The sequence below is a fragment of the uncultured Tateyamaria sp. genome, assembly GCF_947503415.1.
Classification (GTDB): domain Bacteria; phylum Pseudomonadota; class Alphaproteobacteria; order Rhodobacterales; family Rhodobacteraceae; genus Tateyamaria.
This window is the reverse complement of sequence record NZ_CANNDS010000001.1, coordinates 277,305-388,683: the sequence shown is the minus strand read 5'-3', so window position 1 is coordinate 388,683 and position 111,379 is coordinate 277,305. Positions and strand designations below refer to the sequence as shown.

General features: G+C 60.6%; 118 protein-coding genes (1 of these 118 running past the window's edge). 56 read left to right on the top strand and 62 right to left on the bottom strand.

Features of this window, described 5'->3' with window-relative positions:
- Positions 1–58: 58 nt before the first annotated feature.
- Positions 59–1,081: a hypothetical protein gene (locus Q1A32_RS02005; protein WP_299648773.1), complete on the top strand. Its 1,023-nt coding sequence runs from the start codon at positions 59–61 to the stop codon at positions 1,079–1,081.
- Here Q1A32_RS02005 and Q1A32_RS02000 read toward each other — a convergent pair.
- Complete coding sequence (locus Q1A32_RS02000) at positions 1,047–2,603, bottom strand: winged helix-turn-helix domain-containing tetratricopeptide repeat protein (protein WP_299648770.1); 1,557 nt, start codon at positions 2,601–2,603, stop codon at positions 1,047–1,049. The two genes, Q1A32_RS02005 and Q1A32_RS02000, sit on opposite strands and share 35 nt — an antisense overlap.
- A 148-nt stretch (positions 2,604–2,751) precedes the next feature.
- Here Q1A32_RS02000 and Q1A32_RS01995 point away from each other — a divergent pair, with 148 nt between their 5' ends.
- The 6 genes from Q1A32_RS01995 to Q1A32_RS01970 all read left to right on the top strand — a co-directional run bounded on the left by Q1A32_RS01995 (position 2,752) and on the right by Q1A32_RS01970 (position 9,025).
- Entirely contained in the window at positions 2,752–3,681 is a 930-nt protein-coding gene (locus Q1A32_RS01995) for a homocysteine S-methyltransferase family protein (RefSeq protein WP_299648767.1), read from the top strand.
- Between the two features lie 105 nt (positions 3,682–3,786).
- Complete coding sequence (locus Q1A32_RS01990) at positions 3,787–4,446, top strand: hypothetical protein (protein WP_299648764.1); 660 nt, start codon at positions 3,787–3,789, stop codon at positions 4,444–4,446.
- Between the two features lie 80 nt (positions 4,447–4,526).
- Complete coding sequence (locus tag Q1A32_RS01985; RefSeq protein ID WP_299648760.1) at positions 4,527–5,123, top strand: GNAT family N-acetyltransferase; 597 nt, start codon at positions 4,527–4,529, stop codon at positions 5,121–5,123.
- Positions 5,124–5,211: 88 nt separating this feature from the next.
- Complete coding sequence (locus Q1A32_RS01980) at positions 5,212–6,708, top strand: cytochrome-c peroxidase (RefSeq protein WP_299648757.1); 1,497 nt, start codon at positions 5,212–5,214, stop codon at positions 6,706–6,708.
- Between the two features lie 179 nt (positions 6,709–6,887).
- The gene (locus tag Q1A32_RS01975) at positions 6,888–7,805 is read left to right on the top strand and encodes a lipid A-modifier LpxR family protein (RefSeq protein ID WP_299648754.1); all 918 of its coding nucleotides are present in this window, start codon (positions 6,888–6,890) and stop codon (positions 7,803–7,805) included.
- Between the two features lie 155 nt (positions 7,806–7,960).
- Positions 7,961–9,025, top strand: a complete 1,065-nt coding sequence (locus tag Q1A32_RS01970) for a Hint domain-containing protein (RefSeq protein WP_299610004.1) — start codon at positions 7,961–7,963, stop codon at positions 9,023–9,025.
- A gap of 82 nt (positions 9,026–9,107) precedes the next feature.
- Here the strand turns inward: Q1A32_RS01970 and Q1A32_RS01965 are convergent, their stop codons facing one another.
- The 3 genes from Q1A32_RS01965 to Q1A32_RS01955 form a co-directional block, all read right to left on the bottom strand.
- Positions 9,108–10,037, bottom strand: a complete 930-nt coding sequence (locus Q1A32_RS01965; RefSeq protein ID WP_299648751.1) for a sterol desaturase family protein — start codon at positions 10,035–10,037, stop codon at positions 9,108–9,110.
- On the bottom strand, positions 10,034–10,423 hold the full coding sequence (locus tag Q1A32_RS01960; RefSeq protein ID WP_299648748.1) for a hypothetical protein: 390 nt from the start codon (positions 10,421–10,423) through the stop codon (positions 10,034–10,036). Before Q1A32_RS01960 ends, Q1A32_RS01965 begins: the two co-directional genes overlap by 4 nt.
- Positions 10,424–10,594: 171 nt before the next feature.
- Positions 10,595–11,161, bottom strand: coding sequence for a TlpA disulfide reductase family protein (locus tag Q1A32_RS01955; RefSeq protein ID WP_299648745.1), 567 nt, complete (start codon positions 11,159–11,161; stop codon positions 10,595–10,597).
- Between the two features lie 24 nt (positions 11,162–11,185).
- Here Q1A32_RS01955 and argH point away from each other — a divergent pair, with 24 nt between their 5' ends.
- From argH to Q1A32_RS01930, 5 genes are all read left to right on the top strand, one after another.
- Positions 11,186–12,577 (top strand): argininosuccinate lyase, encoded by a 1,392-nt coding sequence (gene argH, locus Q1A32_RS01950; protein WP_299648742.1) that lies wholly within the window; start codon positions 11,186–11,188, stop codon positions 12,575–12,577.
- The gene (locus Q1A32_RS01945) at positions 12,574–12,750 is read left to right on the top strand and encodes a hypothetical protein (RefSeq protein WP_299610017.1); all 177 of its coding nucleotides are present in this window, start codon (positions 12,574–12,576) and stop codon (positions 12,748–12,750) included. Before argH ends, Q1A32_RS01945 begins: the two co-directional genes overlap by 4 nt.
- 3 nt (positions 12,751–12,753) lie before the next feature.
- Positions 12,754–13,071: a DUF2834 domain-containing protein gene (locus tag Q1A32_RS01940; RefSeq protein ID WP_299648739.1), complete on the top strand. Its 318-nt coding sequence runs from the start codon at positions 12,754–12,756 to the stop codon at positions 13,069–13,071.
- Between the two features lie 37 nt (positions 13,072–13,108).
- A complete protein-coding gene (lysA, locus tag Q1A32_RS01935; RefSeq protein ID WP_299648736.1) occupies positions 13,109–14,374 on the top strand; it encodes a diaminopimelate decarboxylase in 1,266 nt (421 codons plus the stop codon).
- A gap of 85 nt (positions 14,375–14,459) precedes the next feature.
- Positions 14,460–17,066, top strand: a complete 2,607-nt coding sequence (locus Q1A32_RS01930; RefSeq protein ID WP_299648733.1) for a TIGR02302 family protein — start codon at positions 14,460–14,462, stop codon at positions 17,064–17,066.
- A gap of 3 nt (positions 17,067–17,069) precedes the next feature.
- Here the strand turns inward: Q1A32_RS01930 and Q1A32_RS01925 are convergent, their stop codons facing one another.
- Entirely contained in the window at positions 17,070–17,882 is an 813-nt protein-coding gene (locus Q1A32_RS01925; RefSeq protein ID WP_299648730.1) for a zinc-ribbon domain-containing protein, read from the bottom strand.
- Between the two features lie 147 nt (positions 17,883–18,029).
- On the opposite strand from Q1A32_RS01925, the gene Q1A32_RS01920 reads away from it, so the two are divergent.
- Genes Q1A32_RS01920 through Q1A32_RS01905 form a run of 4 tightly spaced genes read left to right on the top strand, consistent with a single transcriptional unit; the run spans position 18,030 to position 20,926 of the window.
- Positions 18,030–18,707, top strand: coding sequence for a cell division ATP-binding protein FtsE (locus tag Q1A32_RS01920; RefSeq protein ID WP_299610028.1), 678 nt, complete (start codon positions 18,030–18,032; stop codon positions 18,705–18,707).
- Positions 18,708–18,709: 2 nt separating this feature from the next.
- Positions 18,710–19,609, top strand: coding sequence for an ABC transporter permease (locus Q1A32_RS01915; RefSeq protein WP_299652730.1), 900 nt, complete (start codon positions 18,710–18,712; stop codon positions 19,607–19,609).
- Entirely contained in the window at positions 19,606–20,337 is a 732-nt protein-coding gene (locus Q1A32_RS01910) for a 1-acyl-sn-glycerol-3-phosphate acyltransferase (RefSeq protein WP_299610030.1), read from the top strand. Before Q1A32_RS01915 ends, Q1A32_RS01910 begins: the two co-directional genes overlap by 4 nt.
- Complete coding sequence (locus Q1A32_RS01905) at positions 20,324–20,926, top strand: pyridoxamine 5'-phosphate oxidase family protein (RefSeq protein ID WP_299610032.1); 603 nt, start codon at positions 20,324–20,326, stop codon at positions 20,924–20,926. The genes Q1A32_RS01910 and Q1A32_RS01905 overlap by 14 nt, the downstream gene beginning before the upstream one ends.
- 40 nt (positions 20,927–20,966) lie before the next feature.
- Here the strand turns inward: Q1A32_RS01905 and Q1A32_RS01900 are convergent, their stop codons facing one another.
- The 14 genes from Q1A32_RS01900 to sucC form a co-directional block, all read right to left on the bottom strand.
- Positions 20,967–21,467, bottom strand: coding sequence for a fasciclin domain-containing protein (locus Q1A32_RS01900; protein ID WP_299610035.1), 501 nt, complete (start codon positions 21,465–21,467; stop codon positions 20,967–20,969).
- Between the two features lie 799 nt (positions 21,468–22,266).
- Complete coding sequence (gene lpdA, locus Q1A32_RS01895; protein WP_299648727.1) at positions 22,267–23,655, bottom strand: dihydrolipoyl dehydrogenase; 1,389 nt, start codon at positions 23,653–23,655, stop codon at positions 22,267–22,269.
- A gap of 64 nt (positions 23,656–23,719) precedes the next feature.
- Complete coding sequence (locus tag Q1A32_RS01890) at positions 23,720–24,142, bottom strand: MAPEG family protein (protein WP_299648724.1); 423 nt, start codon at positions 24,140–24,142, stop codon at positions 23,720–23,722.
- Complete coding sequence (locus tag Q1A32_RS01885; RefSeq protein WP_299648721.1) at positions 24,139–24,684, bottom strand: hypothetical protein; 546 nt, start codon at positions 24,682–24,684, stop codon at positions 24,139–24,141. Before Q1A32_RS01885 ends, Q1A32_RS01890 begins: the two co-directional genes overlap by 4 nt.
- Positions 24,681–25,073 (bottom strand): MAPEG family protein, encoded by a 393-nt coding sequence (locus Q1A32_RS01880; RefSeq protein ID WP_299648718.1) that lies wholly within the window; start codon positions 25,071–25,073, stop codon positions 24,681–24,683. The genes Q1A32_RS01885 and Q1A32_RS01880 overlap by 4 nt, the downstream gene beginning before the upstream one ends.
- 18 nt (positions 25,074–25,091) lie before the next feature.
- On the bottom strand, positions 25,092–25,421 hold the full coding sequence (locus tag Q1A32_RS01875; RefSeq protein ID WP_299648715.1) for a hypothetical protein: 330 nt from the start codon (positions 25,419–25,421) through the stop codon (positions 25,092–25,094).
- A gap of 109 nt (positions 25,422–25,530) precedes the next feature.
- On the bottom strand, positions 25,531–27,063 hold the full coding sequence (gene odhB, locus Q1A32_RS01870) for a 2-oxoglutarate dehydrogenase complex dihydrolipoyllysine-residue succinyltransferase (RefSeq protein ID WP_299648712.1): 1,533 nt from the start codon (positions 27,061–27,063) through the stop codon (positions 25,531–25,533).
- A gap of 4 nt (positions 27,064–27,067) precedes the next feature.
- The gene (locus Q1A32_RS01865; RefSeq protein ID WP_299648709.1) at positions 27,068–30,025 is read right to left on the bottom strand and encodes a 2-oxoglutarate dehydrogenase E1 component; all 2,958 of its coding nucleotides are present in this window, start codon (positions 30,023–30,025) and stop codon (positions 27,068–27,070) included.
- A gap of 9 nt (positions 30,026–30,034) precedes the next feature.
- On the bottom strand, positions 30,035–30,346 hold the full coding sequence (locus Q1A32_RS01860; RefSeq protein ID WP_299648706.1) for a hypothetical protein: 312 nt from the start codon (positions 30,344–30,346) through the stop codon (positions 30,035–30,037).
- A 121-nt stretch (positions 30,347–30,467) separates the two neighbouring features.
- Positions 30,468–31,352 (bottom strand): succinate--CoA ligase subunit alpha, encoded by an 885-nt coding sequence (sucD, locus tag Q1A32_RS01855; protein ID WP_299648703.1) that lies wholly within the window; start codon positions 31,350–31,352, stop codon positions 30,468–30,470.
- An 11-nt stretch (positions 31,353–31,363) separates the two neighbouring features.
- Entirely contained in the window at positions 31,364–31,864 is a 501-nt protein-coding gene (locus Q1A32_RS01850) for a succinyl-CoA synthetase subunit beta (protein WP_299648700.1), read from the bottom strand.
- Positions 31,864–32,559 (bottom strand): hypothetical protein, encoded by a 696-nt coding sequence (locus Q1A32_RS01845; protein WP_299648697.1) that lies wholly within the window; start codon positions 32,557–32,559, stop codon positions 31,864–31,866. The genes Q1A32_RS01850 and Q1A32_RS01845 overlap by 1 nt, the downstream gene beginning before the upstream one ends.
- Positions 32,560–32,601: 42 nt before the next feature.
- Positions 32,602–32,931 (bottom strand): hypothetical protein, encoded by a 330-nt coding sequence (locus Q1A32_RS01840; RefSeq protein WP_299648694.1) that lies wholly within the window; start codon positions 32,929–32,931, stop codon positions 32,602–32,604.
- Positions 32,932–32,936: 5 nt separating this feature from the next.
- Positions 32,937–34,130, bottom strand: a complete 1,194-nt coding sequence (sucC, locus tag Q1A32_RS01835) for an ADP-forming succinate--CoA ligase subunit beta (protein WP_299610083.1) — start codon at positions 34,128–34,130, stop codon at positions 32,937–32,939.
- Between the two features lie 214 nt (positions 34,131–34,344).
- Between sucC and Q1A32_RS01830 the strand changes: the two genes are divergently transcribed.
- Positions 34,345–35,346, top strand: coding sequence for a glycosyltransferase family 2 protein (locus Q1A32_RS01830; RefSeq protein ID WP_299648691.1), 1,002 nt, complete (start codon positions 34,345–34,347; stop codon positions 35,344–35,346).
- Here the strand turns inward: Q1A32_RS01830 and Q1A32_RS01825 are convergent.
- Together Q1A32_RS01825 and mdh are read right to left on the bottom strand one after the other, a co-directional pair.
- Positions 35,343–36,152: an adenylate/guanylate cyclase domain-containing protein gene (locus Q1A32_RS01825; protein WP_299648688.1), complete on the bottom strand. Its 810-nt coding sequence runs from the start codon at positions 36,150–36,152 to the stop codon at positions 35,343–35,345. The two genes, Q1A32_RS01830 and Q1A32_RS01825, sit on opposite strands and share 4 nt — an antisense overlap.
- A gap of 69 nt (positions 36,153–36,221) precedes the next feature.
- On the bottom strand, positions 36,222–37,184 hold the full coding sequence (gene mdh / locus Q1A32_RS01820) for a malate dehydrogenase (protein WP_299610094.1): 963 nt from the start codon (positions 37,182–37,184) through the stop codon (positions 36,222–36,224).
- Positions 37,185–37,353: 169 nt separating this feature from the next.
- On the opposite strand from mdh, the gene Q1A32_RS01815 reads away from it, so the two are divergent.
- Together Q1A32_RS01815 and Q1A32_RS01810 are read left to right on the top strand one after the other, a co-directional pair.
- Complete coding sequence (locus Q1A32_RS01815; RefSeq protein WP_299648686.1) at positions 37,354–38,106, top strand: sulfite exporter TauE/SafE family protein; 753 nt, start codon at positions 37,354–37,356, stop codon at positions 38,104–38,106.
- The gene (locus Q1A32_RS01810; RefSeq protein WP_299648683.1) at positions 38,103–38,537 is read left to right on the top strand and encodes a GNAT family N-acetyltransferase; all 435 of its coding nucleotides are present in this window, start codon (positions 38,103–38,105) and stop codon (positions 38,535–38,537) included. The genes Q1A32_RS01815 and Q1A32_RS01810 overlap by 4 nt, the downstream gene beginning before the upstream one ends.
- A 127-nt stretch (positions 38,538–38,664) precedes the next feature.
- On the opposite strand, the gene Q1A32_RS01805 is transcribed toward Q1A32_RS01810, so the two are convergent.
- Complete coding sequence (locus tag Q1A32_RS01805; RefSeq protein ID WP_299614412.1) at positions 38,665–38,973, bottom strand: hypothetical protein; 309 nt, start codon at positions 38,971–38,973, stop codon at positions 38,665–38,667.
- A gap of 363 nt (positions 38,974–39,336) precedes the next feature.
- Between Q1A32_RS01805 and Q1A32_RS01800 the strand changes: the two genes are divergently transcribed.
- The 16 genes from Q1A32_RS01800 (at position 39,337) to Q1A32_RS01725 (ending at position 52,067) form a co-directional block, all read left to right on the top strand.
- Positions 39,337–40,191 (top strand): CoA ester lyase, encoded by an 855-nt coding sequence (locus Q1A32_RS01800; protein WP_299648680.1) that lies wholly within the window; start codon positions 39,337–39,339, stop codon positions 40,189–40,191.
- Between the two features lie 3 nt (positions 40,192–40,194).
- Positions 40,195–40,749, top strand: coding sequence for an NnrU family protein (locus Q1A32_RS01795; RefSeq protein ID WP_299648677.1), 555 nt, complete (start codon positions 40,195–40,197; stop codon positions 40,747–40,749).
- Positions 40,750–40,753: 4 nt separating this feature from the next.
- Positions 40,754–40,957 (top strand): DUF1737 domain-containing protein, encoded by a 204-nt coding sequence (locus Q1A32_RS01790; RefSeq protein WP_299648674.1) that lies wholly within the window; start codon positions 40,754–40,756, stop codon positions 40,955–40,957.
- Entirely contained in the window at positions 40,957–41,988 is a 1,032-nt protein-coding gene (locus Q1A32_RS01785; RefSeq protein ID WP_299648670.1) for a MaoC family dehydratase, read from the top strand. The genes Q1A32_RS01790 and Q1A32_RS01785 overlap by 1 nt, the downstream gene beginning before the upstream one ends.
- A 70-nt stretch (positions 41,989–42,058) precedes the next feature.
- Positions 42,059–42,766, top strand: a complete 708-nt coding sequence (locus Q1A32_RS01780; protein WP_299648668.1) for a DUF4344 domain-containing metallopeptidase — start codon at positions 42,059–42,061, stop codon at positions 42,764–42,766.
- 51 nt (positions 42,767–42,817) lie between these two features.
- Complete coding sequence (locus tag Q1A32_RS01775; protein WP_299648665.1) at positions 42,818–43,477, top strand: DUF1194 domain-containing protein; 660 nt, start codon at positions 42,818–42,820, stop codon at positions 43,475–43,477.
- Positions 43,478–43,628: 151 nt separating this feature from the next.
- A complete protein-coding gene (gene sdhC / locus Q1A32_RS01770; protein ID WP_299648662.1) occupies positions 43,629–44,012 on the top strand; it encodes a succinate dehydrogenase, cytochrome b556 subunit in 384 nt (127 codons plus the stop codon).
- Between the two features lie 10 nt (positions 44,013–44,022).
- Entirely contained in the window at positions 44,023–44,394 is a 372-nt protein-coding gene (gene sdhD / locus Q1A32_RS01765; RefSeq protein ID WP_299610124.1) for a succinate dehydrogenase, hydrophobic membrane anchor protein, read from the top strand.
- A gap of 14 nt (positions 44,395–44,408) precedes the next feature.
- On the top strand, positions 44,409–46,214 hold the full coding sequence (gene sdhA / locus Q1A32_RS01760; RefSeq protein ID WP_299648659.1) for a succinate dehydrogenase flavoprotein subunit: 1,806 nt from the start codon (positions 44,409–44,411) through the stop codon (positions 46,212–46,214).
- A gap of 45 nt (positions 46,215–46,259) precedes the next feature.
- A complete protein-coding gene (locus Q1A32_RS01755; protein ID WP_299648656.1) occupies positions 46,260–47,081 on the top strand; it encodes a polysaccharide pyruvyl transferase family protein in 822 nt (273 codons plus the stop codon).
- A 3-nt stretch (positions 47,082–47,084) separates the two neighbouring features.
- On the top strand, positions 47,085–47,903 hold the full coding sequence (locus Q1A32_RS01750; protein ID WP_299648653.1) for a hypothetical protein: 819 nt from the start codon (positions 47,085–47,087) through the stop codon (positions 47,901–47,903).
- A gap of 142 nt (positions 47,904–48,045) precedes the next feature.
- A complete protein-coding gene (locus Q1A32_RS01745; protein WP_299648650.1) occupies positions 48,046–48,876 on the top strand; it encodes a hypothetical protein in 831 nt (276 codons plus the stop codon).
- On the top strand, positions 48,873–49,202 hold the full coding sequence (locus tag Q1A32_RS01740) for a hypothetical protein (protein ID WP_299648647.1): 330 nt from the start codon (positions 48,873–48,875) through the stop codon (positions 49,200–49,202). Before Q1A32_RS01745 ends, Q1A32_RS01740 begins: the two co-directional genes overlap by 4 nt.
- Before the next feature lie 14 nt (positions 49,203–49,216).
- Positions 49,217–49,996, top strand: a complete 780-nt coding sequence (locus Q1A32_RS01735; RefSeq protein WP_299610135.1) for a succinate dehydrogenase iron-sulfur subunit — start codon at positions 49,217–49,219, stop codon at positions 49,994–49,996.
- A 361-nt stretch (positions 49,997–50,357) separates the two neighbouring features.
- Positions 50,358–51,056, top strand: coding sequence for a hypothetical protein (locus tag Q1A32_RS01730; RefSeq protein ID WP_299648644.1), 699 nt, complete (start codon positions 50,358–50,360; stop codon positions 51,054–51,056).
- 144 nt (positions 51,057–51,200) lie between these two features.
- Complete coding sequence (locus Q1A32_RS01725; protein ID WP_299648641.1) at positions 51,201–52,067, top strand: DUF1989 domain-containing protein; 867 nt, start codon at positions 51,201–51,203, stop codon at positions 52,065–52,067.
- Positions 52,068–52,208: 141 nt separating this feature from the next.
- Here the strand turns inward: Q1A32_RS01725 and deoD are convergent, their stop codons facing one another.
- The 4 genes from deoD to Q1A32_RS01705 all read right to left on the bottom strand — a co-directional run bounded on the left by deoD (position 52,209) and on the right by Q1A32_RS01705 (position 56,352).
- Positions 52,209–52,913, bottom strand: a complete 705-nt coding sequence (gene deoD / locus Q1A32_RS01720) for a purine-nucleoside phosphorylase (RefSeq protein WP_299648638.1) — start codon at positions 52,911–52,913, stop codon at positions 52,209–52,211.
- Positions 52,914–53,112: 199 nt separating this feature from the next.
- Positions 53,113–53,433 (bottom strand): H-NS histone family protein, encoded by a 321-nt coding sequence (locus tag Q1A32_RS01715; protein ID WP_299610144.1) that lies wholly within the window; start codon positions 53,431–53,433, stop codon positions 53,113–53,115.
- 478 nt (positions 53,434–53,911) lie between these two features.
- Positions 53,912–55,882 (bottom strand): protein meaA, encoded by a 1,971-nt coding sequence (locus Q1A32_RS01710; protein WP_299648635.1) that lies wholly within the window; start codon positions 55,880–55,882, stop codon positions 53,912–53,914.
- Positions 55,883–55,956: 74 nt separating this feature from the next.
- Entirely contained in the window at positions 55,957–56,352 is a 396-nt protein-coding gene (locus tag Q1A32_RS01705; protein WP_299648632.1) for a hypothetical protein, read from the bottom strand.
- An 82-nt stretch (positions 56,353–56,434) separates the two neighbouring features.
- Here Q1A32_RS01705 and Q1A32_RS01700 point away from each other — a divergent pair, with 82 nt between their 5' ends.
- The 6 genes from Q1A32_RS01700 (at position 56,435) to Q1A32_RS01675 (ending at position 62,627) form a co-directional block, all read left to right on the top strand.
- Positions 56,435–57,823: a 1-acyl-sn-glycerol-3-phosphate acyltransferase gene (locus Q1A32_RS01700; protein ID WP_299648629.1), complete on the top strand. Its 1,389-nt coding sequence runs from the start codon at positions 56,435–56,437 to the stop codon at positions 57,821–57,823.
- A gap of 111 nt (positions 57,824–57,934) precedes the next feature.
- Positions 57,935–59,215 (top strand): crotonyl-CoA carboxylase/reductase, encoded by a 1,281-nt coding sequence (gene ccrA / locus Q1A32_RS01695; RefSeq protein ID WP_299648626.1) that lies wholly within the window; start codon positions 57,935–57,937, stop codon positions 59,213–59,215.
- Positions 59,216–59,430: 215 nt separating this feature from the next.
- The gene (locus tag Q1A32_RS01690) at positions 59,431–59,637 is read left to right on the top strand and encodes a hypothetical protein (protein ID WP_299614278.1); all 207 of its coding nucleotides are present in this window, start codon (positions 59,431–59,433) and stop codon (positions 59,635–59,637) included.
- Entirely contained in the window at positions 59,573–60,304 is a 732-nt protein-coding gene (locus Q1A32_RS01685) for a LuxR family transcriptional regulator (RefSeq protein WP_299610155.1), read from the top strand. Before Q1A32_RS01690 ends, Q1A32_RS01685 begins: the two co-directional genes overlap by 65 nt.
- A 113-nt stretch (positions 60,305–60,417) precedes the next feature.
- Positions 60,418–61,053 (top strand): acyl-homoserine-lactone synthase, encoded by a 636-nt coding sequence (locus tag Q1A32_RS01680; RefSeq protein ID WP_299648622.1) that lies wholly within the window; start codon positions 60,418–60,420, stop codon positions 61,051–61,053.
- Between the two features lie 41 nt (positions 61,054–61,094).
- Positions 61,095–62,627 carry an ATP-dependent RecD-like DNA helicase gene (locus Q1A32_RS01675; RefSeq protein ID WP_299648619.1) on the top strand — a complete coding sequence of 511 codons (1,533 nt, stop codon included), beginning with the start codon at positions 61,095–61,097 and terminating at the stop codon, positions 62,625–62,627.
- On the opposite strand, the gene Q1A32_RS01670 is transcribed toward Q1A32_RS01675, so the two are convergent.
- From Q1A32_RS01670 to Q1A32_RS01660, 3 genes are all read right to left on the bottom strand, one after another.
- Positions 62,624–63,376, bottom strand: coding sequence for a TIGR02186 family protein (locus tag Q1A32_RS01670; protein WP_299648616.1), 753 nt, complete (start codon positions 63,374–63,376; stop codon positions 62,624–62,626). The two genes, Q1A32_RS01675 and Q1A32_RS01670, sit on opposite strands and share 4 nt — an antisense overlap.
- Positions 63,376–64,293, bottom strand: a complete 918-nt coding sequence (locus Q1A32_RS01665; protein WP_299610164.1) for a sulfite exporter TauE/SafE family protein — start codon at positions 64,291–64,293, stop codon at positions 63,376–63,378. Before Q1A32_RS01665 ends, Q1A32_RS01670 begins: the two co-directional genes overlap by 1 nt.
- A gap of 117 nt (positions 64,294–64,410) precedes the next feature.
- The gene (locus Q1A32_RS01660) at positions 64,411–64,734 is read right to left on the bottom strand and encodes a hypothetical protein (protein ID WP_299648613.1); all 324 of its coding nucleotides are present in this window, start codon (positions 64,732–64,734) and stop codon (positions 64,411–64,413) included.
- Between Q1A32_RS01660 and Q1A32_RS23980 the strand changes: the two genes are divergently transcribed.
- A complete protein-coding gene (locus tag Q1A32_RS23980; RefSeq protein WP_366141188.1) occupies positions 64,687–64,962 on the top strand; it encodes a helix-turn-helix domain-containing protein in 276 nt (91 codons plus the stop codon). The genes Q1A32_RS01660 and Q1A32_RS23980 overlap by 48 nt on opposite strands.
- On the opposite strand, the gene Q1A32_RS01655 is transcribed toward Q1A32_RS23980, so the two are convergent.
- The 9 genes from Q1A32_RS01655 to Q1A32_RS01615 form a co-directional block, all read right to left on the bottom strand.
- Positions 64,944–66,059, bottom strand: coding sequence for an ABC transporter permease (locus tag Q1A32_RS01655; protein WP_299648610.1), 1,116 nt, complete (start codon positions 66,057–66,059; stop codon positions 64,944–64,946). The two genes, Q1A32_RS23980 and Q1A32_RS01655, sit on opposite strands and share 19 nt — an antisense overlap.
- A 4-nt stretch (positions 66,060–66,063) precedes the next feature.
- Positions 66,064–67,194 carry an ABC transporter permease gene (locus Q1A32_RS01650; RefSeq protein WP_299648608.1) on the bottom strand — a complete coding sequence of 377 codons (1,131 nt, stop codon included), beginning with the start codon at positions 67,192–67,194 and terminating at the stop codon, positions 66,064–66,066.
- Positions 67,195–67,197: 3 nt separating this feature from the next.
- A complete protein-coding gene (locus Q1A32_RS01645; protein WP_299648605.1) occupies positions 67,198–68,793 on the bottom strand; it encodes an ABC transporter ATP-binding protein in 1,596 nt (531 codons plus the stop codon).
- A complete protein-coding gene (locus Q1A32_RS01640; RefSeq protein ID WP_299648602.1) occupies positions 68,790–69,146 on the bottom strand; it encodes a nuclear transport factor 2 family protein in 357 nt (118 codons plus the stop codon). The genes Q1A32_RS01645 and Q1A32_RS01640 overlap by 4 nt, the downstream gene beginning before the upstream one ends.
- Positions 69,147–69,218: 72 nt before the next feature.
- Positions 69,219–70,214 (bottom strand): BMP family protein, encoded by a 996-nt coding sequence (locus Q1A32_RS01635; protein ID WP_299648599.1) that lies wholly within the window; start codon positions 70,212–70,214, stop codon positions 69,219–69,221.
- Between the two features lie 198 nt (positions 70,215–70,412).
- Positions 70,413–70,859 carry a ribosomal protein S18-alanine N-acetyltransferase gene (gene rimI, locus Q1A32_RS01630; protein ID WP_299648596.1) on the bottom strand — a complete coding sequence of 149 codons (447 nt, stop codon included), beginning with the start codon at positions 70,857–70,859 and terminating at the stop codon, positions 70,413–70,415.
- Positions 70,856–71,431, bottom strand: a complete 576-nt coding sequence (gene tsaB, locus Q1A32_RS01625) for a tRNA (adenosine(37)-N6)-threonylcarbamoyltransferase complex dimerization subunit type 1 TsaB (RefSeq protein ID WP_299648593.1) — start codon at positions 71,429–71,431, stop codon at positions 70,856–70,858. The genes rimI and tsaB overlap by 4 nt, the downstream gene beginning before the upstream one ends.
- Positions 71,428–71,850 (bottom strand): GFA family protein, encoded by a 423-nt coding sequence (locus Q1A32_RS01620; RefSeq protein ID WP_299648590.1) that lies wholly within the window; start codon positions 71,848–71,850, stop codon positions 71,428–71,430. Before Q1A32_RS01620 ends, tsaB begins: the two co-directional genes overlap by 4 nt.
- Positions 71,840–72,403: a NifU family protein gene (locus tag Q1A32_RS01615; protein WP_299610190.1), complete on the bottom strand. Its 564-nt coding sequence runs from the start codon at positions 72,401–72,403 to the stop codon at positions 71,840–71,842. The genes Q1A32_RS01620 and Q1A32_RS01615 overlap by 11 nt, the downstream gene beginning before the upstream one ends.
- Positions 72,404–72,581: 178 nt before the next feature.
- Between Q1A32_RS01615 and Q1A32_RS01610 the strand changes: the two genes are divergently transcribed.
- The gene (locus Q1A32_RS01610; protein ID WP_299648587.1) at positions 72,582–74,987 is read left to right on the top strand and encodes a Hint domain-containing protein; all 2,406 of its coding nucleotides are present in this window, start codon (positions 72,582–72,584) and stop codon (positions 74,985–74,987) included.
- Here Q1A32_RS01610 and Q1A32_RS01605 read toward each other — a convergent pair.
- From Q1A32_RS01605 to Q1A32_RS01590, 4 genes are all read right to left on the bottom strand, one after another.
- Positions 74,984–75,439 (bottom strand): universal stress protein, encoded by a 456-nt coding sequence (locus tag Q1A32_RS01605; protein WP_299610196.1) that lies wholly within the window; start codon positions 75,437–75,439, stop codon positions 74,984–74,986. The genes Q1A32_RS01610 and Q1A32_RS01605 overlap by 4 nt on opposite strands.
- Positions 75,440–75,506: 67 nt before the next feature.
- Positions 75,507–76,103 carry a 2-hydroxychromene-2-carboxylate isomerase gene (locus Q1A32_RS01600; RefSeq protein WP_299648584.1) on the bottom strand — a complete coding sequence of 199 codons (597 nt, stop codon included), beginning with the start codon at positions 76,101–76,103 and terminating at the stop codon, positions 75,507–75,509.
- Positions 76,096–76,959 (bottom strand): branched-chain amino acid aminotransferase, encoded by an 864-nt coding sequence (locus Q1A32_RS01595; RefSeq protein ID WP_299648582.1) that lies wholly within the window; start codon positions 76,957–76,959, stop codon positions 76,096–76,098. The genes Q1A32_RS01600 and Q1A32_RS01595 overlap by 8 nt, the downstream gene beginning before the upstream one ends.
- Before the next feature lie 60 nt (positions 76,960–77,019).
- Positions 77,020–77,259 carry a hypothetical protein gene (locus Q1A32_RS01590; protein WP_299648579.1) on the bottom strand — a complete coding sequence of 80 codons (240 nt, stop codon included), beginning with the start codon at positions 77,257–77,259 and terminating at the stop codon, positions 77,020–77,022.
- Between the two features lie 122 nt (positions 77,260–77,381).
- Here Q1A32_RS01590 and Q1A32_RS01585 point away from each other — a divergent pair, with 122 nt between their 5' ends.
- Entirely contained in the window at positions 77,382–78,092 is a 711-nt protein-coding gene (locus tag Q1A32_RS01585) for a M48 family metallopeptidase (RefSeq protein WP_299610930.1), read from the top strand.
- On the opposite strand, the gene Q1A32_RS01580 is transcribed toward Q1A32_RS01585, so the two are convergent.
- Positions 78,089–78,385 (bottom strand): hypothetical protein, encoded by a 297-nt coding sequence (locus tag Q1A32_RS01580; protein WP_299610207.1) that lies wholly within the window; start codon positions 78,383–78,385, stop codon positions 78,089–78,091. The genes Q1A32_RS01585 and Q1A32_RS01580 overlap by 4 nt on opposite strands.
- Before the next feature lie 91 nt (positions 78,386–78,476).
- On the opposite strand from Q1A32_RS01580, the gene Q1A32_RS01575 reads away from it, so the two are divergent.
- Together Q1A32_RS01575 and Q1A32_RS01570 are read left to right on the top strand one after the other, a co-directional pair.
- On the top strand, positions 78,477–78,827 hold the full coding sequence (locus Q1A32_RS01575; protein ID WP_299648576.1) for a YigZ family protein: 351 nt from the start codon (positions 78,477–78,479) through the stop codon (positions 78,825–78,827).
- A 75-nt stretch (positions 78,828–78,902) separates the two neighbouring features.
- Positions 78,903–79,163, top strand: coding sequence for a DUF6455 family protein (locus tag Q1A32_RS01570; RefSeq protein WP_299610213.1), 261 nt, complete (start codon positions 78,903–78,905; stop codon positions 79,161–79,163).
- Here Q1A32_RS01570 and Q1A32_RS01565 read toward each other — a convergent pair.
- From Q1A32_RS01565 to rimO, 4 genes are all read right to left on the bottom strand, one after another.
- On the bottom strand, positions 79,155–79,787 hold the full coding sequence (locus Q1A32_RS01565) for a hemolysin III family protein (protein WP_299648573.1): 633 nt from the start codon (positions 79,785–79,787) through the stop codon (positions 79,155–79,157). The two genes, Q1A32_RS01570 and Q1A32_RS01565, sit on opposite strands and share 9 nt — an antisense overlap.
- Positions 79,788–79,834: 47 nt before the next feature.
- Positions 79,835–80,218, bottom strand: a complete 384-nt coding sequence (locus Q1A32_RS01560; protein ID WP_299648570.1) for a thiol-disulfide oxidoreductase DCC family protein — start codon at positions 80,216–80,218, stop codon at positions 79,835–79,837.
- A gap of 52 nt (positions 80,219–80,270) precedes the next feature.
- Positions 80,271–80,618, bottom strand: a complete 348-nt coding sequence (locus Q1A32_RS01555; RefSeq protein ID WP_299648567.1) for a hypothetical protein — start codon at positions 80,616–80,618, stop codon at positions 80,271–80,273.
- Positions 80,619–80,799: 181 nt separating this feature from the next.
- The gene (gene rimO / locus Q1A32_RS01550; protein WP_299648564.1) at positions 80,800–82,170 is read right to left on the bottom strand and encodes a 30S ribosomal protein S12 methylthiotransferase RimO; all 1,371 of its coding nucleotides are present in this window, start codon (positions 82,168–82,170) and stop codon (positions 80,800–80,802) included.
- A gap of 103 nt (positions 82,171–82,273) precedes the next feature.
- On the opposite strand from rimO, the gene Q1A32_RS01545 reads away from it, so the two are divergent.
- A complete protein-coding gene (locus tag Q1A32_RS01545) occupies positions 82,274–84,229 on the top strand; it encodes an AsmA family protein (protein WP_299648561.1) in 1,956 nt (651 codons plus the stop codon).
- A 222-nt stretch (positions 84,230–84,451) separates the two neighbouring features.
- Here the strand turns inward: Q1A32_RS01545 and Q1A32_RS01540 are convergent, their stop codons facing one another.
- From Q1A32_RS01540 to Q1A32_RS01510, 7 genes are all read right to left on the bottom strand, one after another.
- On the bottom strand, positions 84,452–85,747 hold the full coding sequence (locus Q1A32_RS01540) for a hypothetical protein (protein WP_299648558.1): 1,296 nt from the start codon (positions 85,745–85,747) through the stop codon (positions 84,452–84,454).
- A 146-nt stretch (positions 85,748–85,893) separates the two neighbouring features.
- Positions 85,894–87,390 (bottom strand): phosphomannomutase/phosphoglucomutase, encoded by a 1,497-nt coding sequence (locus tag Q1A32_RS01535; protein ID WP_299648555.1) that lies wholly within the window; start codon positions 87,388–87,390, stop codon positions 85,894–85,896.
- Between the two features lie 6 nt (positions 87,391–87,396).
- Positions 87,397–88,230 carry a 3-deoxy-8-phosphooctulonate synthase gene (kdsA, locus tag Q1A32_RS01530; protein WP_299648552.1) on the bottom strand — a complete coding sequence of 278 codons (834 nt, stop codon included), beginning with the start codon at positions 88,228–88,230 and terminating at the stop codon, positions 87,397–87,399.
- Position 88,231: 1 nt separating this feature from the next.
- A complete protein-coding gene (locus Q1A32_RS01525) occupies positions 88,232–89,911 on the bottom strand; it encodes a capsule biosynthesis protein (protein ID WP_299610236.1) in 1,680 nt (559 codons plus the stop codon).
- Positions 89,889–90,548, bottom strand: coding sequence for an ABC transporter ATP-binding protein (locus Q1A32_RS01520; protein WP_299610239.1), 660 nt, complete (start codon positions 90,546–90,548; stop codon positions 89,889–89,891). The genes Q1A32_RS01525 and Q1A32_RS01520 overlap by 23 nt, the downstream gene beginning before the upstream one ends.
- A gap of 238 nt (positions 90,549–90,786) precedes the next feature.
- The gene (locus Q1A32_RS01515) at positions 90,787–91,818 is read right to left on the bottom strand and encodes a permease (RefSeq protein WP_299648549.1); all 1,032 of its coding nucleotides are present in this window, start codon (positions 91,816–91,818) and stop codon (positions 90,787–90,789) included.
- Positions 91,811–92,149 carry a helix-turn-helix transcriptional regulator gene (locus Q1A32_RS01510; RefSeq protein ID WP_299648545.1) on the bottom strand — a complete coding sequence of 113 codons (339 nt, stop codon included), beginning with the start codon at positions 92,147–92,149 and terminating at the stop codon, positions 91,811–91,813. The genes Q1A32_RS01515 and Q1A32_RS01510 overlap by 8 nt, the downstream gene beginning before the upstream one ends.
- 97 nt (positions 92,150–92,246) lie before the next feature.
- Between Q1A32_RS01510 and Q1A32_RS01505 the strand changes: the two genes are divergently transcribed.
- The 4 genes from Q1A32_RS01505 to Q1A32_RS01490 all read left to right on the top strand — a co-directional run bounded on the left by Q1A32_RS01505 (position 92,247) and on the right by Q1A32_RS01490 (position 94,810).
- The gene (locus tag Q1A32_RS01505; protein WP_299648542.1) at positions 92,247–92,828 is read left to right on the top strand and encodes a uracil-DNA glycosylase family protein; all 582 of its coding nucleotides are present in this window, start codon (positions 92,247–92,249) and stop codon (positions 92,826–92,828) included.
- Positions 92,825–93,613, top strand: a complete 789-nt coding sequence (locus Q1A32_RS01500) for an SseB family protein (RefSeq protein WP_299648539.1) — start codon at positions 92,825–92,827, stop codon at positions 93,611–93,613. Before Q1A32_RS01505 ends, Q1A32_RS01500 begins: the two co-directional genes overlap by 4 nt.
- 155 nt (positions 93,614–93,768) lie before the next feature.
- Entirely contained in the window at positions 93,769–94,296 is a 528-nt protein-coding gene (locus Q1A32_RS01495; protein WP_299610256.1) for a YHS domain-containing (seleno)protein, read from the top strand.
- A gap of 1 nt (position 94,297) precedes the next feature.
- Positions 94,298–94,810: a rhodanese-like domain-containing protein gene (locus Q1A32_RS01490; protein WP_299648536.1), complete on the top strand. Its 513-nt coding sequence runs from the start codon at positions 94,298–94,300 to the stop codon at positions 94,808–94,810.
- Between the two features lie 434 nt (positions 94,811–95,244).
- Here Q1A32_RS01490 and mdoH read toward each other — a convergent pair whose 3' ends face one another.
- The 6 genes from mdoH to Q1A32_RS01460 form a co-directional block, all read right to left on the bottom strand.
- Entirely contained in the window at positions 95,245–97,101 is a 1,857-nt protein-coding gene (mdoH, locus tag Q1A32_RS01485) for a glucans biosynthesis glucosyltransferase MdoH (RefSeq protein WP_299648534.1), read from the bottom strand.
- Positions 97,089–98,639, bottom strand: a complete 1,551-nt coding sequence (locus tag Q1A32_RS01480) for a glucan biosynthesis protein (RefSeq protein WP_299648531.1) — start codon at positions 98,637–98,639, stop codon at positions 97,089–97,091. The genes mdoH and Q1A32_RS01480 overlap by 13 nt, the downstream gene beginning before the upstream one ends.
- Positions 98,615–99,877: an OpgC family protein gene (locus tag Q1A32_RS01475; RefSeq protein WP_299610264.1), complete on the bottom strand. Its 1,263-nt coding sequence runs from the start codon at positions 99,875–99,877 to the stop codon at positions 98,615–98,617. The genes Q1A32_RS01480 and Q1A32_RS01475 overlap by 25 nt, the downstream gene beginning before the upstream one ends.
- Before the next feature lie 45 nt (positions 99,878–99,922).
- Positions 99,923–101,269 (bottom strand): tetratricopeptide repeat protein, encoded by a 1,347-nt coding sequence (locus tag Q1A32_RS01470; RefSeq protein WP_299648528.1) that lies wholly within the window; start codon positions 101,267–101,269, stop codon positions 99,923–99,925.
- Between the two features lie 172 nt (positions 101,270–101,441).
- A complete protein-coding gene (locus Q1A32_RS01465; RefSeq protein WP_299648525.1) occupies positions 101,442–102,659 on the bottom strand; it encodes a CaiB/BaiF CoA-transferase family protein in 1,218 nt (405 codons plus the stop codon).
- Positions 102,643–104,292 carry a thiamine pyrophosphate-binding protein gene (locus tag Q1A32_RS01460; protein WP_299648522.1) on the bottom strand — a complete coding sequence of 550 codons (1,650 nt, stop codon included), beginning with the start codon at positions 104,290–104,292 and terminating at the stop codon, positions 102,643–102,645. The genes Q1A32_RS01465 and Q1A32_RS01460 overlap by 17 nt, the downstream gene beginning before the upstream one ends.
- A 131-nt stretch (positions 104,293–104,423) precedes the next feature.
- On the opposite strand from Q1A32_RS01460, the gene Q1A32_RS01455 reads away from it, so the two are divergent.
- Together Q1A32_RS01455 and cueR are read left to right on the top strand one after the other, a co-directional pair.
- Positions 104,424–106,814: a heavy metal translocating P-type ATPase gene (locus tag Q1A32_RS01455; protein ID WP_299648519.1), complete on the top strand. Its 2,391-nt coding sequence runs from the start codon at positions 104,424–104,426 to the stop codon at positions 106,812–106,814.
- Positions 106,811–107,200: a Cu(I)-responsive transcriptional regulator gene (gene cueR, locus Q1A32_RS01450; RefSeq protein ID WP_299648516.1), complete on the top strand. Its 390-nt coding sequence runs from the start codon at positions 106,811–106,813 to the stop codon at positions 107,198–107,200. Before Q1A32_RS01455 ends, cueR begins: the two co-directional genes overlap by 4 nt.
- A 74-nt stretch (positions 107,201–107,274) precedes the next feature.
- Here the strand turns inward: cueR and Q1A32_RS01445 are convergent, their stop codons facing one another.
- Both Q1A32_RS01445 and Q1A32_RS01440 read right to left on the bottom strand, forming a co-directional pair.
- Entirely contained in the window at positions 107,275–107,850 is a 576-nt protein-coding gene (locus tag Q1A32_RS01445) for a GcrA family cell cycle regulator (RefSeq protein WP_299648513.1), read from the bottom strand.
- Between the two features lie 115 nt (positions 107,851–107,965).
- Positions 107,966–108,850, bottom strand: coding sequence for a DMT family transporter (locus tag Q1A32_RS01440; RefSeq protein WP_299648510.1), 885 nt, complete (start codon positions 108,848–108,850; stop codon positions 107,966–107,968).
- A gap of 251 nt (positions 108,851–109,101) precedes the next feature.
- On the opposite strand from Q1A32_RS01440, the gene Q1A32_RS01435 reads away from it, so the two are divergent.
- From Q1A32_RS01435 to Q1A32_RS01425, 3 genes are all read left to right on the top strand, one after another.
- Positions 109,102–110,274 carry an aspartate aminotransferase family protein gene (locus Q1A32_RS01435; RefSeq protein ID WP_299648507.1) on the top strand — a complete coding sequence of 391 codons (1,173 nt, stop codon included), beginning with the start codon at positions 109,102–109,104 and terminating at the stop codon, positions 110,272–110,274.
- Between the two features lie 74 nt (positions 110,275–110,348).
- Positions 110,349–111,254, top strand: coding sequence for an ornithine carbamoyltransferase (gene argF / locus Q1A32_RS01430; RefSeq protein ID WP_299648504.1), 906 nt, complete (start codon positions 110,349–110,351; stop codon positions 111,252–111,254).
- Positions 111,255–111,258: 4 nt separating this feature from the next.
- Positions 111,259–111,379 carry the start of a 2-dehydropantoate 2-reductase gene (locus tag Q1A32_RS01425; RefSeq protein WP_299648501.1) on the top strand. It continues 863 nt past the right edge of the window, so the window shows 121 of its 984 coding nt (coding positions 1–121); it begins with the start codon at positions 111,259–111,261; the stop codon falls past the right edge of the window.

Here is a 111,379-nt window from a genome sequence, read left to right as displayed (position 1 = left end):
GCGAATGCTTGAGGTTCGGACTGTAATGGTGTGCTCTCCGCTTGCAGGAGGGGGCAGTTTGAGTCGCTTTGTCGGGATTGCGGTACTGTGCTTTGGTGCCGTGCTGATCAACACTTTGCCAATCTGGGTTGGGGTTCTTGGCAGCTACCCGGCTCTGACCAAACGTATGGCCGGAGCATTCGCAAGTCTTGTTCTGGTGTCTGCGGCGCTGACCTGCGCAGGCGTTGGCGCTGCGATGCTGTCGCGCTTGGCACGGTTTCTCGTTGTGCTTGCGCTCGCGCTGATTGCCTTCGGACAGGACGCTCCAGCGATTGTCCTTGCAGTCGGCTGTGTGGGGCTAGGAGGCGCGATAGGCCATTTGACGCGGCAAGCCCTCGGGGCAATTCAGGCGTCTACAGAGGGTCTGAAAGCCATCAGCACAGCGTTGTCACTTGGTCTGGTCGTATCGCTGCTGTTGTATCTGCTGGTTCCTTCTTTAGATGCGTCGCCCTTGGTTCTGCTGCTGGTCCTATCGCTGCCGCTGGTGCTTTTGCCGGGCGACGCGGTCCCATCCGATCTCGGCAATCCGGCATTTACCCATATGCTGGCCTTGCCACTCAGATATATCGGGTTTTTCGTGATGATGGGTGCGTATTGGACGTTTCTTGACCTTTTCGGTGGCCGGTTCAATGACGCCGACGCTGTCAACCTTTGGCTCCTGGGAAGCCTCTTGTCCGGCGCTTGTGGGTCACTGCTTGCGGCAAGGATACCTGAAAGGTTGCGCCCACGTATGCAGATCATCGGCGTGCTGATCGCGGCGACGACGGGTGCTGCAAGCTATGTCGCCGCCGATCTGTCGATCTTTGGGGTCACGATCATCGCCAATGGTTTTGCCTTGTTCATGTTCTTTCCGCTTTATCTGCAAGGTGCGGGCAAACAGATGCCACAGGCCATGGCCGGTTACCTGTTGGGTTTCGCGACCGGAGGGGCCGTCGGTGCGGTGGTGATCCAAATGGGCGGATACCAGACCTTGGCCGTGGTCATCCTGCTGTCGGGGCTGCTCGGTCTCAATCCAGCGCGGCGGCGGCTGGTTCCGAAATAACCAGACCAGCGGCGCGCCAATGGGCGAGGGCTGATGCAGCAAGGTCTGCATTGGCATCCCACATGCCCAACTCTTCATGAACGCGGTGTTCGAATTCCGGAAAAACGGCGCGCAAGGCAACCACTTCGGCGGCTGCCCTGTCATGATGCCCAAGTGCCGAATGCAGCCAGATCAAGTGCGCATGATACCAGTAAAACCCGGGCATCGGGACCTTCTGCACCTCCACAAGCGCTGCTTCAAACATATCAAGGCGCGCATACCGCCAAGTCTTTGCAAAGTGATACCATCCCGGATGCTCGGGGCTGATCTCCATTGCTCGGTCCAAAAGGCGGATCGCATCATCTTCGCGGCCCAGAAACGCATAGCAATGTCCGATCTCCGACAGGACATCCGAGTTTCCCGGGTTCAACTGCAAAGCCTTGTCTGCGGCTGCGTCAAAACCGGGCACGTCCATGGCAAACAGGCGACACATGGCCAGCGCCACTTGTGCAAAAGCGTTTCGATTGTCCGCCTGCACCGCATGTTCCGCAGCGGATGTGGCCAGAGACAGCGCATCAACGCCTGCGCGCTCGTTCACATGGTACCGGTGCTCTTCCAGCAGCAGAACCGCGTAGGCGGCCCAACCACTGGCCGACTGCGGGTCACGTTCCAATGCGGATGGAAAGGCCGCGCGCAACTCCGCGTGAAGTACGGGATCATAGGTGCGGTAGAACCTTCGAAAGTCGGCCACGAGACGAAACATCTGCCAACTGGAGTGCTGATCCTGACGGTGTGCAGTCTCGGCCGTGGCTTGTGCAACCGGGCCATGGGGCCCGGCAAGCCGACCCGCGCACATCTGGGCAATCTGGTCTTGGACGTCAAACACGGATGCAACGGTTGCGTCGCGGTCAAACTGCTCGGTCACAACCACCGTCCCGTTTTCTGTCGACATCAACTGAACGGAAACGCGGATGCGTTCGGGTGTCATGCGAACGCTGCCCTCCACGACGAAATTGACATCATAGCGGCTGTGGATGGTTGTGGGGTCCAGCTTGGCTGCCTGAATGACATCGGACGTCGTGCGGGACAGCACGCTCAGCCCGCGGAAGCAGGACAGGCTTGTGATGATCTCATCGGTCAGCCCGTCGCAGACATATTCCACATCGGGGGCGCGGCTGGTGTTCCGAAAGGGCAGGACCAGCAGGCACGGCATCGCGCTGCGCGTTTGCGTCGGTGCATCGTCGACATCCAGGGCAAGCTGAAACCCGACGCCATGTACCGTCTTGATGATCCGCTGTGCCGCACCGGTGTCGCCGACAGCCCGGCGCGCCTCCTTGATCGCGGTGGACAGGGTGGCTTCCGTGACGATGCGTCCATCCCAGACTTTGTCGACCAACTGATCCTTGGTCACGACATTGCCGCCCGCGTCGACGAGAACGCGCAGGATGCCGAGCGGTTGGCGGGTGAGTTTCCGGACAGCGTCGCCGTCGCGCACCGTCATCTTGTCGAAATCGATTTCCGCGTCGGCAATGCGAACTTTCATGCGGCGTCCACCGGTTTGTACGTCATTTGATCCCAACTCTCAGACATTCTCAGAGTCTTCTCAGGTTTGCCTCAAGCATCGGCGCACGATGCCCCCTAACTCTCTGCCACGACACCAACGCTTAGAAAAGCCGCAGAAGGGGACGACCATGAAATACCGCAATGCACTGCCGCAAATGAACGGCACGCAGATGATCACAGATGGCGGTCTCGAAACAACACTCATCTTCCATGATGGGCTTGAGCTTCCCCTATTCGCTGCGTTCAAAGCACTCGAATCCGACAAGGGGCTTGCGGCGATTGATGCCTACATGACGCGCTTTGCCGACCTTGCATGCCGCGAACGGCGCGGGTTTGTCATGGACACCCCCACGTGGCGGGCAAGCGCCCGGTGGGCTGCCGAACTCGGTATGACCCAAGAGACGCTGCGCGCAGTGCATCAGGAAACCGTCTGTACTCTGATCCGTCTCAGAGAGCGGTTCGAGCACCCTCAGACAAGTCCCTTTGTGGTCAATGGGGTGATCGGACCACAAGACGATGGCTATGCGCCCAGCAGCACCCTGACAGCGGATCAGGCGGAAGCCTATCATTGCGTGCAAGTGGGCTGGTTCGAAGAATTCGGGGCGGACATGGTGTCGGGGATCACGATGACCTATGTCGACGAAGCCATTGGCATCGCATCTGCAGCAAAGTCGCGAAACATGCCTGTCTCCATTGCGTTCACGGTCGAAATCGACGGCGCCCTGCCGTCGGGCCAAAGCCTGCGGGATGCGATCCAAACGGTGGACGATGCGACCGGCGGCTACCCTGCTTACTACATGATCAATTGCGCACATCCGGACCACTTCTCGCACGTTTTGAACGGCGACTGGACGAGGCGGATCATGGGCCTCCGCGCGAATGCGTCCCGCCTTAGTCACGCAGAACTGGATGTGGCGGACACGCTGGATGATGGCGACCCGCAGGAATTGGGCGATCTGTATGCACAGCTGGCGCATCTGCTGCCCAATCTCACCGTCTTGGGCGGATGTTGCGGAACAGATCACCGCCACGTGGCCGCGATCTGCGCATCCACCTGACGAACTTTCGGGCCTTTCCGAGGCTCTCACCCAACAGTCGTGCGTGGCCCGGTGCAACGCGCTCTGTGAACTCTATCTGACACAATCAAACTCAAGGAATTTCAAATGCTTAAATCAACACTGTCTACCCTGGCCCTCCTCGCCACCACTGGCTTTGCCCTCGCCGAGGGGGCCTTGATGTCCTTTGACATCGCAGAAGATCACACGCGGATCTTCATGGCCGCAACGCCGCTGCACGAAAACGGAATGCCTGCCCACGGCAACGCTTTCCTCAGCCAGGGGTACATCTACCCCGCTGGTACGCTGAAGGACGGGACCGCCGGTGTCCTGAAAGATGGCAGCGCGGCCTTCCCCGACCTCGTGCTGGGGACATGGACCTGCGATGGCTACTTTGTCGGTGAAGCTGGCAACGCGACCTCTGGCGTGTGGGTGATCTCCCGACAGGTCTTTGCCTTCGAAGACGGCGATCAGATCATCACGCAAGGCACCGAGATCGCGGATATCGGTCAGAAGAACCTGCGCCCGATCACCGGTGCAACGGGTCACTATGCCGAGATCGAAGGTGGCCTCGTGCAGACCACGCTGGGCTTCAACGAGTTCATGGCGATCAGCGCCACGTTCGAATTTGAACGTCCGATCGAAGACCATGCGCACCGGGTGGACCCCGCGTCGTCGGACCATCTGCCATCGGAAGACGACCATCTTGAGTGGGACTCCGGTTTCCCAGTGGGCCCGGTGGAACCGCGATTGAACAAGTTCTTCTAACCACGCGTGCCCCCCTTGTCCGCACCGGCGGATCAGGGGGGCGCAGTCATACGCCATCTCCAATTTCCACGAGTGATCACATGAAAGACTTTACAGAATTGAATTTTCGACCAGCAGAGACGGGCGACGCCCTGTCTTTGGCCAAACTCATAGATATCGCCGGCGAGGGCATTCCAAACTGGCTCTGGTCGCACTCCGCAGAAGCCGGGCAATCCGCACTTGATGTGGGCGTCAATCGCGCCCGGCGCACCACCGGTGGATTTTCATACACAAATGCACGCGTCGCCGAGCGTTTCGGCGACATCGTCGGCATGGTGCTGATGTACCCGATCGCGACGATGCCGGACGCAGATGTTGACGAACTGCCGCAACCGATTGTCCCATTTGTCGAGCTGGAACAGCTGTCGGTCGGAACCTGGTACGTCAATGCCTTGGCCGTTTTACCACATGCGCGCGGTCTGGGGATCGGAACCGCATTGATGGCAGATGCCGAACAGGCGGCGCGCTGCAATGGCTACGACTGGCTCAGCATTCAGGTGTACGAGCAGAACAGCGGTGCGGTCCGGCTGTACGAAAGGCTGGGGTATTCACTGGCTGCGCGTTCACCCGTTCTTAGCCACCCGTGCGCCCCGTACTACACCGGCGATGTCCTCATGCTTGAAAAGACACTGGCCTGAAGCGCTGCTCCCTACGGGCCGCTATCGCATGACCAGAACAGCGTGGACCACTCAATTGACAGACGCCCCCCATCCTTCGGAGCTTCTTATGCCACGAATATACCCGAACAGACATTTCATTGCGGCCGTCTCTTTCGCGGCGTTGGCCATGGCTGCCGTTGGTCTCGCAACTGCGGGATCCGACACATCCCTCCCGCTTCCGGCCCCGGTGAAAGACAGCGATTACCTCTACGATGGTGCACCGCCCGGCGCGTTGGTCGAGTTGGGGCGCAACTTGTTCTTCGACCCGATCCTGTCGGGGAACCGGAACATATCGTGTGGGACATGCCATGACCCTCAGTTGGCGTCTGGGGATGGGTTGGCCCTTGGTATTGGTGAGGGTGGCGACGGTGCAGGCACGCATCGCGTGACGCGCGATCCGGTGACTGGCCGCGTGCCGCGCAATGCGCAGGCATTGTGGAATGTCGGCGCAAAAGAATATGTGAGCCTCTTCCACGACGGACGGGTGGAGGTTTCAATCCAAGGCGGCGGTGGACGAAGGTTCCGCAGTCCGGCTGAGCAGGAGTTACCAGATGACCTGCCGAACCTCCTGACGGCGCAGGCTTTCTTTCCCGTGGCTTCCCCCATCGAAATGGCTGGTCAGTTCGGTGAAAACCCGGTGGCCGATGCCGCAGCAACCGAAAATCGGGCCAAAGTCTGGGATTTGCTTGCGGCGCGCGTGGCCGACATACCAGCGTATTTCGCGATGATGCAGACCGCGTTCCAGGATTTGCACACACCCAAGGACGCGACATTCGCGCATATTGCCGAAGCTCTGGCTGCATTTCAGTCCACTGCATTCCGGTCAGACAACGCGCCGTTCGACCGGGTTCTGCGAACGGGCGATACCTCGCACCTGTCGCCAATGGCCCAAGCGGGACTTTCGTTGTTCTATGGCAAGGCCCGGTGTGCCACGTGCCACAGCGGCCCCTTCCTGACCGATCACGGGTTTCATGCAATCGCCGTTCCGCAGATTGGGCCGGGCAAAGGCCATGGCGACGATTTAAGTTATTGGCGGGACACTGGTTTCCCGGGGCGGCAGGAAGATGAAGGGCGGTATCGCGTCACGTTGGACCAAGATGATCTGTTTGCCTTTCGCACACCGTCCTTGCGCAATGTCGCGTTGACGGGTCCGTGGGGTCATAGCGGTGCCTTTGACACGCTCGAAGGGGTGATCAGGCACCATCTGCATCCAGAGGCGAGTCTGACTGCGTTCAATGCATCGCGGGTCGAACTGCCAAAGCTGGACGATGTGCTGCGCATGTCCGGTCGCGGAACCCAACTGGGTTTTGTTGCGGTCGATTCATCACGGCGTGCGGAGTTTGATATGCGTGACAGACGCGTCATGGAAACGCCGAAGCTGCGGGATCGAATTTTGACAGCGAACCAGCTTGCGCCTATTGACCTGACGGACACTGAAGTCAGGGATTTGGTGGCATTTCTGAAGACACTGACCGATCAGACAGCAGAAAATCCATCAGATGTCGTGCCGTTGGACGTGCCGTCGGGCCTCCCCCCGCAACCACGGGCTTTGCCAGAGGGATAAGGAAATTTGAGATGTTTGAAAGCTGATCGGGAATTTGCCGTCTGTGACCCCAACTCCTGCCATGCGGCGGCCAAGCAGGCTGACTTTCCGTAACTGTGGCGCATTCACACTAGGCAAACTATTGCCGAACACGCTATGCGTGTTTTTGCCCGGGGGGGCACGTTGATCGGGGCATCCTGATGCTGAAACTTCTGACCGCCGCGCTTTGCGCGACGATCTGCCTTTCGGGTTTGGCCGAAGCGCAGGACCGCCAACGCCTTGGGTACGGGCGCCTGCTGACCAATGATTTCTTTGGCGATGGCGAAGACCGCTGGCGCACCGGGGGCTTTCAGTCGTCGCGTGTTTGGGGGCCTGCGTGGGAGGGGATGGCACCGTCAGGCTTTGGCCAATTGCTTGAACTGCGGCTCGCGGCCGAGATTCTGGCACCTGATGACATCCGCACACCCGATCCAAGCGACAGGCCGTATGCGGGTGCTTTGTCCATCGGTTTGCACACCCATTTCGCGCGCGGTCCGATGGAGTATTCCGTGGGCGGCGACGTCGTGTTTCTTGGTCCCCAGACCCGGCTTGATGAATTTCAGGACGCCTTTCACGACACGTTCAACATCGTCCCACCGTCCGACGCTGTGCGGGACGCACAGATTGAAAATGACATCCGACCCAATCTGGTGGCCGAGGCCGGGCGCAGCTTTCAAGTTGGAAAGGCGTCGTCCCTCCGCCCCTTTGTCGAGGCGCGCGCAGGCGTGGAGACGCTTGTGCGGGCAGGTGTCGATTTCACTTATGGCGGGCTCGGGCAGGGCGAACTTCTGGTGCGCGACGGGGTCAGCGGACAACGATACCGCGTTGTTCAGGCGGACTGGACTGGGTTCAGCTTTGTCGTCGGTGCGGACATTGCCCGTGTAAGCGACAGTGAGTTTCTGCCGTCCGAGCGTGGCATCGGGCTGGAAGAGACGCGCGAACGGGTGCGCGCCGGTGTCATGTGGCGCAGCGAGACGGGCATCTCAGGCTTTTACGGGCTGACGTATTTGGGCGAGGAATTCGAGGGACAGGACGAAGGCCAGATTGTCGGTGCCATCCGTTGGCGTGTGCCGTTCTAGCTTACGTTGAAACGGGTCAGGTCAAGCGAATTGACCGGCAACATGATGTTTATCGCGCAACACACTGGAATATGTCACAAAACCGGACTTCACAGACAGAATCCGCTTTGTTAACCTCAGATCAATAAAAAAAAGACAAGGCAGGCATACAGGCAATGGAAACGGGCTTTCGAGGCACGTTTGTCATCTCCTGGTCGCAAACTGAAGTGGACGGTCTTGAGGCCGCACCTTTGCCGTCATTGGCGGTGGGTGCTGCTTGGGCTTGGCGTGGGGACGCTGTTCGTGTGGACGGACCACAAGATGTATTGCGCTTGGACAGGGCAAACGGAGAAGACGCAATTCGCCGCAAAGCGGCACGGATGGTTCACCGCCTGGTGGGTGCGGCCATCGACAACAAGCCACTGATATCAGACCCGGCGGATGCCGATCCCCTGATGACGGACAGCAGTTTCGTGGTCACCGACGGTGCCAAGAGTTACACTGTCACAGTGATTGAAGTAGGGCGCGGAGCGCCTCCGCTTTTGATGTTTCTTGATGATATTCCGCCGCGCAAGACGGACCTGTGGGTGGTGCATCACACGATCAACACGGCCCAGGGTGATCCGACCCCGGACGGGTCGGGCGGCGTGATTTGCTTTACACCCGGAACATGTATCGACACACCGGACGGCCCGCGCCGCATCGAAGATCTGCGTGAGGGTGACAAGGTGCAGACGCAGGACAACGGTGCACAGGAAATCCTGTGGACGGGCAGCCGTCGCATGACGGGCGCCCGCCTTTTTGCGATGCCCCGCCTGCGCCCTATCCGTATCGCGACCGGGGCCCTTGGCGTAGAGAGGCCGGATCAGGAATTGCTGGTGTCGCCCGAACATCGGATGCTGGTCAAAGGCGATGTTGCTCGCGATCTTTTTAACACGCCGGAAGTGTTGGTGGCCGCCAAGGATTTGATCAACGGCTCGACCATCACCGTGGATCTGAAGGCGCGTGAGGTCACTTACGTCCACCTGCTGTTGCCTCGGCACGAAGTGCTGCGCGCCAACGGGGTCGAGACGGAAAGCTTCCACCCGGCCAACACCGCCCTGTCCATGTTGAACGATGAAGATCGGTCGCGGCTGGTGTCGGCGATGCCCAACCTCGAACACGATCCGCACACCTATGGCAGCTATGCCCGCCGCAACCTCAGTGCGAGCGAGGCCGCGATCCTGAACCACGCAGCGTAATCCAAAGGACGCTGCGCGACGCTATTTTCCAAGGGGGCTCTGCCCCCAAACCCCCGGGATATTTCTGGCCGAAAGAAAGACGCTAGGTGAAGCCGGTGGTGCCCGTGTCCCCGGGGGTGCGGGCAAGGTGCCTGGCCTTGATCTGTTCGGATGTCTCTCGTGATCCGTCATGGCTCCAACCCGGTGGGGCGATGGCATATAATATGCGCTGTCTGAGTGTCAGACCCTTTGCCGTGACGTCTTTCCAGATGCCGACCCATTCATGGAAGGCCACGCGGACCGGATTGAATGTGCCCAGATTTTGGACCAGCCCGTAGTCCGGCTTTTCGCTGTCGAGTTCGGGTACGAAGGTGCCGAACATCTTGTCCCAGATGATGAAGACGCCCGCATAGTTTGCGTCGAGATAGCGCGCATTGCGGCCGTGATGCACCCGGTGGTGGCTGGGCGTGTTCATGATGGCCTCGACCCAGCGGGGCAGCTTGCCGATGGCTTCGGTATGGATCCAGAATTGGTAGATCAGGTTCAGCCCGCCGACGAACAGCACCATGGCCGGGTGAAAGCCCAGCAGGATCAGGGGTGCGCGCACGACCATCATGAAGGTGAACGTGCCTGTCCAGGTCTGACGCAAGGCGGTGGTCAGGTTGTAGTGCTGGGATGAGTGGTGGTTCACGTGGCTGGCCCAGACCCAGCGGATGCGGTGCCCGAACCGGTGGACCCAGTAGTATCGCAAATCGTCGAGGACAAAGCAAAGCAGGACAATCCATACGCTTGTGCCCAGATCGAGCGGTGTCAGGGCCCACAGCCACATGAAGAAGCCCCACGCGATGAAGCCCAGAAGGATCCCGGAGGCCACATTGCCCGCACCCATGATCAGGGAGGTGACGGCATCGCGCGTCTCGTACCGCCCACCGCGGCCCTTGATCACGATCCATGCCAGTTCGATGGCGATGGCCGCGATGAAGAACGGCACGGCGAGTTGCACGACGTCTGGATAGGTGAGGTCGGCCATCATGTTTGAGTGATCCAGTTTTGCCAGTCTTGTTGCTCGTCCGCACTCAGAGTGAGCCGCACCTTGGGTGCAGCATAGTCGTTGAGGTGCAGAATGGTTTTGGTGCCCTTGGTCTGCAATCTCTCCGCACCGCTCAGGCGGCGGGCACAGGTGTCTGCCCCCATCTGCCATATAATGCCGTTGCCGTGCCCCGAGGTGATACGCGCCGTGCGTCCGTCTTGGGTGATCTGGAGGTCTTTGATCGCGTCATCCGGATGAGCGCGCAGCCATGCCGCATGGGCCGTTTGGGTTGTGAAGGGCGAGGCCTTTGACAAGCCAAGCAGGTGCAGCGCAAGGGCAATGCCCGCGATACCACCGACAACCAAAATCAACAGGATGTGCAAGGGCACGGCCTGATCCTCCCTGTCCGCAGTTCAGCGGTGAGAGCGGCACAGGGTCAAGCGTGGCGTTGCGTCAGCTTGGGGCAGGAGGCTGGAGGCGGTTACCAAATGGTAACCGCAACTCTTTGTTAATAAGTGTTAATCTTACGTGCGCGGGGTGAGCGCCGCTTCTGCTGCTGCCTAACTGCTTTCGTCCGCTATCAGCTTCGCAATGATTGCTTTTGCACTGTCCGACGACCAGTCCGCATCGCCACGCAGGCGCGCAATCTCGCGGCCTTCGGGGTCGATTATCACGGTTATGGGCAGGCCAAAGATGCCCATTTGGGCGGCCAGCTTCTGTTTGGGGTCCTGATGGCGGGGCAGGTTGGTGGCGTCGATCTCTTCCAGAAACTTCACGATGGCGGCCGGGTTGTTGCGGCCCGTTGCGATGGTCACAACTTCGAAATCATCGCCGCCGAACTGGGTCTGCAATTCGGACAGCATCGGCATTTCGTGCCGGCAGGGGGCGCACCACGTGGCCCAAAAGTTCACCAGAATATGCTTGCCTTCGTAATCGGCCAATGTGCCTTCGCCCGCGCCATCGGCCAGATCAAAGGCTTGTTTTGACACGGCTTCGGGCGTGCCGTGGAAAATCAGCTTTTTCATGTCGCCGTCGCGCAGGGCGGCGGCAGCGTCCGTGTCGGCATGCCCGGGAATTGCGCCCACGCTCAGGGCCATGTAGAGGGCTGCGGTAACAAGCTTATTCATCATATTCCTCAAGGTGGCACGTTCATGTCCGACAAAACCGCGAATGCAATGTGGGGTGGCCGTTTTGCGGCAGGGCCAGATGCGATCATGGAGGCAATTAATGCCTCGATCGGATTTGACCAGCGCATGGCGTCCCAGGACATCGCAGGCTCGCGTGCCCATGCCGCCATGTTGGGCGCCACCGGCATTCTGGACGATAAGGACGTTGAGGCGATCCGGGAAGGGCTTCTCACGGTCTTGTCAGAAATCGAGGGCGGGACGTTCGCGTTTTCGACCGCCCTTGAAGACATCCACATGAATGTGGAGGCGCGGTTGAAGGACCTGATTGGCGAGCCGGCAGGGCGCTTGCACACTGGCCGGTCGCGCAATGATCAGGTGGCGACCGATTTCAAACTGTGGGTCCGCGACCAATTCGATGCCGCTGAAGGCGCGCTGTTGTCCCTGATCGCAGCCCTGTTGGATCAGGCAGAGGCGGGCGCCGATTGGGTCATGCCCGGCTTCACCCATTTGCAAACCGCGCAGCCTGTCACATGGGGCCACCACATGATGGCTTATGTCGAGATGTTCGGGCGCGACCTTTCCCGAGTACGAGATGCCCGGTCCCGGATGAACGAAAGCCCACTTGGCGCTGCCGCGCTGGCAGGCACGTCTTTCCCCATTGACCGTCAGATGACGGCAGGGGCGCTGGGGTTTGACCGTCCGTCCGCCAACTCGCTCGATGCCGTGAGTGACCGCGACTTTGCGCTGGAGTTTCTGAGCACAGCCAGCATCTGCGCCATGCACCTGAGCCGCTTCGCGGAAGAGCTGGTGATCTGGTCCTCGGCCCAGTTCCGCTTTGTCACCTTGTCGGATCGCTTTTCGACCGGATCGTCCATCATGCCGCAAAAGAAAAACCCCGACGCGGCAGAGTTGATCCGCGCCAAGGTGGGCCGGATTTATGGTGCCAACACCGCGCTCATGATGGTGATGAAGGGGCTGCCGTTGGCCTATTCCAAGGACATGCAGGAAGACAAGGAACAGGTCTTTGATGCGGCTGACAACTGGATGCTGGCGCTGGCGGCCATGGACGGGATGGTGCGCGACATGACCGCCAACCGCGAGAGCCTTGCCGCTGCGGCGGGGTCTGGCTTTTCCACTGCAACTGACCTGGCGGACTGGCTGGTGCGGGTGCTGGGCTTGCCTTTCCGCGATGCGCATCACATCACCGGCAGCCTCGTTGCGCTGGCCGAAACCGAGGGTTGCGATCTGCCCGATCTGTCGCTGGATCAGATGAAAACCGCCCATGAGGGCATCACCGAAGGCGTGTTTGACGTTTTGACCGTGGAAAATTCCGTCGCATCGCGTACAAGTTATGGCGGCACTGCGCCAACCCAGGTGCGCGCGCAGGTCGCCCGGTGGAGAGAGGTGATCGCATGATCCGTATCATTTGTGTCTTGTCGCTGATGGCTCTGGCCGCCTGCGGTGCTGATGGTGAGCCGGTGCAACCCCATGGCGGTGTGAGCATCGGGATCGGGTCTGGCGGTGTGCACGCGGGGGGCACGGTGGGTGTCAGCCGTGGACCGCTGGCCGTCGGTGTGAGCCTGTTCTGATCCATGGCTCCGGTGCGCATGATCTATCTTGGCCTTGCCATCTGGGGGGCCATCCATCCGATGTACTATTTCATCAGCTGGTTTCAGGCCAACACCTGGGACATCATGGCGATGGTGGATGCGTGGCATGTGAACACGGCCACCAGCGGTCTGGTCTGGGACCTGACCATTGCGGCGCTGGCGCTGACGATCTGGATCATCTCCGAAGTCTCAGTGCGCCAGAACTGGTCCGCGCTGATCGCCATTCCTGCAACATTCTGCATCGGCGTCAGCTGCGGCCTGCCTTTGTACCTGTTTTTACGGTCCCGCCCCGTCACCTGATTGATCCTGACGCGCAGCACCGCTAAAGGCGCTTGTCATGGATCATTTTCTGTACCGCGATGGCGTTCTGCACGCCGAGGACGTCCCGGTGGCTGACATTGCCGCCACCGTGGGCACGCCGTTCTATGTTTATTCCACGGCCACGCTGCTGCGCCACTTCACGCTGTTTGACGATGCACTCGACGGTATGGACCATCTGGTCTGCTACGCGATGAAGGCGGCCAGCAATCAGGCGATCCTCAAGACGCTGGCCCAAGCGGGCGCAGGCATGGACGTGGTGTCGGGCGGCGAATACGCGCGGGCCAAGGCCGCAGGCGTGCCCGGCGAAAAGATCGTGTTCTCGGGCGTCGGCAAGACCGCAGATGAAATTCGCATGGCGCTGAACGGCGGTATCCGCCAGTTCAACGTGGAATCCGAGCCGGAGATGGAGGTGCTGAACCGTGTCGCGGGCGAGGTGGGCGCGCGTGCCCCAATTACCATCCGCGTGAACCCGGATGTGGATGCCAAGACCCACGCCAAGATCGCGACCGGGAAATCCGAAAACAAGTTCGGCATTCCGATCGCCCGCGCGCGCGAGGTCTATGCCATGGCGGGTGCCATGGATCATATCGAAGTCATCGGCATCGACGTGCATATCGGCAGCCAATTGACGGACCTTGCCCCGTTCGAACTGGCCTACCAGAAAGTGGCCGAACTGACCGTGCAACTGCGCGAAGATGGCCACGACATTCGCCGCCTCGATCTGGGCGGTGGCCTTGGCATCCCCTACGCCCGCTCGAACGAAGCGCCCCCGCTGCCCACCGACTATGGCGCGCTGATCAAGCGCACCGTCGGCCATCTGGGCTGCGAGATCGAGATCGAGCCCGGTCGCCTCATTTCAGGCAATGCCGGGCTCATGGTGTCTGAAGTGATCTATGTGAAGTCGGGCGAGGGACGCGATTTCCTGATCCTCGACGGGGCCATGAACGACCTGATCCGGCCCGCCATGTACGAAGCACACCACGACATCGTTCCGGTGATCGAACCCGCACCGGGCACGGAACAGGCACCTTACGATATCGTGGGCCCGGTCTGCGAATCCGGGGATACCTTTGCCAAACAGCGCATGATGCCGCCGCTTGCCGCCGGGGACCTTGTCGCGTTCCGCTCGGCCGGAGCCTATGGCGCAGTGATGAGCAGCGAATACAACACGCGGCCCCTGATCCCCGAGGTTCTCGTCAATGGCGATCAATACGCGGTGATCCGCGCACGTCCGACCTTTGACGAAATGATAAATCGCGATACCATCCCGGAGTGGCTCTGACCCGTTCAGCGCCTATATAAGGTACAGGCGCTATGGTGCGCCGCGCCACCGGCAGTGGCTCAGCCTCCGGCAAGGGACGCGATGAATGGCCAGTTTCTCCAGACATGACGTGCGACGTGGGCTGAAAGCATTGCGCTGGCCGCTGGCGCTCACACGCGCAGGCATGTTTGCAGAGGCGTTCTGGCAGGCCACCTGGCCCCTTGCGACGGTTGTTCTGGCTGTTCTCGCGGTGCTGATGCTGGGCCTGCAAGACAGTGTGATGGTCGAACTGGTCTGGGGCTTGGGTGTCGTGGCGGCCTTGGCGGTCGCGGGCACATTGATCTACGCGCTCCGCCGGTTCCGCATTCCGACACGTGATGCGGCGCTGGTTCGGCTGGATGAAACGCTGCCCGGTCGTCCCATTCAGGCGCTTATGGATGAACAGGCCGTGGGGGATGGCGATGCAGCCTCGACCGCCGTCTGGCGCGCGCATCAGGCGCGCATGGCCGAACGGGCGGCACAGGCCCAAGCGGTGCCGGCAGACCTGCGCATTGCCCGCCGCGATCCCTATGCGCTGCGCTATGTGGCGGTACTGGTCTTTGCGGTGGCTTTGATTTTCGGTTCGATCTGGCGCGTAGGGTCGGTGGCCGACATGGCCCCCGGCGCGGGCGACGGCTTGGCCACTGGCCCTGTGTGGGAAGGCTGGGCCGAAAGCCCGCGCTACACCGGACGGCCCACCATCTATCTCAACGACATTGCCGAAGGACCCTTGGAAGTGCCTGCAGGGTCGCTGATCACGCTGCGGCTTTATGGTGAGGTGGGCGCGTTGACCATTGCTGAAACGGTGTCTGGCCGGATCGGCGAAGTGCCCCCGGCCTCTGATCCCGAACAGGATTTCACCGTCATTCAATCAGGCGAGATTGCGATAAATGGCCCGGGCGGTCGCACATGGTCGGTCGCAGTCTTGCCTGACGCCGCCCCCAACATCGCGGTGCTGGACGGCCCCGAAGCGACAGCGCTGGGCGAGATGACGCTCCCCTTCACGGCCTCCGACGATTACGGCGTCGAGGCGGGCGAGGCGCGGTTCGCGCTTGATCTGACAGAAGTCGATCGCCGCCACGGTCTGGAAATTGCACCCGAACGGCGCCCGGAAATCACCGTGTCCCTGCCCATGCCCTTTACCGGCGACCGGACGGAGTTCGAGGAAGCGCTTGTCGAAGACTTCTCAGAACATCCATGGGCGAACTTGCCTGTCACCGTTGTGATGACGGCGCTTGATGCGGCTGAGCAGCAATCGGAAACCGAACCGGTCCAGATGATCCTGCCGGGGCGGCGTTTCTTTGATCCGATGGCCGCGTCGATCATCGAACAGCGTCGGGACCTGCTTTGGTCAAAGGACAACAGCAGACGCGTGGCCCAGATCCTGCGCGCAGTGGCCCATCGCCCTGATGACGTGTTCCGCCGCGAGGTCGATCAACTGCGCCTGGGCCGTGTCATCGAACGGCTTGAGACGCTGGCCAGCTACGGTCTGACGGATGAGCAACAAGAAGACCTGTCACGCGACATGTGGGACCTTGCCCTCGGGATTGAGGAAGGGGACCTGTCGGATGCGTTGGAACGGTTGCGCCGCGCCCGCGAACGGCTGGAACAGGCAATGCGCGATGGCGCCAGCCCCGCCGAAATCGAAGAGCTGATGCAAGAGCTGCGCCGGGCGACCGACGATTATATGCAGCAATTGTCTCGGCAGGCGCAGCGGGACCGTGAAAACGGCGAAGAAAACCAGCAAAACCAGCAGCAATCGCAAAATCAGATGCAGATGTCGCAGGACGACATCCAGCGCATGATGGACCGTATTCAGGAACTGATGGAACAGGGCCGCATGGCCGAGGCCGAACAGGCCCTGCGTGAGTTGCAGGAGATGCTGGAGAACATGCAAGTCACCCAGGGGCAAGGCGGCGATGGCCAAAGCCCGGGTGAGCAGGCCATGGAAGGGTTGGCAGAGACGTTGCGCGAACAGCAAGGGCTGAGCGATCAGGCATTCCGTGACTTGCAGGAACAGTTCAACCCCGATGCTCAGGCCGGTGAAAGCCAGGGCAACGAGGGTCGCAGTGGTGGTCAGGGCCGGGGCGATCAGCACAGCCAGGGCGGTGAAGGTCAGGGCGAACAGGGCGACAGTCAGGAAGGTGGCGAAGGCGACCAGCAGGCCGAAGGGCAAGGCGAGGGATCGCTTGCCGACCGCCAGCAGGCCTTGCGCGACGAGTTGAACCGCCAGCAGCGCAGCTTGCCCGGTGAGGGCACCCCCGAAGGTGATGCCGCGCGTGACGCGCTCGACCGGGCTGGCCGCGCCATGGACGGGGCCGAAGAGGCGCTGCGTCAGGACGATTTTGCCGAGGCCATCGACAACCAATCGCAAGCCATGGAAGCGCTGCGCGAAGGCATGCGCGCGCTGGGCGAAGCGATGCAGCAGGAACAGCAGAACGCACAGCAGGGCCAAGGCACGTCCGAAAGCGACCGCCGCGCCGAAGCGCGCGATCCGCTGGGCCGTGATCCGGGGACCAATGGCGGCGTCGGCACCGAAGAGGGGCTGTTGCAAGGCGAGGACGTGTATCGCCGCGCGCGCGACCTGCTGGACGAAATCCGCCGCCGGTCAGGCGACGGCGAACGCCCGGATGTCGAACTGGACTATCTCAAGCGCCTGCTGGACCGGTTCTGAGGGCTATTCGCCCTCGGCAGCCGTCAGATTGTCAAGCCAGGTGAGGCCCGCCGCAACCTGACCGTCAAGCCACACGCGGGCACTGTCCACTTGGGCGACATAGGCGCTCAGGAACGGATCTGCCTGCGGCACGGACTGTGCAATGGCAGGTGCAAAGACATAGATTGCACCCAGGATCAGGGCCAACAGCACCATCAGCATAAAGCCGCGGCGGAAGCCTGATTTGCGCGGTGCCAGTTCGGCAGGGTCGGCCGCAGCATCCGCCGCCGGGGCACCCTGACGATCACCGGTGGAGCGCAGGGTCGAGTTGATCTCTTCAATGTCCGGCAGCAGGTCCCGACGAGAACCGATCGCAGCCGCCGTGGCAACTGCTTCGGACACCTGTTCGGGGGCATCCGTTTCCTCACCCCGCATGCGGGCCATGCGTTCGCGCGCTTCACGCGCCCGGCGGTCGGCCTCGGTCTCTGCAGTATCAAGGCCAAGGTCCGGCTGGCTTTCCAACCCTTCGGTGTCCGTTGCGCGGGCCTGTGCTTCGATCTCGGCCTCCTGGCGCAGAATGTCGGCGACGGAGGGGTCCAGCTCGCGGCGCTGCGGCTCGGGCGCTTCGGCGCGTTCTTCGTCTTCGGCAGGCGTATCGTCGGGCGGCGCCAGATCGGCAGGCGCTTCGTCCTCCTCGGGCTCGGCAGGCGCGTGATCAGGATGGTGCTGAAACCACGTCTGGCCGCAGTTGGAGCATTGGACATCGCGCCCTTCGGAAGGGATCACATCATCCACAACCTCGTATTGCGCATCGCAATTGGGACAAATCAGCCGCATTTCGGATCCTGCCTCGGTTTTGAGTGTCACCATATGTTGTAGGCGGTGTTCAGAAAAGTCATAACTGCGACCACCGCTGTCGGAGCATTCAGATTGAATCCGGCATGGTGCTGAGGCACAACAGGTGCCAAATGGGCGAGGGCACGCGTGATCGAGCTGGAAAATGTGGCGTACAGCTATGGCGGGGGCGAGCTTTTGTCCGATATCTCGGTCAAGCTGGCCCCGGGATCGTTCCACTTTTTGACCGGGCCGTCGGGCGCGGGCAAGACCACATTGCTCAAGCTGTGTTACGGGGCCTTGCTGCCCACATCGGGCCGGGTTCAGGTCTTTGACCGCGATGTGCGGTCACTTGAGCGGGACGCAGTGGCCCGCATGCGCCGCCGTGTCGGGGTCGTCCATCAGGACGTGCAATTCCTTGATCACCTGCCGGTGTCGGACAACGTGGCCCTCCCGCTGACCGTATCGGGACGGCAGGCCGAAGCCGCAAACGGTGACCTGACAGAGCTGATGGCGTGGGTGGGCTTGACCGAACGCGCGGACGCCATGCCGCCCGAACTGTCGGGTGGCGAACGGCAACGGGCGGCGCTGGCACGGGCTGTCATCATGTCTCCGGACGTGGTTCTTGCGGATGAGCCCACCGGCAACGTCGATTGGGAGATGTCTCAGCGCTTGCTGACGCTGCTGGTCGAGCTGAACAAGATGGGCAAGACGGTCCTGATTGCCACCCACGACCTGTCGCTGATCCGGGCGGCCAAGGCACAGGTGCAGGCGCGGGTTCTGCGCATCTCGAACCGGCGGGTGCAGCTTGCGGGGGCGGACCTGTGAAAATCAGTCCCAAGACCTTGCGTGGCCTTATCGCCGGTGATCGCTATGCCGACCGGGTTGTGCCGCCCACGGGGTTCACAGCGCAGCTTACAGTGTTTGTGTCGGGCGCCATGGCCTTTCTGGCCGTTTTTGCACTGGCTTTGTCGCTGGCCTCTGGCCGTCTGGCCGACCGTTGGGGTGACGAACTTGCACGCACCGCGACCATCCGCATCGTCGCCCCCGAAGACCAGCGCGCGATCCAGACCACCGCCGCGCTGCAAGTCCTTACAACCACGCCCGGCATCGCGGCTGCGCGCGCCCTGACGGACGAGGAACAACAGGCCCTGCTGGCCCCGTGGTTCGGACAGGATCTGCCGTTGAACACGCTGCCCGTGCCCCGGTTGATCGAGATCGAAGCAACGGAACAAGGCTTTGACGCCACGGGCCTGCGCCTGCGGCTTGCAGCAGAGGTGCCGGGTGCCGTTCTGGACGACCACGGGCGCTGGCGCGCGCCGCTTGTATCTGCTGCGAACCGCCTGCGGTTGCTTGGATGGACGGTTGCCCTGCTGATCATCGGTGCCGTTGCTGCCATGGTCACCCTCGCGGCCAATGCAGCGCTTGCCGCCAATGCGCAGGTCATTGCGGTCCTACGCCTTGTGGGCGCAACGGACAGCTACATTGCCAACGCCTTTGTCCGTCGCTTCACGCTGCGCGCGCTCATTGGTTCGGCTGTGGGCGCGGTGATTGGGGCAATCGCGGTCCTGCTGATGCCATCCGGTGGCGACACGCCGGGCTTTCTTACCGGCCTTGGGTTCAGCGGTGCGGGCTGGCTTGTGCCGCTGTTGTTGCCGCTCGTCTGCGGGGCGGTTGCCCTGATCGCCACCGCCTACGCTGCCAGCCGTGCCCTAAGGACCCTCACATGATCCAATACCTCCGCTCACTGGTCTTTGTCGGCCATATCTACGTGATGATGCTCGTGATCGGCCTGCTCTGGGCCCCTTATGCCATCGTCAGCAAGCATGGCGCACGGTCGGCCTGCAAAAGCTACAGCCGCTATGTGTTCTGGTCCATGCGCTGGATGGTGGGGCTGAAGGCCGAAGTACGGGGCGAGGTGCCCGAAGGCGAGGTTCTGATCGCAGCCAAGCACCAATCGTTCCTTGATATCATGATGATCTTCACGGCGCTGCCATCGGCCAAGTTCATCATGAAACGGTCGATCCTGTGGACGCCGATCATCGGTCTTTATGCCAAGCGTCTGGAATGTGTGCCGGTGGACCGCGGCAAGCGCGGTGCCGCCATCGCCAAGATGGTCGAGGACGTGGAGGCCGGGCGCGCCACGCCGGGCCAATTGATCATCTATTCCCAAGGCACGCGCGTGGCCCCGGGCGTCAAAAGACCTTACAAGGTGGGCACCGCCGTGCTGTATGAACAACTGGGTCAGCCCTGTGTGCCGGTCGCCACCAATGTGGGCGTGTTCTGGCCGCGCACCGGCATCATGCGCAAACCGGGCACCGCCATTGTCGAGTTTTTGCCCGCCATGCCGGATGGGCTGGACCGTGATACGTTTCTGGCCCAGCTTGAGGAAACGGTCGAGACGCGTTCAGACGCGCTGATGCGCGAAGGAGGGTTTGAGCCCAATGGAGTTCGTTGAAGACATTCCCGCGCTCGAAGCGCTCTATGGCACGCCCGGTGCGGCGTCGATCCGTAAGGTCGCGGATCATCTGACACCGCTTTATGCCAAGTGGATCGCGGCCTCCCGCTTTGTGGTGCTGACGACGGTGGGTCCCGACGGCACTGATGGCAGCCCACGCGGCGACGATGGTCCGGTGGTTCTGCAGCTTGATCCCAAGACGCTTGCAATGCCCGACTGGCGCGGCAATCAACGGCTCGACAGCTTGCGCAATGTCGTATCGGATGGGCGCGTGTCGTTGATGTTCATGGTGCCGGGTTCAAACACGGTGGTGCGTGTGAACGGGCAGGCGAAGTTGACAGCCGACGAGGCCTTGCGCGCCCGGTTCGAACAGAAAGGGCGGCACCCGGCCACTGTCATCGTGATCAAGATTGGCGAAGTTTACACTCAGTGCGCCCGCGCGCTGATCCGGGCCGGCCTGTGGTCTCGCGACGATGCTGACGGGTTGCCAACGCCGGGCGAGATTTTGGCAGAGGTGTCGCAGGGCGACGAAGGCGGCGCGTCCTATGACGCAGCATGGCCCGAGCGCGCCGCCCGGACCATGTGGTGATTTAACATAACATGTCCCATCGTGGGACATTTCGCGTGGATTAGGGCAGCAGCACCTGATCGATGGCGTGGATCACACCGTTCGATCCAAAGATGTCTGCTTGGATCACGTTGGCGTCGTTCACTTTCACACCAGAGCCGAACTTGCCCACGATGCCGTTCACGTCCAGCGTGCCGCCCTGAACGGTGGTCACGTTCTGGCGTGTTCCCAGCACGTCACCGGCTGTGATCTGACCGGGGACCACGTGGTAGGTCAGGATGTCGACCAACTGGTCCTTGTTTTCAGGCAGCAACAGGTTGTCGACCGTGCCTGCGGGCAGGGCGGCAAATGCGTCGTTGGTCGGCGCAAAGACGGTGAAGGGGCCGGGGCCTTTCAACGTGTCGACCAGACCGGCGGCCTGTACGGCTGCGACGAGTGTCGAGAAGTTCGGATCGCCAGCGGCGATGTCCACGATATCGGGGTCTTGGGGCTGCGCGCATGCGGCGAGAGTTGCAAGGGCGGCCGCGCCCCCGATCAGTTTCAAAGTGCTGCGACGATCCATGTTGGTGTCCTTTTTTCGTTCATAATGCGTCCTGGGCCAAGTTTGGCCCTTTTATCAAAGGGGGCGCGGGCGGATGAAGACAATGACCCGCGCGCTGTCCCCGGAGACATAACCTAGCGCTCGGCAGGAAAGTTCCCCTGCGTATGGTACGGATAGGCGAGAATGCGCCGTTCAGTACGTCCGCCGGGAAGGTTTTGGACGCGAATGCGTCGATTCCGAGTGCAATCCAAGGGATTTCGCAAATATGCGGAAGTTTGGATTTGGCGCTAAAACTCCTCAAAATCCGGACTTGGATAGTGCTGGTGCACGATCTGAAGGAGTCGAGAGTTTTTAGGTGACGAGTGCGATATTTCTCGCTGGTGCCCTTGCGGTGTCGGACTGTGTACAGACCGCGGAAGATGTGTCGCCGAAGTAGGTTTCCCCGCTGCGGTTCCAAAGCCTGAACTGCCCGCAGATGCGCCTGGAGGCAACGCGGCTTAGCCTGCAGGCGAACGAGATTGCGCGTGTACAAAGTAAGAAGGCCAAAGATGATGCGACGGCGACAGCTGTGGCATTGGTGCTCTTCCGGCTGGCTGCATTCTTTATCAAGGGGACAAGGCGACGGCGTCTGAACTTGGCCGTCTCAAGGGGGAGATGCAGGCCCTCGAAGCGGCAAGCACGTGTCGCGGCTGCGGCGTGAGGTTCGAGCAAGCCTAAGTTTTGCAACGGCAGGTGCGGGTCCAAGATGGCCTGCACCTGCGGCTGCGGAAATGCCCTCATCAACAGCCAGTGGCTACGAATAGAATGGGGCGCTTGTTGGTCAGCTGTGGATTGCGCCCAGCCCGCAGGCAAGTGCCGCCTCGCGCACAGCTTCGGAATAGGTCGGGTGGGCGTGGCACGTCAGCGCCAAGTCCTCGGCCGAGGCGCCAAATTCCATCGCGACACAAACCTCGTGGATCAGATCACCCGCGCTGGGACCAATGATATGCGCACCCAGAATCCGGTCTGTTTCGGCGTCGGCAAGGATTTTGACAAAGCCGTCGGCGGCGAAGTTCGCCTTGGCCCGACCGTTCCCCATGAAGCTGAACTTGCCCGCCTTGTACTTGCGCCCTTCGTCTTTCAGCTGCTCTTCGGTCTTTCCGACATTGGCGACCTCGGGGTGGGTATAGATCACACCCGGGATCACGCCGTAGTTCACGTTCCCATGCTTGCCCGCGATCTGGTCGGCGGCGGCCATGCCCTCGTCCTCGGCCTTGTGGGCGAGCATCGGCCCTTCGATCACGTCGCCAATGGCGTAGATGCCCGGTACGTTGGTCTGCCAATGCGCGTCCACGGCGATCTGGCCGCGATCCGTCATCTTGACGCCAAGCGCATCCAGACCCAATCCGTCGGTGTAGGGTTTGCGCCCTGTCGCGACGAGAACCACATCCGCGTCCACCTCGTGTGCGCTGTCATCCTTGCGCAGCTTGTAATGCACCTTGGCCTTGGTCTTGGACGTCTCAACCGACTGCACCGCAGCCCCCATGGTAAAGCTGAGACCCTGTTTCGTCATGATCTTCTGGAACTGGCGCTGGACCTCCGCATCCATGCCCGGGGTGACGGCATCCAGGAATTCGATCACCTGCACCTCTGACCCCAAACGGCTGTAGACCGAGCCCAATTCAAGCCCGATCACGCCTGCGCCGATCACGACCATCTTCTTGGGCACCTTGCCCAGCTCCAGCGCGCCGGTGGAGGAGACAACGACCTTTTCGTCAATCTCGACCCCTGGCAGGGTGGCCACGTTTGACCCGGACGCGATGATGATGTTCTTGGCGTCATGCACTTCGTCACCGACCTTGACCTTGCCCGCTTCGGGGATGGAGCCCCAGCCCTTGAGCCAGTCGATCTTGTTCTTCTTGAACAGAAACTCGACGCCCTTGGTGTTCTGGCCAATCGTGTCGGCCTTGTATTGCAGCATCTGCTTCCAATCGACGGACGGCGACTTGCCCTTGAGGCCCATGGCGGCGAAGTTGTGTTCGGCCTCGTGCAACATGTGCGACGCGTGCAAGAGCGCCTTGGACGGGATGCAGCCGACGTTCAGGCACGTGCCGCCCAGCGTCTCGCGCCCTTCGACACAGGCCGTTTTCAGACCCAGCTGTGCGCAGCGGATGGCGCAGACATAGCCGCCGGGGCCTGAGCCGATGATGATCACGTCGTAAGAAGCCATGGGTTTGGTCCTTTTGTTTGCCGGTCGAACCCGGGGGCGCTGCCCCCGGACCCCCGGGATATTTTCAGCCAGAAGAAGACAGGAGCGTTGCGACAAGTATGCAGGGTGCAGCGAGAAATCCCACCAGCCAGATCAGCGACCGCCACGGGGTCAGGCCGAAATAGTAGGCGGGGATATAGAGAATGCGCGCGAGCAGGTAGGCCCATGCGCAGATTGCGGTGAAGGATGTGCTTGCCTCTGCCAAAGTCACGACGATGACGGCGATGGTGAACAGGGCAAGGCTTTCGAAATGGTTTTCCCACGCCCGGATCAGGCGGGCGGTTTTGGTAGACACCTGATCCTGGATGTCGCCGCCCAAGCGGTTGCGGTCGCGGGGGGACAGGGTCTTGCCTTGCGGCAATTCGATGTTGGTTGGCACGGCCATCAGGCAAAACTGCAGGACCTGTAGTAGTGCGGCGAGCGCGAGGGCTGTGAGTTCGGGGGTCATGCCGCTTGCACCGCCTCTGCGATAAGGTTCGCCCTGTGATCATAGCTGCCGATCCGTGCAGAAGGGTGGGGGGCCGTGATGTGGTCAATCCCGAAAAACGCCAGCACGCGGGCGCTGTCGGTGCCAAGCGCAACTGGCCTGCGGCCCAGAAGTTCGTGCCTGCCAACGGCATCGAAACAGGCGCGCGCATGGGCGGGGGGAATCGTGCTGGACCGTTTGGGGGTCAGCAGGTGGAAGATGGGCGTGATGTAGATGTCAGCTCGGGTGAGGTTCAGTAGCTGGAGCACCCTGTCGATTACCTTGTTGTAGGGGATATTCGGCAGGTATCCGGTGCGCTTGAGTTGGTCCTTGTGCTGCTTTGCCGAGGGGGCGTCGAGCCAGTCCTTGGACATGAGCAGTGGCCCCGCCAGATTGCCGGACGTCATCTGGATGGGCGAGACATAGTCGCCATCAAAGCCCGCCTGCGCCAGCGTGGGATAGCCGGGCAGGGCAAAGGCGCGCCGTGCAGCGATGGCACGCTGGTATGTCTGTTTCGCTGTCACGCGCCCAGCAACGGCAACAGCATCATGACAAGCCCCCCGAGCGAGGCAAACCAAGCGATGGAGCGGACCATTGGGATGCCGGACGCATAGGCGGGGATGTAGGCGACGCGCGCCCAGAACCAGAGCGCCGCGCCCGTGGCCGTGGCGGAGGTGCCAAGGTCCGTGACCTTGAGCATCAAGGCGAGTGCGATGAAGGCGGGGAGGGTTTCGAGATAGTTCTTGAGCGCGCGCTGGATGCGGGCGGCGACCACGTTCTGGTCGCGCTGTTCGTCCTGGGGGCCGAGCGCCCAGCCAAGCCCTTTGGACAGGTCAGAGAAGGTGGCCTGAATGATCGCATGGGCGATCAGGAGGATGACGGCGTAGGTGAGGTAGGTGAGTTCTGGGGTCATGCCTTTGATCCTGTATTACTATGCACGGAAGTGTTGCTGCGCGTATTTTTCCAAGAATACGAGCGCAATGATCGAAACGCCGGGTAAGACCAAAAGGTAAGCGCCGACGACAAAAATGATATTACCGAAAATTCCGTATCCCAGAAGTGACGCGACTGAGACCAATTGGGGCAACCATCGAAGCATTGACCTTGTTCGGATCACCAACGGCAGTTGTTTCCACTTTTGCTCTGTGAACTCATTTATGATGATAAATCCCGCCGGAACGCCAAAAAGCAAAACCAGCATAAACAGAAACTGCAACCACCTGCTACCGGTCACCTGACCCGTAACATAACCTGTGGTCATCGCACCCGCTATACAACAGATGATGCCCAGACAGGTGCTCAGTGACAGAGCGCCGGTCTGGGTAATTCGATGTTTAGCGGAGTGTGACATACAACCAGCGTTACCTCCGTCACAAATCCATCAACAACCGCCGCGGATCCTCCAGCGCTTCCTTGACCCGCACAAGGAACGTCACAGCACCCTTTCCATCCACGATGCGGTGGTCGTAGCTGAGCGCCAGATACATCATGGGCCGGATCACCACCTCACCGCCGATAGCCATGGGCCGGTCCTGGATCTTGTGCATGCCTAGGATACCCGACTGCGGTGGGTTCAGGATGGGTGAGGACATGAGCGAGCCGTAGACGCCGCCGTTGGACAGCGTGAATGTGCCGCCCTGCATTTCCGCCATGCTCAGTTTGCCATCGCGGGCACGGGCCCCCTTTTCGGCAATCGCCTTTTCGATCGCGGCAAAGGACATTGCATCCGCATCGCGGATCACCGGCACCACAAGGCCCGTGGGCGTACCCGCCGCGACACCCATATGCACGAAGTTCTTGTAGACGATGTCGGTGCCGTCAATCTCGGCATTCACTTCGGGCACTTCTTTCAACGCGTGGCAGCACGCCTTGGTGAAGAAGGACATGAAGCCCAGCTTGACGCCGTGTTTCTTCAGGAACAGGTCCTTGTATTCATTGCGCAAGTCCATCACGGCGCCCATGTCCACCTCGTTGTAGGTGGTGAGCATGGCAGCTGTGTTCTGGCTTTCCTTCAGGCGTTTGGCGATGGTCTGGCGGAGACGGGTCATTTTCACCCGTTCTTCGCGCGCGGCATCGTCTGCGGCGACCGGTGCACGAGGTGCAGAGGCAGGGGCCGACGCCGTGGGGGCAGAGGCGGCTGCGGCAACGGCCTTGGCCACATCGTCCTTCATCACACGACCATCGCGGCCTGTGCCCGTGACATGATCTGCGCTGATCCCGGCGGCTGCCATGGCTTTTTGTGCGGACGGTGCGTTTTCCACGTCCGAGCGGCCGGTTCCTTCGGGTGCCGCTGCCGGGGCCGCATCGGCCTTGGGGGCCGGGGCCGGATCGGTCTGCCCGACGGCAGAGCCTGAGATCACGGCGAGCTTGGCCGAGGCATCGACAGTGGTGCCCTCCGGGGCCACGATCTCGGTCAAAACGCCGCCAGCGGGAGCCGGCACTTCGACGCTGACCTTGTCGGTTTCCAGTTCGCATAACATTTCGTCCTGGGCCACGCTGTCACCGACGGCCTTGAACCAGGTGCTGACGGTGGCTTCGGTGACGCTTTCGCCCAGTGTGGGCACCATGACGTCAACGCTGTCACCGCCCGATGAGGGTGCTTCGGCGGCGGGTTCTTCTGCCTTGGCTTCGGCTTTGGGTGCGTCCTTGGATGGGGTCGCGGCCCCGCCTTCTGAGATGTTGGCGAGCAGCGCGTCCACGCCCACTGTCTCACCCTCGGCGGCGACGATATCGGCAAGCGTGCCAGCGGCAGGGGAGGGCACTTCGACCGTCACCTTGTCGGTTTCCAGCTCGCACAGCATTTCGTCCACCTCCACCGCGTCGCCGGGTTTCTTGAACCATGTGGCAACGGTGGCTTCGGTGACGCTTTCGCCCAAGGTGGGCACGCGGACTTCGGTGGTCATGGTCTTATCCTTCGATGGTCAGCGCGTCGTTCACGAGCGCGGCTTGTTGTGCTTTGTGCTGGCTGGCCAGACCCGTGGCGGGTGAGGCAGAGGTGGCGCGGCCCACATAAGCGGGGCGCTGGTGCTTTGCCTTGATCCGGGTCAGCACCCATTCGATGTTGGGCTCGATAAAGGACCACCCCCCCTGGTTCTTGGGCTCTTCCTGACACCAGACCATTTCGGCCCCCTTGAAGCGTTCCAGTTCCTTGACGAGGCTGATCGCCGGGAAGGGATAGAACTGTTCGATCCGCATCAGGTACACGTCATCAATCCCTCGGGCGTCACGCTCTTCCAGCAGGTCGTAGTAGACCTTGCCCGAACACATGACCACGCGCTTCACCTTGTCGTCTTTCACCAACTTGGTGTCCGAGTTGCCCAATTCCGCGTCATCCCAAAGCACACGGTGGAAGGAGGAGCCGGTGGTGAACTCCTCTGCCTTGGACACCGCCATCTTGTGGCGCAGCAGGGATTTGGGGGTCATCAGGATCAGCGGCTTGCGGAAGTCGCGGTGGATCTGACGGCGCAGGATGTGGAAATAATTGGCGGGCGTCGTGCAGTTGGCGACGATCCAGTTGTCCTGACCGCACATCTGCAAAAACCGCTCCAGCCGGGCGGAGGAGTGTTCGGGCCCTTGCCCTTCGAAGCCATGGGGCAACAACACAACCAGCCCCGACATGCGCAGCCACTTGCTTTCGCCCGAGCTGATAAACTGGTCGAACATGATCTGCGCGCCGTTGGCAAAATCGCCAAATTGCGCCTCCCACAACGTCAATGCATTGGGTTCGGCCATCGAATACCCATATTCGAAACCAAGCACCGCATATTCCGACAGCATCGAGTCGATGACTTCGTAATGTGCCTGACCCGCCCGCACGTTGTTGAGCGGGAAATACCGTTCTTCGGTTTCCTGGTTCACGATGCCCGAATGGCGTTGGCTGAACGTGCCGCGGGTGCTGTCCTGACCGGCCAGACGCACCGGAAACCCTTCGGTCAGAAGCGATCCAAAGGCCAGCGCCTCACCCGTGGCCCAGTCGAACCCCTCACCACTGTCGAACATCTGCTTTTTCGCGTCAAAAAGCCTGCCGACAGTCTTGTGCAGCGGAAAGCCGTCCGGCGCAGATGTCAGGGCGCGTCCTATATCGGCCAGCGTTTCGGGCGCGATGGCGGTCTTGCCGCGCTGATAGTCGTCCTTTTCCTTGTCCAGATGAGACCACTTGCCATCCAGCCAATCCGCCTTGTTCGGCTTGTAATCCTTGCCCGCTTCGAACTCGTCATTCATGCGCGCCTGAAAGGCGGCTTTCATGTCTTCGATCTCGCCTTCGGGGATCAGGCCATCCTTGACCAACCGCTCGGTATAAAGGGTCAGGGACGTTTTGTGCTTCTTGATCTTCTTGTACATCACCGGGTTGGTGAACATGGGCTCGTCGCCCTCGTTGTGACCAAAGCGGCGGTAGCAGAAGATGTCGATAACGACGTCCTTGCGGAACTTCTGGCGGAACTCAGTCGCAACCTTGGCAGCATGCACCACGGCCTCTGGGTCGTCGCCATTCACGTGGAAAATCGGCGCTTCGACCACCAGCGCGTTGTCGGTCGGATACGGCGATGACCGCGAGAAGTGGGGCGCGGTGGTGAACCCGATCTGGTTGTTGACCACAAGGTGCATGGTGCCGCCTGTTCTGTGGCCGCGCAGGCCCGACAGGGCAAAGCACTCGGCCACAACGCCCTGACCGGCAAAGGCCGCGTCACCATGCAGCAGAATCGGCATCACACTTGTGCGGTCGGAGTCGTTATTCTGATCCTGTTTGGCGCGCGCCTTGCCCAGCACCACCGGGTTCACCGCCTCAAGATGCGAGGGGTTGGCCGTCAGTGACAGGTGCACGGTGTTGCCGTCAAATTCGCGGTCGGATGAGGCACCGAGGTGGTATTTCACATCGCCCGAGCCATCGACATCTTCGGGTTTGAAGCTGCCGCCCTGAAATTCGTTGAAGATCGCCTTGTAAGGTTTGGCCATCACGTTGGCGAGCACGCTCAGCCGCCCCCGGTGAGGCATGCCGATCACAATATCCTTCACTCCCAATGCGCCGCCGCGCTTGATGATCTGCTCCATCGCGGGGATCAGGCTTTCGCCGCCATCCAGACCAAAGCGCTTGGTGCCCATGTACTTGACGTGCAGGAACTTCTCGAATCCCTCGGCCTCGACCATCTTGTTCAGGATCGCCTTGCGGCCTTCGCGGGTGAACTGGATTTCCTTGCCCAGACCCTCGATCCGTTCCTTCAGCCAACTGGCTTCGTCCGGGTTCGAGATGTGCATGTATTGCAGCGCAAAGGTGCCGCAATAGGTGCGCTTCACAATCGCCACGATCTCGCGCATCGAGGCGACATCAAGGCCCAGCACCTTGTCGATGAAGATGGGTCGGTCCATGTCGGCCTCGGTGAAGCCGTAGGATTTGGGGTCCAGCTCCGGATGCGGGGTCTGATCGCGCATGCCCAGCGGGTCCAGATCCGCCACAAGGTGACCCCGGATGCGGTAGGCACGGATCAGCATGAGCGCGCGGATACTGTCGAGCACGGCGCGCTTGATCTGATCGTCACTGACCTCAACGCCGGTTTCAGCTGCCTTTGCCTTGATCTTGTCGCCTGCGGCCTTGGCCTCTGCAGGTGCTGCCCATTCGCCGGTCAGCGCTTGGGTGAGGTCATCACCTGGTTGCGGCGGCCAGTCGGCGCGTGCCCAGCTTGGCCCCTCGGCCTCGCGTTTGACCGACACTTCGTCGTCGCCCATCGCCTTGAAGAAGGCTTGCCAACTTTCATCCACCGCGCCGGGGTCATTGGCATAACGGGCGTACATCTGTTCGAGGTACTCCGCATTGTGTCCTTGCATGAAGGACGAGGCATGGAACTGGTCGTTGGGGGATTGGTCGGTCATGTTTTTACCTCAGGAGCAAATGATCTCTACGCGGTTATGTCCGCGCAACTTATCGAACAAAGTCGGCTGCAATTCTGAAACTGATCGCGTGTCATGTCCGCAGAGGGCCGCGGCGAAGTCCCGCAATGCCATTGCAGAAACCTTAGCGGGATCAAATGACACGATGTTGGGATCACTTGGGAAGTCTACCAAAATGACCCTTAGGCCGTCCGGTGTTGTTTCTCTTTGTTGGAGGGTACGTTCTGGGCCGGTAATCGCGAACCAAAACAATCCGGCAGAGCTTCCGAGCATCGCGAACACTATCAAGAGAGCAGTTTTCATATTTTGCTCCCTGCCCGGAGGCACCGCCGGGCATCCTCCGACCGCCCCACCGGGCGGGAGAGACTCCCCCACCCGCGGTCGGGGGATGCCCTCAGTTCTGTTGCCGGACCTGTCAGCATGCTTATGCTTTAATCGCCTCCATCACGGCCTCGCCCAGCGTTGCGGGGCTGTCGGCCACCACAATGCCAGCGGACCGCATCGCTTCGATCTTGTCCTCGGCGCCGCCCTTGCCCCCGGCAACGATCGCGCCCGCGTGCCCCATCCGACGGCCCGGAGGGGCGGTGCGACCCGCGATGAAACCCGCCGTGGGCTTCCAGCGACCTTTCTTCTTCTCATCTGCCAGAAACTGCGCGGCATCTTCTTCCGCAGAACCGCCAATCTCACCGATCATGATGATGCTCTCGGTTTCGTCATCCGCGAGGAACATCTCAAGCACGTCGATATGCTCGGTCCCCTTGATCGGGTCACCGCCGATGCCCACGGCGCTTGATTGGCCCAGGCCCATATCGGTTGTCTGTTTCACAGCCTCATAAGTAAGGGTGCCCGACCGGCTCACGACACCCACGCTCCCGCGCTTGTGAATGTGGCCGGGCATGATGCCGATTTTGCAGGCGTCGGGCGTGATGACACCAGGGCAGTTGGGGCCGATCAGGCGGCTGGACGAGCCTTCCAAAGCGCGCTGCACCTTCATCATGTCCAGCACCGGGATGCCCTCGGTGATGCAGACGATCAGGGGCATCTCTGCGTCGATGGCCTCAAGGATCGAATCCGCAGCGAAGGGCGGCGGCACGTAGATGACAGACGCGTTGGCGTCCGTCACGTCCATCGCCTCGTGCACCGAGTTGAAGACGGGCAGGTCCAGATGCGTCTGGCCACCTTTGCCGGGCGTCACGCCGCCGACCATCTTGGTGCCATATGCGATGGCCTGTTCGGTGTGGAATGTGCCCTGAGAACCGGTCAGGCCCTGGCAGATCACCTTGGTGTTTTCGTCAATCAGTACGGCCATGGAGTCTTTCCTTATTTATCGAGCGGCAGCAGCCGTTCTACAGTCATGTGAGTTTCGATGCCGTTGGTGCCGGGGCGCGTTTCCACAATCACCACGGCAATGCGGTTCGGGTTAAGGTAGCGGGCCGCGAGAAGCGCGGTTCCGTCCGTCTGTGCATAGGTACCCGGCACCGATGCGGGATCGGTTATGCCTTCGCGCATCAAGGCGTTTTCGACGGCCCACGTCGCATCATCAACGTGGTTGCCATCGATTGCGACCGAGCAGCGCCGATCCGTGCCGGGTGCGACATTGTCAGAGGGCGAGGATGCGACAGCCGACACCGGATCGAGGTCATAAAAAGCTACGCGGGCGCCGGGTGCTGACAAGTGCGCCGCAGCCGTCGCTGCGGTCAGAAAGGGCGAAAAGCAGTGATCGGCAAATGCGCTGATGGCCGGGTGCACACCGGCGCCGGCGGGCGCGGCCAGTGCAGCACACAGACCAAAAGCTACGGCGATATGTGCCCGAACCGTCATTACTTACTGACACTCAGCGAAAAGCGGCCCTGGCGGCTGACAAAAGAGGAAAGTCGATATGTGGTGCGACCCACACGAAGACGGGCCGAGGCCGACTCCGGGTTGCGGTTGGACACGACGACATCACCACCAAGCCGCTGCTGCAACTCTTGGGTCAGCAGCACCACGTCAGAACGGGTCAGGCGCGGTCGGCTTGTGCCGTACCCTTGCACACTTACATTGCAGCTTTGTCTGGGGCGGCCTGTCGACAGGTAGGTCATGCCGGGGGCCAAGGAGGGCGGATTGGCCTGAAATGCCTTGCGCGCTGAAGCGGTGTCAAAGCCCGGCGCGTTGTTCAGGCATCCTGCGCGGAAGCTGGAAACAAGGCTGTTGAGTATGTCATCATTCGAAAGCGCCGTGCGCTGCGCAACTGGGACAGGCGCTGGCGGTGTGCCCGACGCCACCGGTGCCCTGCCGCCCACAACCGAACGGATTTCCGATGTCGGCACGTCGCTAGCAGCCCTGACACGCGGCAATGCAACTTGCCGGTCCTCAAGCCAAACCGCCGATGCGGCCAGACCTATAGGTGGAAAGTTGTCCGATACCTGGATGTCCGAGCGTCCGCCGGTGGTGCAGGCGGACAGCGAGGCCACAATCAGCAATGCCAGCGCGGAATGCGCGCGTTTGGGGACCCAACTTGTCCTTTTGCTATCCACCTTTTTTTCCTTCCGTCCGCTTGCAGATCAAGGCACTTGGGTTCAGAGACCCGCGCTGCGCCCTTCTTCGTACAATAAGTACCCGACATGGTTGACGCCCGCGCTGCACTGCAGGCCTGTGGCTGTGTTGATGATCCCCGGGACAACGGCACGTTCGGCGCTTTTGACCGGGAAGTTCAGATACCGCTGCCCGCCGCCAAAGGTGTTGACGGTGGGGCTGCCGACTTGCTCAGAGGCGCGTTCGCTTTGCTCGGCCGTGCGGCCTACACAATGGTCATCGAAGAGTTGCTTGCGCAGTTGGTCTGCACCTGCTGCGCACACGGCGGGCGCAGCAGACATCAGACAGGCGCTCATCGCAACACGCACCGGCATCAAACTCAGCCCTTGACCGCTTTCACGATTTTCTGCGCGCCGTCTTTGAGATCATCGGCTGCGATCACGTCCAGACCGGAGTTGTTGATGATGTCCTTGCCCTGCTGCACATTCGTGCCTTCGAGGCGAACCACCAGCGGCACTTGCAGGCCAACCTCTTTCACCGCGGCCACCACGCCTTCTGCGATGACGTCACAGCGCATGATGCCGCCAAAGATGTTCACGAGGATGCCTTTGACGTTGGGGTCAGATGTGATGATCTTGAACGCCTCGGTCACTTTCTCCTTGGTCGCACCACCGCCCACATCGAGGAAGTTGGCAGGCTCTGCGCCATACAGTTTGATGATGTCCATCGTGGCCATGGCCAGACCCGCACCATTCACCATGCACCCAATCTCTCCGTCGAGGGCGATGTAGTTGAGGTCGTATTTGGAGGCCGCGAGTTCCTTGGGGTCTTCCTCGGTCTCGTCGCGCAATTCGTTGATGTCGGTGTGGCGGTAGATGGCGTTGCCGTCAAAGCTGACCTTGGCATCCAGCACTTTCAGATCACCGCCGTCAGTGACGATCAGCGGGTTGATCTCCAGCATCTCCATGTCTTTTTCCATGAACGCCTTGTAGAGCAGACCCATCAGGCCCACGCATTGCTTGATCTGTTTGCCCTGCAGACCCAGCATGAAGGCGATGCGGCGGCCATGAAACGCCTGATAGCCCGTGGCTGGATCAACGCTGAAGCTTAGGATCTTTTCGGGGGTTTCGGCGGCCACCTCTTCGATGTCCATGCCGCCCTCGGTCGAGCAAACGAAGCTGACGCGGCTGGTCACGCGATCAACGAGGAGGGCCAGATACATTTCTGTTTCGATGCCAGAGCCGTCTTCGATGTAGATGCGGTTCACTTGCTTGCCCGCGGGACCTGTCTGGTGGGTCACAAGGGTGCGGCCCAGCATCTTCTTTGCTTCTTCGGCGGCTTCTTCCACCGACTTGGTCAGACGCACGCCGCCCTTGTCGCCTGCATCTGCTTCCTTGAAGCTGCCCTTGCCGCGACCACCGGCGTGGATCTGCGCCTTGACCACCCACAGAGGCCCGTCAAGTGCGCCTGCGGCTGTCTTTGCTTCCTCAGCACGCAGGACAACGCGCCCGTCCGAGACCGGGGCCCCGTAGCTGCGCAGAAGGGCTTTGGCCTGGTATTCATGGATGTTCATGGCGGTTTGATCCCGTATAGATACGTCAACGTTGGGCCTATACGAACAAGACTGAACGAGGCGTAAACGGAAAATATGTCGCAGTGGGGGTTTTGGTGGCGGAAATCCGACATTTGTGATCACTGCATTTAATCGTGTGATCACAAAAATTTTTGGTGAAAAGAGAATCAGCCGAATGAAACCGCAATTTCCTGTAAAACATGACAAAAATGACATGGTTTGGGGAATCGTACTCACAGCAAACGAACCAACGGCACTGGTCGAGTGTAATGTGCGATGGCACTTGGCGACCGGGGCAAGTGCAGTTTTCGTCTTTCTGGACGATCCGGATGACCGGGCTGGTACGCGGTTGGCGGCCATCCCGGGCTGCACGGTGCAGTGGTGTGACGATGCCTACTGGCAGGCGCGGCGGCCAAACCATGGTCGCCCGGCATCACAGATGCGGCGACAGGTCATCAATGCCAACCGGGCCCAGAATCAATGTGGCCTTGATTGGTTGTTTCACATCGATGCGGATGAGTTCATTTGGCAGGACGGCGACCTTAAGGCGGAACTGGCAGCGCACGACGATCCGCGCACGGAGTTGAATCTGCCGGTGCTTGAGCGGATGTTCCCGGAGGGCGACCGGGTATCTCTTTTTGACGGTCCATTCCGCGCCACGTCTGACCTGCAAACGAATGAAACCGAAGCGGCATTTGGGCCATTCGAGCGTTTCATGAAACGAGGCCAATACTCGCACGGGGCAGGCAAGAGCGGTGTCCGCGTGGGCGCTGGCCTGCGGCTGGGGGTGCATAATGCGACACGCACCGGGTCCGAAGGTCGCCAAAGACGTGTGGCCAGGCGCATCTCATCCACTGCGCGGTTGCTGCATTTCGACGGGCTGACGCCATTGCATTGGGCGGCGAAATGCCTGCGCTACCTTCAGAACCCTGAGGCGGTGCAATCAGCGATCCTGCAACGGCATCGCGCAGCACAGATCGCTTGGATGCAAGAACGCTGTACGGATGTGCAGAGCATGCGCAACGCCCACCGCACTATGTTTGCAGCAACGGCACAGCGACAATCGCAGCTCGAACAGTTCGGATTGCTTGAGACGATCGCGTTCGATCCTGCGTGCGTGCTGGGGGCGGACTGTCCCGACCTGTCCGTCGATGCGTTTGACGCCGAACTTCTTCACCGCAACCCGAGGCTCAAGAGCCTTCTTGCAGACATCTAGCTTGTAGACGTTTCCCGGTCGTATGCCTTGAACGCCCGCCACTTCACGAACAGGACATAGGCGAGGGCGCCGGTTGGCAGAACGGTGACGAAAAAGGGCAGGTCAACCGCGATTTCGACCAGTGTGATGGCGCCTATTGCACCGAGAATACGGTTGCGGTCCGTCTTGAATTTTGCGCGTGTCGGATCATCGGTTTCGGGCGGAGTAACAGTTTCCTCCGGTATGACTGGTGGCGGATCAGCGCGAGAAACCTTGGGTCCCAGATTGTCCAGATGGCGCGGTGCGCTGACCCCTTCGGCCACGACGGCATAGACGCCCACCTCTTCCACCAGATGCTTTGGTGTGGCGGGGCCAAGCGGGCGCAATTCGACCGGACCGAGCTTTCCATGGGTATGGTCATAGACATGCTGCGAAATAAGAATGCCGCCCACATCCGCCATTTCCTGCAGACGCGCCGCCAGATTTACCCCGTCGCCCAGCAAATCCGTGCCCTCGATGATCACGTCGCCCAGATGAATGCCCAACCGGAAGGGCAAAAGGTCCGGGCGCGTGTTCAAGATGCGCTGGACGTCGACGGCGCATCTGACGGCCCCCACAACAGAAGGAAAATCGGCGATGAGCCCGTCGCCGGACGTGTTGGCGATCCGTCCACCGCACTCAGCGATAGCGGCATCAATCACTTCACGACTGGCGCGCAGCGCGCGCACCGTCCCATCTTCATCGCGGCTCATCCGGCCTGAGTAATTGGCCGCGTCCGCCGAGAGGATCGTGGTCAGTTTACGTTCGATGGGGCGCGACTGGGGCATGTGAACCATATAAACATAAAAAAGGCCGGATGCGACGGCATCCGGCCCTTAAAATGAGTGTCGCGCAAATTACGCGAGGCTGTCGTCGATGCCCTTGCAGGCTTCCATCAGCCCTTGCACGGCCTTGACGGATGTATCGAACATCTCCTGCTCTTCCTTGTTGAGCTGGATGTTGACGATGCGTTCGATGCCGCCCGCACCGATCACGGTCGGCACACCCACATACATGCTCTTCAGGCCAAATTCGCCATCGCAATGCGCTGCACAGGGCAGCACGCGCTTTTGGTCTTTCAGGTAGGCTTCGGCCATTTCAATGCCGGATGTGGCAGGCGCATAAAAGGCGGACCCGGTTTTCAGCAGGCCCACGATCTCGGCACCGCCATCCCGGGTGCGCTGCACAATGGCGTCCAGTTTTTCTTGCGTGGTCCAGCCCATCTTGACCAGATCGGGCAAAGGAATACCCGCAACCGTCGAATAACGGACGGAAGGCACCATGGTGTCGCCGTGACCACCCAGAACAAAAGCGGTGACGTCCTTCATGGACACGTCGAACTCTTCGGCCAGGAAGTGGCGGAAACGCGCGCTGTCGAGAACACCGGCCATGCCGCAGACCTTGTTCGCGGGCAGGCCCGAGAATTTCTGCAGCGCCCAGACCATCGCATCCAGCGGGTTGGTGATGCAGATGACAAACGCGTCGGGGGCGTTGGCGGCAATGCCTTCGCCCACGGATTTCATGACCTTGAGGTTGATGCCCAACAGGTCATCGCGGCTCATGCCGGGCTTGCGGGGAACACCGGCAGTGACGATGCAGACGTCTGCACCCGCGATGTCCGCATAGGACTGCGTGCCTTTCAGCTTGGCGTCGAACCCTTCGGAGGGGCCGGATTCCGCGATGTCGAGGGCTTTGCCTTCGGGGGTGCCTTCGGCGATGTCGAACAGGATCACGTCGCCCAGCTCTTTCAGAGCTACGAGGTGGGCAAGTGTACCGCCGATCTGACCGGCGCCGATCAGGGCAATCTTGGGTCTGGCCATGGGTGAAAGTCTCCGCACTTGGGGTTTTTGCTGGCGCGGTGCCTAGCGCGAGATAGGCCGTCGCGCAAGGGTGCCGCACTGCAGCGTAGCGAATGCCGCGCGCTGGCGTCTATCATATTTGCGCGCTAAAGGTTCGCAACAGCACTGTTTTTCGAAGGGTCGGACCCAAGTGGACCTTGATCTGTGGTTTTTTGCCATTGCAGCTCCTGCCGTGGTTTTTGCGGGGATTTCCAAGGGCGGGTTCGGGTCTGGCGCATCTTTTGCGTCAGCGTCGATTCTGGCGCTGGTGATCGAGCCGGGCATGGCGCTCGGCGTGGTGTTGCCCCTGCTCATGCTGATCGATGCGGCCACCCTGAAACCCTATTGGGGCAAGTGGAACTGGCGGGTGTCCACGCTGATGATCCTCGGAGGATTGCCGGGAGTGGCGCTGGGTGCCCTGCTGTTCTCGCGCACTGAACCGGATGTGTTCCGGATCCTGATCGGGGTCATTTCAATTGGATTTGTGTTTTGGCAGGTCGGTCGGAGCCAAGGTTGGATTCGCACTGCATCGCGCGCGTTGCCTGCATGGGTCGGGGCAGTCACCGGAACCGTCGCTGGGTTCACCAGTTTCGTCAGCCATGCGGGCGGTCCTCCGGCGGCGGTGTATCTGTTGTCTCTGCGCCCGTCGAAGACCGAATATCAGGCCAACACGGTCCTGATTTTTACTGCCATCAACATTTTCAAGTTCGTGCCGTATGCCTTTTTGGGCATGTTCACGGTTCAAACGGCGTGGGCCAATCTGGCTCTCGCACCGTTTGCACTGCTGGGGGCATGGTTGGGCGTTCGCGCGCATCATCTGGTGCCGGAACGTGCCTTTTTCATGCTGACCTACGTGATGCTGATCCTGACCGGCACCAAGTTGATCTGGGATGGTCTGACATGACAGCGCGCGCGTTGAGCACAGAAGACACGGATGCAGCGTTGGTGCTGTACCAGCACTTGGTCGGGGACCAAGCGCTTGCACCAAGCCCAGCGTTCGCAGCGCTTCTGGATCATCGGGGCACGTGTGTGATCGGCGCCTTCGAAGAAGATTCATTGATGGCGATGGCGACGCTGCACATCTTGCCCAACATGACGCAGGGCGGGCGTTCCTATGCGTTGATCGAAAATGTCGTGACCCATTCCAATCATCGGGGCAAAGGGCATGGCCGCGCCGTGATGCAGGCCGTTATTGATGCGGCTTGGGCGGCCGGATGCTACAAAATCATGCTCATGACGGGGCGAACTGCCAAGGCACGCGGCTTTTATGAAAAGCTCGGATTTGGCGCGGATGAGAAATGGGGAATGACGATCCGACGTGCGCCTGTGCGGTAGCGGTTGGGCGGATCAGGATCCGCCTTACGATTCTGATTTTCGGCGAGGCAAAGGAAAAGGCGCACCAAGGTGCGCCTTACAGGTCTGCGATTGCGCAGTAAGGCGGACGTGCCGTCCGCCCCGCTGTTCAGGCATCGCTGCCCTTGGCGGGAAGCGCTTCGGCCAGGGTTTCATAGGCCTGACCGCTTGCAACGAGGCAGGTCAATCCGTTGGGGGTGGTCACGGTGATGGTCCATGTCCCGCTGTCATCGGACGCAAACACCTCGATCACCGAATTGTTGGCCCCAAGACCCATCGATTGACGCGTTTCACCATACCCTTCTGCCAGCCGGTTCACCACGATATCGCGGGGTCCACAATTGCGGGCCTGTTGCGCCTGCGCTGCATTGGTCATCGCCGCAAGCGCCAGAACACCTGCTGTCATCACATTCATCATCCGTGTCATCACGTTCAGCCTTTCACAAAGGAAGGCGTCACCACTGGTCATCTGGCCCAACCGGAACTCCGGCGATGACCGGGCAGCCCCGGTTCACATCTGCTCCAATCGCTCACTCCGTGAAGTGTTCGGCGGCCCTGCCGAAACGGCCCTCCCAGAGCAATCGGATTGAGCACAGACTGCGGTTCGAGGTTTGAATAATGGTTAACGCAGCGCGCGCAGGTATCTGCAATTTGAAGCAACGGCATAATTGCCGACGTCTCGCCCAAGGATTTTTCTGCAATGCAGAAGATTACTGCTTGAACTATCTGGCAAAAAATGCCCCTTTCCGCGCAACTTTATGACTTGCAAGGATCGCACGCCATGGCCCTCAACCGTCCCCTCCGTTCTGTTCTGTACATCCCCGGTTCCAAGCCCCGGGCGCTGGACAAGGCACGCGGTCTGCCGGTGGATGCGATCATATTCGACCTCGAAGACGCGGTGTCACTGGACGAAAAGGAAAGCGCACGCGCGACCTTGGCCGATGCGCTGGCGCAGGGCGGCTACGGCGCACGGTTGAAAATCGTACGCATCAACGGCTTTGACACTGCATGGGGGCGTGACGATGCAAAAGCAGCCAGCGACATGGGTGCGGACGCGATCCTGCTGCCCAAGGTGTCATCGCCTGCCGATCTTGATGCACTGGCCGCGATCACAGGTGACACACCCTTGTGGGCGATGATGGAAACCCCGCTTGGCATGATCAACGCACCCGCCATTGCCGCACACACGCTGTTGCAAGGCATGATCATGGGCACCAACGATCTGGCCAAGGAACTACAGACCCGCTTCCGCCCCGACCGCCTGCCGTTGCAAACCGGTCTGGGCCTGTGCCTGCTGGCGGCCAAGGCGCATAGCTGCGCCATCGTCGATGGCGTCTATAATGCATTCAAGGACGATGACGGGCTGAAAGTCGAATGTGATCAGGGCCGCGATATGGGCTTTGATGGCAAAACCCTGATCCACCCGGCCCAGATCGACATTGCCAATGCGGCCTTCTCGCCGTCGGATGCGGACATCGACCTCGCGCGCCGCCAGATCGCGGCTTTTGAAGAGGTAGAGGCTTCGGGCCAAGGGGTTGCGGTTGTCGATGGACGGATCGTCGAAAATCTGCACATCGTGACCGCGCGCGAGACATTGGCCAAAGCCGATGCCATCGCGGCCATGGCGGAAGGATAAGCGATGTACTGGATTGTTTTGATTGCGGGCGTTGCCCTGTGGTGGGGCGCACATCTGTTCAAACGGGTGGCCCCGGAACGCCGGGCGGCGATGGGCGACGGCGGCAAAGGGGCTGTTGCAATCGGGATCGCGGTTTCCATTGTGCTGATGGTCATTGGGTATCGCGGGACGGACTTCGTGAATGTCTGGTTCCCGCCCGCCTTCATGATCCACATCAACAACCTGCTGATGCTTATTGCGATCTACCTGCTCAGCCCGGCGCCCAAGCGGGGCAAGCTGGTATCCGGCATGCGCCACCCGATGCTGACGGGCTTTTCCCTCTGGGCGATTGCGCACCTTCTGGTGAATGGCGATCTGGCCTCAATCGTCCTGTTTGGCGGGTTGCTGGTCTGGGCCGTCATGACGGCTCGTATCATCAATACGGCAGAGCCCGACTGGCAGCGCGGCCCCGAAGGCACACTGGCCAAGGATGCCATGTTCATTGTCGGCTCCGTCGTGCTGCTGGGTATCATCGGCATGATCCACAACTGGCTGGGTGTCTGGCCGTTCCCGGGGTAAGCACATGAAACTCTACCGTTTTCTGTCCGAAGAGGACACGTCTGCCTTTTGCCACAAGGTCACCGCAGCGCTGAACGCAGGCTGGGAGCTGCACGGCTCGCCCACCCAGACGTGGGACCACGCGGCGGGTCTCATGCGCTGCGGGCAGGCCGTCGTGAAAGAGGTGCCGGGCGACTACACCCCGGACACGAAACTGGGGGAACACTGATGGCCAAGACAAACGCCGGCCGGTTTTTCGAAGACTACGCCGTGGGCGACGTGCTGACCCATGCGGTGCCGCGCACGGTCGGGTCAGGGGAACGGGCGCTCTACCACGCGCTCTATCCTGCGCGACATGCGCTCTATTCCTCGGACATGTTTGCGCAGGCGTGCGGGCTGGCGGCATCACCACTGGACGACATGATCGCGTTCCACACTGTCTTTGGCAAAACCGTGCCTGACGTGTCGCTGAACGCTGTGGCAAACCTTGGTTATGCCGAAGGGCGCTGGCTGAACCCCGTGTGGCCTGGCGACACGCTGACCTCTCAATCGGAAGTCATCGGGGTCAAGCAGAATTCGAACGGCAAGACGGGTGTTGTCTATGTGCGCACCACGGGGCGGAACCAGCGGGGGCAAGACGTGCTGGAATACGTCCGCTGGGTCATGGTGCGCAAAGGAAACCTTGATGCACCTGCGCCCGAGACGGTTGTGCCTGAACTGGCCAAGGTTGTCCCCGCGGGGACACTGGCCGTGCCCGAGGGGCTGAGTTTCGAAAATTACGACTTTGATCTGGCTGGGGAGCCGCACCGCTGGGGCGACTACGAAATCGGTGAGCAGATCGATCATGTGGATGGCGTCACTGTCGAAGAGGCCGAGCATATGATGGCCACGCGCTTGTGGCAGAACACGGCCAAAGTACATTTTGACACGTCCGCTCGGCCCGATGGCACGCGCCTGATCTATGGCGGGCACGTCATATCAATGGCGCGGGCACTGTCGTTCAACGGACTGGCAAACGCACAGATGGTGGTGGGTTTGAATGCGGGGGCGCATGCGAACCCATGCCTGTCGGGCGATACTGTGCGGGCCTGGTCCGAGGTATTGGATAAAGCAGACACCGCAGCCCCGGGCGTTGGTGCAATCCGGCTGCGGTTGGTCGCGACAAAGGGTGGTGAGCCGTTTCAATTGCGTGGTGCGGACGGCAAATACTTGCCGGACGTCTTGCTTGATCTGGATTACTGGGCCTTGATGCCGATGTAAGGGATGCTTGGGTGACGCGCGTCTGACGACGACGCCCCACCCGCCATCCCGCATGCTGCGAGAGGACGTGATGTTACGATATCTGTTGCCACTTTTGGTGCTGTCCTCGCCGGTGCTGGCCGATGAAGAACGCGAGGCGTTTGTCAAAGCCAACTTGCTCGGCATCTTCTATCACGAACTGGGCCACGCACTGATCGATATCCTGCAGTTGCCGGTGTTCGGGCAGGAGGAAGATGCCGCGGATGTCGCTTCGATCCTGTTGATCGACGGGTTCTATGACGAGGATGCCGCTCAAGCGCTCGCCTATGACACGGCCTTTGGGTTTCTGGGGGAGGCTGCGGTCAACGACGTGCCGTATTGGGACACGCATGGTCCCGACGAGCAGCGTTTCTACAACACCGTCTGCCTGTTCTATGGGGCAAACCCAGACGCGCGCGAGGGCTTTGCCACCGATCTGGGCTTGCCCGAAGAGCGGGCCGAAACCTGCCCGGAGGAGTTTGAATTGGCACTCGACAGTTGGGGCCCGGCCTTTGACGACATTGCAGGGCAGGGGGACACTCTCGTGTTCGCGGACGGCGGCAACACACTTCTGACCACCGATGTGATGGCCGCCGAAGTGGCCGCGCTCAACGACGACTTTGAACTGCCAGTGCCGCTGATCGTGCGGGTCGAAAACTGCGGCGAGGCCAATGCGTTCTACGACCCCGGTACGACGGAAATCATCATGTGCACTGAGTTCGAAGATCACCTCAGGCAACTTTACGACACGCTCGACTGACGGCGCTTTTGGGGCGTGCGCCAATCGCGGACGCGCGCTAGGGTCCCGTGTATGATCCGCCTTCTGACTGCATTTCTGCTTTTGACAACGCCGGCGCGGGCCTGTGATCTGGCGCTGTTGCTGGCTGTGGATGTGTCGGGATCCGTCGATACAAAAGAGTATCGCATCCAGATGGACGGGCTTGCCTATGCCCTGCGTGACGGGATCGTGGCGGATGCGTTGATCGAGCAGCGTGCCGAAGTGGCACTGGTGCAATGGACAGGATCATCGCGGCAGCGGCAAACCATCCCCTGGACCCGCATCGACACCTACGACGATGTGCTGGCCCTTGCGGACAAGGTCGAAGCCGACGCGCGCGTGTGGCGTAACTACTCGACTGCCATCGGGGAGGCTTTGTCCGTGTCCCTCTCTGCCTTTGCATCGATGGATCACTGTTTGCGCAAGGTGATCGACGTGTCGGGGGACGGCGTTTCCAATGAAGGCGTTGAACCGGCCACCCTCCGCAGCAGCCTGAATGCGGAGAATATCACCGTGAACGCCATCGCGATTGAGACCGACAAGACGGACCTGACCGCCTATTTCTTTGAAAACCTGATCACAGGACCGGGGGCGTTTGTCATGACGGCACAGGGATTCGAGGATTACCCCGAACAAATCAAACGCAAACTGCAGCGCGAGACCACAAGGCAGCTAACTTATTCTGCAGAATGACTGAACTTGTGATCACACGCATTTGGCCCGTGATCACGTTTGAGCAAAATCCTGCAAATGCGCCAAAAAACCGCGGCTTTTCTGAAAGCCTCGCAGGTGACTCGGGCGTAAAAAGAGGTATCAAGAGGCAACGGACCACAAAGGATGCACAATGGCTGACGTCAACCGGGGCAATCGCCCGCTTTCGCCGCACCTCGAGATATACCGCCCACAATTGACATCGATCACGTCGATCCTGACGCGGATCACCGGGAACGCGCTCCTTCTGTCGGCCCTTTTGATTGTGTGGTGGCTGCTGGCCGCTGCCACGTCCGAAGCGGCCTTTGCCCGTGCTGATGGGGTCCTGACCAGTGTTCTTGGCAACATCATCATGCTCTTGTCGCTTTGGGGGCTGTGGTATCACACGCTGGCCGGTGTGCGGCACCTGATCTGGGACAATGCGATCGGATTGGACCTGGACACAGCCGAAAAGATGGGTTGGGCCGTCATCATCGGTTCGGTCGTTCTGACCATCTTCACTGTCATCGTGATTTGAGGAGGCTGCCATGCGTTATCTGACCGACCGCAAACGTGCCGTGGGCATGGGCTCTGCCAAGACAGGCACGGCTCATTTCTGGGCCATGAAAGTCAGCTCGTTCGCGCTGCTGATCCTTATACCGCTCTTTGTCTTCACCTTTGGTCCGATGCTGGGGGCCAGCTATGCTGAGGTCACGGAGCATTTCGCACGTCCGTTCCCGGCCATCGTGGCCGCGCTGACCATCGTCGTCACTTTCATGCATTTCAAGGACGGTGTTCAGGTGCTGATCGAGGACTATGTGCACGGAACAATGCAGAAGGTGCTCATCCTTGTGATGATCTGCCTGAGTTATGCCGCCGCCGCGACGGGCTTGTTTGCCATCGCGCGCCTGGCGCTTTGAAATAGGAGGCCGACATGGCTGCTTACGATTACGAGACGCACGAATATGACGTTGTGGTTGTCGGTGCTGGCGGTGCCGGACTGCGCGCCACTTTGGGCATGGCCGAACAGGGTCTGCGCACCGCTTGCGTGACCAAGGTCTTCCCGACCCGTTCGCACACCGTCGCGGCCCAAGGTGGCATCGCGGCGTCGCTGTCCAACATGGGGCCCGACAACTGGCAGTGGCACATGTACGACACGGTCAAGGGCTCCGACTGGCTGGGTGATACGGACGCGATGGAATACCTCGCCCGCGAAGCGCCCAAGGCTGTGTACGAGCTGGAACATTACGGCGTACCGTTCTCGCGCACCGAAGAGGGCAAGATCTACCAGCGCCCCTTTGGCGGCCACACCACCGAATTTGGCGAAGGCCCCCCGGTGCAGCGCACCTGTGCTGCCGCCGACCGGACCGGCCACGCGATCCTGCACACGCTTTATGGGCAAAGCCTCAAGAACAACGCGGAATTCTACATCGAATACTTCGCCATCGACCTGATCATGTCCGACGACGGCGTGTGTCAGGGCGTGCTGTGCTGGAAACTCGATGACGGAACCATGCACCTCTTCAGCGCCAAGATGGTTGTGCTGGCGACGGGCGGCTATGGTCGCGCATATTTCTCGGCCACTTCGGCACACACCTGCACCGGTGACGGCGGCGGCATGACGGCGCGGGCGGGCCTGCCCCTGCAAGACATGGAGTTCGTGCAGTTCCACCCCACCGGCATCTATGGCTCGGGCTGCCTGATCACCGAAGGCGCGCGGGGCGAGGGCGGCTACCTCACCAATTCCGAAGGCGAGCGGTTCATGGAACGCTACGCGCCAACCTACAAGGACCTCGCCAGCCGTGACGTGGTCAGCCGCTGCATGACCATGGAAATCCGCGAAGGGCGCGGCGTTGGCACGGACGGCGACCACATTCACCTGCACCTCAACCACCTGCCGCCCGAAACGCTGGCAGAACGGCTGCCGGGCATCTCGGAAAGCGCGCGCATCTTTGCGGGCGTGGACCTGACGAAGGAACCGATCCCGGTGCTTCCCACCGTGCACTACAATATGGGCGGCATTCCCACGAACTATTGGGGCGAAGTGCTGGCGCCGACCGCCGACAATCCCGACAACGTCTCACCCGGCCTGATGGCCGTGGGCGAAGCGGGCTGTGCATCGGTTCACGGGGCGAACCGTCTGGGCTCCAACTCGCTCATCGACCTTGTCGTGTTTGGCCGCGCCGCCGCCATCCGCGCCAAGGATGTCGTGGACGCAGCCGCACCTGTGCCCACGCCCAGCAAACGGTCGATTGAGGCTGCGTTCAGCCGTTTCGACGGTCTGCGCTATGCCAAGGGCCATGTGCCCACGGCCGAACTGCGCCTTGAGATGCAGCGCACCATGCAGGCCGACGCCGCCGTGTTCCGCACGGACAAGACACTGGCCGAGGGCGAAGAGAAGATGAAAGGCGTGGCTGGCAAGCTCGACGACCTGCAAGTGACCGACACGTCGCTCGTCTGGAACTCCGACTTGATGGAGACGCTGGAACTCACCAACCTCATGCCCAACGCGGTGGCCACAATCACGGCAGCGGCAGCGCGCAAGGAAAGCCGCGGCGCCCACGCGCACGAGGATTATCCCGACCGCGATGACGAGAACTGGCGCAAGCACTCCCTCATCTGGTTCAAGGGCAACGAGGCGTCGCTCGGCTTCCGCGGTGTCCACCTGCAACCGCTCACCAGCCACAATGACGGCGGCATCGATCTGAAGAAAATTGCGCCCAAAGCGCGGGTGTATTGACACTCAGATGTCACGATTTCGCGACGTAAGAGCTTAGGGCAGGCCATGTCACTTCGGAATGAACAGTGCTTCCAAGAGCTTGCCGATGGGCTGAAAGAATTGGCTCAAGGCAAGCCGATGGTGGAGATACTGAATTCCGGCAACTGGGGGGATGCGCTCATCCTTGCCGGCCAAGAAAGATTTTTTGCGGATGTTGGCATCGAAGTGGAGCGCATTCGGGTCCAAAAGTTGAGTAAAACCAAGCGCAGCAAAGAGTTGTTCCGTCGCTACATCAAGAAGCGTCGCGCGATCTTTACCGGGTCAGGGGCGCTTCGAAAACACTACAAAAGACCGGAGCAGTTTCAGGACGCAGCACGTCAATTCGAACACGTCTTGGTAATGCCTTCATCGTATGAATTTGCCATTGATCATGACCCAAAACACATGACTTTTTGGCGCCGGGACAACCTCGAAAGCGTTGCGTCTATGCCTGATGCCCGGTTTTGCCATGACCTTGCCTTCTATCTCCAGCCCGCTGCTCGTGAAGTGACACAAGAATTTGGGTTCTTTTTTCGCGAGGATGTCGAGCGCGCCAGTTTTGACGTGCCTGAAGGTAATGTTGATATCAGCGCTGAGCAAACCCACGCTTTCGACATAGAGCCGTTCTTTGATCGAGTTGGCGCTTGCAAGATTGTGCACACCAACCGCCTGCATGTAGGCATCGCAGCGACATTGCTGGGACGAGAGGTGCACCTTTACCCAAGCGTCAACACAAAGCTCGAATCCATATATCAAGCGTCGATGCGCCCCTTTTTCGACAACGTTGTTTACCACGACGCGCCCTCCACAGAGCTATACGCACTTGCACAAAAGATGGCCGAGGCGTGAATGATGAATAGAGATAAGGTCAGTCACGCCAACTCATCGCCGACATATGTTATTGGCAGCGGTTGGTGGTGTTCGGACGAAGCTGATACGCAAATAAATCCAAAGCGTAAAAAACTGGGCTCAGATGAGCAGCGCAAGGTCGAATTCTTCCAGATCTGGCTGAACAACATACAAAATTACACGTCGCCAGCGTCGATTGTTGTCGTGGACTCCGCTTCACCGATCAAGCCGGACGCTGAGTTGCGTGCGCAAACGGCTTGGATCGAACTGCCTTTCAATGCCCGCCATGCAACTGACCATATCGGTCAATGGAGTGGATGGGTGCGTTCGGTTTTGATGTCCGGTCAATATGCTCTGACGACTGAGGCTGACTATTTTGTGTATGTGGAACAGGATTGCCTGCTCAAAGGTGAACGCATAATCGAACGTTGCCTTGAAAAGATGACAACTGGATTGATGTTCGGCGCGGGAGAGGGAACTCCGCAACCTTTGCAGCAGTCCTTCTTCATAGTGGACCGCGCGCGCTTGAGCGCCTTTATGAAAAACCTCAGCGATATCCAGGCACCCGATAGCGAGATGTCGCCGGAATGGAAATTTGTCTTTGCAACGTGGCGACCTCTTGTTCTGTGCGCTAACCTGGGCCTGCTGAAGCGCAAAAAGAACCGTGCGCGTGTGGCGCGAATGGCGCAGCGTTTCTTTTTCGATGAATTACCGATGGCTGGAGGCCGTACTCGCCCGGTGCCGTTCGATGCAAAGCACTACTATTTCCAGCACGGTTCAAAAGATGAGATTGCGCGGCATCTCGAGGCAACTCGCGGATGAAAGCCTTGTCCCCAACAGCTTTTGGAAACTGTAAACGGCGCCAGTCTGAACTCTGGTTAAGACATCGTCGTGTCTTGTCGATATGCTGTGCGCTCAGGGTGACTTCGAAACCAAACCAGCACGCTCGACAAAGAGGTGGGACATGATTGGTCAAACCATGCCAGAACTTCACGCGTCGTTTGCCCCCGGGCAGGTGTTGCGCGTCTATGGCATGCGGCGCTCGGGCAATCACGCGCTGATCAATTGGATCATGCGGAACTCTGATCATGGGCGGGGGCTGTTTCTCAACGACTGCCGCCACGGGGCGGATCCCGTCGCCACGTCCAAACGTGTATCGGTATTCGAAGACGGGACCGAAGTGGATATCACCGGGCGTTATCAAAAGCTGCGGCATGCCGGAACGCAGCCCTTCACGGTGATCTCCTACGAAGACCGGATGCCGCCAGTGGCGCCAAAGCCGCTCTATGCGGCACCTGAAATGCTGGTGATCATCTACCGCAGTTTCCTGCATTGGGCGGCGTCACTGCTGCGCAAGATACAAGGCAATGAGGGCTACGGCCCGCTGGATCGCAACCGCATCATGGGCCGCGCGCTCAGCACCTATGCCGATATGCTGAACCGGGTGCAGAACGCAGATGTCGTGCCGCTGTGTTACGATGATTGGACCGCAGACGAGAACTATCGCCTGGGCGCGCTGAAACGCCTCGACCTGCCCGGCACTGATTTGGGCCTTGGTCCTGTACAACGCTACGGCGGTGGATCGTCCTTCCAGACCGATGCGGCGGCGGCGACCGACCTGCGCACCGACGGCCGCAGTGCCGAGATGGCGCAGGACCACGAATACCAGATGCTGCTGTGGACGGCCGCGCGGGACACGGATTTCATGGACCGGCTCAAGGTCATCTTCCCCGCGGATGCCAAGCGGCTCGAAACGCTGCGCGACACCGCAACAGCACAGGTGGTCCTGCCATGATCCGCGCAACAGCCCTTGTCGCCCTGCTGACACTCACCGCCTGTGACGAGGCCACTCAAGCCGTGGATGATGTCGCCCGCCGCAGCGCCAAGGCTGCCGTCTCCGAAACGATTGTCACCCGCTTTCCGGCGGTGCCGGAACAGGCCGTCACCCCGTTCACCGATTGCGTGATCGACAACGCGTCAGCCCGCGAGATTGGCGAATTTGCCAAGGATGCCGTCATCGGCGTCTCCGAAACAACCGTCGCTCTGGTGCGTTCCGTGCTTGAGCGACCAGACACTCAACAGTGCGTCGTCCGGGCAGGTCTTTCTGCCCTGACCGCTTAAAAGGAGCACCAAAAATGGTTCAACTGAGGCTTCCCAAAAACTCCCGCATGACGACGGGCAAGACGTGGCCCAAACCTGAAGGCGCCACAAACCTGCGCAAGTTCCAGATTTACCGCTGGAACCCCGATGACGGCAAAAACCCGTCGGTCGACACCTATTTCGTGGACCTCGACGATTGCGGGCCGATGATGCTGGACGCGCTGATCTACATCAAGAACAAGATCGACCCGACGCTCACCTTCCGCCGCTCCTGCCGCGAGGGGATTTGCGGGTCCTGCGCGATGAACATCGATGGCATCAACACGCTGGCCTGCATCTACGGCATGGACGAGGTGAAGGGCGACGTCAAAGTCTACCCGCTGCCGCACATGCCGGTGGTCAAGGACCTGATCCCCGACCTCACACACTTCTATGCCCAGCACGCATCGATCATGCCGTGGTTGGAGACCAAGACAAACCGCCCCGCGAAAGAGTGGAAACAGTCCATCGAAGATCGTAAGAAGCTCGACGGCTTGTATGAATGCGTGATGTGCGCGTCGTGCTCGACGTCCTGCCCCAGCTACTGGTGGAACGGCGACCGCTACCTAGGGCCTGCGGCCCTGCTGCACGCCTACCGCTGGATCATCGACAGCCGGGACGAGGCCACTGGCGAACGGCTCGACGATCTCGAAGATCCGTTCAAACTGTATCGCTGCCACACGATCATGAACTGCGCCAAGACATGCCCAAAGGGCCTGAATCCGGCAGAGGCGATTGCCAACATCAAGAAGATGATGGTCGAACGCACGGTCTGACGGCGGTGGATACCTCAAAAAGGGCTTTGCTGCGGCTGCGCCTTTTTGGTGTGAACGCCTTGAGATTGAGGTCACGGTGGCATGGGTTGTTGGACACTCACTGTCCAACAACCAAATTGCGGTTGTGCGCGACACGCTTGAATACTCAAGTCACCCAAGTGTAGCGTCGGAACAGTAATAGAACGGCATCTGGATCCGAGGCCAAAGCCATCTCATCGCCGCACTGCTCGACATTCAGCCGAATGGTTCAATCCAAGTCGACCTGCATGCCAAGGCCCGACAAAGTGAAAATGTATACATGTCCCCACATGCACAAAAATTTATAGTCCTGTCCCATGGCCGGGCCGGAACGAATTTCCTGATGAACAATCTGGCTGCGGCACCCAAAACCAGAATTCGATTTGAGCCCTTCCACATCTCTGAAGAAAAACGGGCGCAGGTTGATGGAAAGAGGTGGAAAACGGGCACCAGCTCTGCCCAGTTTCTGAATGATCATATCTTCTCTACCGAAGGTGATGTCGATACGGTTGGCAGCAAACTGTTCTTCTTTCACTGCCGCGAGGATGCCAGATCGGCGGATATCTGGCAGCATCTGAAAGACCGCAAAGATATCAAGGTGGTTTTCCTGAATCGACGCAATCTGCTCGACCGACACTTTAGCGATCTTCGGGCCCAAAAGTCTGGTATCTGGCATCCGAAGACAGGCTCGGATTGGTCGGCCGACTATGCGGAAGCGGTCGAAATCAAGGTCAACATTCCACGGATGATGAATCAGTTAAACAGCCTCTACGCAACGCTTCACAACGTGAAACGGGACTTCAAGGATCACGACGTTCTCAACGTGACATATGAAAATCTCGCACCCAGAAGTGAGATTATCCTTTCGAAAGTAAAAGCGTTTCTGAGCATCGAAGACACGGGCATGCAGTCTCCGTTCAGAAGCGGGACGCTGACCAGCGAGACGCTACGCATTCTGAACAAAAAGGAGATCGTCGATCGGTTGCGGGCGTCGGTGTTCTCCCGGTATTTGGACACAAGCGCCGTCCTGCGAGAGCACTGATTGGCCGGACCCTTCGCGCCTGCGCCGCGAGTGCAATTGCCGTCCATCTCTCTGCCTCCCTAAGAATGTAGCTGATGGGATTACGATCTTGCGCTCAGCGGCGGAAATGCTCTGAATGGCGCAAATGCGATCCAAGGATAAGCCATGCCAATACCCCAAGACGCTGACGCCCGCAGGGCTGTCGCTCCAGTCATTTGCTATCCAACCGACACGCTGCCACAGCCCGATATGGCGCTCTATGCGCGTGCCCGAAAAGACATGACCAAGGTATCCGAAACCCTCGCTCCACCGCGCGAGGCTGCCTGTTTCGAGGTACCTGCCGGTCACATCTTTCGCATCTCGTCGGTCGAAGGTCCGCAAGTTGGTGACCTGAACCTCTGGAACGCAAACGACCTCTCCGAACGCTTCTATTCAGGCAAGACCCGCGCCCTGCACGGCACGCACATCACCACCGGCGAACGGATGTGGAGCAGTTTTCCCACCCTGCGCCCCATGGCCACCGTGATCCACGACACGTTGGGTTGGTACGGGATCGACGAATATGGCGGCTCGGTGCATGACGTGATTGGCACGCGGTGTGATCCCTATACGGGCAACCTGCTGCAGGGCGGCCACTACCACCACTGCTGCCATTCGAACCTGACGCGCGCGCTGTCCGATCACGCCGGCCTGTCCATGGCCGAGGCCGAAGGCCATGTGCACGACGTCCTCAATGTCTTCATGTGCACCGGCTTCACCCGCGACACCGGTCAGTATTTCATGAAGGCGTCGCCCGTCCGTCCCGGCGACCACATCGATTTTCTGGCAGAGATCGACCTTTTGGGCGCGCTCAGCGCTTGTCCGGGCGGGGATTGCGGATCGGAACACACCTCCGACGTCGCCCAATGCCACCCGCTCAAGATCGAGGTGTTCGCACCCGCCCCCGGCGCGCTTGACGGCTGGCAACGCCCGTCCCCCAACGGCTATGACCGCAGCCACGGACGGGGTGACGGTGCCGACACGGATCGTTAACGCAGGGCGGCTAACCTGCTAACGAAACCTTACCCAACCGTGACGGTGGGGGTGCACAGGGGGTGTACGCATGGTGCACGTGGGGTGACACCCTGCTGCATGCCGCAAGTCACTGAAAGTAAAGGGTTTATGTGGGCGGCGTCAGGAAAACGCCGCTTCAAGCGCAATTTCCACCATATCCCCAAAGGTCTTCTCTCGGTCCTCGGACGGCAACGCCTCGCCCGTCTGTAAGTGATCGCTGACGGTCAGGACGGCCAGCGCCCGGCGCCCGTGCCGTGCCGCCAGGGTGTACAGCTCAGCGGCCTCCATCTCGACCCCCAGAATGCCGTGGCGAACCATCTGCTCGTCCAGATCCGCCCGCTCGGCATAGAACACATCCGACGAATAAATGCCGCCCACATGGGTCGTGCTGCCCTTGGTCTCCGCCGCCTTCACAGCTGCCGCCAGCAGTCCATAATCGGCACACGGGGCGTAATTCAATTCTTTGAAAATCCCTGACGAAGGTGATGTGATCGTGCTTGCCGTCATGGCGATGATGACGTCTCTGATGCCCACCCGGGCCTGCATTCCGCCGCATGACCCAATGCGGATCAGGGTCTTGGCACCAAAGGTCGTGATCAATTCATTGGCGTAAATCGAAAGCGACGGCATGCCCATGCCTGATCCCTGGATGGTCACACGATGGCCACGCCAGGTCCCGGTGAACCCCAGCATTCCGCGCACCTCGTTGACCAGTTCGGCGCCGTCCAGAAAGGTCTCAGCCGCCCATTTCGCACGGTACGGATCGCCCGGCATCAATACGGTTTCAGCGATCTGGCCGGGCTCTGCACCAATATGAACGGTCATGGTCATGTCTTTCATCTGAGGAGGGTCGCCGTGGTACCGGCATTTGTGAAGCTGTAGAATAACCAGACGCGCATCGATGCGAAACACCCTGTCACAGCATGACGGCAGGAATCCCCTTTGGCGCCATCTTCGATATCTCAAAAGAAATGGGCCGCGCCTCCAACATCGGAAGCACGGCCCATTTCAAAACCGAAATCGTTCAGATTTCCATCTTTTCCGCTGGAGTGCCCGCGTCAACCGCTGCCTTGAACCAATTGGGCTGGCGTCCCTTGCCAGTCCATGTCTGGGTCGGATTGTCGGGGTTCATATACTTTGGTTCCGCGCTTGTCGCTTTCGCGCCGCGGCCACCTTTTTTGCCGGTCAGTTCGTCCAGAGAAAAACCAAACTGGGCTGCCGCTTTTTGTGCTGCCGCCAACGCGTCCTGTTTTTCTGTTTTCCGGCGCTGAACAATTGCTTCGTCCACATCAGAACGTAGCGCTTCCAGCTCCTTCCGGCTCATTTTGTCGAGTTTGATTGCCATCTTTTTTCCCGAGTTTCATTTAATGTGGTCATTCTATTCGGCGAAATTTGTGAAGAATCAATAGCCTGAGTGAACGTAATTGTGTCACCGGCGGGGAATTGCCCGCTATGCGCGTTTCTTTCGACTGGCAGTGGAAGTAGGCTTCATGATTTCCAGCGCAAGGGCTCAGATTTCCGGGAAGCAAGTGACGCGTCGTGTCAAAGGGACGTTGGACAGACATGTGCGTCGAAGAAAAATGCAGTCGAAACATCTGCCGAATTGATGCGATCGGCTATTACAGCAGAGCGGCCGTGATCCACCCGCCAAAGTTCCGGCACCGGCCCAGAAAAACGTATGCAAGCCGGTTCAACTGGTCGTAGCAGGGCTTAATGCGGATCAACAACGGGTGCAGTTACGTCCGGTTTTGACGCTCAAATTGGCTGAATACGGCAGCACCCACGCCCTGGGTCCGCCGATGGTTCGGAATTGGCCTGCAGTTCTATTCGGCAGCCACTGCCTGTGGATCAGCAAGTGTGACAATATCCAGCATGATCGTGTTCAATTCGAAATCCTTCGGCGTATAGACCCGAGAAACGCCCATGGCACGTAACCGTTCGGCATCATCGTCGGGTATGATCCCGCCGACAATCACGGGTACATGTCCCAAGCCCTCTGCATTCATACGCTGCATCAAATCCTCGACCAGAGGGATATGACTGCCCGACAGGATCGACAGCCCCACCACATGGGCATCATCATCGCGCGCGGCGGCCACAATTTCTTCGGGCGTCAGTCGAATGCCCTCGTAAGCGATCTCCATGCCGCAGTCCCGCGCGCGAACGGCAATCTGTTCGGCACCATTCGAATGACCGTCAAGGCCCGGTTTTCCCACCAGGAATTTCAAGCGGCGCCCCAGTCGGTCGCTGACCGCATCAACGGCGTCGCGCAGATCGTCCAGTCCCTCGGTCATGTTCGACCGGCCCGATGACACACCGGTGGGGCCACGGTATTCGCCATGCACGGCGCGCATCTGTGCGGCCCATTCGCCTGTGGTCACGCCGATTTTGGCGCAGGCGATGGAGGCTGGCATGACATTCTGGCCCGCCGCTGCAGCAGCGCGCAGATCGGCGAGGGACGCTTGCACCAATGTATCGTCCCGCTCGGTCCGCCATGCGTTCAGGCGGTCAATCTGTTCCTGCTCCACCGCAGGGTCGACAACCATGATCCCACCGTCACCGGTCATCAAAGGCGACGGCTCGCCCGCCTGATATTTGTTCACACCGACAACAACCGTTTCGCCCTTTTCAATACGGTTCAGGCGTTCCGCATTCGATTGCACCAATTGGGCTTTCATGTAGTCGATGGCCGCAATTGCCCCGCCCATCGCATCGAGGTTTTCCAACTCGTGACGCGCCCCGGCTTTCAGGTCTTCAACCTTGGCATCCACCGCTGGGTTGCCGTCAAAGAGGTCGTCATATTCCAGAAGGTCGGTTTCAAACGCCATGATCTGCTGCATCCGCATCGACCATTGCTGATCCCAAGGGCGGGGCAGACCAAGCGCTTCGTTCCACGCCGGCAATTGCACAGCGCGCGCACGGGCCTTTTTCGACAGCGTCACCGCCAGCATTTCAATGAGAATACGGTAGACATTGTTTTCGGGTTGCTGTTCCGTCAGCCCCAGGGAATTGACCTGAACACCATAGCGGAAGCGGCGGTATTTCGGATCGGTTACGCCATACCGCTTCTCGCAAATCTCGTCCCACAGATCGACAAAGGCGCGCATCTTGCACATCTCGGTCACGAACCGGATACCTGCGTTGACAAAGAATGAAATGCGCCCCACCAGCGCCGGGAAATCCGCGGGATCAATACGCGGTTTCAATTCGTCCAGAACGGCGGTGGCGGTGGCCAGCGCAAACGCCAATTCCTGTTCCGGTGTCGCGCCCGCCTCTTGCAAATGATAGGAACACACGTTCATCGGGTTCCATTTCGGCACGTGGGTATAGCAATACTCGGCCACATCCGCGATCATCTTCAGCGACGGTTTCGGTGGGCAGATATAGGTGCCCCGGCTTAGGTATTCCTTGATCAGATCGTTCTGCACCGTGCCCTGCAGTTTCGATACATCCGCACCCTGTTCTTCGGCGACGGCGATATACAACGACAAAAGCCACGGGGCCGTCGCGTTGATTGTCATCGAGGTATTCATCTTTTCTAAAGGAATATCTGAGAAAAGCGTGCGCATATCTCCCAGATGCGCGACGGGCACGCCGACCTTGCCAACCTCGCCGCGTGCCAGAACGTGGTCACTGTCATAGCCGGTTTGAGTGGGCAGATCGAAAGCCACCGAAAGCCCGGTCTGTCCCTTTGCTAGGTTCGACCGGTAAAGCGCATTTGACGCTGCCGCCGTCGAATGACCTGCATAGGTGCGGATCAACCAGGGGCGGTCTTTCTGTACAGGCTGCGACATGGCGGTGTCTCCCGTGAATCGGCTGGGTAACAAAATTTCGTTCGAGAAGAGGTATAGGTAATTTTGTGGCGCAGTCAATCCGCTGCGTTGCGGCATTTTCTGCGCTGCGGCCAGATCGCCACCACAAACATTAACCAGCCCAAAACACCGGCCGAATGCGCCGATAGTGTCACGGGACCGGTGAATGTCAGCAGGGCCAAAATCTCTTCTGGCGGGGGCGGCGCCTTGATCACCGATTGCGCGGGCAAGCCATCAAAGATCATGCGGTAATAGGTGTAGTAGCCTTGCGGCGACGCCCAGACAAAGGTGATGAAGGCCACAATCCATACCGGCACGCGGATGATCAGCGGGCGGCGTTGTACCAAAAGCCATGTGAACCCAAGGGCGATGGCGGCCAACAGCAAGGATACGAAGCCCAGGCCGATCTGACCCCACATGGTCAGGGTATAGAATGAATCTCCGTCATACATGGGCGCACTTTCCACGCAGGACAGGGGAAAGGCCACCCCATTTCCCTTGCCCCCGCCCCATACGCCTGCAAGTGTTCCCGCGATGATGACAACCGTAGAACTCCCCCTTTGGCTGTTTGTGCTGATCGTGCTGTTCGCGGCTGTGACCTTTGCTTCGCACTTTCTGTTCCCGTCCGTACGTTGGTTTTTCCGGCGACGTCTGGAGCGCGCGGTGGCGCGGCTGAACAAGCGGCTGACGCGGCCCATTGAGCCGTTCAAGCTGGCCCGGCGGTACGACATGATCCAACGTTTGATCTATGATCCCGAAGTGACCGAAGCGATCGTGCAGCACGCCACCGAGAATGACGTGCCCGAGAACGTGGCCTTTGAACAGGCGCGCCGCTATGCCCGCGAGATTGTGCCCAGCTTTTCGGCCTTCGCCTATTTCAGCTTTGGCGCGCGCGTGTCGCGGTGGCTGGCGACGGCGCTTTATGATGTGCGCACAGGGTTGAACAACGACCAGCAAGTTCAAAGCGCGGACCCCAATGCGACCGTGGTCTTCGTCATGAACCACCGCAGCAACATGGACTATGTGCTTGTCACCTATCTGGCCGCACAGGCATCCGCGCTCAGCTATGCGGTGGGCGAATGGGCGCGGGTGTGGCCATTGTCGCGGCTGATCAAATCCATGGGTGCCTATTTCATCCGGCGCAGATCCCGCGGGCAGCTCTATCGCAAGGTGCTGGCCCGGTACGTCCAGATGGCAACAGAGAATGGCGTGACCCAGGCCATCTTTCCTGAAGGCGGGCTAAGCGTGAACGGCAGGTTGATGCCGCTCAAAATGGGTCTCTTGTCCTATGTCGTGGACGGTTTCGATCCGAACAAACGCGATGTCGTCTTTGTGCCCGTGGCTATCAATTACGACCGCGTGCTCGAGGATCGGGTGTTGATCGCCGCTGACAAACGAGGCGACCGCCGCTTTGGCGTTAGCATCACCGTGGTCATGGTCGAGATACTGAGGCTTTTGGGTCAATGGATCACCCGGCGCTATCGCAAGTTCGGCACCGCTTCGGTGGTATTCGGGCCGCCCGTGTCGCTGGCAGCCTTGGGCACGGATCATCATCTTGACAGCCTGGCCAGCACTCTGCGCGACCGGATTCAAGATGTGATGCCTGTTCCGTTCGTACCTTTGTTGTCGCGTTTGTTTCTGCAAACGGATGCACCGATACCAGACGCGAACCTGAGCCACCGCGTCAAAGCAGCAATGCCATCCGACCGGGGAACACGCCCACCGCTTGTGGCCGAAGAACTGAATGAACGGATACAGCGCGCCCTGCACGACATGGAGCGGCGTGGAATGGTGCGTCAGGAAGAAAATGGCTGGGTCATGGAAAAGGCGGAGCAGGACCTGTTCAGGTTTTATGCCAACTCCATTGACGATTTGTACCCTGACAGCATCACCCCGAGTGATGCTGCACGCGCAAAGTCATAAAATTACAAAAACCGGTAAATCTTGGTTGCTTTGTTGCGTGAACGGCCATATTCAGCCTTAACGCAGTCGATTCTGCACTGCGGCACAGAATTTTCAGCCCGGAGGCTTAAAATGGCACTCGACACCAGCATCGCGTCCTACGACGCACCCGAAAAAGACCTCTATGAAATGGGTGAGATCCCTCCCATGGGCTATGTCCCCAAGCAAATGTATGCATGGGCGATCCGTCAGGAACGGCATGGCGAACCTGATACGGCCATGCAGCTTGAAGTCGTTGATGTGCCGACATTGGACAGTCACGAAGTGCTGGTGCTCGTGATGGCCGCGGGCGTGAACTACAATGGTGTCTGGGCAGCCCTTGGTCAGCCCATCAGCCCGTTTGACGGCCACAAGCAACCCTATCACATCGCAGGCTCCGATGCTGCAGGCATCGTTTGGGCCGTAGGCGACAAGGTCAAGCGCTGGAAGGTCGGCGACGAGGTTGTCATTCACTGCAACCAGGATGACGGCGACGATGAACACTGCAATGGCGGCGATCCAATGTATTCGCCCAGCCAGCGCATCTGGGGTTACGAGACGCCAGACGGCTCCTTTGCCCAGTTTACCAACGTGCAGGCGCAGCAGCTTATGCCGCGACCCAAGCATCTGACGTGGGAAGAAAGCGCCTGCTACACGCTGACACTCGCCACCGCGTACCGGATGCTCTTTGGACATGAACCGCATGACTTGAAACCCGGCCAGAACGTTCTGGTCTGGGGCGCGTCAGGCGGTTTGGGGTCCTACGCCATCCAGCTGATCAACACGGCGGGTGCGAATGCGATTGGCGTGATCAGCGACGAAAGCAAACGTGACTTTGTGATGGATCTGGGCGCCAAGGGCGTTCTGAACCGCAAGGACTTCAATTGCTGGGGCCAACTGCCAACGGTTAACACGCCCGAATATGCGGACTGGTTCAAAGAGGCGCGCAAGTTCGGCAAGGCGATCTGGGAGATCACCGGCAAGGGCAACAATGTCGACATGGTGTTCGAACACCCCGGCGAGGCGACATTTCCCGTCTCGACTTTCGTCTGCAAGAAGGGCGGCATGGTCGTGATCTGCGCGGGCACCACCGGGTTCAATTGCACTTTTGACGTTCGCTACATGTGGATGCACCAAAAGCGCCTGCAAGGCAGCCACTTTGCCCACCTGCAGCAGGCGTCGGCCGCAAACCACCTGATGGTCGAGCGTCGCCTTGATCCATGCATGTCCGAAGTGTTCGCCTGGAGCGATTTGCCGGAGGCGCACATGAAGATGCTGCGCAACGAACACAAGCCAGGCAACATGTCCGTGCTGGTTCAAGCGCCGAAGACGGGTCTGCGCACACTTGAGGACGCATTGGACGCGCGTCGTTAACCGTTCACACGCTCAGGCAGAGTATAAACGCTCGCGAATCACCCCACGGTGTCGCGGGCGTTTTTGCGTTCTGAAGGCGATGCAATGGGATCAACAGGTTGGAAATCTCGCCCTCGCTATTTCTGGGGAGGGGAAATGAGTGAATTTTCAAGGCAAGTTAACACATGCTATAGTTGTGTTAACCTTTCATTAACCACTCGAGAGTGAGTCTGACCATGAGAAGTGACTGGATACTGGACGTTCTGACCGACTTGAAGACTTTTGCACGAACCAACGACATGCCCGCACTTGCAGAGCAGTTGGATGACACAGCAATCGTCGCAATGGCCGAGATCGCCGCGATTAAGGAAACCAAAGATGGTCAGCACCACGACGGCGAGGCAGCCGTTGGAACCTATTTTGGAGGATTTGGAACAAGCTGAAGGGCTTGCCGCCCTACAGGCGGCGTCCGAGGCAATCCGCAACCACTACAGGATAGATCATGTGGTATACCACTGGGTCGACTCCGCCGGGGACCAATATGGGTGTGGAACGTATTCGGATGATTGGCGTGATCGATATCTGGAACACAACTATCTGCGTATAGATCCGGTGATCCTGGGGTGCTTTCAACGATTTCACCCCGTGGATTGGAAGCGGCTGGATTGGAGCAGTAAGCCCGCGCGCACGTTTCAGGCGGAAGCCATAGAGCACGGTGTCGGGAACCAAGGGTTTTCGGTGCCGATCAGGGGCCCGAACGGTCAGTTCGCGCTCTTTACAGTCAGCCACTCATGTGACGATGAAACTTGGGCAGAATGGACAGAGGCGCACCGCCGTGACCTGATCCTGATCGCTCATACCTTTAACGAAAAGGCGCTCGATTTCGAACCGGATCGTGCGCCAGAACAATCCCAGTCGCTCAGCCCGCGCGAGGTTGATGCGATGACCTTTCTGGCCATGGGGTACAGCCGCGCGCAGGTGGCCGACACATTGTCGATTTCGGAGCATACCCTGCGTGTCTACATCGAAAGCGCCCGCTTCAAACTGGGCGCAATGAACACGACACACGCCGTCGCGCGCGCCATGAGCCGCGGCTTGATTGTTGTATGACACCTCCTGTTGCCGATTTTGGCAACACATCGCACGCGTGTATGTATAGACGTTAACGCACGCACCGGTAGTGTTTCGGTCATACCTGCCCCGGTCTGACAAGGAGTACTCCGATGCTGCGTTACGTCTACGCTTCCGATTTGTGTGATCACCCCAAACTTGCCCGTACCATGTTTCGCGATCGTGCGGATCAGTTCAAAACCCGTCTTGGGTGGGATGTACATGTGGACAAGGATGGGTGCGAGCGTGACGAGTACGACGGTCTGAACCCGCTTTATGTCATATGGGAAGAGCCTGACGGCTCGCACGGAGGCTCCATGCGTTTTCTGCCGACGACGGGCCGCACGATGGTGAACGAACACTTCGGCGACCTGATGTCCGGCCCCATCACCAGCCCCGTGATCTGGGAATGCACGCGCTTTTGCCTGACGCGCGGCGCTGGCAGCCACGTTGCCGCCGCGCTTATGCTTGGGGGCGGCGAGATCATGCAGAATTTCGGCGTTGAACACTTCGTCGGCGTCTTTGATGCGCGCATGGTCCGTATCTACCGGATGATCGGGTCGTCGCCCGAGGTGCTTGGCAGTACAGGAACGGGCAAAGACCAGATTAGCGTTGGCCTTTGGCATTTCGATGATCAGGCGGCCGCCGCTGTCGCGGACCGCGCTGGCGTCCCGCTCGAACGTTCTCGCCAGTGGTTTGACCGCGCATTCGGAACCACGTTGCGTCGGGAACTCGCGCGCACTGCGTGATCCTGCTGGCACCTGCCGCGACCCGGCTATAGGGTCGCGGCATGTCCACCGAGCTTGCACTTTCTGATGATCAGGCGTCCGCCTTTGACACGGTAACAGAGATGTTGCGGGGGGCCGGAATTGATCTGGACGACTCCCTTTTGATGCCGCCGAAATCCTCGGCCACATCTGTCATGGCGATCACGGGCAAAGCCGGTTCCGGCAAAACACTTCTGCTCTCTGAACTCTACAAGGCGCTCGAAGCTGCTGGGGTAGAGGTCGTGTCAGGCGACTACGAATCCCGAAAACGCAAGGACCGCCGCACGCTTGCCATCCTTGCGCCAACCAACAAGGCGGCAAGTGTCCTGCGGTTCCGTGGCGTACCAGCCACCACGATCCACCGCATCCTCTATACGCCTGTTTATGACCCGGAATATGAACGCATCGCCGAATGGCTTGCCGGCAATGGCGACCGACCCGAGGTGGAGGGGCTGACCGATCAGGCGCTTGACCGGGCCCATGCGTTCTACCAGACGAACAAATCCATTCCCGGCGCGCTGGCCGCGGCAGGTTTGCGGGGAAGTGACTTTATCACTGGTTGGAAACGACGGGAGGAACCGCTTGATATCGGCTTCATCGATGAATCCTCGATGCTTGACGACAAACAGTTCGAAGACCTCAAGGAGATATTCCCGACCCTGCTGTTGTTCGGCGATCCCGCACAGCTGGCACCTGTAAACCAATCGGGGACGATGGTCTTTGACAAGCTACCCGAAAAACGCGTCATGAACCTGGGTCGCGTCCACCGTCAAGCCGCCGACAACCCCATCCTTGATCTGGCGCATGCGCTCGCTGACCCACAGGTCGACTTTCATCAATTCGAGACCATGGTGGAAGAGGCAGCGGCCCGCGATGAACGCGTCGTGTGGGGGCAACGGGTTGAAGTTGACCTGATGGCCCGCAGCCCGGTCCTTGTCTGGCGCAACGCCACACGCATTCGCCTGATCAACGCATTCCGCGCAGTATACGAGGCACCCGACGACCGGTTGATCGAGGGCGAGCCGCTCATTTGTGACGGCTTGGAACTGCCGCTCAAGCATCGCAAGAAACGGCTCGATCTTGAAGCGCGCGGCCTCATCAAAGGCGCGCAAGTCGTTTTTCTGGGGGAAGGGCGCAAGCCCGGGTTCTCTCGCCTGCATGTCATCGGTGCTGAGGACCCGCAAGTGTCGGCTGCGTCAATTGTGAAGATAGAAAAACCCGACGAAGAAGAGCCATTTATCCCCTACGCGGCCCGCATGGGCGCCACCTTTCTCCATGGAGCGGCGGTAACGATCCACAAGGCGCAGGGCAGCCAGTGGGACACGGTGCAGGTCTTTGCCCCTGATCTTTTTGTTGCGGCGCGGATGAACCGGACCGAAGCCGGACAGCCGTTGTGGAAGCGCCTCGCCTACGTCGCCATCACCCGCGCGCAGGATCGCCTCATCTGGGTGGTGCGCAACCGACTGTCGAAGCCCTGTGGACCGCTTAGAGTTGATGATTTGCGCAGTGTGCCTGCCGCGACCCTGACGCTGGCGCCAGAAGAGCCCGAAGTCTAATTACGCAAAAGGGAAAACGCAGCCGATGCGCCCCAACCGGCAATGATTGCGATGGCTAGGGACATGATCCCGTACCAGAAAGGGTTCTCGCGGCTGAGCGCGAACAACCACCGCTCCAAGCCGACCTTGCGCACATCAATCGCCGTCTCGTAGCTGGACACGACCTGCCCTTCGCGGGTCAGGAATATGCGGGTTTCATAGACCCCTTCGGTCAGCGCCGCTGGTAGACGGATACGCGTACGGAAAAGCGTATCCTGATCAACAACGACCTGATCCTCCAGCACCTGATAGGTGCCTGCATTGGTGTTGATGCGGATCAGCGCAGCCACAAAGGTACTGGCATCCAGAACGGTTTCCGGCGCGCCGACACTGTTGAGCATGCTGGGGATCGACACCTTGTGTTGCAGGTTGTCACGAATGCCCAACACCTCATCCATCGGAGCACTTGTCGCAACGGCGTAGTAGCTGGGTGCGCCGTCAATCTCGACCGCGTCGGCGTTGATCCAAATGCCGAACCGGCGTTCCTTGCGGCGTACTGTGACGGGCTCGGGTGGGCCGGATATCGTGACAATGACGCCAAGCTCGCCCTCCGGGATCGGAGCCTCGCGTTTGACCGCGCCAAAGATAAGGATCTCGGATCCATCGAAACTGGTGGTGATCGCGACTTCGTCCTGGCTCAGGCCCAACACGACCTCTTCGGCCCATGTCGGGAACGCGAGCAGCACGAAGAAGGCGAACCACCGGATCATCAATGCCCCTCCACCGCGCCGATGGAGAACAGCTCGGATGGCATGACCAGCAGATCAAAGGCCAGTTTGCCGCAGACGGCCAGCACCATGATCGCCAGCAGGATGCGCAGCTGCTCCGCCTTCATCCGGACGCCGATGCGCGTGCCGATCTGGGCGCCGATGACACCACCCACCAACAACAGCACCGCCAGCACGACGTCGACGGTATAGTTCGTTGTGGCGTGCAGCATGGTGGTGAATGCTGTGACAAAGATGATCTGAAACAGCGACGTGCCCACAACCACCTTGGTCGGCATGCCCAGCAGGTAGATCATGGCAGGCACCATGATGAACCCGCCGCCGACACCCATGATGGCGGCAAGAATGCCCACAACCAACCCAACCAGCAGCGGTGGAATGACCGAGATATAAAGGCCCGACACCCGAAAGCGCATCTTGAACGGCAATTTGTGGATCAACCCATGCTTCTTGCGCTTGGGGATCGCAGTGCCCTTGGCGGTCTTGCGGATCGCGTTCAGGCTTTCGATGAACATCAGTCCGCCAATGACGCCAAGAAAGACGACGTAGCAAAGGCGCACCAGCAGATCGACCTGACCCAGGGACTTCAGATAGTTGAAGATCAGCACGCCCAGTGCCGCTCCTATGAGGCCGCCAATCAGCAACACGACCCCCATTTTCAAATCAACGGTCTTGCGTCTGAGGTGGGCCAGTACACCCGAGAAGGAAGAGGCCACGATCTGGTTTGCTTCGGTCGCCACAGCCACCGCCGGAGGGATGCCGATGAAGAACAACAGAGGCGTCATCAGGAAGCCGCCGCCCACGCCAAACATGCCAGACAGGATGCCCACCATGCCGCCCAGTCCCAAAAGCAGGAACGCGTTGACCGATACCTCGGCGATGGGCAGGTAGATTTGCATGTTCCCTGTTAGGACGGGGGCGGATCGGAAATCAAGATGTCACGCCGCCGCGCAGCAATCTGGGGCTAAGATAATCGCAAAACTGGACCTACGAGTGGCTCACGCGCCGTCCCGGCCCTATCGCACGTCCGCGCGGAAGGTGCCCGCCCCGGATCCGTTCCCGGTCCCGTTGAAGCGGATCAGGTACCGCACACCAATGGCTTGCGGTGATTCCCCCTGCCAATCGGCCGTCAGGTGCACTGTCGCAAGGACGTTGCCGATGCCCGTCCAAATGCAGTAAGACCCCGACGCCGTAAGACTGCGTGTCGCGTCGTCCAACGCGACGGGTGCTTTTGCGCAAGTTGCGGGAATGCCATTGATGCGCATGTTAAAATCCGCCTCGCCTGCACGCTGATGATCCTGCGTGACCTGTTTCGTGACGGAACGTGCAAGTTTCAGCATTTCGACGCACAGAAACGCGGGTTTTCACCTAACACCGCATCTGCGCGGTTGAAGTCGCTTGTGGATCGCGGGTTTCTCCAGACGGCGGTCTATCAGGATCACCCGCCACGTTACCACTACAGCCTGACAAAAGCGGGCCACGCTTTGGGACCGGTCATGACCGCCATGTACGATTGGGCCGGCGGAACGTCGGACTATACGCCGCCGTCTCAGCGTTCTTTGACGTAAGGCTCGCCCCCGGCGCGCGGCGGGATCGCCTTGCCGACGAAACCGGCTAGGATCACCACGGTCAGGATGTACGGCAGGGCATCCAGTAACTGAACCTGCACCTTGAAGCCCAAAGCGCCCTCGATAATGTCCGGCCGCAATGCAATGGCTTGCAGATACCCAAACAGCAACGTCGCCCACAGCGCGTGCCACGGGCGCCATTTGGCAAAGATCAATGCGGCCAATGCGATAAAGCCACGGCCCGCCGTCATGTCCTTCACAAAACCCGCTTGCAGACCTGTCGCCAGATAAGCCCCCGCAATGCCGCACAGAACACCGCAAATGCCCACCGCCACAAAGCGCAAGCCCACGACAGAGACCCCTGCCGTGTCGACCGCCGCCGGGTTCTCACCCACAGCGCGCAGGCGCAGGCCAAAGCGCGTGCGGAACAGCAGCCACCACGTGCCAGGAACCGCCAACAGAGCGACATACACGAGGATGGAGTGGCCCGAGATCAGCTCGGCATAGATCGGGCCAATGAACGGCACGCCGCTCAAGGTCTCGGCGAAGGGCAGGGTAATCGGCTCGAACCGCCCGCCACCAATCAGGGATGGCGTGCGCCCGCCCTGTTGAAACCAGTCTTGCGCGATCAGCACCGTCATACCCGCAGCCAGAAAGTTGATCGCTACGCCGGAAATCAACTGGTTGCCCCGGAAGGTGATCGAGGCAAGGCCGTGAACGAGTGAAAGAAAAAGGGAAGCACTGACCCCCGCCAGCACTCCAATCCACACTGCGGGCAGCCATCCCGAAACGCCCGCAAAGAAGCGGCATGTTCCTGAACAACCCTCGGCTGCGCTTTGGGCTGTGGCTTGATCATTGTTGGCGACTGCGTCTGCCACGGCTTGGGCGACTTGCTCCGCGTTCTCGGCATTGATCGTTACAAGAGCAGCAATCGCAGCCGAGAAAAACGCGGCAAACAGCATCTTGCCTTCAAGGCCGATATCAAAAATCCCCGCCCGCTCCGAAAACAGACCGGCCAGACAGGCCAGCAAAAGTGGCGTCGCCAGACGCACGGTCGAGTCCAGAACGGAAAGGTCGAAGAGCGCGAGAATATCCATGGGTCTACTCCGCAGGCTCTGTGGGTTTGCGATCAGGCTTTGGCGCGCGGGCCATACGCGCCGCGAGGAATATCTTCTCCAGCGGCATCCGCACCATGTTGTCCAGCGCACCCGTAAAGAGGATCACCAGCGCCTGGATCACCACAATCAGCTCACGCGGGATCGACGTCCACAGCGCCAGCTCGGCCCCGCCCTGGTACAGAAATCCGAACAGGATCGCCGCCAGAAACACCCCAAACGGATGGCTGCGGCCCATGAGTGCGACAGCAATCCCGATAAAACCCGCGCCTTCAACAGCGTTCAGCACCAGCCGCTCGGCTTCACCCATCACGTTGTTGATGGCCATCATGCCCGCCAGCGCACCCGAGATCAGCATGGCAATCATGGTGATGCGCACAGCGCCAATACCCGCATATTTCGCGGCCCGCCCTGATTTGCCATAGGACCGGATTTCCAGACCCAAAGGCGTGCGCCAGATCAGCAGCCAGACCAGAACGCAGGCAATCATCGCGATGACAAGCGACACGTTGGCAGGGGCTGCCTTTGAAAAGTTGATGCCGATGGGGGCCAGCATCTCGTGCAGGTTGGGCAGGTGCACCGTCTCGACAAAGCGTGCGGTGGCCGGGTCCATACTGCCTGCGGGGCGCAATTGGTTCACCAGCATGTAGTTCAGAACGGCGGCGGCAATGAAGTTGAACATGATCGTCGTGATCACGATGTGACTGCCGCGCTTGGCCTGCAGATAGGCCGGGATCGCCGCCCAAAGCGCGCCAAAAACAGCCGCCCCCGCCGTGGCAGCCAGCAGGGCAATGGTCCAGTGCGGCCATGGAATAAACAGCAGAACCAAAGCAACACCAAGGCCGCCCAGCATGGCCTGACCTTCACCGCCGATGTTGAACAACCCGGCATGAAAGGCCACCGACACGGCCAGCCCGGTGAACATGAAATTGGTGGCGTAATACAGCGTGTAGCCCCAGCCATAGGTCGACCCGAGCGCGCCGGTGATCATCAGGTTCACCGCGGCCACCGGATCTTCGCCGATGGCCAGAATGACCAGTGCCGACAATATCGCGGCAAGGATGAGAGAGATCAGCGGAACAAGGATCACCTCGGCCCATTTTGGCATCACGTCCATGGTTCAGACCTCCTTTGACGCGTCGCCATGCGCGTGGGCCAGATTGGCTTCGATCTCGGCCATCGTATGTGGGGCGTCGGTGTCCGTGATCCCGGCCATGAGCAGCCCCAGTTCTTTTTCATTGGTGTCCGCTGTCAGGCGTTCACCCATAATCTGTCCGTCGAACATGACGGCCACGCGGTCGGCGAGGCCCAGGATTTCCTCAAGCTCGACCGACACAAGCAGGATCGCCTTGCCCTGATCGCGCAGGGCCACAATCTGTTGGTGGATGAACTCGATCGCACCGATGTCCACACCACGCGTGGGCTGTCCGATTAACAACAGGTCCGGGTTCCGCTCGATCTCGCGCGCCAGCACGATCTTTTGCTGGTTCCCGCCCGAGAAATTCTTGGCCGCCAGATGCGGGTGCGGCGGGCGCACGTCAAAACGCTCCATCTTGTCGGCTGTATCCGCCTTGATCGCGGCATTGTTGCTGAGCAGGCCCGAGGTGTAGGCCGCGTCCCGGTGATAACCAAAGGCCGTGTTTTCCCACGCGGCGAAATCCATGATCAGCCCTTCGCGCTGCCGGTCCTCCGGAACATGGGCGATGCCACGTGCCCGACGCGAACGCCCGTCAGAATTCTTGCCCGTCAGGTCAATGGGTGCGCCGTTCAGCGTGATCGTGCCAGACCCGGTGGCATAGCCCCCCAACACTTCCAGCAGTTCGGATTGACCATTGCCCGCAACCCCTGCGATGCCCAGAATTTCGCCCGCTCGCACTTGCAGATCAATGCCGCGCAGACGCTCAACCCCTTGTTCGTCCACGACTTTCAAGTTCTTGACGTCCAGGACCACATCTCCGGGCGTGGCCGGTGCCTTGTCTACACGCAGCAACACTTTGCGGCCCACCATCAACTCGGCCAACTCTTCGGGGCTTGTCTCGGCCGTCTTGACCGTGGCCGTCATTTCGCCCCGGCGCATCACGCTTACAGTGTCGGTGATCTCCATAATCTCGCGCAGCTTGTGGGTGATCAGGATGATCGTCTTGCCCTCTTCCTTGAGGCGCCCAAGGATACGGAACAGCTGGTCGGCCTCGGCGGGCGTCAGCACACCCGTCGGCTCGTCGAGGATCAGGATATTGGCTTGCCGGTACAGGGCCTTCAGGATTTCAACGCGCTGTTGCATGCCCACGCCGATTTCTTCGATCACGGCGTCCGGATCGACCTTGAGGTCGTATTCCTTTTCCAGCTCCAGCAGGGTCTTGCGGGCTTTTGACAGCGACGGTTTCAGCAACCCGCCGTCTTCGGCACCCAGAATGATGTTTTCCAGAACGGTGAAGTTCTCGACCAGCTTGAAGTGCTGGAACACCATGCCAATGCCTGCCGCGATGGCGGCCTGACTGTCTGGAATCTCGGTCTTGTTGCCCGAGATGAAAACCTCGCCCGCATCGGCCTTGTAAAAGCCATAGAGGATCGACATCAGCGTGGATTTACCCGCGCCATTTTCGCCGATGATGCCGTGGATCGTGCCGGGCATCACGCGGATCGAGATGTCCTTGTTGGCTTGCACGGGGCCAAAGGCTTTGGAAATGCCTTTGAGTTCGATGGCGGGGGCGGTCATGCGGTGTCTTCCGTTCCCATAAAGCCGACCATGCGCGTCAGTTTGCCGTCGGCGTCGTGGTCGATGAAGTATTGCACGGTTGCCATTGGCGCGCCATCGCGGGTCAGGTCAAGGGTGACGCGTGTGTGGGTGTTGTGCGTTGATGACCCGGTCACTTTTACCGCGGCGCCAGGCACACGGTCGGTGAATACGGTCAGAAATTCCAGAAAGGCAGGCACACCCTGATAGGGGTGCGGCGCGTGTGGATCTGCGTAGTAAAAGTCGGGGTGCAGCGCCGGTGTGACCAAAGCCGCACGCGCCGTTGCGTCCGGCTCGCCCCAGGCGTCGAATACGGTTTGTAGGTCGATGCTCATGCTGCGCCCCGTCTTAATGAGGGGGCCGCGCCACAGGTTATGCGGCACGGCCCATTCAGTTGTTCAACCGGATCAGAAGTTCAGTGCAGGGCAGCTGTCATCCGACATGTAGTCATGCACGACCAGTTCGCCGCTGGCGATCTTGTTCGATGCTTCGTCGACAGCGTTGCGCATGGAATCGCTCACCAGATCGGCGTTGTGCTCGTCGAGCGCATAGCCCACGCCGCCATTGGCCAATCCCATGACGTTAAAGCCGGTTTCCATGTCCACACCATCGGTGAACGCCTGATGAACGGCATTGTCCACGCGCTTCATCATCGAGGTCAGAACCTTACCGGAGTGCAGGTAGTTCTGGTTGCTGTCCACGCCGATGGACAGGATGTCCTCGTCTGCTGCGGTTTGCAGAACACCAACACCGGTGCCGCCAGCCGCTGCATAAACCACGTCAGCGCCTTGAGAAATCTGCGCTTTGGTCAGCTCGGACCCTTTCACCGGGTCGTTCCAGGCCGCAGGTGTTGTACCGGTCATGTTTGCGATGACGTTGGCATCCGGGTTCACGGCCTTCACGCCCTGGGCGTAGCCACAGGCGAACTTGCGGATCAGTGGGATGTCCATGCCACCGATAAAGCCAACAGTGCCGGACTCGGATGCCGTGGCGGCCATCATGCCCACCAGATACGAGCCTTCGTGCTCATTGAAGACAACCGAACGGACGTTCGGTGCATCCACAACCATGTCGATAATGGTGAACTTGGTGTCGGGATAGTCTGCCGCCACCTGACCCAGAGCGTCAGCAAAGGCAAAGCCGGCCATCACGATGGGGTTGGCACCGGATTCGGCAAAACGGCGCAGGGCCTGCTCGCGTTGGGCTTCGGATTGCAGCTCTATCTCGCGGAAGCTGTTGCCGGTTTCATCGGCCCAGCGTTTCGCACCGTTGAAGGCTGCTTCGTTGAAGGATTTGTCGAACTTGCCGCCCAGATCGAAGATCAGCGCGGGTTCGGCCAGCGCAGCACCTGCGGACAGGGCAAGGGCCGCGGTCGCGCCAAGGAATTTCTGCATCATGGTCATGTATCAGGTCTCCCAGTTTATCATGGTTGGGGCAGGGGCAGCGGGCCACCCACGCCCGGGATCAAAAGATCATACGGGATTAGGCCGCAGGGCCACGGTGGGGTCAACCGCTTTTTAACCATTTGGGGGCGCACAGACGGGGCTGACCTTGCGCAAAGCTGCATGGTTAGGCGGGACGCTGTCTGCGGGTATCCCGTGTCACGGTTGGCTGTGGCGCACAGGCTTTTCTGCAACGGAATTGAGCAACCTCGCCCGCATGACCAACGCGTCGGTGTGGCCGTCTGCGCGTTGATAATATGACGTCCGCGTCGCAATGATTTCAAAGCCTTGGCGCCCGTAGAGCGCGATTGCGGCCGCGTTGTCCGACGCAACCTCCAGAAAGGCGCTGGCACAGGTTCGGGCGGCTTTTGCCATCCAACCACGCATCAAGGCGGCACCAATGCCCTGACCCTGATGCCCGGGATCCACGGCGATGGTCAGCAACTCGGCTTCATCTGCAATGCCACGCCACAGGGCAAACCCATGCGCCGCCGTCTCCAGATGCGTGAGGGGATTCGCCAACAGGTCCGCCAATTCCTGTGCCGACCATGGCCGTTCATTCACGAAGGCTGCGGCGTGCAGGTCCGACAGGTTTTGTGGTGTCATGACAGGATTGGCGGCGGCGCATCGCGCGCCGGTGCGGCGTCGGGCGCCCGGATGTAAAAGGGCGCGGGCGCAGGGGCCTTGCCTGGCCAAAGTGTTACCGCATGCAAGGCAATGGCCGCCGCAATCTCTGCCGGGGCGGGGGGCGGTGCCGTGTTCTCGACCTCCGCAAGCGGCAGCAAACGCGGCGTCGCACCGTCCATGACATAGGCCATATCGCGCGGGGCCGGGATGGCCACGCGGGCGTCGTCCTGTGCCAACCGACCGCGCGCTTCGAACCCGGTCACACCGTATGCAGGACAGCCCAGGCCAAGGGCCAGACCGCGCGCCGCCGACACGCCGATACGGATGCCGGTGAAGTTGCCGGGGCCCGTTCCCACGGCCAATGCATCGAGATCGGCCCAGGTGACGTGCTGATCGGCCAAAAGCTCTTCCAACAGACCCATCAACCGCTCGGCCTGCCCCCGCGCCATTTCTTCGCCAACCGACACCAACACCTGATCGCCCCGCACCAAAGCGGCCGCGCAATGCGCAGCAGAGGTGTCAAAGCCAAGGATCAGCGGAGGAACGTTCATTCTGACGCACTATTCAATGCGCCGCGCGCGGATCCGCCCGCTCGGGGCAGGTCGTCAGCAATATGCAACCATGGCAGGGCGCTTTGTGCGTGGCTGTGCATCGCAGGTGCCAATTGCTCCACCTGATCAATGATGCCGACAGGCACGTAAACCTGACCCGGCAGATAATCGAATGCCGCCCCCAGCGGGGCATGACAGGTGGGACAGGTCCAGCGTTCGACTGTTGGCACGGCACGAAACGCATCGGGCAATTGGTCAATCACATCCGCGCGGTCCACGGCGGCAAAGGCGGCAACGGGTGCGCCTGTCCAACGGCGGCAGTCGCTACAATGGCAATAAGCCACCGTGATGGGTGGCTTATCCAGCGTCAGTCGGGACGCGCCGCAATAGCACCTTGCCGTAAGGGCGTCAGACGGCAACCGGGCGCACCTCGGTCACTTCGGGGATGTAGTGGCGCAGCAGGTTCTCGATCCCCATCTTCAGCGTCAGGGTCGAGGACGGGCAGCCCGCGCAAGCGCCTTGCATATGCAGATAGACAACGCCGCGATCAAATCCGTGGAAGGTGATGTCACCGCCATCTTGCGCCACGGCAGGCCGCACGCGGCTGTCCAGCAATTCCTTGATCTGGCCCACGACAACGGCGTCTTCGCCATCATGCTCGGCGTGGCCAGAGGCTGGCGCATGTCCGTCATCCATAACCGGCTGACCGGACTGAAAATGCTCCATGATCGCGCCCAGCAGGGCAGGCTTGATGTGGTCCCAATCCACGGCATCGGCCTTTGTCACGGTGACGAAGTCGGCACCGAAGAACACACCGGTCACACCTTCTACTGCAAAGACACGCTGCGCCAGCGGCGACTTCTCTGCCGCCTCGGCAGTCGGAAAGTCGGCGGTCCCCATGTCCAGCACGGTCTGACCGGGAAGGAACTTGAGGGTGGCGGGGTTCGGCGTGGATTCAGTCTGAATGAACATGGGACAACTCCTGAGCGTTACACTCGGATATGCGGTTCGCAGGGGCGAGTGTCAAGGTTTGGAATGATTCTAAGCTATTCGCGGCGAGTCGGCCATACCTATAAAATTTTCCCTTTAACTGACCGTTCGGGCTTGGCGACTACAGACGCTGCAAGAGCAGGTAGCAAAGGGTCATGACATGGCCAATTACACAGTCGGCGGTTACGCAACGGACGCCTTTTTCACGACGCCCGAGGGCGATCTGATGCTCGACCCGGATTTCGACGCAAGCGAGGATGCGCTGCGCTACGAGATCACGGAGTCCGACGGCGGCGTCTTGTTTGAAGGCGATGATGAGAATGATGAGGTGGGCCCGGGCGACCAGTTTGCCGACAAATACGATGCCCAGGGAAACCTGGTGGCCTCAGGTGACGTCTATCTCGAAGAAAGCTGGACGCTGACGGACGGCCTCGGCAACACGATCATGCTTTACAAGGTCGAAAGTGCCGGGTTTCATTCCGGCTGGGTGGCCGACGGCTCGATCACGCCGGGTACGGCTTACACACTCAGCGGCCCGACCAACGTCACCCTATCGAATTCACCGCGATACGACGATCTGATCGCGCCCACCGATGATCCTGACAATGCCAATACCTATCAGGGCGGAACCAATAACGATGTCCACCGGACGGGCGCGCAGAACGACACTGTCTATGGGGATGCCGGTGACGATCAGATCGACGGGGGCGAAGGCAACGACAACCTCTACGGCGGCGACGGCAGCGACACAATCGATGGCGGTGGTGGTGACGACTACATCGCCTACGGTCGTGGCGGGGACTCCGTGCGCGGCGGCGATGGCAACGACATCATCGACGAAGAGGGCGGCGAACCCAATTACGACTACGACGACACCATCGATGCCGGTGCAGGCGACGACTCGGTTTACTCCGGTTGGGGGGACGACTCGATCGATGGGGGCACCGGGAACGATGTTATCTATTCATCCGAAGGCAACGACACTGTCCACGGTCAGGATGGAAATGATCTGATCTACGCAGATGATGGCGATGACTCGATCACCGGCGGCGAAGGAGACGACCAGATTTTTGCCGGTAGCGGCGCAGACACGGTCGATGGTGGCGGCGGCAACGATCAGATTGAGGGCAGGCACGGCAACGACTCCATCGACGGAGGAGCCGGCAATGACACGATCCTTGGCGAGGACGGCAATGATGAGATCGATGCCGGGGACGGAGAAGACTCTGTCGAAGGCGGCAGCGGTCAGGACACGATCTATGGCGGTGCCGATGACGACACGATCCGTGGCGGCGCGGATAACGACGAAATCTATGGTGGGTTCGATAATGACGATCTGCACGGCGAAGATGGCGACGACACGATCGACGGCGGCGATGGCGCGGACACGGTTCAGGGCGGCTCGGGTGCGGATGTGTTGTCAGGCGGGGCGGGCGACGACTCCGTCACCGGCCAATTCGGCAACGATTCCATCGAAGGCGGCGCGGGCAACGACTCCCTTGCCGGCAACGCCGATGACGACACCGTCCGCGGGGGTGATGGCGATGACCTTGTAAATGGTCAGGACGGCAACGACAGCCTTGATGGCGGGGCAGGGCACGACACGCTTGATGGCGGCGTGGGCAATGACCAGCTGGACGGTGGTGACGGCAATGACCGGTTGGATGGCGGGTCGGGCGATGACACGCTTACCGGGGGCGCGGGCGACGACACCTTTGTTCAGTCGCAAAACGGCAGCACGCTCGTCACTGATTTCGACATCGGGGATGCGAATGGGGACGGGGTCTATAACGACCAACTGGACGTGTCCGAACTTCAAACGCCCGATGGGCGGTCGATCCATGCTTTCGACGTCGTTGTCACCGATGATGGTGCCGGCAACGCCCGGCTGACATTTCCCGAGGGTGAAACAATCGTGCTGCAGGGCGTCTCGCCCGCCCAAATGTCGTCGGCCCAGCAACTGAACGCGGCGGGCATCCCCTGCTTTACCGAAGGCACGCGGATTGCCACCGCAAGGGGGGCAATGCCGGTCGAGGCTTTGCGACGCGGCGACAGGGTGCAGACCCGCGACAACGGCATGCGGGCCATTCGCTGGATCGGTACGCGCGACGTGAACCAGCACGAGCTTGCAGCCAACGCGATGCTGCGCCCAATCCACATCGCGCCCGGCACGTTTGGCAACACACGGTCGCTGCGCCTGTCCGCGCAACATGCCATCGCGCTTGAGGCATCGGCGGGTACGGCACGACTGGTGAGGGCTGGTCACCTTGCCCGTATGCGCGGGGGGATGGTGCGTGTCGCCCAAGGGGTACAGCAGGTGACCTACTATCATCTGCTGCTCGACAGTCACGACCTGATCATGGCCGAAGGGGTGGCCTGCGAAAGCTTCTATCCGGGGCCATGGGGCCTGCTGTCGCTTGGTCCGGCAGCCACTCACGATCTGATCCGCATGATGCCCAACCTGCGGGCTGCCCCGGTGGCCCACAGCTACGGGCCGACGGTACACCCTGTCGCGGCCTTTGGCGGCTTGCCCGACACCGTGCGCGACCTGCGCGCCTCGGCCTAGGTGATGGCTTCGAGCTTTTCCTTGCTCAGATCACCGGGCACGATGGTCATGGGAATGGGCAACGCGCCCGCGCTGCGGCTTAACTGCGTGACCAACGGGCCGGGGCCTTTCTTGTCGGTGCCTGCCCCCAGAACCAGCACGCCAATCTCGGGATCATCATGGACCTGCGCCATGATCTCATCCACAGGCTGACCCTCACGAATGACCAACTCGGGGTCGATCCCCTGCTTGTCGCGCATCCACTTGGCAAACACCTCGAAATGCGCGTGGATGCGCTCGCGCGCTTCCTCTCGCATGACGGCACCCACACCGATCCAGTGATTGAACTCATCGGGCGGAATGACGGACAAGATCGCAACCCCGCCGCCCGTGTGGCTGGCTCGCATCGCGGCAAAGCGCATCGCGTTCAGGCATTCGCGGCTGTCATCCAGCACCACCAGAAATTTGCGCATCTCTTCCTCCGCTCGGGCACATCGGCACAATGACCCAAGGCCCAGCCTCACGCAATCCCGCGTATTTTCACGCAGCGCGGGCGTAAGCCAGCGCCTGCTCCAACCTGTCATTGCCCCAGAACAGCGTGCCGTCTACCAGAAAACTGGGGGCCCCGAACAAGCCGTGCTCCAATGCATCCTCGGTCGCACTGCGCAGTGCGGCCTTGCCGTCGGGCGCCATCGCCGCGGCAACAACAGCCGCCGCATCCTGTCCGATCTCCGTCAGGATAGCCGCAATCACGGCATCATCGGCGATATCGCGATCATCCGCAAAATTCGCATGATAAACGGCGCGCACAAACGATCCGACCCACGGGGCATCGGCATGTGCAGCTGCAACGCGCGCGGCCAACAGGCTGCCACGCGGAAAGGAAGACGGTTTGCGAAACGGCAGGCCAAGATCGGAACAGCACCGATCCATATCGGTACACATGTAAGCGCCTTTGACCGGGAACATGTTGAACGGGGAATCGGTCATGCCCTGCGCGCCGAATACGGGGCCCAACAGGAACGCGCGCCAGATCAGCGGCACGCCCGCCCCTGCACAGGCGGCCTCGACCCGGGCGGCACTGAGATAGCTGTAGGTGCTCGCGAATTCGAACCAGAACTCGACCGGCTTAACCATCGTTGGCGGCCCAGTCCCAGTACATCTCGCGGACACGCCGGGTGACAGGGCCAATCTGATAGGACGTATCCTCGAACCCTGACACAGGTGTCACCTTCATCATGTTGCCAGACAGGAACACCTCGTCGGCATCCTCAAAGTCTTCAAACGTCAGCACTTTCTCGACGACCTCCATGCCGTCCGCGCGCATGTTCGACATGTGACGGGCGCGGGTGATGCCTGCAAGGAACGTGCCATTGGGAATGGGGGTGAAGACCACTCCATCCTTGATCATGAACACATTTGCCGTGGCACTTTCAGCGACATTGCCCATGGCATCCGCAACCAATGCATTCTGGAACCCGCGTTTGCGCACCTCGGCCAGCATCCGCGCGTTGTTGGGGTACAGGCACCCAGCCTTGGCATTGACCACGTTGTCCTCCATGACCGGGCGGCGAAACCGGGTGCGGCCCAAAGTGACAGAGGTCGAGGGATCGGCCATCGGGATCGCTTCGAGACAGATGGCAAAGCCGGTGGCATCCGCCTTGGGAACAATGCCCGACGCATCGCCATCAAGGCCCCAGTACATGGGTCGGATGTATATGGCGTCGTTGGGGCCATACGCTTTCAGCCCTTCCGTCACGGCATCCACGATATCGTCGCTGGCAATGGTGGGGGTGATCATCAGCGCCTCGGCAGACCGGTTCACGCGGGCGCAGTGCAGCGCCAGATCAGGCGACCGTCCGTCAAAGCAACGCGCGCCATCGAACACCGTGCTGCCGACCCAACTGCCATGATCGGCTGCGCGCATGATGGCGACATCCTCATCATGCCATGCGCCTTCATAGAACGTGCGGATATTGGTGCCGGTCGCCATCGTGTTCCTCCCTGAATTGCCGCGCAGGCTATCAGAGACAGGTCAAGGGTCCAGACCTTTTCAACGGCTTTCCCTGCGCAGCTGATACACACCTTCGGGAAGGTCCAGTGCGGCGGCCAGATCCCTTGCCTGTTCAGGCGACAGGGTGATCTTGACCATGGCATCGCTGCGCGGGTCGTATTGTTCAACGGTGATCACCTCCGCAAAGGCGTTTATCACTACGTCTTCCTGCAAAGGGGCGGTGCCATCGTCCACAAGGGTGATCACCGATGCGTCGAATTCGTGCTCGATTGTAAACATGTCCGAAACCTATGGCATGAGCGATGCGTTGCAAAGGGGCACACGGCTGCGTGATCGGGGCTGGCAGCCGCCCGCGTGCATGATACAGTCCAGCCTCAGTCGCAAGAAAGGACACCGCCTTGATCATTCGCCTCATGGCCGCGTTGACGACCCTCGCTTTCGTTGCTGCATGTGACGACATCGTTGTGACATCTGCACCCTCGGGCGGGCCTGCGCCCGTTGTACAGGACGTGCCAGACGAATTGCGCACGCGTGGTCAATCCGTCCGTGCCTTTGCTGATGTTGTGCAGCGTGTCGAGCCGATCGCGGAACGCGAATGCCGGTCGCGGACAAGCGGTGTAAATTGCGATTTCAAGATTTTGGTTGATGACCGTGCAAACGCCCCCTCGAACGCGTTCCAAACGCTGGATGACAACGGGCGACCCATTCTGGTCTTTACCCTGCGCCTGATCGATGAGGCGCGCAATGCGGACGAACTGGCCTTTGTGATGGGCCACGAGGCCGCGCATCACGTTCGCGGTCACATTGCCCGCCAGCGCGAGAATGCCGCCGCAGGCGCCGTGATCTTCGGTGGCCTTGCGACCCTTGCAGGCACTGACCCCGAAGCCGCCCAACGGATCGGCGCACAGGTTGGCGCGCGGACCTACTCCAAGGATTTTGAGCTAGAGGCCGACGCGCTGGGCACCGTGATCACCGCGCGGGCAGGATATGACCCGGTGCGCGGTTCGCAGTTCTTCAACCGCATCCCGGATCCCGGTGACCGCTTCCTCGGCACCCACCCGCCCAACGCGCAACGCATCGAAACGGTGCGCCGCACGGCGGCAGGGCTTTAGACAGCCGGGCTTTCCGCGATTGTGTTGTACCGGCGTCTGCGCAAGCGGATCAGGATGCCGATGATCGACATCGCCACCCAGAAGATCTGGATCAGCGCCGACGCCAGGTTGAAGCTGGTCATCAGCCCCAAAAGCACGCAGGTCGCGGCGATCAGGTTGATGCAGAAATAGGTCAGGCAATCGCCGCTGAGGCAGCGTGTGGTCAACAGCCCGTAATTCATCACATAAAGGGCAAACCCCAATATGCCGATGACCTCGAAAATGTGCATGGTCTCAAGCAAAGAATACGTCATTGGAAATACCCGATGTGAAAATGGTCTTGGTCGTTCAATGCAATATGACTAGCACGTACGCGTCCGCTTGTCGGGTCCGGGAATCCAGACCTTGAAGCGGCTTGGACACATCCTGACGGACCGCGGATCCAAGTATGCCGTGTCGGGCTGTCCGGTCGCATCGCGGGCAGATGTGGATGCCGCGCTCAAGGCGCTGAAACGGGATCGGGCCTATGCCAAGGCCACACATAATACATGGGGCGCGATCCTTGGTACCGGTGGGCCAATCAAGGGGGACGACGGCGAAGCGGGCGCGGGAATGGTCATTCTGCGCATGCTCGAACGCGAAGGGCTGACCGATCACCTGATCATCGTGACCCGGTGGTATGGTGGCAAACATCTGGGCGGCGATCGGTTCAGGCACGTACAAGCATGCGTGCGGGCCTATCTCGACGGACTTTGACGTGGATCAATGCAGGCGTTCACGCGCCTTGCCACATTGGGCGCATCCTAGGCACCGACCCAAAGGGAACACCCCATGACTGATGCCCGATTGAAGACACATGCCGACCTTGTTGACCGCATGGCCGCCGCACGCGGCGTGGACCTGCAAGAAGCCGCCATGCGCGCCCATCTGACACCCGGTGATATATCCGATCTCGTGATGCGTTGCGCGGGCTGTACCAAGCCCGACACATGCGCCGCATGGCTTGATGCGCAAGCGGGTGCTGTCTCGGAAACTCCGGGCTATTGCCGCAACGCCGAAGCCTTTGCAGACCTCGCCCGTCGCTCAGGCTGATACGCCCAACGCGACGGCCCCGAAAAAGCAGCCGGAGGCGGCCAGCACGAACGCGTGCCAGATTGCGTTCTGAAACCGCAACGCCTTGGCCGCGTAAAATACCGTGCCCAGAGTATAAAGCCCTCCGCCCGCCGCAATCAAAGCGACGGACACGCCGGGCAGGTTCTGCCACATCGGCCAGATCAACAGCACGCTCGCCCAACCCATCGCCAGATACAGCGCCAGCGATCCACGCGAGTCCGTGGCCCAGAAACTCAGCTTTGCCACGGCGCCCAGAACGGCGACCAACCACACGGCAGCCAGCACCATGTAGGCAAAGGCCGACCCGATCAGTACAACCAACGGCGTGTATGTCCCCGCGATTTTCAAGTATATCGCCGCATGATCAATCCGGTGAAACACAGGCCGCGACGCCTCCCACGGGAGAAGGTGATAGGCGGCAGAGGCTATCAGCGCAAAAATCGCAAAGCCCGCATACACACTTGTTGCCGCAATTTGCGCTGCGCCCTGGGTTTGCACCACCTGCACAAGCAGCATGGCCCCGGCGGTCATACCCGCGCTGACACCAAGAACATGCACTGACGCATCGGCCAGCGTTTCACGAAGAGAGTAAGGATAAGGCATAAGCTGCAGCCTGACGTGTCAAAGACCTGCAGTCTAGGCACAACTCCTCACGAATTGGTTGACGTTGCTGCCGCCTGACGCCGCAGATGCCAGCGATAGATCAGCGGCGCCAAAACGTGGTCATAGGTCTTGCACGCCAGCCAATGAACCCCGGGCAGCGACACGATCCGGGCCAGCCAATGATAGCGTGGCATGTCCTGCCACAGCACGATGAAAGCGGGAATACCGGAATACATCTGCCCATCCTTGAGCACATATAACCGCTGTGCTGCCTGATCGCGATCCAAGCCCCAATCGGCCATCTCGGCCCGGTTCAAATCCTCAAACCGGATCGGCAGCGCGCGATCCCCGCTATACTTGGCATAGTGGTCGATCTCGAAGCTGCAGACCGGGCATTCGGCGTTGTAAAGCACTCTGGTGTCATCGCTCATGAGGGACAGTTAGGGCGTAGCGCAGGCCACTCCACAGACAAAGCGCCGCAGTTCAACGGGGTCTGTTGCCGTCGATCCACCGCGACATCATCACCTTGTCCTTGAAACATTCCGCCGGGATCTGGCGGCGCTTCAGACGGGCGATCCGTTCGGCGAACTGTACCTGTTTGGCGCTGGGATAGGCGTCAAACCGACCCGCAGACGCCTTGGGCCTTACAGCATCAATCCAGGCAGAGAGGCCCGTTTTGCTGCGCAGAAGCGACGCGGGCAGCGCGCGCCCCGTCTTGGCGGCCAAAGACCGGGCGTAGGCAATTTGCTTGTCCGTCGCGGGCGCGGTCTCCAGTGGAAGCGTAGCCTGCACAGGCTCAAACAATCCGGGAAGCGTGGGATGTATGGACATGTCTGTTCTCCTACGGTGGAGAACAAATATAGAACATTAACCAAATATTGCAAGCGTGGGAGGGCGCACGACACGTGCGCCTTACGGACGTCGGTGTTGGTGTAAGGCGCATCTCGATGCGCTTAGGTGGCCAAAGACCTCTCTGGATGACGCCAACCTGTAACGCGGATCTTGATCCGCTTTACACCAACCGCCCCCACAGATCGTAGTCGCCTGCTTCGTCGACCTCGACCGTGACAATATCGCCGGGGCGTAAGTCTTCGAAGCCTTCGTCGATGAACAGATTGCCGTCGATCTCGGGCGCATCTGCCTTCGTCCGGCAGGTTGCGGCCTCGTCATCCACTTCGTCCACGATCACGTCCATGCGGTGGCCCACCTTGGCGGCCAGCTTGGCTTCGGAAATGGCGGCAGCTTTCTGCATGAACCGCTCCCACCGGTCCTGTTTGACATCCGGCGCAACGTGATCGGGCAACGCGTTCGACCGCGCGCCCTCCACGTTTTCATATTGGAAGCACCCGACCCGATCCAATTGCGCCTCGTCCATCCAGTCCAGCAGGGTTTGAAACTCGTCTTCCGTCTCACCGGGATAGCCGACGATAAAGGTCGACCGCAACGTGATGTCGGGGCATATGTCGCGCCATTCGGCAATCCGATCCAATGTCCGCTCGGCGGCAGCGGGTCGCGCCATCCGGCGCAATGTGTCGGTGTGGGCATGTTGGAAAGGAATGTCGAGATATGGCAAGACCAATCCGTCCGCCATCAATGGAATAAGCTCTCGGACATGTGGATAAGGATAAACGTAGTGCAGTCTTGTCCAAGCGCCAAGTGACCCCAGATCGCGGGCCAGATCGGTAATATGGGCGCGATGGCCGTGAGTCTCTGCATGTTTGACATCCACGCCATAGGCCGAGGTGTCCTGGCTGATGACCAGCAATTCCTTCACCCCTGCCTCAACCAGTTTTTCGGCCTCGCGCATGACCGCATGCGCAGGGCGCGACTGCAACCGCCCACGCATATCGGGGATGATGCAGAACTTGCACTTGTTATTGCAGCCTTCTGAAATCTTGAGATAACTGAAGTGCCGGGGCGTCAGGGAGACGCCGCGCGCAGGCAACAGATCGACAAACGGGTCGGGGTCCGGCGGAACCGCACTGTGCACAGCATCCAGAACCTGCTCGTATTGATGCGGACCGGTCACGGCCAGCACCTTTGGATGTGCACCGGTGATGTATTCGGGTTCGGCCCCCAGACAGCCCGTCACGATGACCTTGCCGTTCTCGTCCAGCGCCTCGCCGATGGCCTCGAGGCTTTCCGCCTTGGCGCTGTCCAGAAACCCGCAGGTGTTCACGATCACCGCGTCCGCGCCGGTGTAGTCAGGCGAGATACCGTACCCTTCGGCCCGCAATCGGGTCAGGATACGTTCGCTGTCCACCAATGCCTTGGGGCAGCCAAGGCTGACCATCCCGATAGTCGGCTGTCCGGGCCGGCGGGTGCCGTCCAGGGTGGCTTTGGGGGCAAGGTCAGGGCGGAGGTCTGGTGGGTTTGTGCTCATGTCGTGCCTCATAAGTGAACTCAGGGCTCGGGAAAAGGGTTGGGGTGCTGACGCACGCTGCGTTAGGCTGAACCCAACACGTCTTTAGAACGGAGCAGTTGTCATGAAATGGATTGTCCGACTGATCGGATTTGTCATCGTCCTTGTCCTCGTGGTGGGGGTGTCACTGTTCTTTCTGCCTGCTGACCGGATCGGCGCCATTGCCGCTGACCAGATCCGCAAGGCCACAGGCCGGGACGTCACGATCACCGGTGTGTCCATGACCCTTTGGCCAGTTCTGGGTGTCAGCGCCGACGGGCTTGAGGTGGGCAATGCCGAGTGGTCTGAACAGGGGCCGATGCTCACCGCAGAGAACGCGGCCATTGGCGTGGATGCGATGGCCCTTCTGTCGGGTGAAATCCGCATCACGAATATCGAGGCTACCCGTCCGACCATTCGGCTGGAAAGTCGCGCCGATGGGCGCGCAAGCTGGGTCTTCATGGATGCCTCCGGCGAGGCGCAGATCGAGACGGAAACCACACCGACACGCGCAGCCCAACCGCTTTCGATCCAGAAGCTGCAGGTGACGGACGCCACCTTGATCTATGACGCGGAGGGCTCGGATCTGGTTTCGTATTCAGGCGTGGATCTTACTCTGGACTGGCCCGAACGTCTTGGACCCGCCAGCATCAACGCGACCCTGCGCCCCGCGGGGACAGCGGTCGACGTGGCCGCCACCATTGGCGGGTTCGCGGGCTTCATCGCGGGACAGGTCCAGACGGTCGAAGCCACGGTCGAAGCCAACGGCGGACGCGTGACACTGGATGGCCGGGCCAGCACGGCCGGTGATGTGGCCGGCGCTTTGGGGGTGACCCTTTCCGATACGGACGCATTCATGCAAGCCCTTGCCCTGCCGGCGCCGAGACTGCCGGAAAAGCTGGGACAGTCGGTTGATATGACAACCCAACTGACCCTCACCGCCGACCGACGGCTGTCCCTGCGGGACATGCGCGCGGACCTTGGGGGGAACACCATCTCCGGAGCTGCGGATATCAGCCTGAACGGGACCCCGACCGTGAACGCTCAGCTGAACGCAGGCGCGCTGGATTTGCGCAGTGCGACGGGATCGGACGGGTCCGGCAGTGGCGGCGATGGTGGCACGACCGCCCCGGCGGGCAGCGGGTGGCCCACGGACCGCATTGATGCAAGCGGATTGGCGGCATTCAACGGAGAGATCGCGCTCACCGCGTCCTCCATCGATCTGGGGCAATTCCAACTGGGCCAAACCCGCACCCTTTTGCGCAACGACAACAGCCGCATGGTGTTCGAGCTGCGTGAAGTTGCGGCCTATGGCGGCACGCTGGTTGGTGAGTTTGTGGTCAACAACCGCTCGGGTCTGAGCGTGGGTGGAAACATGAATATGCGGGGGCTGTCATTGCAGCCTTTCCTGCGGGACGCGGCGGATTTGGAGATGCTGACGGGGCAGGCCAACGCTGATCTGAAATTCCTCGGCGTTGGGGCCAATGTGGATGCCATCATGAAGTCGTTGTCGGGCAACGGATCGTTCAACGTCGCCAAGGGGACAATCGAAGGCCTGGACCTCGATGGCCTTCTGAAATTCGGGCGGGGCAATGGCCGCACAACGGTTTTCGAGAATATGGGGGCCACGTTCCGCATGGACGGCGGCAATCTGTTCAACGATGACCTGTTGGTTGTGCTGCGCAGTTTCGAGGCACGTGGGACCGGACGCATCGGACTGGGGCAACAGGACATCGACTACCTGTTCACTCCGACGGCGCTGAAGGGGGAGGATGGACCCGACCTTGCCATCCCGGTGCGCATTCGGGGGCCATGGGCCGACCCGAGCATTCTGCCCGATCTGGAATCGGCCATCGACCTGCGGTTGGACGAAAAGCTGGAAGCGGAAAAGGAAGCGCTGAAAGCGCGCGCTGAAGAGCAGGTGCGCGAGAAGGTGGCCGAAGAATTGGGAGTTACCGATCAGGGTCAAAGCCTTGGGGATGCGGCCAAGGAGAAGCTGGAAGACGAGGTCAAAAAGGGTCTGCGGAGCCTGTTTGACTGATCTGTCCCCGCGGGGACAGCGTGTTCGATGCGTTTACCCTTTCTTCGCCATGGTGGGATTTCCAATTGCGCTCAGGTGCTTGGGCCTGCGTTCGGTCGGGTATCCGGATTTTAACCACCAAACTGGTAGGCTGCGCACGACGGCAGGCGGTGCCGTGTTTTTGCAATTCCATTGCTTTTGAATCAGCGCCACTCTTGCTTCGAGCGTCAAGATCAGCGCGTGTTATCCCAGCAGGTCGTAGGCGCTGCCACCCAGCAACCCCGCATCTTCAAACACGAAGTAGTCCACGGTTTCCTCGAAATGCCAGGTCTCGGGATCGCTGCTGACGTCCTCTTCGACAGAGACATCGAATGCGGTTTGGCTGCTGTCGCTGCCCCGCGCCCAAGCCGGGTCGCCCCCCACGAAACTTGAGAGCATCGCGATCACATTGGCGTCCGCATCAAATGACGCGCCAAGATCGACCGATGTGGTGGTGTGATCTATGCCAGAGGTTTGGCCCGCCGCCCAAGTGACGTCACCTGCGGTTCCACTGCCTGCTTCCATTGCAATCCAGCCAATCGTTTCCTGAACGTGGCCGCCATCATTGCGCGCCTCTTCTTCCTGCATGGTGATCTGAACGCCAGTGGTGTTGGTGCCGGTCTGGCGCGTGGTTACGAAGTCCTGACCATTGAACGTCTGGACCTGGCTGAAGACCAAGGGTGTGTCGTCAAATTCCGTATCGAAGGCGACGGCATCAAACCCTTGCGTGGACAGTTGATCGCTTTGGAACGTGCCTGCCTGCACGACCGTTCCATCCGGCAAAACCCAAGTGCCCGCTTCGACGATCACGTAATTGACCGTCTCGAACAGGTGCCAGCCATCCAGATCGCCTGTCTCCTGAAGCTGCAAGGTGAACGCGTCGTCGCTGACCTCGGAAATGCGGACGTTGACAGCCTGCGCGCCGTTTTCGGTTGCCACAAAGGCCATGGCAACGGGGGTTTCGTAGCTCTGTTGCAGGGTCACCGTTGTTTCAAGGTGGTTGAGGGACACGGTACCTGTTTCGCCAATGTAGTTGGCGGGCTCTGCCACCGGCACGATCGTTTCGATCGTTGCCTCGATCGATTGCACCCATTCGAATTCATCTGTGAAATAGACTTGCACATAAGCGAAATCGTAGGCGTCGGGGAAAGATGTGGGCAGATCGTTTGATCCGTTCAGAAAGTCCTGCGCGAAAAGGTCTACAACGATGTGCCAGTCGTTCGGCGCTTCGGAGATGTAGCTTTGGACCGTGAATGAATCGCCGGAGTCGGTGGGTGCAACATTGGTCACCCGGTTGAACAGCGACAGTTCGAACCCTTCGTCCGTGTAGACGGACAATTCGAAAGCGCCTGCGTCGAAATAATGTGACGCGCCGGATTGTGTGCCGACGTCCTGATCGTACGAAAAGGTGCCATAGAGCGTGGACCCGACCGGTGCCAGAACGTCATTGAACGTCGTCAGATATGAAGAATCGATTGTTGCGGTAAATTCAAATTGCATCGGCGCACCCCCCGGGAATTGCCTGCTTAAAATACAAGTGCAGGCCCGGTGAGCGTAAGTAGCGAAACAGTTTCGGTCAACTGCGCCTAAGGCGTCGTTTCATAACCGCGTGGAGCGACCGGGTTGGCCGGATCGCTTGGCGTCTGTCAAAACGTCTGGTCGTAGTCCCCGACGCTGTCTTCTGTGCGGATGACCGCATCGAGATCCGCGAAGATGGCGCGCATTTCTTCGTCGCTTTGAGGGCTTTCGCAGACCACCACCAGGTTTGGCGTGTTGGAGGACGCCCGCACCAGACCCCATGCGCCATTGTCGAGGATCAGGCGGGCGCCGTTCACCGTCACCACCTCTTTGATGGTCCGCCCGGCGATCTGGTCGCCGTTGTCGGCCATGACCGTCAATTTGGCGACAATCCTTGCCAGCGTGTCGTATTTTTCGGTGTCTGCGCAATAGGGGGACATCGTGGGAGTGACCCATGTTCTGGGCAGAGCGCGGCGCAGGTCCGACATGTTCATTTCGGGATTTCGGTCCATCAGCTTGCAGAGTTCCACCGCCACCCGCATGCCGCAATCGTAGCCGCGGCCCACCGGTTCAGCGAGGAAGTAGTGGCCCGATTTTTCGAAGCCGGCCAGCGCGCCCAGTTCCTTGACCCGCCGTTTCATGTGGCTGTGCCCGGTTTTCCAGTAATCCGCCGTGACGCCGTTGGCCTGCAGTTCGGGGTCGGATGCAAAGAGGCCGGTGGATTTGACGTCAGCCACGAAGGTGGCGTTTGGGTGCAGTTTTGACAGGTCGCGGGCCATGATGACGCCCACCTTGTCGGCAAAGATCTCTTCGCCTTCGTCATCCACGACGCCGCAGCGGTCGCCGTCGCCGTCAAACCCCAAAGCGAAGTCCGCGCCGGAGGCTTTGACCGATGCCGCCATGTCGTGCAGCATTTCCATGGCTTCGGGGTTTGGGTTGTAGTTGGGGAAGGTGTAGTCGAGCGTGCTGTGGCTTTCGACGACCTCGACACCGATGCGGCGCAGAAGCTCTGGCGCGAAGGCTGCCGCCGTGCCGTTGCCGCTGGCGCAGACGACCTTGAGCTTGCGGGTCATTTTGAAGCCGCGCGTAAGGTCATTCAGGTAAGCGTCGCGCACGCCGGGCACAAATTCGTAACTGCCGCCCGGCCGTGCCTCGCCTGCGCCGGTCAGGACGATGTCGCGCAGTTCGCTCATCTCATCCGGGCCGTGGGTGAGGGGGCGATCAAAGCCCATTTTCACGCCTGTCCAGCCGTTGGGATTGTGCGAGGCCGTGACCATGGCGACCGCGGGCACATCAAGGTGGAATTGGCTGAAATAGGCCATGGGCGACAGGGCCGGGCCAATGTCCTTGACGTGAATCCCGGCCTGCATGAGCCCGAGCATGAGCGCGTTCTTGATGCTGAGCGCATAGTCGCGGTAGTCGTTGCCCACCGCTATCACCGGATCGATGCCATGGCGGTGCATTTGCGTGCCGAGCCCGAGCCCGAGGGCTGTGATGCCGGGCAGATTGATCTCGTCCGGGTACGTCCAGCGTGCGTCGTATTCACGAAAGCCCGTGGGCGTGATCATGGGATCGCGGAGGAATTCCCACGTGTTCGGTGTGACGGTTGTCGCCGGTTTTGCCATGCTGGCCTAGAACGTCATCGGGTTGGCCTTGGCCAGTGTGTCGAACTGCATCAGCGTGTCGATCAATGCGGGCATCTGGTCGAGATAGATCATGTTCGGCCCGTCGGACGGGGCCGTGTCCGGATCTGGATGGGTTTCGATGAAAACCGCACCGACGCCGATGGCGACAGCTGCGCGCGCCATCACGGGGGCAAATTCGCGTTGTCCGCCGCTGGAGCCGCCCTTGCCGCCCGGTTGCTGGACGGAATGCGTGGCGTCCATCACCACCGGATAGCCCGTTTGCGCCATTTGCGGCAGCGACCGCATGTCGGCCACAAGCGTGTTGTAGCCAAAGGACGTGCCCCGTTCGGTCAGCAGGATACGGGTGTTGCCGGTGCTTTCGACCTTGGTGATGATGTTGGGCATTTCCCACGGGGCGAGGAACTGGCCCTTCTTGATGTTCACCACAGCACCTGTGTTGCCTGCGGCCAGCAGCATGTCCGTCTGGCGGCAGAGAAAGGCGGGGATTTGCAGGATGTCGGCGACTTCGGCGACAGGCGCGCATTGGGCTTCGGTGTGCACGTCCGTCAACACTGGCACGCCGATGGCGTCCCTGACTGCTTGCAGTGCCTTCAGCCCTTCATCCAGTCCCATGCCGCGCCCGCCCGAGAGCGACGTGCGGTTGGCTTTGTCGTAGCTCGCCTTGAAGACATATTGCGCGCCCGCGGCGTCGCACACTTCCTTCATGCGGCCCGCGACCTCTTGGCCGAGGTCAACGCTTTCCAATGCGCATGGGCCTGCGATCACCGTCAGGGGGCGGTCATTGCCGATTGTCAGGTCGGCGACTTGAACGTGTTTCATACTAGCTTGTCACCTGTTCTCTGAGGATCGACGCAGTGAGCGAGATCATCAGATAGATGCCTGCAAAGACCAGAAAAGCCAAGATCGTGTTTTCGAAGGCGCGGGGGTAGGTGGGCTCTTCCGGGGCGATGGGTTCGACCGCCACTGTGAGATAGCGCACCTGCCGCGAGGCTTCGACGCGGGACTGTTCCATCTGTTGCAAGGCCGATTGCAGCATCATGTCGCGTGCCGCGAGGTCAGCCTGCGCGATCTGGATGTTGGCCGCCAGTTCCGCCAATGAGTTTTCACCCTGCGACACGTCGGTCATCTTGTTGTTCAGAAGGGCCAGTTGGTTCTTGTAGATCTCAAGCGTGCCACGCGCGCCGTCCACACGGGACTGGTTGGGGCGTGCGTTGTTCAGCAGGCTGGCCAACTCGATCTCTTTCTCGATGATCTGGGTCTCAAGCTGACCGATTTGCGTGCGCAGCGATGCGATGACGCCTTCGGGATCAAGGGTGGAGCCCTGAATCTGCAGGCGCACAAGGTTTTCCTGTGCGGCACGACGCTCAACCTCGGCGCGTTCAAACCCTTCGCGGGCGTCGCGCATCTGGTCGTCACGCTTTTGAGCCGAAAGGTTGTTCACGCGCTGCTCGGCATAGTCGATCAACTGGCTGGAGAACTCGGCTGACACCTGCGGATCGGCAGCGGCGACTTCCATGCGGATCATGCCTTCGGTCGGGTCATAGCCGATTTTGACGTTCTTCTTGTAGGTCTTGTACGCCTCTTCATTCGTCGGCGCATCGCTGAGACGCTGGATCGGGTCGATCCAGTCCTGCGTAAAGTGCGACTTGAAGCCGACATCGCGGTCAAGGCGGAGCATGGCGTCCTTGGATTGCAAAAAGCCCTGCACCGCGATGCTGTCGGCATTGGTGGCGAATTGCGTGGGCAGAAGCCCACCAAGGGGGCCCGCGCCGCCCGATCCTTCGTTCTGTATGATGAGGAATTCGGACTTGGTGGCGTACATCGGCGTGGCGATGTTGTAGAAATAGTAGCCTGCGATGAACGTCGGCAGGATCACGAAGAAGGCGAGGCGGACAAGCAGCAGGCCCATCTTCTTGCGACGACGGCGCGCGATGTCGCGCTGGATGTTCTGTATTTCCTGGCTCCGGCGCTCGGCCGGGCTCAGCTCTGTCGAGGGGAGTTGCTGTGGTTTGACCGGCACTGTTTGCGGCAATTGATTGCGCGCAGCACCAGCGCCACCGGTGGTGGCGGGCAGGTTGGCAAAGGCATCAGGCGCGCCGCCCTCATGCTGTTCGGCACCGGCCTGCGGGACCACGAGTTCCAGCATGTTGGACCGCTGGAAGGGGTCAATCCCCTTGGCCCGCAACAGGCGGACCGCATCAAAGTCGGATGTCGGGGCAAGCCCGTGCTTTTGCGCGACCCGCCGTGCCATGCGCAATTGTCGCCCTGTCAGCCCTTCCTGTCGGATGGCATCGATTGAGTTCTCGCTTTGCACCTGTTTGGCCGAGGCAACCTCACCATCCTGAGCGGGCGGATTTGGTTTGGCTTGGGCCTGAGGCCGGGCCGGGGGGGCTGGCGCGTCCTGGCTTTCGTCATCACGCGCAGAGGCGGCCGCCGCGCTGCCAAGCGCGGGTGCGTTCCGTTTTATGCGGAATTTTCTAGCTTTGGGTTTCGTAGTCATAGAGCCGTTTCGCCTCTTCGAGCGTGTCGAACATATGCAGTTTGCCGTCGAGCAGCACTGCGGCAGAGCGCGCGAACTTTTCGAGCGTCTGGGCCTGGTGTGACACGATGATAATGGTAGTGGTGCGCAGCCGTTCCTGCAGCACTTCGCCCGCCTTGCGGTTGAAGTCAACGTCCGTGGAGGACGGCATCCCTTCGTCGATCAGGTAAATGTCAAAGTCGAGCGCCAGCATCAGCGCGAATGAAAACCGTGCCCGCATGCCCGATGAATAGGTGCCAAGCGGCTGGTCGAAATATTCGCCTAGATTGCACAGCCAGCGGCAGAAGCTTTCGACATAGTCGGGATCAAGCCCGTACAGCCGCGCGATATAGCGGGAGTTTTCCAGCGCCGAGATCTTGGGCAGCACACCGCCCATGAACCCCAGCGGGAACGAGATGTTGCACATCCGACGAATTTCGCCCTCGTCCGGTTTTTCGAGGCCCGCCATCATGTTGATCAGCGTCGTCTTGCCCGTGCCGTTGGGGGCCAGAACGCCAAAGGAATGGCCCAATTCCACCCGGAAAGACACACGGTCAAGGATCACCTTGCGCTGTGTGCCCGTCCAGAAGGACTTGGATACGTTTTCGAATTCCAGCATCCCCGTTGCTCCGCGGTGTCTGCTCTGCCCCCACCGAAGAAGTGGGGAACCGGTGCCCTCCTTACCAGAGGCGTCTTAACGGTCTAATCACCGACTTTGACGATATTATGTCCAAAGTCATGTTAAATGTATAGGTTTCGGCAGGTATTGTTGCTGGGGAAAAGACAGTGGCACGTCCCCGCCACGCTGAAGTGACCGGGACGTGATGGTGGATGGGGTTTGTTTTGGTCGGCGCGATCTAGGAAATCACCTGCCATGCGATGCCTGCCAACACGGACCCGGCAAGTGCAAAGCCCAGATAGGCCCCGAAAACGCGCGGTTTGACCAAGGCCCAGACAGCAAGTGCTGCGGGGATCGAGCTGACACCGCCTGCAATCATGAAGGACATCGCGGCACCGGGTGCCATGCCCTGATCCAGCAGGTCGCCGATCAGGGGTGCGGCCGCATAGCCATTGAGGTAGGCGGGCATGCCCACAAGTGACCCCAGCAGGATGGTGCCCAAACCGCCGCCACCCAGCACGTTGGCGATGAAGTCGGCAGGCATGTAGAACACCATCAGCGCCTCGATTGTATAGGCCAGTGTGAGCCATTTCAGCAGGAAGATCCCGTTGTCGAGCCCCGCGTGGCGGAAGATCTGCACCCGCTCGGGCACTTTCCAGAATGTCCAGACAGGCGTGGCCGAAAATGGTGCCTTGACGCCGCAGCAGCCACCCACGGCGGGCTTTTCGCGCAAGGGGTCGGTGAAGATGGGCGTGCGTGACAGAAGGAGCGTGCCGAAGCCTCCAAAGAGGCCAAGCGCCACGGCGGCAAAGGTCTTGGCGATGGCGAAGTCCAGCGTGATGGCCCCGGTGGTGATGGCGAACATGGCTGGGTCCATCAGCGGGGAGGCGAGCCAGAAGGCCATAACCGCGCCAAGCGGTGCGCCGACGGCCAGAAGGGCGGCGATGAAGGGGATCACCTCGCACGAGCAGAAGGGGGAGAGGCCACCCAGCAGGGCGGCCATGACGATCATGCGGGCGGGGTTGCCTTCGAAGGCCCGCGCGAGGAGGTTTTCAGCACCCGTGGCCTTGAGATAGGCGATGGCGAAGACCGCGAAGGCGATGAAGGGCAAGGTGCCCAGCAGGGCTTTGGCGGCGAAAATGACCACGTCATCGGTGCGGGGGAAGTCGACGATTGCGACAAGTGTCACGATGATGGCAGCGGCGAGCCAGACGCGGTCGATGCGTGCCCAGAGGCGCGGGCTGGAGGTTGGGGACGTCGTGTCAGCCATGGGTGTGATCCGTGTCTGGGCTGTCTGCACAGCATTCGGTGAGAAGGAAGTCGGCAAGGTCCTGCACTTCGTCAAAGGCGACGGCGGCGCAGATGATGGAGCGGCCTTGGCGGGCTTGGGTGACAAGGCCCGCGCTGTTCAGGATTTTGACGTGATGCGTAAGCGTCGAGCCGGTGACGCCAGTGCGGTCGCCCAGAGTGCCGATGCTCAGCCCCTCGGGGCCTGCGCGGACAAGGGTGCGAAGGACCGACAGCCGCTGTTCGGAGCCGAGCGCGGCAAAGGCGGCGGCGGCTCGGGTCAGGTCGAGGGGGTGGTGCGAATCTATTTTCATATTTCTAGAATTGTCGAAATGATTGCGGGAGGCAAGACTCATTTCGGTAATCGTCGAAGTAATTGCCTAAGTGCCTGGCCCTACTTAGGTGTTTGCCATGGGACTGACCGATGATATCCGCGCCTGCACGATCTGTGCTGACCGTTTTGCGGCGACCGAGACGGGACATAGCCCGCGCCCGGTGGCGTGGTTCAAACCCGGGGCGCGTATCCTGATTGCGGGACAGGCCCCCGGTGCGCGGGTGCACGAAAGCGGGCGGCCCTTTACCGACCCGTCAGGGGACCGACTGCGTGATTGGTTGGGAATGGATGAGGCTACATTCTACGACCGCGACAAGCTGGCAATTGTGCCGATGGCGTTCTGTTTTCCGGGCTATGACGCCAAGGGTTCGGACCGCCCCCCACCCAAGATCTGTGCCAAGACGTGGCGCGCCGATGTAATGGACCATGTGGGCGATGTGCCCTTGGTTCTGCTGATTGGCGGTTATGCGCAGTCCTGGCATTTGGGCACAAAGATGTCGGTGCGCGAGACAGTGGCCGCATGGCGCGACTTTGCGCCTCGGGCCTTTCCCTTGCCTCATCCGTCGTGGCGCAATACCGGATGGTTGAAGAAGAACCCATGGTTCGAGGATGACGTGTTGCCCGTCTTGCGGGCCCGTGTGCAAGAGGTGTTGGCGTGACAGAGACGGTTTTGGATCAGGCCCATGCAGCGATGCAGGCCGCCCCCGAGGATGATGGCGCGCGCCTGAAATTCTTTGAACGGTTGGGCGATGCGGAACTGTTTTTGTTGCTGGAGGGCGAGGCCCAAGGCGATCAGGTCACCCCACAGGTGTTTGATCCCGGCACGGGGGCGCTGGTACTTGTCTTTGATCGTGAAGAGCGTTTGGCGGCCTTTGTCGGAGCAGAGGCGCCTTATGCCGGGTTGTCGGGCCGCGTCATTGCGGGGCTTTTGGCGGAGCAGGGATTGGGCCTTGGTCTGAACCTGGATGTGGCACCGTCGTCCTTTCTGCTTGATGCAGACGGAGTACGGTGGCTGGCACAAACCCTTGGGCATGGCCCGGACGAGGTTGAAGCGCGGTTGGCCGAAGTGTCGGCCCCGGCCGGATTACCGGATGCGTTGATTTTGGCCCTCGATACCAAGCTGGCGACGGCCACGGGTTTGGCGCAAGCGGCCTATCTGGTTGGAACGACGGATACCGAAGGAGCACGCAGCCATTTGCTAGGCTTTGTTGGGGCTGCCCCGGGGGCCGAGGATGCGCTGGCGCGGGCTGCCTCCGAGGCGTTGACCTTTTCCGGGATCGAGGCCGGAGCAATGGATGTCGGGTTCTTCGATGCGCGCGATCCGGTGACGGAACGGCTTGCCCGGGTGGGGCTGCGCTTTGATCTGCCGCAGCCCGCACCCGCACGCGCGCCCGAGCCTGCGGCCCCCGGTATGGACCCGGATCGCCCCCCGCGGCTGCGCTGAGCCGTAACAAACCCGTCGTTCCGATCACGCATTCCCGCACACCCTCACATCGGCGCGAGGTGGGCTGCCAAGCTGGACAGAGCGACCCTATTGTCTCATCATTCGCCGCAGATACTGCGCGGCGGTCCCAGTTTGACAAAGGATGACCCCGTATGATGAACCGATTTACCATGACCCTTGCCGCCGCTGCTGCCAGCACGATGGCCCTTGCGTCAGCCGCCTTCGCGGGTGACCAATATGTGGACGAAACCGGCTTTGCCGTATCGGGCTATGACGTTGTGGCCTATTTCGATCTGGACGCGAAGCCCGTGGGCCAAACCCAGACACCCGGCGTGCCCGGCAACTCAAACATCACCGCCGAGTACAACGGTGCAACGTTTGCCTTCTCCACGGAAGAGAACCGAGACAAGTTTGTCGCTGACCCGGCCCGCTATGCGCCGCAATATGATGGCCACTGCGCCTATGGCGTGGCACAGGGCGGCAAGGTGCCGGCCAACCCGAACCTGTGGCGCATCGTTGATGACAAGCTGTACCTGAACATCACGGATGTGGTGGTGGGTTTTTGGGAGGAAGATATTCCCGGAAACATCGACAAGTCCGAAACCAACTGGGTGAGCATCGAGCCAGAGGCCGCGTCGTCGAGCACCATCCCGAAGTTCACCAGCGAAGCACCCAAGAGCTGACATGACCAAGACGCCCGAACATACCTCCAAGACTGATCGGGCGTCCGCTCCGGCGCGCATGACGCGCCGGGGTTTTGGTATCCTTGGCGGCGCGGCCCTTGTGGGTGGCGCCGTGTTTGCATCGCGGTGGTACAATATCTCGGCGCAGGCCGGCGTGGATGGGACGTTAAGCACGCCAGATGCCCATGTTGCTGCATTGAGTGGCGATGTGCTGTTGATCGACATCCGCCGCCCCGATGAATGGCAGCGGACGGGTGTGGGCGAAGGCGCTGTACCCCTCGACATGCGCCGCGACGATTTCACCGACGCACTTTTGGCGCGGACGGACGGGCGCACCGACACAGCTGTGGCGCTGATCTGTGCCCGGGGCGTACGGTCGCGGGGATTGACGCGCCGCCTGACCGGTGCGGGCTTTACCAACATCATTGATGTGCCTGAGGGTATGTTGGGGTCGGGGGCCGGTCCCGGCTGGTTGAAGCGTGGTTTGCCTGTGGTCGCGTGGGCGCCCGCATAGCCGTGATCCGATTGAGCGCCTGACGGCGCATTCTATTCTGTGTTTTTTGGCTTCGGGCTCACCAAGACAAAGTTTTTGTCTCTGATCCACCCTTGCCTGATCTTTGGCGTGACAGAGTGCCATCCCCTTCCCAAGAGAAATAGCCGTCTCCCCGCGCGCGGGGCCCCTCGGCGATTTCTCTTGGCAATGGGCTGTCGCTCCGTCTCTTGAAGACCAAGCGAGGGCGGCTCCGAGACAAAAAGACTGCGACTGCGTAGGCAGACGCAGTCAGTGGCAAGGGTAGCTTTTCATAGAAAAGCTGCCAGCCACACCGCTGATCCGAAGGGCGGAGCGCTTCAAAAGCTGCCAGCCACTCGGTAGATCACTCGGGCACACCAGCGCCCGACTGCGCAGGCTGACTGACACTGCAACCGGCACCGCATCGGCACCAGACCTTACTCCGCGGCGATATTGCTGGCTTCGATCCGCGCGCGCATTTCTGCGCGGGCCGTGCGTGCGCTGCCGACGATCGCGGGTTCCCGCAATGTCAGTGGATTGTCGAGCCGGAGGGCGGCGAAGCCTTTGAGCGCAAGCGGGTAGGCGCTGAGTGCGGACAGCGGCACGGCCAGTGCAAGGCTTGCTGCAATGGGGATCAGCCACCAAGAGATCAGACCAAAGCCGAGGCCGAGCAGCAAAAGCGTGCCAAGGGCGGTTTCGATCCAGTGGAACTTGAGCAGCGTGCCCAGCGGATAGGCGGTTGCCGTGCGACTTTGTGGTGTCCAGCCGCCGCGTCCGATCAGGCCGCCGATCACGGCCTTGGTCTGTTGAATCATCATGATGGGGGCATAGGCCACGGACAGGGCAAGCTCTGTCAGCACGGCCCCTGCGAACATGCGCCGCCCGCCAAAAAGCCGCACGGCCTTGCCGTTGGCGGCGATGATGATGGCCGACGTGATCTTGGGTGTGAGCAGCATTGCATACATCACAACGAGGAAGATGGCGCTGTCGATATGCGTCATGGCGGGGGGCCAGTTGGGGAACAGCGGATTCGCCTCGTTGAAATAGGAGATCACGTTGGTTTCCGCGTCGCGGCCCAGAAGCGCCCAGAAGACAAGCAGGACGAACCATGCGGGTGACATCAGGTAGGCCGCGGCCCCCTGGAACAGGTGGAAGCGGCTGACCGCATGCAAACCGCGGGTGCCCAGAAGGCGCAGGTGTTGCAGGTTGCCGCGGCACCAGCGCCGGTCGCGGATCACGTAGTCGATCAGCGTGCCGGGTGTCTCTTCAAAGCTGCCGGAGATGCGGGGCAGGAAGCGCACGCGCCAGCCGGAGCGGCGTAGCAAAGAGGCTTCGACGAAATCGTGGGACAGGATCAGATCCGTGCGACCCGAAAGGCTGCGCAGGTGTGGCAGACCCGCAGAAGACGCGAAGGCGCGGGTGCGGATGATGGCGTTGTGGCCCCAATAGTTGCCTTCGGTCCGGGCCCAATGCGCAAGCCCTTCGGCCAGCAGCCAACCATAGGCGATGTTGGAGAATTGCTGCATCCGGGCAAAGAGCGTGTCCGCGCCGATAAGTTGGGGGAAGCTTTGGATCAGTCCGGCTTTGGGGTCTGCCGCCAGTTCGGTGGACAATCGGTCGATGGCGCGCCCTGTCATCAGGCTGTCTGCGTCCAGCACCAGCATCGCCTCATAGGCCGCACCCCAACCGGTGATCCAGTCTTCGAGGTTGCCAACCTTCTTGTCAGTGTTGGCAGCACGGCGGCGGTAGTGGACGGGCACGGGTGCTGTGGCTTGCAGGGCTTCAAATGCCTGCCATTCTTGTGCTGCGATGTCTTCGTCTGTCGTGTCGCTGAGGATGAACAGGCTGTAGCTGTGTCCCCCGGTTTGCCGCGTCAGGTCCGTAAGCATCGCCGCGGCGTTGCCGAACACATCCCAGGGCGTTTCGTTATAGATCGGCACCAAAAGGGCCACGTCGAGCGGGTCCGTCGGGGCCGGTTTGCGGGTGGGGTCAAGCCGCCCTGCGAGGCCCACGCCCACGGTGGACACGGCGATCGTGACCCAGATGAAGGTCAGGCCGATAAGTGCCAGAAGCACGTATTCGAAGCCGGTCATACCGGACATCGCAAACAGCCCGTACAGGCCCCAAAGGACAGCGCCGGTGATCGCAAGGGCGGGCAGAAACACGGCCATACGCCAGATCGGGTCTTGCCGGTCCGTGCCTGCGTTGCCGCAATCCGGCGCGCGCGCAAAGTCCTGCGCGGGCATGTCCAGCGGCGCGCGTTCGGGCATGGAGATGTGCGTCATGCGGTCCATCGATAGAGCCATACTTCGCTGAGCGCTTGCCCATCCAGACGCAACTGTGCCCGGAACTCTGCCCAATTCGCCTCACCCGGCGTGAAGGTGAAGGCCAGCCGCGGGCCGCCCGTTTCCGGGTTGCGCTGGATGATACCCTCGGTCACGTCGCCCGCGCTGGACCGGACAAGGCGGTCGATCTTGGACAGGTCTTCGGGCACGTGGGGGGCGTTTTCGAAATCAATGGTAAAGATGCGGCCACCTTCAGGACGCCCGCCGGCGGCGGTGTTCAGCACGCGCAAAGGCATTGCAGCGGTGGGGGCCGGATCTTCGCCCCAGTCGAGGCGGTAGGTGATGCGGTGCGATCTGCCTGCTTCGATATCCGCCGAGGGACGCCAGTAGGCCACGATGTTGTCGTAGATTTCCTTGTCGGTCGGGATCTCGATCAGGGCGACGGAACCGCGCCCCCAGCCTTCGCCCGGTGTGACCCAGAGGCCGGGGCGGCGGTGGTAGAGCGCTTCGAGATCGTTGAAGTCGCTGAACTTGCGCGCCCGCTGCATCAGGCCGAAACCGCGCGGGTTGTTATCCCCGAACGCGCTGATCTGAAGCGTGCGCGGATTGGCGAGAGGGCGCCAGATCACCTCACCGCCCCCGTTGTGGATCATCAGCCCGTCATTGTCGTGCACGGCAGGGCGGAAATCGTCAAAGCGCTGTGTGTCCATGTCGTCGAACATGAACATCGACGTGAGCGGCGCGATGCCCACATGGGTCAATGTTTCGCGCGCGAAAATCTCGGCCTCGACCTGCATGGTGAGGGGCTGGCCCGGCATGATCTCGAACCGGTAGGCACCAGTGCAGGAGGGGCTGTCGAGCAAGGCATGCACGACGATTTGAGCGGCCCCAGCGGCGGGCCGTTCGAGCCAGAAATGGGTGAAGTCGGGGAATTCCTCGCCCATTGGGTCGCCGGTTTTCAGCGCCAGACCGCGGGCGGACAGGCCATAGATGTCGCCTGTGCCGATGCCGCGGAAATAACTGGCCCCCTGAAAGACGGCGTATTCTTCGTAGATACCCGGTTGGCGCAACTCGGCGCGCAGGCGCAGGCCGGAATAGCCAAGCGTATCGTCGATGGGCAGATCAGTCGGAAATTTGTCGGTGGTGTCAAAGACGCTGAAGTCGAACTTGAGCGGGCGGGCCTGATCGCCTTCGACCACGTAAGTGCGGATCGCCTGCGGAAAGTAGAGCCCCGGGGGGAACACGTCGATGCGTTGGGAGGCGTCGGTGCCTTCCCAAAGACCATTGCGGCTGTCGAACCAGATCTTGCGATACTGGTCATAGGTCAGGTTCTGCCACGCCTCGGGGATCATGGGCCGAGGCTCGTATGCGCGAGATGCCTTGTCGCGCGCCAGATCAATCACGTCCGAAGGGCTGAATGCGGTCGCATCCCCAAGCTGCAAGCCGGGTTCCTCTTGCGCCCAGGACGCATGAGGGGCCGCCGCGAGTGCGGCAAGGGATGCGAGAAACTCGCGTCGCAGCATCAACGGGTCACCTTCGGTTTCCATGGTGTCGCTTTGAACCATCCCGCCAGATAGGCTGTCAGGATCAGTACTCCACATCCAAACGCGTTGACGGCCAGAACGGTTCCGGTGTCGCGGCCCAGGATGTCCATTGCAAAGCCATTGAACCGGGCGACAAAGATCGACACGACGAAAACCGCAAGGGATTGCTGGCCGACCTTCAAGATCAGTGCGAGCAGTTTTTCCCAGATGCGGGCCACGGCGTGTGTGGCAGTGACACGCAGGCGGTTGCCTTTGTCGCCCGCAATCACCCACGCAAGATAGGCGAGCGCAAGGAACTGCACATAGCGCAGGATGCCGAAGTCGGATTTGGAGATCCACTGGCGGTTCTCGATCCGCCACTCGCGGGCCCATTCAAAGCCAAGCTCACGCACGCCGATATTGGACAGCGGCACGTTGGCCAGCACGATGACCGTCGCGATGCCGATGAGGACGGCGTTCACCGGTGGCTTGGGCAGCCAGCCCCGCATGAACGCAAAGCCGGTGAAGAACACCAGTTGCCAGCCAAAGGGGTTGAGAAACCAGCGCCGTTGCCAGTCGTCATTGCCCACCCAAGGCTCCGCCGTGAAGTTGAGATAGGGCAGGCCCGCCGCTTCCATCAACCGACGCTGGGCGAAAATCCAAAGCACGATGCAAAAGGCGGCCACAAGGCCAAGGTGCACGCGTGCCAGGAATAGGATCAGCGGCATCATCGCCAAGATGACCATGTACATCGGCAGGATATCAAACAGGTTCGGCACCCATTGCAGCGTCATGAAGCTGAAGAGGATGTTGGGGTTCTGCCAATGCTCGCTTTCGACAAACAGCATCCACAGGTTCATCTGACCCCAGTAGTTGCGCGTGGTGATGTCGAGGTCGGTGACAAAGACCAACAGCGCAGCCGTGGCAAAGAAGAGGCCCACATGCGCCCAGTAGACCTGCCAGATGCGGTAGGCGACGCGTGCCGTGCCAAGCGCAAAGCCTGCCCGGTCGAACGTGGCCCCAAAGGCGATGGCCGACGCCATACCCGAGCAGAACACGAACATCTCCGTCGCGTCCGAGAAGCCAAAGCGCGCGGGAATCCAGGCCGTCAGGAAATTGCCGGGTGTGTGGGCAAACAGGATGATGAACATCGCTATGCCGCGAAAGAAGTCCAAACGGATGTCGCGCACCCGCACCGGATTGGCGGGGGTGGCAGCTGCGGCGGGCGCTGCAGCACTGGACGTTGGGTCGGCAAAAGTCATGGCCGCTGTCTACTTTACCTTATTATTGGGCACCACACCCGCGCGTCACTGCGCGGGAATGCGCCGTGCGTCCTGAATGGAGGCGAGCCGCGATGCGGCAAAGCGGTCAACCGCACCTGCGCGGCGGTCGATCCTGTCTTCCAACAGGGCTTCGACTGCGTCGTGCATGCCTGACCGCAAACCTGCGTCGATTGTCATGCGTTCGAACACGTCGCGTTGGGCGTGGCTACCGCCGATGATCTGCATGGACGGACGGGCCGATGCGAGATCCCGGAAGGCCGCGTCATAGCGCCCTTCGGCAAAGGCATTGAGGCCCGAAAGCGCGGCCTTGCCCGGATTGGCGACGCGTGCAGGCATCTCGCCCTGACGCGCGGCATCTACGGCAAAGCGTGATGTCATTGCAGCTTCGGCGTCGTCCCGCCCGGCGGCCCCGAGGGCCAGCTGGTAGTGCAGGTCGGCAAAGACAAGACACCCATCATCGGTGCGATGCTGCGCGAAGTCCGCCAGTTCGTCCCAGCGGTCCCCCACGTGGACACCTTCAAGCTCAAGCCGCATCAGCAGTGATGTTGCGTTGGCAATGTCGCGGTAGTCGTCTGTCTTGTCTGACCGGATCTGTTGATCATAGAGCGCCAGAACGATGTCATTCTCACCCCTGTCCATATGCAACAGCGCCTTGTGCCACCACACGTGGTAGCGGAAGTTGTTGCAGTGATCCCATGCCGCGCAATTGTTCTCGATCAGCCAAATACCGGCGTCGGGGCGTGCGGTCATGTCATAGACGTGGGCCACGGCGTGCAGGCCCCACGCGTCATCTGTGGACAGCTCCAGCCCCTTCAGGCCAGCCGCTTCGGCCGCATCGTATTCGCCCGTTTCCTCAAGCGTGAAGGCGTGACAGCCCAGCACGTATCCTTCGAGCGCGTGACCCTTGTGCGCGTCCAGCACGTTTTCGATCGAGGCACGCATGCCGACGCCGTCACCAAGGATAAAGCGGATCGCGTGGGACACCTTTGCGGACAATGTGTCGGTGGGATATTCGGCAAGCACCCGCTCCATCGCGGCGATGGCACCCGACGGACGGCCATCAAGCCATTCCCCCAGCGCCCGCACCCAGAGCCGCTCGCGAGACGATCCACCTGACACGGCAAGTGCGGCCACCGCATCCTTGCCAGCCTGATGGGCCACGTCCCAAAGTTCCTTGCGGCCCATCATCAGGGAGAACAGCCCCTTCGCCGCAAAGCCCATTGCAAATTGCGGCGCGCCGCTCAGTACTGCGCCCAGATGGGTCGGCGTTGCCGTGCCGTGCGCGAGAAAGGCCCGGATCATTCCGTTCCATTCCTCTACGAGGGCCGGGTCATCCAATGTGACCGGGGCTTGGCAAATGTCGTGCATCATCGTGGCTGTACCTCTTACCAGCGTTCTTCGAAGTTGGGTGTAAACCATCTGTGCCGCTTTGGCAGTGTGTGCAGCCGCGTAACACGCAACCGTGAAGCGATTCAGGGGGTTCCGTGAGCAAAATGTCAGCACTCACCCTCAAAGCCGGCAAAAAACGGCCAAAGCGCTTGGATTACTCGGAGTTACCTTGCGGTTTTTCGTCGCGCAATGTTGCAAGAACGGCGTCCGTATCCTGCCCGAAACGCGGCGGTGGTCGCCTGTAAGTGACCGGTGTGGCCGAAAATTTCAGTGGATTCGCCAACAGCCGGACGTGTCCGTCGGTGATGTCGTCGCGGGCGACCTCGACCACCGTGCCCCGTGCCTGTGCCTGATCGGATGTCAGTGCCTCTGCCACATCATGGATCGGCCCGCCCGGGACCTTCACGGCGTGCATTTTGGCCAGCAACTCGTCCTTGGTCATCTTGGCCAGAATGGGGGTCAGAGACGCGGTCAGAGCCACCCGGTTTTCGATCCGGTTGAGATTGGTGGTGTAGCGTGGATCGCGTCCCAGCGCGGGGGCGCCGATGGCGTCGCAAAACCGGACAAACTGGCTGTCATTGCCAACCGCCACCAGCACGTGGCCATCAGATGTGCCAAAGGCGTCATAGGGCACGATATTCGGATGCGCGTTTCCGCGCCGTTCAGGCACCTGGCCGGACACAAGGTAGTTGCATCCCTCGTTGATGAGCCACGCCATCTGCGCGTCGACAAGGCTGAGGTCGATATGCTGCCCTTCGCCCGTTTGGTCCCGGTGGCGCAGCGCTGCCAAAATGCCGATGGTGGCATACATTCCACACATGACGTCCGCGATGCCCACGCCCACCTTCGTTGGTGCACCGTCCGGATCACCTGTCAACGACATGATCCCGCCGTAGCCCTGAGCCATCAGGTCATAGCCCGGCTGATCGCGGTTCGGCCCTGTCTGCCCGAAGCCCGAAATCGAGCAGTAGACGAGGTTTGGGTGCGCCTTGAGCAGCGTGTCGTGGTCGAGCCCGTATTTGACCAATCCGCCGGGTTTGTAGTTTTCGATCACCACGTCAGCGCGGGAGGCAAGTTGGCGGATTGTGTTCTGTCCGTTGTCCGTCGACAGATCCACGGCAACCGACTGCTTGTTGCGGTTGGCGGACATGAAATAGGCCGACAGATCAGTGGGTTGCCCGTCGGTGTCGCGCGCATAGTTGGGGCCCCAGCCACGGGTGTCATCACCGCCGGTCTTGGGGTTCTCAATCTTGATCACGGTGGCCCCAAGGTCGCCCAGCATCTGCGTCGCCGTCGGACCCGCCAGAATGCGCGACAGGTCCAGGACGAATAGCCCGTCCAATGCGCCCGGTGTTTTAGATTCGTCCGTCATAAGCCCCCCGATCGATCACGGCTGCAATCACAGTGAAGGTATCGGCGGTTTGGGCGTCGGCAAGGGCGTCTTTCAGTTCCGCCCGCGACGTCACGGTATGCCCTGCACCGCCGAAGGCCCGGCCCATGGCGGCAAAGTCGTGTTTGGCAAAGTCGACACCCGCATTGGTCAATTGCCGCTGCCGCTGTTTCAATTCGATCAGGGCAAGGGAGGCATCAACGAAGACCACGAAAATGGTATTGAGCCCAAGCTCCGCCGCAGTCGACAGCTCACCCGCGACCATCAGGAAACCCGCGTCACCGGAAAAACTTACAACTGTCCTTTCGGGATCAGCGACCTGCGCGCCCATCGCCAGTGGGATCGCGCACCCCATGGTGCACAGGGCAGATGATTGCATGAGCCCGCGGGCCTCGTAGCATTCCCACATCTGGCTGAGCAGGATGCGGTGGGCGCCACTGTCTGCCGTGGCAAGCGCGGTGCGTGGCAGTTCGTTGCGGCATGTATCGATGATGGCGGCAGGTCCCCAATCCTCGTCGCTGGGAAATGCGCTTGTCAGATTGGCCTTTGCGACTGGGATCTCTCCGTCCGTCCACGTGCTGCGGGGCGTCATGCCATCTGCCATTGCCGTCAGCGTCGCGGCACAATCGCCAATCACGTTGGTGGTCGCCTGATGCATGTAGTGGTGGTTCGGCTCGGCCGTGATGTCGATCATGGTCTGGATGCCGGGATAGTAGAAATCCCGCCAGCCAGTCCGCATTTCAATCGGGTCATAGCCAAGCCCGATGATCAAGTCTGCGCGGTGCACAAGCGGCAGCAGAATCTCGTCGGCCTTGGGGGACAGGCCCGCGCCACCCAACGACAACGGGTGGTCTTCGGGCAGCAAGCCCTTGGCCTTGTAGGTGGTGATCACCGGAACGTTGAAGGTTTCCGCGAAGGTCCGCAAAGTTGCAGCCATATCCTTGCGGCGCGTGTCGAAGTTCTGATTGAGCGCATCTACACCGACAATCAGCACTGGCCGTTCGGCACGGGCGAGCGCGTCGCGCATTTCAGACAGCGTATGCGGTGCCGGGATCATGGGCTCCGCTGACGCGCGGTGTGCGGGAATGACGGGCGTGACAGGCGTGACAGCGACCGTAATCGGGACATCAATGTGGACGGGACCAGGCCGTCCCTCAAGTGCGATGGACACGGCCTTGTCTGCGATGACATGTGCGGCGCCTGTATTGAGTGTAAATGTGGCTTTGGTGATGGGCCGGAAGACTTGCGTCTGGTCAAGCACCTGATGCGTGTAGGTCTGCGCCTCGTCCGCGTCCACGCAGCCCGCCAACACGATCAGCGGCACGCGGTCCTGATGGGCGTTGGCAACCGCGTTCACCCCGTTCAATGCACCCGGTCCGACCGTTGCCACAAGAACACCCGGCGCGCCGGTGCGGTGCCATGCCCCTTCGGCCATGAAGGCGGCTGCATTTTCATGCTTGCACAGGATGAACCGTATGCCTGCGCGTTCCAGTGCATCGACCAGGGTCAGAACCTCGCCCCCGGGCATGCCAAAGGCAAAGCGACACCCTGCGTCATACAGCCGTGCGGCCAAAACGTCAGCGGCACGAGGCGGATTGGGTGGCAGATCTTTCATTGTCGGTCTTCCAAATTTCAGCGCCGCGTCTTCCTGTCATGGTCGCGGCTGACGCACAACTCACACCTGCGCCATGGTTTGTTTCATCGTGGGGTTGACCTTCCAGTGACTGGAACCCTTATGTGCAAAGTATGACAGATACAGCACTGACATTCGGGCTGCAGGGCTTGCACTGCGCATCCTGCGTTGGGCGGGCCGAGGCCGCCTTGACCGCGTTGCCGGGTGCGCAGGATGTGCGCGTGAACCTTGCCGATCACAGCGCGCGCGTGTCGGGTGTTGCGGCTGTGGATGCCGCACGCGCCCTTGATCGCGCTGGCTATCCGGCAGAGGTTCGGCAGGCCGAATTGCATATTCCGGCCATGTCCTGTGCCTCTTGCGTGGGGCGTATCGAGGCCGCCGCGCAGGCTGTGCCGGGCGTCTTGCGGGCAGAGGCGCGCCTGCCCACGAAGAGCCTGATTGTCGAAACGCTGGGTGACGATACCGAATTGCGTTTGGCCCTCAAATCCGCGGGATACCCCGCAGATGCCGCGCAAGAGCAGGCCGAACACAGTGACGAAACTCAGATCATGTTTCGCAAGTTTGTGCTGGCTGCGGTCCTGACGCTGCCGGTTTTCATAATCGAAATGGGTGGCCACATCTTTCCTCCGTTGCACCACTGGGTGGCGCGAACGATTGGCACCACCAACAGCCATCTCTTTCAACTCATCATGACGGCGATTGTTTTGGCGGGACCCGGTGCCGCCTTCTTTCGGCGCGGTGTGCCGAACCTGCTGAAGGCGCGCCCCGACATGGATGCGCTTGTCGCCCTTGGTGCCGGGGCAGCATTTGGCTTTTCGGCGTTTTCGGTGCTGGCTCCGGGCATTCTGCCGCCTGCCGGTGTCTATTTCGAAGCTGCCGCTGTCATCGTCACTCTGATCCTGATGGGACGTTGGCTTGAGGCGCGGGCCAAGGGGCGGACGGGGGACGCAGTGCGTCGTCTGCTTGGGTTGCAGCCCGATACGGCCGAACGCGTGCGTGACGGGCAGATCGACACCGTGCCGTTGTCTACAATTGTGGCGGGCGACGTGCTGCGCGTGCGCCCGGGGGGGCGAGTTCCCGTGGATGGTGAGGTTGTCAACGGTCACAGCCATATCGACGAAAGCATGCTGACGGGCGAGCCCGTTCCGGTCCTGAAGCAGCCAGGCGACACAGTGACGGGCGGAACATTGACCACCACCGGAACGCTTTTACTGCGCGCGACGCATGTGGGCGAGGACACGGTTCTTGCACGCATCACGTCTCTGACCCGCGATGCTCAGGCGGCACGACTGCCGGTCGAAGCCTTGGTGAACCGGATCACGGCGTGGTTCGTGCCTGCGGTTCTGTCCGTTGCGGTCATCGCCTTTGTGGCGTGGTGGACCCTTGTCGGGCTGGCTCCTGCGGTGGTGGCTGCAGTATCGGTGCTGATCATTGCGTGCCCCTGTGCAATGGGACTGGCCACCCCAATGTCGGTCATGGTCGGCACAGGCCGTGCGGCGGAATTGGGTGTGCTCTTTCACAAGGGAGATGCGCTGCAGCGTGTGCAGGATGCGCGGGTTGTGGCCTTTGACAAAACGGGCACACTGACGATTGGCAAGCCGCAGGTGCACGACATCGCCGTTGCGGATGAACAGGAAAAAGCCGTGGTTCTGCGTGCTGCTGCGGGCGTTGAAAGCCTGTCCGAACACCCAATCGCTCAGGCCATTGTTGCCGCAGCCGAAAAAGCACCCACGGATGTGAGCGGCTTTGCCGCGGTCCTGGGGGCGGGGGCGTCTGCGACAGTTGACGGGCAGGCCGTTGTCGTCGGCAATATGGAGATGCTGGAGCAGAGCGGGATATCAGCGAGCAAGGCCTTGAGTACCCAAGCATCGGCCTGGGCCGACACCGGAGCCACGATTGTACATGTCGGCGTCGATGGTCATCACGTGGCTGCAATATCCGTGCGGGACACAATTCGCGCAGGTGCTGCGGACGCCGTTGCTGCCTTGAAAGCGCAGGGTCGCGCGGTCGCCATGATCTCGGGCGACACTCAGGCAGCGGCCCGCCATGTCGCCGATCAATTGCAGATTGATACCGTTGTTGCGGGCGTGAAACCGGATCAGAAAGTCGATGCGCTGCAGGACTTGCGCACGGCGCATGGACCGGTTGCATATGTCGGTGACGGACTGAACGATGCACCGGCCCTCGCGTCTGCGGACGTGGGCCTGGCCGTGAACGGGGCCACCGACGCCGCAATCGAAGCGGCTGATGTCGTGCTGATGTCGCCCGAGCCCGGCGCGGTTCTGCGGGCTTTGCACATCAGCGCAGCCACCTTGCGCAACATCTGGCAGAACCTTGGCTGGGCGTTTGTCTACAACACTGCGCTGATCCCGGTGGCTGCCGGTGTTCTGGTGCCGTTAGGCGGGCCGCAACTGTCTCCTGCTTTGGCAGCGTTGGCGATGGCGTTGTCGTCTGTTTTTGTTGTGACCAACGCGCTCAGGCTTCGGTCAAAGGGGGGCATGTGAACATCTCGCAAGCGGCGGAGGCCACAAACCTGCCGTCCAAGACCATCCGGTACTACGAAGACATCGGGCTCATTTCACCCGACCGGGGTGCGAACGGATATCGCAGCTTTTCCGATACGCACATCCATCAGCTCACCTTTCTGGCCCGCGCCCGTGCGCTTGGCTTTTCGGTGGAAGACTGCCGGTCCTTGCTGGCTCTGTGGGAAGACAGAGACAGGGCAAGCGCGGATGTGCGCAACATTGCCCAAAAGCATCTGACGGCCATTGAGGCAAAGATCGTGGATCTGTCGGCCATGCGGGACACGCTGGGAAATCTGGTCAAAACATGCGCCGGAGATGACCGGCCCGACTGTCCAATTCTGAAAAGCCTGTCTTCTTCTGACTGAAAATACCATGGGGGAGCGCGCAGCGCGGGGGCAAAGCCCCCTGAAACATGATATCGCGGCACGCGGCCTTTGGATCAGCGGCGGCGGTCGCGACGTGACGACATAGGCTGGAAGGCCACACCGACATGGGCCTCGCAATAGGGCTTGCCCTGTTGCACGGGCAGGCCGCAGAACCAGAAATTGTCGGTCGCGGGATCACCCACGGGCCATTTGCAGGTCCGCTCGGTCAATTCCATCAGGCCGATCTTCTTGGCCTTCTTCTCGACCTCGTTGACCTTGGCAAGCGCCTCCGGGCTGATCTCGTTGGCAGATGGTTGCGGCGGCAGGGGTTGGCCTGCCGGAATGATCTGCTTGCGCGCGGGCAGCGCGGTTTTTGTCTCTGGCGCGGCAACCGGTTTCACCGCAGGTTCCGTCTTGGGCTGCGGTTTGGGTTCGGCCTTTGCCTTGGGGGCTGGCTTGGGCTTGGCATCTGCCTTGGCCGTGCTGGCGCTTGATCCACCACCTGCACGGTTTGACAGGCCCAGGCGGTGCACCTTGCCAATGACCGCATTGCGGGTCACGCCGCCCAGTTCCTTGGCGATCTGGCTGGCAGACTGGCCTTCGCCCCACATTTTCTTCAGCAGTTCAACGCGTTCGTCGGTCCAGGACATCAGCAGGCTTTCCGATCTAAAAAGCGGCCTCTCACGGGGCCGCCTTGTGTCTTACTTCAGTGTCAGCGCCCTATTCTAATCACACGGGCCGAAGTTACAAGGGACCACCTGAAGCTTATGGTGCCACACGACGTGCTTCGCGCCACGCCAAAAGCAAGGCTCCGGCAATAATGATGCTCGCACCCAGGACCGTGATGGCGTCGGGAACAACCTTGTAAAAGATGATATCGTAGGCGGCGGCAAAGATCAGGGTGCCATAGCTGAACGGCGCGACAAAGCTGGCGTCGGCGCGCGCCATGGCGTTGACGAAGCATGATTGCGCAGCAGCCATTGCCCCGCCTATCCCCGCCAGCAGGGCCCATTGCGCCAGTGTGGGTGTCGACCAGACAAAGGACACGGCCACACCTGCAATGCACAAACCCAGCCCATTGTTGACCAGCAGGATGGTGAAGGGTCCTTCGCGCCCGGTCAGCTTCTTGATGAAGCTCAGCTCCAACCCGAGCGCCATGGCGGCACCTAGTGCCAGCAGGGCCGCAGGTTGAAAGCTGGCAGGCGTCGGGCGCAGTAGGATCATTGCGCCGACAAAGGCAATCGCGGCGGCCAGCCAGCGCCATTTGCCGACCTTTTCGCCCAACAAGGGGATTGCGAGGATCATGCCGAAGACGGGATTGAGAAAGGAAATGGCCGTTGCGTCGGCAAGCGGGATATAGGCAACGGACGCAAACATCAGCGTCACCCCGATCCAACCGCTGGTGGTCCGCGCAAGGTGCAGCAGCAGCCGCGGCCGGTGCAGTTCGGGCCGCAGCACAAGAGCGGCTGTTGCAAGCAGCAGGAATGCAAACAGGAACCGACCGAAACTGATCTGAAACGGGTGAAGCGGAGGACCGAACTGGTCCGTTCCAAGTGCCTTTGCGAAAAGCGTTGCGGCCGCGATGAATGCGCAGGCGATCACGATCAAGAGCGCTGCCAGCGCGGGGTTCTGGGCCTTCGGTGCGAACATGGCCACTGCCTGCGCTCTGACGCCGACATGCACAACCCTCTTTTTCGCTGGCAAAGACCCGCGTTCTGGCCTAAGCCAGCGACATGATCATGATCGCACCATTCCGACGAGTCTTGCGACGCAGCTGATTGCTGCGCCCGATCATAGCGTGCCTTTGGCACACCCCCTTTCTCAAATCAGTTGACCCCGCCCGATGCCTCATGCACCAACGTGCCTTGACGCTTTGGGCTTTCCAAAAAAGGATGATCCTTATGATCACGTCCGTTCTGCCGACCTACAACCGCGCGCCTCTGACCTTCGTCAAAGGCGAAGGCACCTGGCTGATCGAGGCGGATGGGCGACGCTTTCTGGACCTTGGCGCTGGCATTGCGGTGAACGCGTTGGGCCATGCCCATCCCGCGCTGACGCAGGCCCTGACAGATCAGGCAAACACGCTGTGGCACACATCCAACCTGTATCACATTCCGCAGCAACAGGCGTTGGCGGACAAGCTGGTCGACGCGAGCTTTGCCGACACGGTGTTCTTTACCAATTCCGGAACAGAGGCGTGCGAGTTGGCCGTCAAGATGGCGCGCAAATACTGGTACGAAAAAGGCCATCCCGAAAAAGTCGATATCATCACCTTCTCGGGCAGTTTTCATGGACGATCCTCTGCCGGTATTGCCGCAGCGGGATCAGAAAAGATGACCAAGGGGTTCGGCCCCTTGCTGCCCGGTTTCACACATCTTGAATTCGGTGATCACGATGCGATTGCGCCAGCCATCACAGACGACACGGCGGCGATCCTGATCGAACCGGTACAGGGGGAGGGCGGCATCATCCCGGTGCCGGATCAGTGCCTCAAGGGATTGCGTGATCTGTGTGACGAAAAGGGCATCCTGCTGATCCTGGATGAAGTGCAGTGCGGTGTCGGTCGGACCGGAAAGCTTTTCGCGCATGAATGGGCCGGGATCGAACCGGATATCATGATGGTTGCCAAAGGGATTGGCGGCGGCTTTCCCCTCGGTGCTGTCCTTGCCACCGAAGAGGCGGCAAGTGGCATGACGGCGGGCACACACGGGTCGACCTATGGCGGCAATCCGCTTGGCTGTGCCGTCGGCTCTGCGGTCATGGACATCGTAAGTGATCCTGCCTTTCTGGCCGAGGTGAACCGCAAGGCAGGGCTTCTGCGGCAAAAACTCGAAGGGTTGATTGCCGAGCACCCGGATGTATTCGAACTGGTGCGCGGATCGGGTCTGATGATGGGGATCAAATGCAAAGTGCCGTGCGGGGACGTGGTCGCGGCTGGCTACGAGAACGACGTCATCACCGTGCCTGCCGCAGACAATACCATCCGTCTGTTGCCGCCGCTGACCATCACCGATGAAGAGATTTCCGAAGCCATCAAGCGCCTCGACAGCGCCGCACATGCCGTGTCGGCCTGATCTTTTGCTGTTTCAAAAACCCTCTGGGGTCCGGGGGCAGACAGCCCCCGGTGCTTCCCACCAAGAGTAAAAACATGACCCATTTCCTAGATATCCACACCACTGACCAAGACGATCTAAGGCAGATCATCGACAACGCCCACGCGATGAAGACTGCACGTGCAGGTCGCCCCAAGGGCACGCCGGACGACGACCAGCCGCTGGCCGGTCACATCGTGGCGTTGATCTTTGAAAAGCCGTCAACGCGCACGCGCGTGTCCTTTGACGTGGGTGTGCGCCAATTGGGCGGTCAGACCATGGTGCTGTCGGGCAGCGACATGCAACTGGGCCATGGGGAGACGATTGCCGACACCGCCCGTGTTCTGAGCCGCTATGTGGATCTGATCATGATCCGCACCTTCGAAGAGGCAACGTTGCTTGAGATGGCGGAACACGCCACCGTCCCGGTCATCAACGGGCTGACCAACCGCACGCATCCGTGTCAGATCATGGCGGATGTCATGACCTTTGAAGAGCATCGCGGCCCGATCAAAGGGAAAAAGGTCGTGTGGTCGGGTGACGGAAACAACGTCTTTGCGAGCTTTGCCCACGCGGCCAAACAGTTCGAATTTGATCTGGTCTTTACCGGGCCGGAACCGCTGGATCCTGAGCGTGCGCTTGACGGGCTATACACCACGGAGCGCGATCCGCACAAAGCGGTCGAAGGCGCGGACCTGGTTGTCACTGACACGTGGGTCAGCATGCATGATCCGCAATCCGCGCGGGAACGGCGGCACAACCAGCTACGTGGCTATCAGGTGAATTCCGACCTGATGTCGAAGGCCAAGGAAGACAGCCTGTTCATGCATTGCCTGCCCGCCCACCGCGACGATGAGGCGACATCCGAGATCATGGACGGCCCGCATTCCGTCATCTTTGATGAGGCGGAAAACCGACTGCACGCGCAAAAGGCTGTCATGCGCTGGTGTCTCGGCGTCTGATCTGATGGTGGATACGCGCATTGCAGTGGCGGGGGCGGGCAGCATAGGGTGCTATGTCGGTGGCTTGCTGGCGGATGCCGGGCACGATGTGCGCTTCTTGGCGCGGCCCCGCGTTGTCGATGCGT

Excerpts from the sequence above, each read along its gene's own strand:
- Q1A32_RS01725 (WP_299648641.1), top strand. The coding sequence starts at position 51,201 with ATGCCAATACCCCAAGACGCTGACGCCCGCAGGGCTGTCGCTCCAGTC.
- Q1A32_RS01875 (WP_299648715.1), bottom strand. The coding sequence starts at position 25,421 with ATGACCACAGGTTATGTTACGGGTCAGGTGACCGGTAGCAGGTGGTTG.
- Q1A32_RS01700 (WP_299648629.1), top strand. The coding sequence starts at position 56,435 with ATGATGACAACCGTAGAACTCCCCCTTTGGCTGTTTGTGCTGATCGTG.
- Q1A32_RS01675 (WP_299648619.1), top strand. The coding sequence starts at position 61,095 with ATGTCCACCGAGCTTGCACTTTCTGATGATCAGGCGTCCGCCTTTGAC.
- Q1A32_RS01610 (WP_299648587.1), top strand. The coding sequence starts at position 72,582 with ATGGCCAATTACACAGTCGGCGGTTACGCAACGGACGCCTTTTTCACG.
- sucD (WP_299648703.1), bottom strand. The coding sequence starts at position 31,352 with ATGGCCGTACTGATTGACGAAAACACCAAGGTGATCTGCCAGGGCCTG.
- Q1A32_RS01440 (WP_299648510.1), bottom strand. The coding sequence starts at position 108,850 with ATGTTCGCACCGAAGGCCCAGAACCCCGCGCTGGCAGCGCTCTTGATC.
- Q1A32_RS01830 (WP_299648691.1), top strand. The coding sequence starts at position 34,345 with ATGGTTTGGGGAATCGTACTCACAGCAAACGAACCAACGGCACTGGTC.
- Q1A32_RS01990 (WP_299648764.1), top strand. The coding sequence starts at position 3,787 with ATGCTTAAATCAACACTGTCTACCCTGGCCCTCCTCGCCACCACTGGC.
- Q1A32_RS01655 (WP_299648610.1), bottom strand. The coding sequence starts at position 66,059 with ATGGATATTCTCGCGCTCTTCGACCTTTCCGTTCTGGACTCGACCGTG.
- Q1A32_RS01505 (WP_299648542.1), top strand. The coding sequence starts at position 92,247 with ATGGGACTGACCGATGATATCCGCGCCTGCACGATCTGTGCTGACCGT.
- Q1A32_RS01470 (WP_299648528.1), bottom strand. The coding sequence starts at position 101,269 with ATGATGCACGACATTTGCCAAGCCCCGGTCACATTGGATGACCCGGCC.
- sdhC (WP_299648662.1), top strand. The coding sequence starts at position 43,629 with ATGGCTGACGTCAACCGGGGCAATCGCCCGCTTTCGCCGCACCTCGAG.
- ccrA (WP_299648626.1), top strand. The coding sequence starts at position 57,935 with ATGGCACTCGACACCAGCATCGCGTCCTACGACGCACCCGAAAAAGAC.
- Q1A32_RS01910 (WP_299610030.1), top strand. The coding sequence starts at position 19,606 with ATGATCCAATACCTCCGCTCACTGGTCTTTGTCGGCCATATCTACGTG.
- sdhD (WP_299610124.1), top strand. The coding sequence starts at position 44,023 with ATGCGTTATCTGACCGACCGCAAACGTGCCGTGGGCATGGGCTCTGCC.
- Q1A32_RS01970 (WP_299610004.1), top strand. The coding sequence starts at position 7,961 with ATGGAAACGGGCTTTCGAGGCACGTTTGTCATCTCCTGGTCGCAAACT.
- Q1A32_RS01740 (WP_299648647.1), top strand. The coding sequence starts at position 48,873 with ATGATCCGCGCAACAGCCCTTGTCGCCCTGCTGACACTCACCGCCTGT.
- Q1A32_RS01955 (WP_299648745.1), bottom strand. The coding sequence starts at position 11,161 with ATGAATAAGCTTGTTACCGCAGCCCTCTACATGGCCCTGAGCGTGGGC.
- Q1A32_RS01640 (WP_299648602.1), bottom strand. The coding sequence starts at position 69,146 with ATGAGCATCGACCTACAAACCGTATTCGACGCCTGGGGCGAGCCGGAC.
- Q1A32_RS01685 (WP_299610155.1), top strand. The coding sequence starts at position 59,573 with ATGGTCAGCACCACGACGGCGAGGCAGCCGTTGGAACCTATTTTGGAG.
- Q1A32_RS01925 (WP_299648730.1), bottom strand. The coding sequence starts at position 17,882 with ATGCGGCTGATTTGTCCCAATTGCGATGCGCAATACGAGGTTGTGGAT.
- Q1A32_RS01435 (WP_299648507.1), top strand. The coding sequence starts at position 109,102 with ATGATCACGTCCGTTCTGCCGACCTACAACCGCGCGCCTCTGACCTTC.
- Q1A32_RS01555 (WP_299648567.1), bottom strand. The coding sequence starts at position 80,618 with ATGTCCATACATCCCACGCTTCCCGGATTGTTTGAGCCTGTGCAGGCT.
- Q1A32_RS01840 (WP_299648694.1), bottom strand. The coding sequence starts at position 32,931 with ATGCCGGTGCGTGTTGCGATGAGCGCCTGTCTGATGTCTGCTGCGCCC.
- sucC (WP_299610083.1), bottom strand. The coding sequence starts at position 34,130 with ATGAACATCCATGAATACCAGGCCAAAGCCCTTCTGCGCAGCTACGGG.
- argF (WP_299648504.1), top strand. The coding sequence starts at position 110,349 with ATGACCCATTTCCTAGATATCCACACCACTGACCAAGACGATCTAAGG.
- Q1A32_RS01965 (WP_299648751.1), bottom strand. The coding sequence starts at position 10,037 with ATGATGGCCGACCTCACCTATCCAGACGTCGTGCAACTCGCCGTGCCG.
- Q1A32_RS01690 (WP_299614278.1), top strand. The coding sequence starts at position 59,431 with ATGAGAAGTGACTGGATACTGGACGTTCTGACCGACTTGAAGACTTTT.
- sdhA (WP_299648659.1), top strand. The coding sequence starts at position 44,409 with ATGGCTGCTTACGATTACGAGACGCACGAATATGACGTTGTGGTTGTC.
- Q1A32_RS01995 (WP_299648767.1), top strand. The coding sequence starts at position 2,752 with ATGAAATACCGCAATGCACTGCCGCAAATGAACGGCACGCAGATGATC.
- Q1A32_RS01560 (WP_299648570.1), bottom strand. The coding sequence starts at position 80,218 with ATGAGCGATGACACCAGAGTGCTTTACAACGCCGAATGCCCGGTCTGC.
- Q1A32_RS01975 (WP_299648754.1), top strand. The coding sequence starts at position 6,888 with ATGCTGAAACTTCTGACCGCCGCGCTTTGCGCGACGATCTGCCTTTCG.
- Q1A32_RS01480 (WP_299648531.1), bottom strand. The coding sequence starts at position 98,639 with ATGGAAACCGAAGGTGACCCGTTGATGCTGCGACGCGAGTTTCTCGCA.
- Q1A32_RS02000 (WP_299648770.1), bottom strand. The coding sequence starts at position 2,603 with ATGAAAGTTCGCATTGCCGACGCGGAAATCGATTTCGACAAGATGACG.
- Q1A32_RS01785 (WP_299648670.1), top strand. The coding sequence starts at position 40,957 with ATGGCCAAGACAAACGCCGGCCGGTTTTTCGAAGACTACGCCGTGGGC.
- Q1A32_RS01665 (WP_299610164.1), bottom strand. The coding sequence starts at position 64,293 with ATGCAAATCTACCTGCCCATCGCCGAGGTATCGGTCAACGCGTTCCTG.
- Q1A32_RS01790 (WP_299648674.1), top strand. The coding sequence starts at position 40,754 with ATGAAACTCTACCGTTTTCTGTCCGAAGAGGACACGTCTGCCTTTTGC.
- lysA (WP_299648736.1), top strand. The coding sequence starts at position 13,109 with ATGGATCATTTTCTGTACCGCGATGGCGTTCTGCACGCCGAGGACGTC.
- Q1A32_RS01980 (WP_299648757.1), top strand. The coding sequence starts at position 5,212 with ATGCCACGAATATACCCGAACAGACATTTCATTGCGGCCGTCTCTTTC.
- Q1A32_RS01510 (WP_299648545.1), bottom strand. The coding sequence starts at position 92,149 with ATGAAAATAGATTCGCACCACCCCCTCGACCTGACCCGAGCCGCCGCC.
- Q1A32_RS01905 (WP_299610032.1), top strand. The coding sequence starts at position 20,324 with ATGGAGTTCGTTGAAGACATTCCCGCGCTCGAAGCGCTCTATGGCACG.
- Q1A32_RS01780 (WP_299648668.1), top strand. The coding sequence starts at position 42,059 with ATGTTACGATATCTGTTGCCACTTTTGGTGCTGTCCTCGCCGGTGCTG.
- rimO (WP_299648564.1), bottom strand. The coding sequence starts at position 82,170 with ATGAGCACAAACCCACCAGACCTCCGCCCTGACCTTGCCCCCAAAGCC.
- Q1A32_RS01930 (WP_299648733.1), top strand. The coding sequence starts at position 14,460 with ATGGCCAGTTTCTCCAGACATGACGTGCGACGTGGGCTGAAAGCATTG.
- Q1A32_RS01735 (WP_299610135.1), top strand. The coding sequence starts at position 49,217 with ATGGTTCAACTGAGGCTTCCCAAAAACTCCCGCATGACGACGGGCAAG.
- Q1A32_RS01475 (WP_299610264.1), bottom strand. The coding sequence starts at position 99,877 with ATGACTTTTGCCGACCCAACGTCCAGTGCTGCAGCGCCCGCCGCAGCT.
- Q1A32_RS01825 (WP_299648688.1), bottom strand. The coding sequence starts at position 36,152 with ATGCCCCAGTCGCGCCCCATCGAACGTAAACTGACCACGATCCTCTCG.
- Q1A32_RS01580 (WP_299610207.1), bottom strand. The coding sequence starts at position 78,385 with ATGACGTATTCTTTGCTTGAGACCATGCACATTTTCGAGGTCATCGGC.
- Q1A32_RS01850 (WP_299648700.1), bottom strand. The coding sequence starts at position 31,864 with ATGACGGTTCGGGCACATATCGCCGTAGCTTTTGGTCTGTGTGCTGCA.
- Q1A32_RS01520 (WP_299610239.1), bottom strand. The coding sequence starts at position 90,548 with ATGCTGGAATTCGAAAACGTATCCAAGTCCTTCTGGACGGGCACACAG.
- kdsA (WP_299648552.1), bottom strand. The coding sequence starts at position 88,230 with ATGAAACACGTTCAAGTCGCCGACCTGACAATCGGCAATGACCGCCCC.
- Q1A32_RS01490 (WP_299648536.1), top strand. The coding sequence starts at position 94,298 with ATGACCAAGACGCCCGAACATACCTCCAAGACTGATCGGGCGTCCGCT.
- Q1A32_RS01525 (WP_299610236.1), bottom strand. The coding sequence starts at position 89,911 with ATGACTACGAAACCCAAAGCTAGAAAATTCCGCATAAAACGGAACGCA.
- Q1A32_RS01900 (WP_299610035.1), bottom strand. The coding sequence starts at position 21,467 with ATGGATCGTCGCAGCACTTTGAAACTGATCGGGGGCGCGGCCGCCCTT.
- Q1A32_RS01535 (WP_299648555.1), bottom strand. The coding sequence starts at position 87,390 with ATGGCAAAACCGGCGACAACCGTCACACCGAACACGTGGGAATTCCTC.
- Q1A32_RS01985 (WP_299648760.1), top strand. The coding sequence starts at position 4,527 with ATGAAAGACTTTACAGAATTGAATTTTCGACCAGCAGAGACGGGCGAC.
- argH (WP_299648742.1), top strand. The coding sequence starts at position 11,186 with ATGTCCGACAAAACCGCGAATGCAATGTGGGGTGGCCGTTTTGCGGCA.
- Q1A32_RS01515 (WP_299648549.1), bottom strand. The coding sequence starts at position 91,818 with ATGGCTGACACGACGTCCCCAACCTCCAGCCCGCGCCTCTGGGCACGC.
- Q1A32_RS01635 (WP_299648599.1), bottom strand. The coding sequence starts at position 70,214 with ATGACCATGATGCAGAAATTCCTTGGCGCGACCGCGGCCCTTGCCCTG.
- Q1A32_RS01595 (WP_299648582.1), bottom strand. The coding sequence starts at position 76,959 with ATGGCGACCGGCACCAATATCCGCACGTTCTATGAAGGCGCATGGCAT.
- Q1A32_RS01570 (WP_299610213.1), top strand. The coding sequence starts at position 78,903 with ATGACTGATGCCCGATTGAAGACACATGCCGACCTTGTTGACCGCATG.
- Q1A32_RS01615 (WP_299610190.1), bottom strand. The coding sequence starts at position 72,403 with ATGTTCATTCAGACTGAATCCACGCCGAACCCCGCCACCCTCAAGTTC.
- Q1A32_RS01590 (WP_299648579.1), bottom strand. The coding sequence starts at position 77,259 with ATGTTTACAATCGAGCACGAATTCGACGCATCGGTGATCACCCTTGTG.
- Q1A32_RS01805 (WP_299614412.1), bottom strand. The coding sequence starts at position 38,973 with ATGATGAATGTGATGACAGCAGGTGTTCTGGCGCTTGCGGCGATGACC.
- deoD (WP_299648638.1), bottom strand. The coding sequence starts at position 52,913 with ATGACCGTTCATATTGGTGCAGAGCCCGGCCAGATCGCTGAAACCGTA.
- odhB (WP_299648712.1), bottom strand. The coding sequence starts at position 27,063 with ATGACCACCGAAGTCCGCGTGCCCACCTTGGGCGAAAGCGTCACCGAA.
- Q1A32_RS01890 (WP_299648724.1), bottom strand. The coding sequence starts at position 24,142 with ATGACCCCCGAACTCACAGCCCTCGCGCTCGCCGCACTACTACAGGTC.
- Q1A32_RS01670 (WP_299648616.1), bottom strand. The coding sequence starts at position 63,376 with ATGATCCGGTGGTTCGCCTTCTTCGTGCTGCTCGCGTTCCCGACATGG.
- Q1A32_RS01940 (WP_299648739.1), top strand. The coding sequence starts at position 12,754 with ATGGCTCCGGTGCGCATGATCTATCTTGGCCTTGCCATCTGGGGGGCC.
- Q1A32_RS01680 (WP_299648622.1), top strand. The coding sequence starts at position 60,418 with ATGCTGCGTTACGTCTACGCTTCCGATTTGTGTGATCACCCCAAACTT.
- Q1A32_RS01775 (WP_299648665.1), top strand. The coding sequence starts at position 42,818 with ATGATCCGCCTTCTGACTGCATTTCTGCTTTTGACAACGCCGGCGCGG.
- lpdA (WP_299648727.1), bottom strand. The coding sequence starts at position 23,655 with ATGGCTTCTTACGACGTGATCATCATCGGCTCAGGCCCCGGCGGCTAT.
- mdh (WP_299610094.1), bottom strand. The coding sequence starts at position 37,184 with ATGGCCAGACCCAAGATTGCCCTGATCGGCGCCGGTCAGATCGGCGGT.
- Q1A32_RS01465 (WP_299648525.1), bottom strand. The coding sequence starts at position 102,659 with ATGACGGACGAATCTAAAACACCGGGCGCATTGGACGGGCTATTCGTC.
- Q1A32_RS01945 (WP_299610017.1), top strand. The coding sequence starts at position 12,574 with ATGATCCGTATCATTTGTGTCTTGTCGCTGATGGCTCTGGCCGCCTGC.
- mdoH (WP_299648534.1), bottom strand. The coding sequence starts at position 97,101 with ATGGACCGCATGACGCACATCTCCATGCCCGAACGCGCGCCGCTGGAC.
- Q1A32_RS01755 (WP_299648656.1), top strand. The coding sequence starts at position 46,260 with ATGTCACTTCGGAATGAACAGTGCTTCCAAGAGCTTGCCGATGGGCTG.
- Q1A32_RS01460 (WP_299648522.1), bottom strand. The coding sequence starts at position 104,292 with ATGAAAGATCTGCCACCCAATCCGCCTCGTGCCGCTGACGTTTTGGCC.
- Q1A32_RS01660 (WP_299648613.1), bottom strand. The coding sequence starts at position 64,734 with ATGCTGAAACTTGCACGTTCCGTCACGAAACAGGTCACGCAGGATCAT.
- Q1A32_RS01455 (WP_299648519.1), top strand. The coding sequence starts at position 104,424 with ATGACAGATACAGCACTGACATTCGGGCTGCAGGGCTTGCACTGCGCA.
- Q1A32_RS01600 (WP_299648584.1), bottom strand. The coding sequence starts at position 76,103 with ATGGTTAAGCCGGTCGAGTTCTGGTTCGAATTCGCGAGCACCTACAGC.
- Q1A32_RS23980 (WP_366141188.1), top strand. The coding sequence starts at position 64,687 with ATGATCCTGCGTGACCTGTTTCGTGACGGAACGTGCAAGTTTCAGCAT.
- Q1A32_RS01800 (WP_299648680.1), top strand. The coding sequence starts at position 39,337 with ATGGCCCTCAACCGTCCCCTCCGTTCTGTTCTGTACATCCCCGGTTCC.
- Q1A32_RS01645 (WP_299648605.1), bottom strand. The coding sequence starts at position 68,793 with ATGACCGCCCCCGCCATCGAACTCAAAGGCATTTCCAAAGCCTTTGGC.
- Q1A32_RS01495 (WP_299610256.1), top strand. The coding sequence starts at position 93,769 with ATGAACCGATTTACCATGACCCTTGCCGCCGCTGCTGCCAGCACGATG.
- Q1A32_RS01605 (WP_299610196.1), bottom strand. The coding sequence starts at position 75,439 with ATGCGCAAATTTCTGGTGGTGCTGGATGACAGCCGCGAATGCCTGAAC.
- Q1A32_RS01860 (WP_299648706.1), bottom strand. The coding sequence starts at position 30,346 with ATGAAAACTGCTCTCTTGATAGTGTTCGCGATGCTCGGAAGCTCTGCC.
- Q1A32_RS01715 (WP_299610144.1), bottom strand. The coding sequence starts at position 53,433 with ATGGCAATCAAACTCGACAAAATGAGCCGGAAGGAGCTGGAAGCGCTA.
- tsaB (WP_299648593.1), bottom strand. The coding sequence starts at position 71,431 with ATGAACGTTCCTCCGCTGATCCTTGGCTTTGACACCTCTGCTGCGCAT.
- Q1A32_RS01540 (WP_299648558.1), bottom strand. The coding sequence starts at position 85,747 with ATGCAATTTGAATTTACCGCAACAATCGATTCTTCATATCTGACGACG.
- Q1A32_RS01865 (WP_299648709.1), bottom strand. The coding sequence starts at position 30,025 with ATGACCGACCAATCCCCCAACGACCAGTTCCATGCCTCGTCCTTCATG.
- Q1A32_RS01730 (WP_299648644.1), top strand. The coding sequence starts at position 50,358 with ATGAACAATCTGGCTGCGGCACCCAAAACCAGAATTCGATTTGAGCCC.
- Q1A32_RS01650 (WP_299648608.1), bottom strand. The coding sequence starts at position 67,194 with ATGGACGTGATGCCAAAATGGGCCGAGGTGATCCTTGTTCCGCTGATC.
- Q1A32_RS01810 (WP_299648683.1), top strand. The coding sequence starts at position 38,103 with ATGACAGCGCGCGCGTTGAGCACAGAAGACACGGATGCAGCGTTGGTG.
- rimI (WP_299648596.1), bottom strand. The coding sequence starts at position 70,859 with ATGACACCACAAAACCTGTCGGACCTGCACGCCGCAGCCTTCGTGAAT.
- Q1A32_RS01750 (WP_299648653.1), top strand. The coding sequence starts at position 47,085 with ATGAATAGAGATAAGGTCAGTCACGCCAACTCATCGCCGACATATGTT.
- Q1A32_RS01795 (WP_299648677.1), top strand. The coding sequence starts at position 40,195 with ATGTACTGGATTGTTTTGATTGCGGGCGTTGCCCTGTGGTGGGGCGCA.
- Q1A32_RS01745 (WP_299648650.1), top strand. The coding sequence starts at position 48,046 with ATGATTGGTCAAACCATGCCAGAACTTCACGCGTCGTTTGCCCCCGGG.
- Q1A32_RS01710 (WP_299648635.1), bottom strand. The coding sequence starts at position 55,882 with ATGTCGCAGCCTGTACAGAAAGACCGCCCCTGGTTGATCCGCACCTAT.
- Q1A32_RS01565 (WP_299648573.1), bottom strand. The coding sequence starts at position 79,787 with ATGCCTTATCCTTACTCTCTTCGTGAAACGCTGGCCGATGCGTCAGTG.
- Q1A32_RS01880 (WP_299648718.1), bottom strand. The coding sequence starts at position 25,073 with ATGACCCCAGAACTCACCTACCTCACCTACGCCGTCATCCTCCTGATC.
- Q1A32_RS01545 (WP_299648561.1), top strand. The coding sequence starts at position 82,274 with ATGAAATGGATTGTCCGACTGATCGGATTTGTCATCGTCCTTGTCCTC.
- Q1A32_RS01705 (WP_299648632.1), bottom strand. The coding sequence starts at position 56,352 with ATGTATGACGGAGATTCATTCTATACCCTGACCATGTGGGGTCAGATC.
- Q1A32_RS01445 (WP_299648513.1), bottom strand. The coding sequence starts at position 107,850 with ATGTCCTGGACCGACGAACGCGTTGAACTGCTGAAGAAAATGTGGGGC.